105 protein-coding genes, 2 pseudogenes and 1 riboswitch (1 of these 108 running past the window's edge) are annotated in these 114,938 nt (G+C 61.4%); of the genes and pseudogenes, 74 read left to right on the plus strand and 33 right to left on the minus strand.

Annotation, left to right across the window (positions count from 1 at the left end; translation table 11 throughout):
• From MOV76_RS04150 to MOV76_RS04160, 3 genes and pseudogenes are all read left to right on the plus strand, one after another.
• On the plus strand, positions 1–898 hold an 898-nt coding region (locus MOV76_RS04150), incomplete at its 5' end, for a dihydrolipoamide acetyltransferase family protein (RefSeq protein ID WP_247263906.1).
• Between the two features lie 5 nt (positions 899–903).
• On the plus strand, positions 904–2,301 hold the full coding sequence (gene lpdA, locus MOV76_RS04155) for a dihydrolipoyl dehydrogenase (RefSeq protein ID WP_247263907.1): 1,398 nt from the start codon (positions 904–906) through the stop codon (positions 2,299–2,301).
• Positions 2,302–2,547: 246 nt separating this feature from the next.
• A pseudogene (locus tag MOV76_RS04160) lies at positions 2,548–2,749 on the plus strand (DDE-type integrase/transposase/recombinase); the annotation flags it as partial.
• A gap of 31 nt (positions 2,750–2,780) precedes the next feature.
• Here MOV76_RS04160 and MOV76_RS04165 read toward each other — a convergent pair.
• From MOV76_RS04165 to MOV76_RS04185, 5 genes are read right to left on the minus strand one after another with little or no spacing between them, the layout of a single operon-like run.
• The gene (locus MOV76_RS04165) at positions 2,781–4,013 is read right to left on the minus strand and encodes an amidohydrolase family protein (protein ID WP_047620469.1); all 1,233 of its coding nucleotides are present in this window, start codon (positions 4,011–4,013) and stop codon (positions 2,781–2,783) included.
• A gap of 9 nt (positions 4,014–4,022) precedes the next feature.
• Positions 4,023–5,372 carry an 8-oxoguanine deaminase gene (locus tag MOV76_RS04170; protein ID WP_047620470.1) on the minus strand — a complete coding sequence of 450 codons (1,350 nt, stop codon included), beginning with the start codon at positions 5,370–5,372 and terminating at the stop codon, positions 4,023–4,025.
• Positions 5,373–5,410: 38 nt separating this feature from the next.
• Positions 5,411–6,607, minus strand: a complete 1,197-nt coding sequence (locus tag MOV76_RS04175) for an amidohydrolase (protein WP_028732363.1) — start codon at positions 6,605–6,607, stop codon at positions 5,411–5,413.
• An 18-nt stretch (positions 6,608–6,625) separates the two neighbouring features.
• A complete protein-coding gene (locus MOV76_RS04180) occupies positions 6,626–7,663 on the minus strand; it encodes a questin oxidase family protein (protein WP_247263908.1) in 1,038 nt (345 codons plus the stop codon).
• Positions 7,660–9,111: an FAD-dependent oxidoreductase gene (locus MOV76_RS04185; RefSeq protein ID WP_018449154.1), complete on the minus strand. Its 1,452-nt coding sequence runs from the start codon at positions 9,109–9,111 to the stop codon at positions 7,660–7,662. The genes MOV76_RS04180 and MOV76_RS04185 overlap by 4 nt, the downstream gene beginning before the upstream one ends.
• A gap of 209 nt (positions 9,112–9,320) precedes the next feature.
• Here MOV76_RS04185 and MOV76_RS04190 point away from each other — a divergent pair, with 209 nt between their 5' ends.
• The 3 genes from MOV76_RS04190 (at position 9,321) to MOV76_RS04200 (ending at position 12,517) form a co-directional block, all read left to right on the plus strand.
• Entirely contained in the window at positions 9,321–10,607 is a 1,287-nt protein-coding gene (locus tag MOV76_RS04190; protein WP_018517719.1) for a sugar ABC transporter substrate-binding protein, read from the plus strand.
• Between the two features lie 153 nt (positions 10,608–10,760).
• A complete protein-coding gene (locus MOV76_RS04195; RefSeq protein ID WP_018246773.1) occupies positions 10,761–11,702 on the plus strand; it encodes a carbohydrate ABC transporter permease in 942 nt (313 codons plus the stop codon).
• Complete coding sequence (locus MOV76_RS04200) at positions 11,699–12,517, plus strand: carbohydrate ABC transporter permease (protein WP_018449152.1); 819 nt, start codon at positions 11,699–11,701, stop codon at positions 12,515–12,517. The genes MOV76_RS04195 and MOV76_RS04200 overlap by 4 nt, the downstream gene beginning before the upstream one ends.
• A 13-nt stretch (positions 12,518–12,530) precedes the next feature.
• On the opposite strand, the gene MOV76_RS04205 is transcribed toward MOV76_RS04200, so the two are convergent.
• On the minus strand, positions 12,531–13,679 hold the full coding sequence (locus MOV76_RS04205) for an ABC transporter ATP-binding protein (RefSeq protein ID WP_018246775.1): 1,149 nt from the start codon (positions 13,677–13,679) through the stop codon (positions 12,531–12,533).
• Positions 13,680–13,725: 46 nt separating this feature from the next.
• On the minus strand, positions 13,726–14,511 hold the full coding sequence (locus MOV76_RS04210) for an SDR family NAD(P)-dependent oxidoreductase (protein WP_018517718.1): 786 nt from the start codon (positions 14,509–14,511) through the stop codon (positions 13,726–13,728).
• Between the two features lie 161 nt (positions 14,512–14,672).
• Here MOV76_RS04210 and MOV76_RS04215 point away from each other — a divergent pair, with 161 nt between their 5' ends.
• The 13 genes from MOV76_RS04215 to MOV76_RS04275 all read left to right on the plus strand — a co-directional run bounded on the left by MOV76_RS04215 (position 14,673) and on the right by MOV76_RS04275 (position 28,846).
• Complete coding sequence (locus tag MOV76_RS04215) at positions 14,673–15,524, plus strand: DeoR/GlpR family DNA-binding transcription regulator (protein WP_018449150.1); 852 nt, start codon at positions 14,673–14,675, stop codon at positions 15,522–15,524.
• A gap of 66 nt (positions 15,525–15,590) precedes the next feature.
• A complete protein-coding gene (locus MOV76_RS04220; RefSeq protein WP_018246777.1) occupies positions 15,591–16,391 on the plus strand; it encodes a BtpA/SgcQ family protein in 801 nt (266 codons plus the stop codon).
• 14 nt (positions 16,392–16,405) lie between these two features.
• A complete protein-coding gene (locus MOV76_RS04225) occupies positions 16,406–17,887 on the plus strand; it encodes an FGGY-family carbohydrate kinase (RefSeq protein WP_130719305.1) in 1,482 nt (493 codons plus the stop codon).
• 72 nt (positions 17,888–17,959) lie between these two features.
• Complete coding sequence (locus MOV76_RS04230; protein ID WP_115157920.1) at positions 17,960–19,543, plus strand: gamma-glutamyltransferase family protein; 1,584 nt, start codon at positions 17,960–17,962, stop codon at positions 19,541–19,543.
• A gap of 693 nt (positions 19,544–20,236) precedes the next feature.
• Positions 20,237–20,506, plus strand: a complete 270-nt coding sequence (locus MOV76_RS04235) for an acylphosphatase (protein ID WP_193445918.1) — start codon at positions 20,237–20,239, stop codon at positions 20,504–20,506.
• 155 nt (positions 20,507–20,661) lie between these two features.
• Positions 20,662–21,312 (plus strand): Rieske 2Fe-2S domain-containing protein, encoded by a 651-nt coding sequence (locus MOV76_RS04240; RefSeq protein WP_247263909.1) that lies wholly within the window; start codon positions 20,662–20,664, stop codon positions 21,310–21,312.
• A complete protein-coding gene (locus tag MOV76_RS04245) occupies positions 21,309–22,154 on the plus strand; it encodes an aromatic ring-hydroxylating dioxygenase subunit alpha (protein WP_247263910.1) in 846 nt (281 codons plus the stop codon). The genes MOV76_RS04240 and MOV76_RS04245 overlap by 4 nt, the downstream gene beginning before the upstream one ends.
• On the plus strand, positions 22,151–22,810 hold the full coding sequence (locus MOV76_RS04250; protein WP_247263911.1) for a glutathione S-transferase family protein: 660 nt from the start codon (positions 22,151–22,153) through the stop codon (positions 22,808–22,810). Before MOV76_RS04245 ends, MOV76_RS04250 begins: the two co-directional genes overlap by 4 nt.
• Position 22,811: 1 nt before the next feature.
• A complete protein-coding gene (locus MOV76_RS04255; RefSeq protein WP_247263912.1) occupies positions 22,812–24,191 on the plus strand; it encodes an amidohydrolase in 1,380 nt (459 codons plus the stop codon).
• Positions 24,192–24,216: 25 nt separating this feature from the next.
• The gene (locus MOV76_RS04260; protein WP_018449141.1) at positions 24,217–25,314 is read left to right on the plus strand and encodes a BMP family ABC transporter substrate-binding protein; all 1,098 of its coding nucleotides are present in this window, start codon (positions 24,217–24,219) and stop codon (positions 25,312–25,314) included.
• 3 nt (positions 25,315–25,317) lie between these two features.
• On the plus strand, positions 25,318–26,841 hold the full coding sequence (locus MOV76_RS04265; protein ID WP_047620482.1) for an ABC transporter ATP-binding protein: 1,524 nt from the start codon (positions 25,318–25,320) through the stop codon (positions 26,839–26,841).
• Positions 26,838–27,938 (plus strand): ABC transporter permease, encoded by a 1,101-nt coding sequence (locus MOV76_RS04270; RefSeq protein WP_028732374.1) that lies wholly within the window; start codon positions 26,838–26,840, stop codon positions 27,936–27,938. The genes MOV76_RS04265 and MOV76_RS04270 overlap by 4 nt, the downstream gene beginning before the upstream one ends.
• The gene (locus MOV76_RS04275; protein WP_018449138.1) at positions 27,935–28,846 is read left to right on the plus strand and encodes an ABC transporter permease; all 912 of its coding nucleotides are present in this window, start codon (positions 27,935–27,937) and stop codon (positions 28,844–28,846) included. The genes MOV76_RS04270 and MOV76_RS04275 overlap by 4 nt, the downstream gene beginning before the upstream one ends.
• A gap of 94 nt (positions 28,847–28,940) precedes the next feature.
• On the opposite strand, the gene MOV76_RS04280 is transcribed toward MOV76_RS04275, so the two are convergent.
• Entirely contained in the window at positions 28,941–29,474 is a 534-nt protein-coding gene (locus MOV76_RS04280; protein ID WP_018246789.1) for an NUDIX hydrolase, read from the minus strand.
• Positions 29,475–29,570: 96 nt separating this feature from the next.
• On the opposite strand from MOV76_RS04280, the gene MOV76_RS04285 reads away from it, so the two are divergent.
• The 5 genes from MOV76_RS04285 to MOV76_RS04305 all read left to right on the plus strand — a co-directional run bounded on the left by MOV76_RS04285 (position 29,571) and on the right by MOV76_RS04305 (position 34,762).
• Positions 29,571–30,215, plus strand: a complete 645-nt coding sequence (locus tag MOV76_RS04285) for a DUF47 domain-containing protein (RefSeq protein ID WP_018246790.1) — start codon at positions 29,571–29,573, stop codon at positions 30,213–30,215.
• Positions 30,215–31,219, plus strand: a complete 1,005-nt coding sequence (locus tag MOV76_RS04290; RefSeq protein ID WP_247263913.1) for an inorganic phosphate transporter — start codon at positions 30,215–30,217, stop codon at positions 31,217–31,219. The genes MOV76_RS04285 and MOV76_RS04290 overlap by 1 nt, the downstream gene beginning before the upstream one ends.
• Positions 31,220–31,686: 467 nt before the next feature.
• Positions 31,687–33,000, plus strand: a complete 1,314-nt coding sequence (locus MOV76_RS04295; RefSeq protein WP_247263914.1) for a CmpA/NrtA family ABC transporter substrate-binding protein — start codon at positions 31,687–31,689, stop codon at positions 32,998–33,000.
• Between the two features lie 59 nt (positions 33,001–33,059).
• Positions 33,060–33,953 carry a nitrate ABC transporter permease gene (ntrB, locus tag MOV76_RS04300; RefSeq protein ID WP_112908397.1) on the plus strand — a complete coding sequence of 298 codons (894 nt, stop codon included), beginning with the start codon at positions 33,060–33,062 and terminating at the stop codon, positions 33,951–33,953.
• A gap of 11 nt (positions 33,954–33,964) precedes the next feature.
• Positions 33,965–34,762, plus strand: coding sequence for an ABC transporter ATP-binding protein (locus MOV76_RS04305; protein ID WP_018246794.1), 798 nt, complete (start codon positions 33,965–33,967; stop codon positions 34,760–34,762).
• Between the two features lie 91 nt (positions 34,763–34,853).
• Here MOV76_RS04305 and MOV76_RS04310 read toward each other — a convergent pair whose 3' ends face one another.
• Entirely contained in the window at positions 34,854–35,528 is a 675-nt protein-coding gene (locus tag MOV76_RS04310; RefSeq protein WP_018246795.1) for a GntR family transcriptional regulator, read from the minus strand.
• A 338-nt stretch (positions 35,529–35,866) separates the two neighbouring features.
• Between MOV76_RS04310 and MOV76_RS04315 the strand changes: the two genes are divergently transcribed.
• Genes MOV76_RS04315 through MOV76_RS04355 form a run of 9 tightly spaced genes read left to right on the plus strand, consistent with a single transcriptional unit; the run spans position 35,867 to position 44,431 of the window.
• Positions 35,867–36,994: a BMP family ABC transporter substrate-binding protein gene (locus MOV76_RS04315; protein ID WP_018246796.1), complete on the plus strand. Its 1,128-nt coding sequence runs from the start codon at positions 35,867–35,869 to the stop codon at positions 36,992–36,994.
• Between the two features lie 20 nt (positions 36,995–37,014).
• Positions 37,015–38,142 carry an ABC transporter permease gene (locus MOV76_RS04320; RefSeq protein ID WP_247263915.1) on the plus strand — a complete coding sequence of 376 codons (1,128 nt, stop codon included), beginning with the start codon at positions 37,015–37,017 and terminating at the stop codon, positions 38,140–38,142.
• On the plus strand, positions 38,142–39,068 hold the full coding sequence (locus MOV76_RS04325) for an ABC transporter permease (RefSeq protein WP_247263916.1): 927 nt from the start codon (positions 38,142–38,144) through the stop codon (positions 39,066–39,068). The genes MOV76_RS04320 and MOV76_RS04325 overlap by 1 nt, the downstream gene beginning before the upstream one ends.
• A 12-nt stretch (positions 39,069–39,080) precedes the next feature.
• Entirely contained in the window at positions 39,081–40,097 is a 1,017-nt protein-coding gene (locus MOV76_RS04330) for a formamidase (protein WP_247263917.1), read from the plus strand.
• Positions 40,098–40,108: 11 nt separating this feature from the next.
• Complete coding sequence (locus MOV76_RS04335) at positions 40,109–40,810, plus strand: cysteine hydrolase family protein (protein WP_247263946.1); 702 nt, start codon at positions 40,109–40,111, stop codon at positions 40,808–40,810.
• Entirely contained in the window at positions 40,810–41,865 is a 1,056-nt protein-coding gene (atzD, locus tag MOV76_RS04340) for a cyanuric acid amidohydrolase (RefSeq protein WP_028732382.1), read from the plus strand. Before MOV76_RS04335 ends, atzD begins: the two co-directional genes overlap by 1 nt.
• 1 nt (position 41,866) lies before the next feature.
• Complete coding sequence (locus MOV76_RS04345; protein ID WP_247263918.1) at positions 41,867–43,417, plus strand: ABC transporter ATP-binding protein; 1,551 nt, start codon at positions 41,867–41,869, stop codon at positions 43,415–43,417.
• On the plus strand, positions 43,417–44,085 hold the full coding sequence (locus MOV76_RS04350) for a cysteine hydrolase family protein (RefSeq protein ID WP_018449130.1): 669 nt from the start codon (positions 43,417–43,419) through the stop codon (positions 44,083–44,085). The genes MOV76_RS04345 and MOV76_RS04350 overlap by 1 nt, the downstream gene beginning before the upstream one ends.
• Positions 44,078–44,431, plus strand: coding sequence for a cupin domain-containing protein (locus tag MOV76_RS04355; protein ID WP_128400744.1), 354 nt, complete (start codon positions 44,078–44,080; stop codon positions 44,429–44,431). The genes MOV76_RS04350 and MOV76_RS04355 overlap by 8 nt, the downstream gene beginning before the upstream one ends.
• Before the next feature lie 49 nt (positions 44,432–44,480).
• On the opposite strand, the gene MOV76_RS04360 is transcribed toward MOV76_RS04355, so the two are convergent.
• From MOV76_RS04360 to MOV76_RS04375, 4 genes are all read right to left on the minus strand, one after another.
• Positions 44,481–45,272: an amino acid ABC transporter ATP-binding protein gene (locus tag MOV76_RS04360; protein ID WP_113542862.1), complete on the minus strand. Its 792-nt coding sequence runs from the start codon at positions 45,270–45,272 to the stop codon at positions 44,481–44,483.
• Complete coding sequence (locus MOV76_RS04365; protein WP_065277311.1) at positions 45,269–45,937, minus strand: amino acid ABC transporter permease; 669 nt, start codon at positions 45,935–45,937, stop codon at positions 45,269–45,271. The genes MOV76_RS04360 and MOV76_RS04365 overlap by 4 nt, the downstream gene beginning before the upstream one ends.
• Entirely contained in the window at positions 45,934–46,575 is a 642-nt protein-coding gene (locus MOV76_RS04370; protein WP_247263919.1) for an amino acid ABC transporter permease, read from the minus strand. The genes MOV76_RS04365 and MOV76_RS04370 overlap by 4 nt, the downstream gene beginning before the upstream one ends.
• A gap of 98 nt (positions 46,576–46,673) precedes the next feature.
• Positions 46,674–47,501, minus strand: coding sequence for a transporter substrate-binding domain-containing protein (locus tag MOV76_RS04375; protein ID WP_026188802.1), 828 nt, complete (start codon positions 47,499–47,501; stop codon positions 46,674–46,676).
• A 227-nt stretch (positions 47,502–47,728) separates the two neighbouring features.
• Between MOV76_RS04375 and MOV76_RS04380 the strand changes: the two genes are divergently transcribed.
• The 4 genes from MOV76_RS04380 to MOV76_RS04395 all read left to right on the plus strand — a co-directional run bounded on the left by MOV76_RS04380 (position 47,729) and on the right by MOV76_RS04395 (position 51,506).
• Entirely contained in the window at positions 47,729–48,436 is a 708-nt protein-coding gene (locus MOV76_RS04380) for a UTRA domain-containing protein (protein ID WP_018246809.1), read from the plus strand.
• A 30-nt stretch (positions 48,437–48,466) separates the two neighbouring features.
• Positions 48,467–49,399 (plus strand): LysR family transcriptional regulator, encoded by a 933-nt coding sequence (locus MOV76_RS04385; RefSeq protein WP_247263920.1) that lies wholly within the window; start codon positions 48,467–48,469, stop codon positions 49,397–49,399.
• A 218-nt stretch (positions 49,400–49,617) separates the two neighbouring features.
• Positions 49,618–50,973 (plus strand): LLM class flavin-dependent oxidoreductase, encoded by a 1,356-nt coding sequence (locus MOV76_RS04390; protein WP_247263921.1) that lies wholly within the window; start codon positions 49,618–49,620, stop codon positions 50,971–50,973.
• Complete coding sequence (locus MOV76_RS04395) at positions 50,970–51,506, plus strand: flavin reductase family protein (RefSeq protein ID WP_018449125.1); 537 nt, start codon at positions 50,970–50,972, stop codon at positions 51,504–51,506. The genes MOV76_RS04390 and MOV76_RS04395 overlap by 4 nt, the downstream gene beginning before the upstream one ends.
• Here the strand turns inward: MOV76_RS04395 and MOV76_RS04400 are convergent.
• Complete coding sequence (locus MOV76_RS04400) at positions 51,483–52,646, minus strand: aminotransferase (protein WP_247263922.1); 1,164 nt, start codon at positions 52,644–52,646, stop codon at positions 51,483–51,485. The two genes, MOV76_RS04395 and MOV76_RS04400, sit on opposite strands and share 24 nt — an antisense overlap.
• Positions 52,647–52,742: 96 nt before the next feature.
• On the opposite strand from MOV76_RS04400, the gene speB reads away from it, so the two are divergent.
• Positions 52,743–53,798: an agmatinase gene (gene speB / locus MOV76_RS04405; RefSeq protein ID WP_018246814.1), complete on the plus strand. Its 1,056-nt coding sequence runs from the start codon at positions 52,743–52,745 to the stop codon at positions 53,796–53,798.
• A gap of 79 nt (positions 53,799–53,877) precedes the next feature.
• On the opposite strand, the gene MOV76_RS04410 is transcribed toward speB, so the two are convergent.
• Positions 53,878–54,462 carry a cysteine hydrolase family protein gene (locus MOV76_RS04410; protein WP_047620493.1) on the minus strand — a complete coding sequence of 195 codons (585 nt, stop codon included), beginning with the start codon at positions 54,460–54,462 and terminating at the stop codon, positions 53,878–53,880.
• Positions 54,463–54,536: 74 nt separating this feature from the next.
• Positions 54,537–56,903 carry an EAL domain-containing protein gene (locus MOV76_RS04415; protein ID WP_247263923.1) on the minus strand — a complete coding sequence of 789 codons (2,367 nt, stop codon included), beginning with the start codon at positions 56,901–56,903 and terminating at the stop codon, positions 54,537–54,539.
• Positions 56,904–57,008: 105 nt separating this feature from the next.
• On the opposite strand from MOV76_RS04415, the gene MOV76_RS04420 reads away from it, so the two are divergent.
• A complete protein-coding gene (locus MOV76_RS04420) occupies positions 57,009–57,815 on the plus strand; it encodes a transporter substrate-binding domain-containing protein (protein ID WP_026231094.1) in 807 nt (268 codons plus the stop codon).
• A 186-nt stretch (positions 57,816–58,001) separates the two neighbouring features.
• On the opposite strand, the gene fdhA is transcribed toward MOV76_RS04420, so the two are convergent.
• Together fdhA and MOV76_RS04430 are read right to left on the minus strand one after the other, a co-directional pair.
• Entirely contained in the window at positions 58,002–59,192 is a 1,191-nt protein-coding gene (fdhA, locus tag MOV76_RS04425) for a formaldehyde dehydrogenase, glutathione-independent (protein WP_247263924.1), read from the minus strand.
• Positions 59,193–59,408: 216 nt separating this feature from the next.
• Positions 59,409–59,610, minus strand: a riboswitch (cobalamin riboswitch).
• A 161-nt stretch (positions 59,611–59,771) separates the two neighbouring features.
• The gene (locus MOV76_RS04430) at positions 59,772–60,677 is read right to left on the minus strand and encodes a DMT family transporter (protein ID WP_047620496.1); all 906 of its coding nucleotides are present in this window, start codon (positions 60,675–60,677) and stop codon (positions 59,772–59,774) included.
• A gap of 113 nt (positions 60,678–60,790) precedes the next feature.
• Between MOV76_RS04430 and MOV76_RS04435 the strand changes: the two genes are divergently transcribed.
• Entirely contained in the window at positions 60,791–61,666 is an 876-nt protein-coding gene (locus MOV76_RS04435; RefSeq protein WP_018449117.1) for a LysR substrate-binding domain-containing protein, read from the plus strand.
• Here the strand turns inward: MOV76_RS04435 and MOV76_RS04440 are convergent.
• A complete protein-coding gene (locus MOV76_RS04440) occupies positions 61,641–62,639 on the minus strand; it encodes a GlxA family transcriptional regulator (protein ID WP_247263925.1) in 999 nt (332 codons plus the stop codon). The genes MOV76_RS04435 and MOV76_RS04440 overlap by 26 nt on opposite strands.
• Before the next feature lie 101 nt (positions 62,640–62,740).
• On the opposite strand from MOV76_RS04440, the gene MOV76_RS04445 reads away from it, so the two are divergent.
• From MOV76_RS04445 to MOV76_RS04490, 10 genes are all read left to right on the plus strand, one after another.
• Positions 62,741–63,643, plus strand: a complete 903-nt coding sequence (locus MOV76_RS04445) for a 3-keto-5-aminohexanoate cleavage protein (RefSeq protein ID WP_018449115.1) — start codon at positions 62,741–62,743, stop codon at positions 63,641–63,643.
• Between the two features lie 7 nt (positions 63,644–63,650).
• Positions 63,651–65,141 (plus strand): carnitine 3-dehydrogenase, encoded by a 1,491-nt coding sequence (locus MOV76_RS04450; RefSeq protein WP_115157859.1) that lies wholly within the window; start codon positions 63,651–63,653, stop codon positions 65,139–65,141.
• A 10-nt stretch (positions 65,142–65,151) separates the two neighbouring features.
• Positions 65,152–66,312 carry an acyl-CoA dehydrogenase family protein gene (locus MOV76_RS04455; protein ID WP_018246824.1) on the plus strand — a complete coding sequence of 387 codons (1,161 nt, stop codon included), beginning with the start codon at positions 65,152–65,154 and terminating at the stop codon, positions 66,310–66,312.
• A 4-nt stretch (positions 66,313–66,316) separates the two neighbouring features.
• On the plus strand, positions 66,317–68,371 hold the full coding sequence (locus MOV76_RS04460) for an acetate--CoA ligase family protein (protein WP_247263926.1): 2,055 nt from the start codon (positions 66,317–66,319) through the stop codon (positions 68,369–68,371).
• A gap of 6 nt (positions 68,372–68,377) precedes the next feature.
• Entirely contained in the window at positions 68,378–69,160 is a 783-nt protein-coding gene (locus MOV76_RS04465) for a carnitinyl-CoA dehydratase (RefSeq protein WP_115157861.1), read from the plus strand.
• Positions 69,161–69,278: 118 nt separating this feature from the next.
• Complete coding sequence (locus MOV76_RS04470) at positions 69,279–70,868, plus strand: ABC transporter substrate-binding protein (RefSeq protein ID WP_047620501.1); 1,590 nt, start codon at positions 69,279–69,281, stop codon at positions 70,866–70,868.
• A 97-nt stretch (positions 70,869–70,965) separates the two neighbouring features.
• Positions 70,966–71,970 carry an ABC transporter permease gene (locus MOV76_RS04475; protein ID WP_018449111.1) on the plus strand — a complete coding sequence of 335 codons (1,005 nt, stop codon included), beginning with the start codon at positions 70,966–70,968 and terminating at the stop codon, positions 71,968–71,970.
• Positions 71,967–72,794 (plus strand): ABC transporter permease, encoded by an 828-nt coding sequence (locus MOV76_RS04480; protein ID WP_047620502.1) that lies wholly within the window; start codon positions 71,967–71,969, stop codon positions 72,792–72,794. Before MOV76_RS04475 ends, MOV76_RS04480 begins: the two co-directional genes overlap by 4 nt.
• Positions 72,787–74,418 (plus strand): ABC transporter ATP-binding protein, encoded by a 1,632-nt coding sequence (locus MOV76_RS04485; protein ID WP_247263927.1) that lies wholly within the window; start codon positions 72,787–72,789, stop codon positions 74,416–74,418. The genes MOV76_RS04480 and MOV76_RS04485 overlap by 8 nt, the downstream gene beginning before the upstream one ends.
• Positions 74,419–74,469: 51 nt before the next feature.
• Positions 74,470–76,473, plus strand: coding sequence for a CocE/NonD family hydrolase (locus MOV76_RS04490; RefSeq protein ID WP_247263928.1), 2,004 nt, complete (start codon positions 74,470–74,472; stop codon positions 76,471–76,473).
• Between the two features lie 3 nt (positions 76,474–76,476).
• On the opposite strand, the gene MOV76_RS04495 is transcribed toward MOV76_RS04490, so the two are convergent.
• Positions 76,477–77,388, minus strand: a complete 912-nt coding sequence (locus MOV76_RS04495) for an alpha/beta hydrolase (RefSeq protein ID WP_247263929.1) — start codon at positions 77,386–77,388, stop codon at positions 76,477–76,479.
• 225 nt (positions 77,389–77,613) lie between these two features.
• On the opposite strand from MOV76_RS04495, the gene MOV76_RS04500 reads away from it, so the two are divergent.
• Complete coding sequence (locus MOV76_RS04500) at positions 77,614–78,138, plus strand: RNA polymerase sigma factor (protein ID WP_168319902.1); 525 nt, start codon at positions 77,614–77,616, stop codon at positions 78,136–78,138.
• Positions 78,135–80,240, plus strand: a complete 2,106-nt coding sequence (locus tag MOV76_RS04505) for a VWA domain-containing protein (protein WP_247263930.1) — start codon at positions 78,135–78,137, stop codon at positions 80,238–80,240. Before MOV76_RS04500 ends, MOV76_RS04505 begins: the two co-directional genes overlap by 4 nt.
• A gap of 61 nt (positions 80,241–80,301) precedes the next feature.
• On the opposite strand, the gene MOV76_RS04510 is transcribed toward MOV76_RS04505, so the two are convergent.
• Positions 80,302–81,228 carry an SMP-30/gluconolactonase/LRE family protein gene (locus MOV76_RS04510; RefSeq protein WP_247263931.1) on the minus strand — a complete coding sequence of 309 codons (927 nt, stop codon included), beginning with the start codon at positions 81,226–81,228 and terminating at the stop codon, positions 80,302–80,304.
• A gap of 214 nt (positions 81,229–81,442) precedes the next feature.
• Here MOV76_RS04510 and MOV76_RS04515 point away from each other — a divergent pair, with 214 nt between their 5' ends.
• Positions 81,443–82,519 carry a LacI family DNA-binding transcriptional regulator gene (locus MOV76_RS04515; protein ID WP_018246836.1) on the plus strand — a complete coding sequence of 359 codons (1,077 nt, stop codon included), beginning with the start codon at positions 81,443–81,445 and terminating at the stop codon, positions 82,517–82,519.
• Positions 82,520–82,620: 101 nt separating this feature from the next.
• Here the strand turns inward: MOV76_RS04515 and MOV76_RS04520 are convergent, their stop codons facing one another.
• Together MOV76_RS04520 and MOV76_RS04525 are read right to left on the minus strand one after the other, a co-directional pair.
• Positions 82,621–83,652: an L-idonate 5-dehydrogenase gene (locus MOV76_RS04520; protein WP_028732402.1), complete on the minus strand. Its 1,032-nt coding sequence runs from the start codon at positions 83,650–83,652 to the stop codon at positions 82,621–82,623.
• 10 nt (positions 83,653–83,662) lie between these two features.
• Positions 83,663–84,604, minus strand: coding sequence for a 2-hydroxyacid dehydrogenase (locus MOV76_RS04525; RefSeq protein WP_247263932.1), 942 nt, complete (start codon positions 84,602–84,604; stop codon positions 83,663–83,665).
• A 135-nt stretch (positions 84,605–84,739) separates the two neighbouring features.
• Between MOV76_RS04525 and MOV76_RS04530 the strand changes: the two genes are divergently transcribed.
• From MOV76_RS04530 to MOV76_RS04590, 13 genes are all read left to right on the plus strand, one after another.
• On the plus strand, positions 84,740–85,504 hold the full coding sequence (locus MOV76_RS04530; protein ID WP_247263933.1) for an SDR family oxidoreductase: 765 nt from the start codon (positions 84,740–84,742) through the stop codon (positions 85,502–85,504).
• Between the two features lie 13 nt (positions 85,505–85,517).
• Positions 85,518–86,063, plus strand: coding sequence for a gluconokinase (locus tag MOV76_RS04535; RefSeq protein ID WP_247263934.1), 546 nt, complete (start codon positions 85,518–85,520; stop codon positions 86,061–86,063).
• A gap of 1 nt (position 86,064) precedes the next feature.
• On the plus strand, positions 86,065–86,958 hold the full coding sequence (locus MOV76_RS04540) for an NAD(P)-dependent oxidoreductase (protein ID WP_247263935.1): 894 nt from the start codon (positions 86,065–86,067) through the stop codon (positions 86,956–86,958).
• A 108-nt stretch (positions 86,959–87,066) separates the two neighbouring features.
• A complete protein-coding gene (locus MOV76_RS04545; RefSeq protein ID WP_115157870.1) occupies positions 87,067–88,563 on the plus strand; it encodes a sugar ABC transporter ATP-binding protein in 1,497 nt (498 codons plus the stop codon).
• An 18-nt stretch (positions 88,564–88,581) separates the two neighbouring features.
• Positions 88,582–89,622 (plus strand): ABC transporter permease, encoded by a 1,041-nt coding sequence (locus MOV76_RS04550; RefSeq protein ID WP_018449098.1) that lies wholly within the window; start codon positions 88,582–88,584, stop codon positions 89,620–89,622.
• A 51-nt stretch (positions 89,623–89,673) separates the two neighbouring features.
• Complete coding sequence (locus tag MOV76_RS04555) at positions 89,674–90,771, plus strand: substrate-binding domain-containing protein (protein ID WP_128400712.1); 1,098 nt, start codon at positions 89,674–89,676, stop codon at positions 90,769–90,771.
• A 95-nt stretch (positions 90,772–90,866) separates the two neighbouring features.
• Complete coding sequence (locus MOV76_RS04560) at positions 90,867–91,205, plus strand: hypothetical protein (RefSeq protein ID WP_047620510.1); 339 nt, start codon at positions 90,867–90,869, stop codon at positions 91,203–91,205.
• A gap of 286 nt (positions 91,206–91,491) precedes the next feature.
• Positions 91,492–92,517 (plus strand): ABC transporter substrate-binding protein, encoded by a 1,026-nt coding sequence (locus MOV76_RS04565; protein ID WP_247263936.1) that lies wholly within the window; start codon positions 91,492–91,494, stop codon positions 92,515–92,517.
• 33 nt (positions 92,518–92,550) lie between these two features.
• Positions 92,551–93,447 carry an ABC transporter permease gene (locus MOV76_RS04570; protein WP_247263937.1) on the plus strand — a complete coding sequence of 299 codons (897 nt, stop codon included), beginning with the start codon at positions 92,551–92,553 and terminating at the stop codon, positions 93,445–93,447.
• Entirely contained in the window at positions 93,423–94,172 is a 750-nt protein-coding gene (locus MOV76_RS04575) for an ABC transporter ATP-binding protein (protein WP_247263938.1), read from the plus strand. Before MOV76_RS04570 ends, MOV76_RS04575 begins: the two co-directional genes overlap by 25 nt.
• Before the next feature lie 37 nt (positions 94,173–94,209).
• Positions 94,210–95,586 carry an LLM class flavin-dependent oxidoreductase gene (locus tag MOV76_RS04580; RefSeq protein WP_247263939.1) on the plus strand — a complete coding sequence of 459 codons (1,377 nt, stop codon included), beginning with the start codon at positions 94,210–94,212 and terminating at the stop codon, positions 95,584–95,586.
• 58 nt (positions 95,587–95,644) lie between these two features.
• On the plus strand, positions 95,645–96,715 hold the full coding sequence (locus tag MOV76_RS04585; RefSeq protein WP_247263940.1) for an LLM class flavin-dependent oxidoreductase: 1,071 nt from the start codon (positions 95,645–95,647) through the stop codon (positions 96,713–96,715).
• A gap of 528 nt (positions 96,716–97,243) precedes the next feature.
• Complete coding sequence (locus MOV76_RS04590) at positions 97,244–99,205, plus strand: methyl-accepting chemotaxis protein (RefSeq protein WP_028732411.1); 1,962 nt, start codon at positions 97,244–97,246, stop codon at positions 99,203–99,205.
• Between the two features lie 90 nt (positions 99,206–99,295).
• Here MOV76_RS04590 and mctP read toward each other — a convergent pair whose 3' ends face one another.
• From mctP to MOV76_RS04615, 5 genes are all read right to left on the minus strand, one after another.
• Positions 99,296–100,771, minus strand: a complete 1,476-nt coding sequence (gene mctP, locus MOV76_RS04595) for a sodium:solute symporter family monocarboxylate transporter (protein WP_131606770.1) — start codon at positions 100,769–100,771, stop codon at positions 99,296–99,298.
• The gene (locus MOV76_RS04600; RefSeq protein WP_018517713.1) at positions 100,761–100,958 is read right to left on the minus strand and encodes a DUF3311 domain-containing protein; all 198 of its coding nucleotides are present in this window, start codon (positions 100,956–100,958) and stop codon (positions 100,761–100,763) included. Before MOV76_RS04600 ends, mctP begins: the two co-directional genes overlap by 11 nt.
• 271 nt (positions 100,959–101,229) lie before the next feature.
• Entirely contained in the window at positions 101,230–101,874 is a 645-nt protein-coding gene (gene mctR, locus MOV76_RS04605; RefSeq protein WP_247263941.1) for a two-component system response regulator MctR, read from the minus strand.
• Positions 101,871–103,256, minus strand: a complete 1,386-nt coding sequence (mctS, locus tag MOV76_RS04610) for a sensor histidine kinase MctS (protein ID WP_247263942.1) — start codon at positions 103,254–103,256, stop codon at positions 101,871–101,873. The genes mctR and mctS overlap by 4 nt, the downstream gene beginning before the upstream one ends.
• Before the next feature lie 102 nt (positions 103,257–103,358).
• On the minus strand, positions 103,359–103,823 hold the full coding sequence (locus MOV76_RS04615; RefSeq protein ID WP_018246856.1) for an Lrp/AsnC family transcriptional regulator: 465 nt from the start codon (positions 103,821–103,823) through the stop codon (positions 103,359–103,361).
• A 162-nt stretch (positions 103,824–103,985) separates the two neighbouring features.
• Here MOV76_RS04615 and MOV76_RS04620 point away from each other — a divergent pair, with 162 nt between their 5' ends.
• From MOV76_RS04620 to MOV76_RS40265, 6 genes and pseudogenes are all read left to right on the plus strand, one after another.
• Positions 103,986–104,765, plus strand: a complete 780-nt coding sequence (locus MOV76_RS04620; protein WP_018246857.1) for an ABC transporter ATP-binding protein — start codon at positions 103,986–103,988, stop codon at positions 104,763–104,765.
• A 47-nt stretch (positions 104,766–104,812) separates the two neighbouring features.
• Positions 104,813–105,586 (plus strand): transporter substrate-binding domain-containing protein, encoded by a 774-nt coding sequence (locus MOV76_RS04625; RefSeq protein ID WP_247263943.1) that lies wholly within the window; start codon positions 104,813–104,815, stop codon positions 105,584–105,586.
• 11 nt (positions 105,587–105,597) lie between these two features.
• Positions 105,598–106,323 carry an ABC transporter permease gene (locus MOV76_RS04630; RefSeq protein WP_247263944.1) on the plus strand — a complete coding sequence of 242 codons (726 nt, stop codon included), beginning with the start codon at positions 105,598–105,600 and terminating at the stop codon, positions 106,321–106,323.
• Between the two features lie 12 nt (positions 106,324–106,335).
• Positions 106,336–107,025 (plus strand): ABC transporter permease, encoded by a 690-nt coding sequence (locus tag MOV76_RS04635; protein WP_247263945.1) that lies wholly within the window; start codon positions 106,336–106,338, stop codon positions 107,023–107,025.
• Positions 107,026–107,145: 120 nt separating this feature from the next.
• On the plus strand, positions 107,146–108,054 hold the full coding sequence (locus MOV76_RS04640) for a homocysteine S-methyltransferase family protein (RefSeq protein WP_018449085.1): 909 nt from the start codon (positions 107,146–107,148) through the stop codon (positions 108,052–108,054).
• Positions 108,055–108,101: 47 nt separating this feature from the next.
• A pseudogene (locus MOV76_RS40265) lies at positions 108,102–108,275 on the plus strand (chloride channel protein); the annotation flags it as partial.
• A 20-nt stretch (positions 108,276–108,295) separates the two neighbouring features.
• On the opposite strand, the gene MOV76_RS04645 reads toward MOV76_RS40265, so the two are convergent.
• The 5 genes from MOV76_RS04645 to MOV76_RS04665 form a co-directional block, all read right to left on the minus strand.
• On the minus strand, positions 108,296–109,066 hold the full coding sequence (locus tag MOV76_RS04645; RefSeq protein ID WP_028732415.1) for an ABC transporter ATP-binding protein: 771 nt from the start codon (positions 109,064–109,066) through the stop codon (positions 108,296–108,298).
• A 9-nt stretch (positions 109,067–109,075) separates the two neighbouring features.
• The gene (locus tag MOV76_RS04650) at positions 109,076–110,059 is read right to left on the minus strand and encodes an ABC transporter substrate-binding protein (RefSeq protein ID WP_028732416.1); all 984 of its coding nucleotides are present in this window, start codon (positions 110,057–110,059) and stop codon (positions 109,076–109,078) included.
• A 41-nt stretch (positions 110,060–110,100) separates the two neighbouring features.
• A complete protein-coding gene (locus MOV76_RS04655) occupies positions 110,101–110,952 on the minus strand; it encodes an ABC transporter permease (RefSeq protein WP_130653966.1) in 852 nt (283 codons plus the stop codon).
• A 10-nt stretch (positions 110,953–110,962) separates the two neighbouring features.
• Positions 110,963–112,315: an LLM class flavin-dependent oxidoreductase gene (locus MOV76_RS04660; RefSeq protein ID WP_130653965.1), complete on the minus strand. Its 1,353-nt coding sequence runs from the start codon at positions 112,313–112,315 to the stop codon at positions 110,963–110,965.
• Between the two features lie 407 nt (positions 112,316–112,722).
• Positions 112,723–113,508, minus strand: coding sequence for an IclR family transcriptional regulator (locus MOV76_RS04665; protein WP_018246869.1), 786 nt, complete (start codon positions 113,506–113,508; stop codon positions 112,723–112,725).
• 217 nt (positions 113,509–113,725) lie between these two features.
• Between MOV76_RS04665 and MOV76_RS04670 the strand changes: the two genes are divergently transcribed.
• Positions 113,726–114,799, plus strand: a complete 1,074-nt coding sequence (locus MOV76_RS04670; RefSeq protein ID WP_026188806.1) for an ABC transporter substrate-binding protein — start codon at positions 113,726–113,728, stop codon at positions 114,797–114,799.
• Between the two features lie 22 nt (positions 114,800–114,821).
• Positions 114,822–114,938, plus strand: the beginning of a protein-coding gene (locus MOV76_RS04675; protein WP_166465934.1) for a sugar ABC transporter ATP-binding protein. 1,398 nt of this gene lie beyond the right edge of the window; 117 of the gene's 1,515 nt are visible here — the first part of the coding sequence; it begins with the start codon at positions 114,822–114,824; its stop codon lies off the right edge, out of view.

Here is a 114,938-nt window from a genome sequence, read left to right on the forward strand (position 1 = left end):
GCCAGTGCCGACGGCGGCGCCGGCGGAAAAGCCGCTTGCCGCTCCCTCGGTGCGGCTCTTCGCCAGGGAAAGCGGCGTCGATCTCAGGCAGGTGCAGGGGAGCGGACCGGCCGGGCGTATCCTGCGCGAGGATATCGAGCAATTCCTGACTCCTGGAACCGCTCCTGCTGCGGTCAAGAACGGTTTTGCCAAGAAGACGGCGACCGAGGAGATCAAGCTGACCGGCCTGCGCCGCCGCATCGCCGAAAAGATGGTGCTTTCCGCCTCGCGCATCCCCCACATCACCTATGTGGAGGAAGTGGATATGTCCGCGCTCGAGGAGTTGCGCACCACCATGAACGGCGATCGCAAGCCTGATCATCCGAAGCTGACGGTTCTGCCCTTCCTGATGCGGGCGCTGGTCAAGGCCATTTCCGAACAGCCTGACGTCAACGCTACTTTCGACGACGATGCCAGCATCATCACGCGCTATGGTGCCGTGCACATCGGCATCGCCACGCAGACGCCCGCCGGTCTGACCGTGCCGGTGGTCCGGCATGCGGAAGCCCGCGGCATCTGGGATTGCGCCACGGAGATGAACCGGCTGGCGGAAGCGGCGCGCTCCGGCACCGCGACACGCGATGAGCTTTCCGGCTCCACCATCACCATCAGCTCGCTCGGCGCGCTCGGCGGCATCGTCTCGACACCGATCATCAATCATCCCGAAGTGGCGATCGTCGGCGTCAACAAGATCGCCACACGACCGGTCTGGGACGGCACGCAGTTCGTGCCGCGCAAGATGATGAACCTCTCCTCCAGCTTTGATCATCGCATCATCGACGGCTGGGATGCGGCAAACTTCGTGCAGCGCATCCGCACGCTGCTCGAAACGCCGGCGCTCATTTTTATCGAAAGCTGAGATCCATGAAAGAGATCGTCTGCAAGCTCCTCGTCATCGGCGCCGGTCCGGGCGGTTATGTCTGCGCCATTCGCGCCGGGCAGCTCGGCATCGATACTGTTATCGTCGAGGCCGGCAAACCGGGCGGCACCTGCCTGACGGTCGGCTGCATTCCCTCCAAGGCGTTGATCCATGCGGCGGAGGAATTCGATGCGACGCAAAGGATGCTTGCCGGCAAGAATCCGATGGGCATCCGCGTCGAGGGCGCGTCGATCGATCTCGGCAGGACGATTGCCTGGAAGGACGGGATCGTCGGCCGGCTCACAGGTGGTGTTTCGGGGCTGCTGCAGAAGGCACGAGTCAAGATCGTCCACGGCCGCGCCCACTTCCGCGACGGCAAGACGGTGGAGGTGGAGACGGAAATAGGCCAACAGATCATCCGCGCCGAGACGGTGGTGATCGCCACCGGTTCGGATCCGGTGGAGCTTGCGAACCTGCCTTTCCGCGGCCGCGTCATTTCCTCGACAGAGGCGCTGTCGCTGACGGAGCTGCCGAAAAAGCTCGTCGTGGTCGGCGGCGGTTACATCGGACTGGAGCTCGGGACCGCCTTTTCCAAAATGGGGTCCGAGGTGACGGTCGTCGAGGCGACGCCACAGGTGCTGCCGCAATATGATGCCGAGCTGGTGCGGCCCGTCATGCGCAAGCTGACCGAAGGCGGTATCCGGGTGTTGACAGGTGCCAAGGCGATCGGCCTTGCCGACAATGGCGAGGCGTTGATCGTCGAAACGGCCGATGGCCGCCAACAGTCCCTGCCGGCGGACCGCATCCTCGTCACCGTCGGCCGCCGCCCAAGAACCGCAGGATCCGGTCTCGAAGAGCTCGATCTCGACCGTGCCGGCCCTTATTTGAGGATCGACGACCGCTGCCGCACGTCGATGCGCGGCATCTATGCGATCGGCGATGTGACCGGCGAGCCGATGCTTGCCCATCGGGCCATGGCGCAAGGGGAGATGGTGGCGGAAATCATAGCCGGGAAGAAGCGGGCCTGGGACAAACGATGCATCCCCGCCATCTGCTTCACCGATCCGGAGATCGTCAGCGCCGGCCTGTCGCCGGCGGAAGCGAAGGCGCAAGGTTATGAGATTCGCACCGGCCAGTTTCCGTTCAGCGCCAACGGACGGGCGATGACGATGCTATCCGAAGAGGGCTTCGTGCGCGTCGTGGCCCGCGCCGACACCAATCTCGTGCTCGGCCTGCAGGCGGTGGGAGCCGGGGTCTCCGAGCTCTCGGCAGCTTTTGCGCTGGCCATCGAGATGGGTGCACGCCTGGAAGACATCGCCGGCACCATCCACGCGCATCCGACCCGCAGCGAAGCGGTCATGGAGGCGGCGCTGAAAGCTTTGGGAAGCGCCCTGCACATCTGAGTTACGCCCGGGCCGGGCACTGAAGATCCGGGAAGGCGCCGTGCTCCGGCGGAGGATCTTGTGGGATTCATCCATGTCGACCAGGCGGCAAGTCACTTCTCTTCTAAAGGTTGATTATGCATAATTTACCTGTTTTACATGTAAATCTGGCATAATCAACATTATGGAACTTCGACTTTTGCGGCAACCCTTTTGCGGCAACGTTTGGCAGTTCGATTGAAGTCGTGTGCGCATCAACGGTCAGAAATGTGGAGAGCGGTTGATCAGGACGGATATGTGCTCGATGAGATCGTCCAGACGCGAAGTTACACCAAGGCGGCCAAGTGCCTGTTGACGCGACTTCTGAACAAGCAAGCCACGCCGCCAAAGCGTTGTGATCACCGACAAATTGCGCTCCGACGGGGCGGCTAAACGCCAGCTCATGCCGGACGTGGAACACCGCTCGCATAACCACGCCACGCGGCCGACCGGCGACGAGATTAGCCTTCGTGCACGAAAAGCCGAGGGCGCGGTCGCAGGAAGCTCTGGCGGCCTTTTTTCCAACCGATGAGCGCGGGCGCGATGGTCGCAACGGCATCGGCAGCCGACGGGGCGTCGAAGAGGACGACATCTGCCCCGCTACCGATCGCAATGCCGTAGCCCTTTATTCCCAGGAGGGTGGCTGCCTGCGCCGTGATCATGGCGAAGACGCCGTCGAGGCCATCGGTGGTGCCGATCTGGGCAATGTTCGCGTAGAGATTGGCCATGCGCATCAGGTTGACGTCGCCGAAGGGCGTGAACGGATTGAGGACATTATTGGTGGAGATGGTCGTCACGACACCGAGTGCTGCCAGGCGATGAGCGGGTGTCACGCCGCGAGGGATGAGAAAGGTCGAATTGCGGCCGGTCAAGAAGAGATCGGTGGCCGGCAGGACGGTCAGCGCGATGCCGCTCTCGGCGAGACGGCGGCCGATCGGCTCCAGCTCTTCCAGCGGCAGGGCCGAGAGCTTGGTGACGTGGCCGACCGAGACGCGCCCCTGGTATCGGCGCGCGACGGTCTCGACGATAATGGTCGGAAGATCAGAGCCTGCGGGGTCGAGATCGAAATCGAGGTGGAAATCAACGGCGACGTCATGGCGCATGGCGATGTCAAAGATGCGACGGATGTGTTCGGTCGGCTCGGGATCGGTGTAGGGGCAGCCTCCCACCAGATCGGCGCCCGCCTTCAACGCTTGTTCCAGCATCTCTTCCGTATCGGGATCGTTCGTCAGGCCCTCCTGGGCAAAGGCGCAGATTTCGATGTCGACGAGGCTGGCATAATCCGCCTTCAGACGCCTGATCGCCTCGAAGGAGCGGAACCCGGCGCGTGGGTCGATCTCGACGAAGGTGCGCAGGCGGATGGTGCCGTTGAGGATCGCCTTTTCGACGACCGCGGCAGCTCGGGCATAGACGTCTTCCTCGGTGAAGGCCGCCTTGGCCCGGGAGGTTTCGCTGATGGCTTCCGCGAGTGTCCCGGTGCAGAGATTGCAGCGACTGATGATCCCGGCCTTGTCGAGGTGGATATGGGTTTCGATGAGACCTGCACAGGCAAATTTTTCCCCGGCATCATAATGCGGGGCATCGCAGACGAAACCAGGCGCGATCGCCGCGATGCGGCCCGCCTCGAAGGCGATGTCGGTCGGTTCAGTCAAGCCTGCCAGTCGGGCGTTGCGGATGACAAAGTCGATCGCCATGGAGCCTCCTCAGACTGACAGAAGAAAATTGCGGGCGACGCGATTGTGATCGGCCATCAGCGCCTCGATGTCGACACCCGCAGGCATTCCGTCGGCGACGCGCCATTCGCCTGCGATCATGACACGGTCGGCCGTGGTGGCGCCGCAGAGCACCAGGGCGGCCAGCGGATCGCCGGCACCAGAGAAACGCAATTCGTCGAGCCTGTAAAAGGCCAGATCCGCCTGACGGCCCAGCGTGATGCTGCCGATATCGTCGCGGCCAAGCAGCTTTGCCGAGCCAGCGGTTCCCCAGCGAAGCGCATCGATATGGGTGACGGCTTCAGCGCCGTAGCTGAGGCGGTTCAGCATCAGTGCATGGCGCACGCTTTCCATCAGGTTGGAATTATCGTTGGAGGCCGAACCGTCGACGCCGAGACCGACCGGCGCGCCTGCTGCTTCCAGCTCGCATGTGCGGCACATACCAGAAGCAAGCACCATGTTCGAGGTCGGGCAATGACAGATGCCGACGCCGTGCCGGCCAAGCTCGGCGATCTCGGCATAATCGAAATGGATGCCGTGGGCAAGCCAGGTGCGGGCATTCAGCCAGTTGCAACGGTCGAGATATTCCACCGGTGTGCAAGCAAATTTGCTGCGGCAATATTCTGCTTCCGTCTTGGTCTCGACCAGATGGGTGTGGAGCCGGCAATCATAGCGTTCAGCCAGTGCTGCTGTTTCGCGCATCAGCTCCAGCGTGACGTCGAAGGGCGCGCAGGGTGCCAGCGCCACCTGCACCATCGCCCCTTCGAAGCGGTCGTGATAACGCCGAAGCACACGCTCGCTGTCGGCGAGGATCACGTCGTCGTCCTGCACGACATTGGCGGGCGAAATGACACCCTGCTGGTCTTTGATGTTGAGACTGCCTCGCGTCAGCGTGATGCGCATGCCGAGGCGAGCTGCCTCCTCGGCCTCGACATCCATCGCGTCTTCGAGGCCGGCGGCGTAGAGATAGTGGTGGTCGGAGGTGGTGGTGCAGCCGGAAAGCAGGAGCTCGGTCAATGCGAGACGGACGGCAAGACGGAAGGCTTCGGGCGTCATGTGTTTTGCCCAGATCGGATAGAGCGTGCGGATCCATGGCCACAGCGACTTGTTGATCGCAGCCGGATGGGCGCGCGTCAGGGTCTGGAACATATGATGATGGGCGTTGACGAGACCCGGAATGACGACGTGCCGGCCGGCGTCGAAGCGCGCATCGACGGAGTCTGCGGGCTGCCGTCCAGCCGTGACCAGTTCAACGATACGGCCATTCTCGACGACGATGCCGCCCCCAGCGCCCTCGGCCATGATGGCGAGCGGTGATTGAATCCAGAGACGACCCTTCATCGGTGGTTCCCCCATGCGCACTGCATTGACGGAAAAAATCAGACGATCAGCCGGCCACCACGGGCGATGATGGCGCCCCCGCGGAAGACGGTACGATCGAGAGGACGGGCAGCGACGGCCTCTGCCAGCGACGCGGCAGGCAAGATGTTAAAATCGGCGGGCGAGCCGGCCTGGAGTGAGCCGACGGGGCGGCCGAGGATCTCGGCCGGCGCCTGGGTTGCCAGGCGGAAGGCCGCTGCCAGATCCTCATCCGAACGAAGATCCTGGCGATCGCAGAGAATGCCGACACGCTCCAGCATATCGCCGTTGCCGAAGGGCGACCAAGCGTCGCGGATATTGTCGCTGGCACAGAAGCACCGGACGCCGGCGGCGGCAAGCCGCTTGACTGGCGGCATGGGCACGGGTCCTGGGGCGCTGGTCATGATCGCTACGCCCGACCTGGCGAGTACTGCGGCGGTGCGGCCGAAATCGGCATCCCCCAACTCGCCGAGGCAGAAGGCGTGGCTGACGACCACTTTTCCTTCGAGACCGAGCGCTACCGTGCGGTCGGCGATCTGGCGCAGCTCGAAAGCGCCGAGCGCGCCGCCGTCATGTAGATGGATATCAAGCCCGACGCCGTATTTGCTGGCGACGGCGAAGATCGCATCGAGATGGCCGTTCACGTCGTTATCGATGCCGGCGGGATCGAGGCCGCCGACGAGATCGGCGCCGGCGGCGATCGCCGCATCGAGCAGCCCTGCGGTGCCGGGATCGCGGAGCACGCCGGATTGCGGGAACGCAACGGTCTGGATATCGACGAGATGACCATGGCTCTGCTTCAGCGAGAGCACGGCCTCCAGACCCTTCAGGCCAACTTCGGTATCGATATCGACGTGGCTGCGCACGGAGAGCGTTCCATAGGCTGCGAGCCTCTCCAGCAGGGCGCCGCCACGGGCTTCGACCGATAAAGACACCGTGCGCCGCAGGGATTTTTCCGCCTCGATGCGCTTGGCGACGGTATCGCCGGGGATATGCGGGATGAAAGGCAGTCCGATCAGGGTCTTGTCGAGATGAATATGACCGTCAACGAAAGGATGGCAAAGCAGGCCGCCGGCAGCATCAAACCGCGGCACCGCGGGGTCGATGCCGGCCGCCGCATTCGGACCGATCGCGGCGATCCGGTCATTGGCCAGAATGAGCGAGACGATCGCGCCGGCTTCGGTCCTGGCATTTTCGATTACGAGGCTCGGCGTCATCAATCCTTCCATCATCCGCTATGCGATCAGCCCAACCCTGCACGCCGCAACGACGCGATAGAGGGGATCCTTCCAAACCTCTTCCTCCTGCAAGGTGGAAAAAACCAGGCTGACATCGTGTTCGTCGTCCGAAGCGATCGCGGCGCGTTTGATCTCTGCCCAGACGGGCGCCTCTCGACTGCGCATTTCTTCCAGCGCCTCGGCGGTGGGAAGTTCTGGAAAGCCGATCTTCGGCACCAGCGAGGCAATCACCTGCCAGAAGGCGCGGTAAAAGGGCTCGGCATTTTCCAGGTGCAGAGAGACGAGGCGCAGCCAATGCAAGCCAGTGACGGAATGGAGTGCGGAGAAATCCATGGTTCCGGCGAAGAGCGCAAGCGAAGTCGCGGCCATGCGGCGCGGCGTAGCTGCGCCGAAAGCCAGGCGATCGATAACAGGACGGAAGCCCGGAAGGGCAGCGACAGCGCGGATATTATGCCAGAGCAGATCCGTTTCCGGCGCATAATCGCGGATGCCTTCGATATTGCTGACATCGGCAAGCACCCTTCCAGGATCGTCCGTATCGGGAGCGGTGCCGGTCGCGGGGGGAAGCGGCAGATAACAGGCCGCCCAATAGCCAAGCGCGGTGCCGACCTCCTCGTTGTCCTTTTTGAGGACACCATAAGCAAGACGCATCAGCGGATGCATGGCGCTGCCGGCAAGGCCGTTCACCATGGCAGGCAGGTAGCTTCGGATAACGGCATCAATGCCGAGCCGGTGGGTTTCGCCGATGAAGAAGGCGCGGTAATCCGTCTCGCGGGTGCGGTCGCCAAGCGCCTCGGCCCAGGCTGCCCTGATAATCGGAGCAACCGGCGGCGGCATCGGCTGAAGCTTGTGGCTGTCGCGATACTGCTCGTACCACTGATCCAGCCGTTCCGGCGAGGCACCGAGGCGATCAAGCGCGATCAGCACCATTGGAACATGGTTGGCGAGGAGGTAAGGAAATTCGACACTGTCCGCGCGCGCGCGCGAAAGGATGGTCTCCAGTCCGGAAAATTGAACGGCGGCGGCCTGTCTCATGCCAAAACCTCTCTTGATGTCGTCACGTCATCGTCTATGCCAGGATCGAAATGCGGTTCGTCATAGGCGGCCAATGCTTCAAGATACCGGTTGGAGTCCTCGATGAACAGCGCTTTCACCAGGGCACCGACGATGCGCGGCACGCCGTATTTGAGACCAGTGACGCCATTGCTGATGGGGCCGAGGCTCGCCAGCGCGCCGGCATTGAACATATGGATGCGCGAGACCCAGCCGGCTTCAGCGTGTCTCGGCATAAGTTCGAAACCAGGACCGAGATAGGGATGGTCGGCAAGCATGGCATTCTCTTCTCCCTGCGGCGGCTGGAAACGGTCCTTCCAAAGTGCTGCGGCCTCGGTAAGGCTGGCAAGCTCGGGCCTGAGCGCGAAATTAATCTCGTAACCGGTGCCCAGCAGAAGGTGATCGGCGTGGAAGATGTCATTTGCGGTCGTCAGCCTGATCTTGCCGCCGTCCATCGAGAGTTCGCCGACGCCACAGCCGAGTTGCATGGTAAAGCCAGGGTGGCGGCAGGCTCGGTCATACTGCTCCTGCGTCGGCGGCACCTTGAAATTGAAGTAGAGGTGGGCGAAGCGCCAGCGCTCCAGATCAGGCAGGTCGGCGAAATGGCCGAGGAAGCCGGGGAAGTTTGTCCAGGCGAGAACCTCCGTGCGCGGCAGATCGGCGCTCCGCGCAAACATGGTCACCTTTCTGGCTCCTGTCTCCAGGGCCGCCACCGCCCAGTCGAAGCTCGACGTGCCGCCGCCAAGGATTGCGACATCCCTACCCTCGAGGAAATCGATCGAGATCGGCTCATTGCTATGCGTCCAGGTGGATTTCGGCAGCGTCTTGACCATCGCGGGTATGCGCGGACCGCCGCAGCCGTCGATGCCGGTCGCCATCACCAGATGGCGGCAGGTGATCGTACGGCTGGTGCCGTCACCCTTTGTCAGCGTGAGAGCAAGTTCGCCCCCCGCCGGATTTATCGAGGAAAGCATCGTGCCGTTTTCGACGTCGATACCGACAGTCCTTCGAAACCAGACGAGATAGTTCATCCAGTCCTGGCGGCTGATCTTGTCGAGCGCCTCCCAGGCCTCGGTGCCGTTCAGCGCTTCATACCAGGAACGCAGCGTCAGGCTGGGGATGCCGAGATCCGGGCCTGAGAGATATTTCGGCGACCGCAGCGTCTGCATGCGGGCGCAGGTCACCCACGGACCTTCGCGACCTTCCTCGCTCTGATCGATAAGATGGACCGAGCGGATGCCGCGCCGCTTCAAAGCAAAAGCAATCGACAGCCCGGAGAAGCCGGCACCGCAGATGACGATGGAATGGAAATCGTCTCTGTCCTCGCCGCCGAGCGCCGGCCAGTCTGCGCCGAGCGCTTCGATGCGCGCCATTTCATCATGTGCGCGGCATTCCAGCTCTTTCAGTCGCTCGTCCGGCGTGGTCGTCATCGATGGGCAGCTCGTGCGCAGTGGATAGGACAGTAAAGCAATCGTCACTCCCTGCTATTTTTTAAGCAACGCGCATAAAATATGGACATTAATGCGCGAATATGTTTTATTTTGTGATTTTTAATGTTTACAATTTTTTGTCAAGTGCGCTTGAGTGCGATTTTGTTTGATGTATAGTGCCCCGGCCAATCAAAATAAGGGGAGCAAAAATGAAATCGCTCAGCAGTCTCACACAGAAATTGGCGATCGTAGGCCTCGTCTCGGTCGTTTTTGCCGGCTCAGCCATCGGTGCCGACAAGAAGTATGGCGGCATCACCCTCACGCTTGCTTCGCAGAACGACCAGTTTGCCGCGGTCCTGGCAGCCCTTGCTCCGAAATTCACCGAGGAGACGGGCGCTACCGTCAAGGTCGACATTCTCGACTATGGCTCGCTGCTCACCAAGACGACGACCGATTTCGTCGGCGGCACCGGCGGCTACGATCTCGTTACCATGGATATCGTCTGGTCCGGCCAGTATGCCGAGAACAACTATACGGTCGACCTCACCGACTGGATGAAGCGCGATGCTGCCGAACTGCAGCTCGACGACATCTACCCGACGCTTCTCAATGCGCTCGGCCATTGGGGCGACAAGCAAGTCGCTTTCCCCTTCGCCGGTTATGCCAACGTGCTCGCCTATCGCAAGGATCTGTTTGACGCCGCCGGCCTGAAGGCGCCGACGACGATGGAAGAGTTGGTCGAGGCCGCCTACAAGCTGACCGATCCGGCCAAGAAGACCTACGGCTTCGTCGCCAACGGCCAGAAGGGCCCGGCGGTCGCGCAGGACTGGATGCAGTACAATACCGAAATGGGCGGATCGATCCTCGGCTCGGATGGCAAGCCGGCGCTGAATTCCGAAGCCAATATCAAGAGCCTGACCGTCTACAAGGACCTCTTTATGAAGGCTGCACCTCCCGGCGCCGTTGATTACGACTGGGGCGGACGCGAGGAAAGCTTCCGCCAGGGCATTGCCGCGACCATGCAGACATGGTCGGTCGGCGCACCCGGCTACTATGATCCGTCGATTTCCAAGATCGTCGACAAGGTGGCGATCACGACGGCGCCGCGCGGCGCCGGCCTGCCGAAGCTCTACGGCATAGGCGGTTGGGGCATGGCGATCAACGCCGGCATCAAGGACACGCAGAAGGAAGCCGCCTGGGCTTTCATCAAGTGGCTGGTCAGCCCGCCGGTGCACAAGGAATTCAACATGATGGGCGCCGGCAGCTTCCTGCGCAAGAGCGAGATGACCGATCCTGATCTTCTGAATAAGTTCCCCTTCCTGCCCGTCATCGCCGAAACCTTCGAGCATGGCGACGGCGAATATCGCCCGCGCATCCCGCAATATCCGGAGATTCAGGACCTGCTCGGCACCGCCGTCAACGACGTGCTCGTCGGCAATGCCGATCCTAAGAAGGCGCTCGATGCCGCTCAGGAAGCCGCCGCAAAGCTCTTCTGAGAACAAAACGGTTTCCTCCCAGGGGCCGCAACCTACGTCGCGGCCCCGCCATTTCCAGACCATTGATCCGATGCGCCTCAGGCTTCATGATCGGGTGAGCCCCGGGCTTGATCCCGGTAGCGCGCATCGAACCAGGAACCTGATGGACATGACGTGACCCTATCCCTCACTTCCGCGCTGAAGCCCACCCCGGCCTTCAGCGTTTCCTATCTGGAGCGCAGGCGGCTGTTCTTCATCCTGATGACACTGCCGGCCGTCATCTACGTGCTCGTCATCGGCGTCTGGCCGCTGGCGCAGGGTATCTGGTTCAGCCTCTACGAATATAATTTGCTCAAGCCGGCGCGGACGCATTTCGTCGGCCTCGGCAATTATATCGATCTTCTCTCCGACACGGTGACGCGCGGGGCCTTCGTCAACACTGTCATCTTCACGGTCGGCGCTGTGACTGTCGAATTGCTGCTCGGCTTTGCCATAGCGCTGGCGCTCTGGCGCGATGATCGCTTCAACCGGATCTGTCTGGCGCTGATCCTCATTCCAGTAACGATCACGCCGCTTGTGGTCGGACTGATCTTCCGGGCGCTGTTGCTCGCCGACTACGGGCTCGTCGGCTACTATCTTGCCGAGTTCGGGATTTCCAATCCGCGTGGGCTTTTCGCCAATGCGAACTCGGCGCTAGCAACCCTTATCTTCGTCGACATCTGGGAATGGACGCCGCTCGTGGCGCTGATCCTGCTCGCCGGCCTGAAGGCATTGCCGGGCGATATTCTCGAGGCATCGGAAGTGGATGGAGCAACAGCGTTGCAGCGTCTGAGGATCATCGTCATTCCGCTCATGCTGCCTTCGATCCTGCTGGCGCTGACGCTGCGCACCATCGATGCCTTCCGCATCTTCGACAGCGTCTACGTGACGACAGGCGGCGGGCCGGGCAATGCAACCAACACGCTGATGCTGCATGCGGTAAAGCAGGGGCTTGAATTCTTCAATATCGGCCGCGCCTCGGCGATATCAAATCTGACGCTGATCTGCATCGCCGTGATCGCTGCAGGCTTCATCCTGTTGATCCGCAAGGCGGACAGAAAGGCGAACGGGCGATGAGCGCACGTACTCTCAGCCGCATCGGCGAGCGCAGCTTCATCCTTGTCATGCTCGCCTTTTTCCTGCTGCCCTTCCTGTGGCTGGCATCGACCGCTTACAAACCATCGCGCGACATCTTCTCGATCCCGCCGAAACTGACCTTCACACCAACCTTCGAACAGTTCGCGACGGTTTTCCGCCTGTTCGATGTCTGGAGCCTCGTTTCGTCGAGCCTGCTGATTGCCGGCGGTTCCGTCATCCTGTCGCTGCTTCTCGGCGTGCCGGCAGGCTATGCGCTGGCACGCTCGACCAGCCGCTATGCCATTGCAGTTGCCTATTTCTTCATGGCGATCCGCATGGTACCGGCCGTGGCGGCGCTGATCCCCTTCTATCTGATGATGCGCGATATCGGGCTGCTCGGCAGCTGGATTGCCGTCGTTCTCATCAACGCAATGCTGAATTCGGCCTTCGTCACCTGGATGATGTTTTCCTATTTCCGCAGCCTGCCGAAGGAGCTGGAAGAGGCGGCATTGACAGATGGATGTACGCTCTTCGGCTCCTTCTGGCGCGTGGCGCTGCCGGCGGTGCGCTCAGGCGTCGTCGCCTCCACACTGTTCTGCCTGATGTTTTCCTGGAACGACTTCCTCTATCCGATGTTTCTCACCCGGCTCGATTCCAAGCCGATCTCGGTGGCGCTGCTTTCAGCCTATGGAACGAAGGACATCACCTGGGGCACGCTCGGCGCGCTGGCGCATTTTTCGACGATCCCGATCGTGCTGATCGTGCTCTTCCTCAATCGTTATTTCGTGCAGGGCCTGACAAAAGGCATTCACTAATGAGACGCTGCGCTCAAGCGCGGATCGCCGCTTCGGTCGCGGCATCGAAGACGTGGATCCGGGCGGGATCGGCGGCAAGCGACAGGCGCTCGCCGATCTTCACCCGGTTGGTGCCGTCAACGATGACGCGCAGCTGCGGGGCAGAGAGTGTCACGTCGTCCTCTTCGGCCGAAAGCGACTTCAACCGGTCGGCGGCTTCGACATCGACGTGGACGAGCAGGTTGGCGCCGAGATCCTCAATGAAGGCGACGGACCCGGCCAAACCACCGGCATCGACCGGCCGGAAGGCTTCCGGGCGGATACCGAGCACGACGGCACGCCCGGCGGCGGAGGCGATGCGCGGCCGCTCGGCTAGCACCTCGCCCGAGAAAAGGATGGATGCCTGGCCGAAGCGGGCCTCGGGGCCGTTTTCCGTCACGAAGAGATCGGCCGCCAGCAGGTTCATCGCCGGCGAGCCCATGAAGCTTGCGACGAAGAGATTGGCCGGCTGATCGTAGAGGCTGCGCGGCGTACCGAGCTGCTGAAGGACGCCGCTCCTCATGACGGCGACACGATCACCCATGGTCATCGCTTCGACCTGGTCGTGGGTGACATAGACCGTCGTTATGCCCGACATCTTCTGCATGCGGGCGATTTCGGCGCGCATTTGGCCGCGCAGGCGGGCATCGAGATTGGAAAGCGGCTCATCCATCAGGAAGGCCTGGGGGCTGCGGGCCAACGCCCGGCCCATGGCGACGCGCTGGCGTTGGCCGCCGGAGAGTTGGGCGGGCTTGCGGGCGAGATAGTCCTCGAGCTCCAGGAGCTTCGCCGTCTCCTGCACCTTGCGGGCGATGTCGGCCTTGTCGAGGCCGCGAACGCGAAGGCCGAAGCCGATATTCTCGGCCACCGTCAGATGCGGGTAAAGCGCGTAGGATTGGAAGACCATGGCAATATCGCGGTCGCGCGGGGCAAGATCGTTGACGACGGCGCCGTTGATCGTCAGGCGGCCATCGGTGATCTCCTCGAGGCCCGCGATCATGCGCAGCGCCGTCGACTTGCCGCAGCCGGAGGGGCCAACCAGGACCAGGAATTCGCCGTCGCGGATGGTCATGTTCAGGTTGCGGATCGCCGCATAACCATCGCCATAGCTCTTGCTGATCTGGTCGAAGACGATTTCAGCCATGCTCTTTCCTTGCTGAACGGGAGGCCTGTTGCAGCCCCTGGACGGGTCAGGTCGTATAGACGCCGCCGGTGACGTTGACGCCCTGCCCGGTCATGAAGCGGGCTGAATTCGAGCAGAGGAAAACGACAACATCGGCCACATCTTCAGGCGTTTCCAGCCGGCCGAGCGGCGTCTGGGCGATATAATCTGCCACGACGCGTTCGGGCGTTACGCCGCGCAGGGTCGCCTCCCAGGCGATCTCGCGCTCCTGCATGCCAGTCTTGACGAAACCGGGGCAGACGGCATTGACGCGGATGCCCGAAGCCGCAAGCTCGCGGGCGAGCGCCTGCGTCCAGCCGAGCACGGCAAACTTGCTGGCGGAATAATGGGCCAGCAGCGGCGCTCCGATTTTTGCGGCGAGCGAGGCGGTGTTGACGATGACGCCGGTGCCGATGCCCGTAAAACGGCGCGCGGCAACCTGGTTGGTCAGGAAGATGCCGCGAATGTTGACGTCGAAATTATAGTCCCATTCCTCGTCGGTCAGTTCCAGCGCATGCTGCATCGTGGAGACACCGGCATTGGCGCAGAGGATCTCGTAACCGCCGGTCCTCTCGACAACCTCGGAAAAGGTCGCCTCGACCGAGGCTCGCTTGCGAACGTCGATCGCATAGGCAGTGGCGCCGTTGCCGATCTCGGCCGCCGTCTGTTCGGCGGCAGCCAGGTTGATGTCGCAGATCGCCACCTGGATCGACTGGCGGGAGAGCGCGGTCGCGATCGCGCGCCCTATCCCTGTCGCTCCGCCGGTTACAATCGCACGCTTGCCGGATAGTTCTGGAAAGCTCGGTGACTGCATGCCCGCCCTCATCGAATGGAAACATCCCCGATCATATATCAACAAAATCATACACAACAAGAGAAATTTATGTTTGAATTTGTTCGACTCATTCGATACATAGAGGGCAACAATCAGTTCGTAGCCACGGGTTGCGACGGCGGGAGGATCAGAACGGTATCATGGACGCGGAACAGCAGATGGTCGCCGCAGCGGAAAAACCGAAGGTTCTGGCCCAGGTGCGGCATGCGCGCATCCTGGAGACACTGGCGCGCAAAGGCGCGGTCTCCGTCAGCGACGTCGCCTCCCAGCTTGCCGTTTCCGAAATGACCGTCCGCCGCGACCTGATCGAACTCGAGAAGGACGGCAGGCTGGTGCGCACCCATGGCGGCGCAGTGCGCAGCGGCAAGGCCTTCGAGCCGATCGCCAACGAGGCTGTCGACCGCGAAGAACCGACTTTCGAATCCCGACTGACGCGCAATGCCGCCTCGAAGCGAACCATCGCGATGGCAGCCGCAGGCGTTGCTGCCGGCGCGCGAACCCTGGCGCTCGACGTCGGCACCACGACCTATCTGCTCTCCGGCCTGCTGCTCAACCAGCCGCATACGAAGATCTTCACCAACAGCGTGCGCAACGCGATGCAGCTCGGCGCCGGCTCTGGCGAGGTCTACCTGCCGGGCGGGCGCATGCGTGGCGAGGAAATGGCGATCAGTAGCCAGTCCGCCGTCTTGCAATTCGAGGAACTCTGGTTCGACATCGCCTTCGTCGGCGTGTCCGGGATCACGGCGCAGGGAATTTACGACTATTCCTTCGAAGACACCGACATGAAACGGGTCTATCTGCGCCGCGCGACACAGAAGGTGGTGCTTTGCGATTCCAGCAAATTCAAGCGCATGTCGCTGGTGCATATCGCGCCGCTGCAGCAATTCGACATGCTGATCACCGATGCCATGCCGCCGTCCGACCTTGCCGATGCGCTCGCCACTGCCGGCGTCGAGGTGCGCATCGCGCCCGAGGAGCAGCCACTGCTTTGATTGCCCTTTCGCATCCGATCTTCCAGCGGATGCCGTCCACTCGATTGCGCTTCAGGGAGTTTTCGCATGGTCTTCGACTTTTTCGGCGTCAAGAAGAAAGTAGTCATCGCCATGGCGCATATCGGCGCCCTGCCCGGCTCGCCCGCCTATGACGTCGCCGGCGGGCTGAATAAGCTCGTCGACGACGTGCTTTCCGATGTCGAGAAACTGCAAGCGGGCGGTGTCGACGCCATCATGTTTGGCAACGAGAACGACCGGCCCTACGTCTTCCAGGCGCCGCCGGAAGGACTGGCGGCGATGACCTCGATCGTCGAGCGGGTAAAGCCGCATCTGACCGTACCGTTCGGCGTCAACTATCTCTGGGATCCCTCGGCAAGCGTTGCGATCGGCGCGGTGACTGGCGCGAGCTTCGTTCGCGAGATCTTCACCGGCGTCTTTGCCTCCGACATGGGGATCTGGCAGCCCGATTGCGCCAAGGCGGCGCGGCTGCGGCGCAGTCTCGGCCGCGACGACATGAAGATGCTCTTCAACATCAACGCCGAATTTGCCCATTCGCTGGACCAGCGGCCGATTGAACTCAGAGCGAAGAGCGCAGTATTCTCGTCGCTCGCCGATGCCATCTTGGTTTCCGGGCCGCTGACTGGACAGGCAGTCGATCAATCAGACCTGAGACGTGTCTGCGAGACCGTCAGGGATGTCCCAGTCTTTGCCAATACCGGCGTGAACAAGGACAATGTGCGCGACATATTGAGCGTTGCCAGCGGTGTCATCATCGGCACACATTTCAAGGTGGACGGCAATACGTGGAACCCGGTCGACAGCGACCGTGTAAAGCGCTTCATGGAGACTGTCGAGACGCTGCGTTGAACAACGGAACCGCCATGTCCATCACGCTCGGCCTCGATATCGGCACCACCTCCACCATCGGCATCTTGATCGAGTTGCCGAACCGCGTGCTCGGGCTCACCTCACGGCCTTCGACGCTTCATTCACCGCAGCATGGCTGGGCCGAGGAAGACCCGGCGGAATGGTGGGCGAATGTCTGTGAGGTTACCAGGGAACTGCTTGCAACGAGTGGCATTGAGGCCGGACAAATCTCGGCCGTTGGCGTGACGGGCATGCTGCCGGCCGTCGTGCTGCTTGACGACGCTGGCCAAGTGCTGAGGCCCAGCATCCAGCAGAGCGACGGGCGTTGCGGCGAAGAAGTCGAGGAACTTAAGGGAGAGTGGGATGAGACGGATTTTCTCCGCCGGGCGGGAAACGGCATCAACCAGCAGCTGGTGACGGCAAAACTGCGCTGGATCGCCCGGCACGAGCCGATGGTCTTCGAGCGCATTGCCACCGTTATGGGGTCCTATGATTTCATCAACTGGAAGCTGACCGGCGTGCAGGCAATCGAACAGAACTGGGCGCTGGAAGCGGGCTTCGTCGATATTAATACCGGCAATCTCGACGACGAACTCATCGGGCTTGCCAGAATTCTGCGGGAGGCCATTCCTGGGAAGGCGGTATCGCATGAGGTGCTTGGCCATGTGACCGACGAAGCCGCCAAGGCGACGGGGCTTGCAGTTGGAACGCCTGTCATCGGCGGGGCAGCCGACATGATCGCGTCGGCTTTCGGCGCGGGGATCAATAAGGCCGGCGACGTGCTGCTGAAATTCGGGGGTGCAGTGGATATTCTGACGGCGACCGATGTCGTGCGGCCCGATCCCCGTATGTTTCTCGATTATCATCTGGTTCCAGGGCTCTATATGCCGAACGGCTGCATGTCGACCGGCGGCTCGGGGCTCAACTGGTTTATCGGCACCTTCGCCAAATACGAGGAGATCGCGGCAAAGGCGGAGGGAATATCCGTGCACCGCTATCTCGACCGGTTGGCCGCGCAATGCGCGCCCGGCGCGGACGGGCTGACAATCCTGCCTTACTTCCTCGGCGAGAAGACACCGATTCACGACGCCGGCGCGCGCGGACTGATCGAGGGACTGACGCTGTCGCATCATATCGGCCATCTCTGGCGGGCGATGCTGGAAGCCTATGCCTATGCGCTGCGTCATCATATCGACGTCCTGAACGACATCGGTCACCCGACGACACGGTTCATCGTCTCCGACGGCGGATCGCAGAGCCGGATCTGGATGCAGATCGTTTCCGATGTGCTGCAGCAGCCGCTACAAGGTCTCACCGGCCATCCCGGCTCCTGCCTCGGCGTCGCCTGGGCAGCGGCGATCGGCGCCGGACTGACCGAGGACTGGTCCGGTGTAACCGCCTTTGTCAGCCAGGGTGAAAGTATCGTGCCCAATACCGACAATGCGGCGGTTTATAACGAGGGCTATCGGACCTATCGTGCGCTTTACAGACCATAGACTCAGCGGAATTCGAGCGCGATGACAGGGATAGACCGGGATCCGACGATGCAGGCAACTGGACGTGGCGGCATGGTGACGAGTCCACATGCGCTGGCGAGCGAGGCGGGCGCGGCAATCCTGCGGGCCGGCGGCAACGCGCTGGAAGCTGCGATCGCCATCGGCAGCACGATCGCTGTCGTCTATCCGCATTTCTGCGGGCTTGGCGGCGATTCCGTCTGGATTGTTGCCGATCGCAGCGGGCGGAAGACATGTTTTCTCGGCATCGGCCAGGCGGCGCGGAAATTGCCGGATTTCGACGGAAACATTCCGCTGCGCGGACCGCTTTCGGCGTTGACCTCGGCCTGCGCGGTTGATGCGTGGCGGCACGCGCATGACTATTCCGCGCGGCACTGGGGCGGTAAGATCGACTTTCCTGTCTTGCTTGCTGATGCGATCCGCCACGCGGGAAAGGGGTTTTCCATCACGCGCTCGCAGAGCTTCTGGCTTGCCTTCCGGCGGGCGGAAGCGGCCGGCTGGCCGGGTTTTGCCGCGCTTTTCATGGCGGATGGCGCGGCGCCGGAAACAGGCAGCCTTTTCCAGCAGGCGAATTTGGCGCGGTCGCTTTCGCTGATTGCCCGCGATGGGCCACGTTCATTCTACGAGGGCGAACTGGCCGCAAAGATCGCGGCAGGGCTGCAGGCTGTGGGCTCTCCACTGACCAGTGCCGATCTTGCGGCGACCCGAACGCGCGAGGTCGCGCCCATCAGTCTTTCCTATCGGGGATTTGAGCTGCTTGCGCCGCCGCCGCCGACACAGGGGCTCACGACACTGGCGATTATGGGGATTCTCGCCCATTTTGACATTGCCGCCCATAAGGCCGGCAGCGCAGACCATCTGCATCTCTGCGTCGAAGCTGTCAAACGCGCCTTTCTCGATCGCCACAGCATTGCCGATCCCGATGTCGCACCGCAGCCGGTAGAGGAATGGCTAAGCACGCAGCACCTTGCGCAGGCGGCGGCCTCTATCGATCCCGTGCGGGCGCTTGAATGGCCGGCGCCCTTTCGCAGCAGCGACACCGTGTTCTTCGCCGTAACGGATGCCGTGGGCGGCAGCGTCAGCGTCTTGCAGAGTACTTATTTCGACTGGGGCAGCGGCGTGGTTGTCGGCGATACGGGTATTCTCTGGCAGAACCGCGGGGCGGCCTTTTCGCCCGATCCCAAGCATGTCAACGGCATCGCCCCCGGCAAGCGTCCTTTCTACACGTTGAACCCCGGCCTCGGCCTGCGCAACAGCAGGCCGGCCCTGCTTTATGGCACGCAAGGCGCCGACGGCCAGCCGCAGACACTGGCGATGCTGCTGACCCGGCTGATCGACTTTGACGAGGAACCGGCAGCAGCGCTGGCCGGTCCGCGCTTTCTTCTCGGCAAGACATTTTCCGATAGCCGCGACAGCCTGAAGCTGGAAAGCGACGTGGGTGAAACAGTGCTTGCGGAACTGGCCGCTCGAGGCCACGTCCTATCTCCGATCGAAGCGCGGAGCCCGCTCGCGGGACAGGCTGGCGTGATTGCCATCGATGAGAGCGGAATGGCGACCGGCGCGCATGATCCACGTGGCGAGGGCTTGGCGATCGGAATCTCTTCCGTCGCCGACCGAAGCCGGCTCCAGTGTGAGTGAGCGCTGCAAGACGTGTGTCGCGATGGCGATGCCGGCGACGATCAACGGGGATTGATTTCAGGCCAGACGCTCCAGGCGGCTGCGAACCAGCCAACTTCGCGGGCGGAAAGTCACGGCTTTTGTCACAATGCTGACTGGCAGGCGGTGAAGTGACGGGCAACAGCCTCGGCGTGAGCATCGAAGCGCCGGCACAGCGCGATGTTGTGGGGCGTCGAGGCCGGCAGTCCGCGCGGGAGCCACAACTCGACGCGCGCGGCTAGGCTGCGCCATGGGTGCAACCCCTGCAGTATTACCTCCACCGTGTTGCGTCGCCGGCGGTGCAGCCGCGGGGTGGCGAGGAATCGGCAAAGGTGTTTACGAGCCTGGCGCAGCCCCAGCTGCTGTTCGGCCAGGCATGGAATTGTTGAGCGCGATGCCAATCTCATCATCGGGGCTGTCGGTGGTGGAAACAGCGATACCAGCGGAAGCCGGTCAGAACGACGGCCGCAATCGTTTCCGTAAGCAGCCAGCGAACCAGCTTTTTCACGATATTCGTTTAAATACAAACTTCGCGGTTTCACAAGTCGAAGCTGTCAGGCCTACCGCCGAGGACTTTTGCAAAAGAAACCCCGACGCCATATCCTCGCCATGACGATGCCCCTCGCCAAGGTCATTCAGGCGCTAAGGTGTAGCAGAGCAAGGACGGGGATCCTTATGACGGGACAAGATACAACTCACTTCCAGGAGCGGATGACGATTGTCGGTGATCTCAAGGCTGCTTCCTTTGTCCCCTGGATCCGGCGCCATGCCGCCAAGCTTGGCCTCTCGCACACCATATCTCATACGAGTTCCATGCGGATCGAACTTGAGGTTGCTGGGCCGGAGGAGCTGATCGACATGATGGAGATGGGATGCTCTCTCGGGCCCATCGACGTATGGGTCGAGAGGATAGATCGCACGGCGATCAGCGGCGAAAGGACCTAGTATCGGGCTGTGGCGTATTTCCCTCGTGCATATTATTTACTCAATGTTGCCAATGCGAAATAATTATGCAAACCTGATAAGGTTGAGCGGAATTGCCTCGATGCCGAGGTGGAGCGTGCTCGACAAGCATATGATTTTGTTTGGGAACTCTAGTCATGCCATCCGCTACGACCGGCTTTTGGACGCCAGTCGCCCTTTCCCGGGATTTGCCGGCCGGAACCGTAGTGCCGGCACGGACGGCAGCCGGATCGATTGCCCTGTGGCGCAGCGCTTCGGGGCACATATCGGCATCGGCGGATCGCTGTCCGCATCGTGGCATGCGCTTGTCTCACGGCTTCGTGCGCGGCGAGACGCTCTCCTGCATCTATCACGGCTGGAGCTACGGCCAGGCCGGAAACTGTCTCCGCATTCCCGCCCATCCGGGGCTGACGCCACCGGAAACCATTCGCGTCGCCACCCATGACGTCGAGGAAACAGACAGCGTGATCTGGGTGGCTGTGGGTACGCCCGCTTCGAAGCCACCGAGGTTTGATGGCCTCACCCCCTTGCGTTCGCTGACGGCGTTCGCCGGCATCGCGGCGATCGAGGCGGCGGCCGGTGCGAAGGCGAGCCCCGAAGGTTTTGTCGAGTTCGATGCATCCACCGGGGCCGTCTGTCTGTTATTATCCGCTTGGGAAGACGGACAGACGCTGATCCATGTGCTGCTGAAGGCTGACGCCGGCCCCGCAGCGGGCATCCGCGCTTCACGCGCCGCCGAGAGCCTGCGCCGCCGAGCTGAGGGTCTTCAGAGGGAGATCGCGCAATGACCATGCAGGCGATGATTAACGAATGGTATCCAGTCGGGCTTTTCAGCCAGCTCGACAGCGCCGGTCGCACGACGGCGCTGATGGGCGAGTCGATCGAAGTGGCGCGCGATGCCGATGGCAATGCGAAGGTGACGGGCGGCGATGGCCGCGTTCTGCCGGTGCGTGTGCGTTACGGTCATGTCTGGTCCTCCCTCGGCGAGCCCAAGAAGGAACTTTTCCCCATTCCCGAGGCCGATCAGCCCGGTCGCCGCTTCGTCGATGTCGGCGTGGTGCGCGTGCGCTGCTCGCCCCTGCGTGCGGTCGAGAACTTTCTCGACATCGCCCATTTCCCCTTCGTCCACACCGACATTCTCGGCGCAGAGCCGCACACCGAGGTCCAGAACTACAAGGTCGAGATCCGCGAGGAAGAAGACGAGGTCTGGGCAACGCAGGTGAAATTTTACCAGCCGCAGGCCGCCAAATCGGCAAGCGGCGGGATCACGACGGAATATATGTACCGCGTGCCGGCGCCCACCTGCTCCGTGCTTTACAAGACCTGCCCGCCGCGTCCGAGCGAATGGGATGTCATCACGCTCTTCGTGCAGCCGCTGGCTGAGGACCTCTGCGACGTCTGGCCATGGATGGCGCTTTTCGACGACGAGACCGCGATGACCGATCTCATCCATTTCCAGCAGACGATCTTTCTGCAGGACCGGTCGATCCTCGAAAACCAGATCCCGCGGCTGTTGCCGCTCGACCCGGGCATGGAAATCCCGACACGTGCCGATCTGACATCGATCGCCTATAGGCGCTGGCTGAAGCGCCACAATTATACCTACGGCGCACAGCTGGTGGCGCAATGAAGCTCTACGACTACATACTCTCGCCCAGTTGCTACAAGGTGCGCCTGATGGCGGCGCTGACCGGCGTGAAGCTTGACCTGCGCCCGGTGGATTTCCATCCCGGCGCCGAGCATCGCGGCCCCGAGCTGCTTGCGCTCAACCCGGCAGGCTCCATTCCGATCCTGGAGGATGGCGACCTGATCCTGACGGAATCGTCGGCGATCCTCGTCTATCTCGCCGCCAAGGCAGCACCCGAATGGCTCGGCAGCGGTAAGGCCGAGGAAGCGGCGCGGGTGCAGCAATGGCTGTCCTTTTCCGGCCGGCTGACGGCAAGCCTCGGTGGCGCGCGGCTCCATGAAATGCTGCTGCGGCCGGGCGATATCGGCGCGCTGCAGGCCCAGGGCATCGCCGCCCTTCGCGAGCTTGAAGCCGGGCTTGTCGAGCAGGGCCTTCGCGGCATGCGCTTCCTCGCCGCCGACCGGCCGACAATTGCCGACATCGCCTGCTTTCCCTATGTGGCGCTGGCGCCCGATGGCGGCGTCACGCTGGACGCTTATCCTGCCATCCGGCTCTGGTCCCGCGCGCTGCGCGCCCTCGACAGGTTTATCGAGATGCCAGGTATTCACCGGCTGCACGAGCTGAAGCCCGAACCTCATCTCGAACCGGGCGAGGCGTGACATGGCTGGATATCTCCTGAAGAACTGCGCAGCCGTGATTGTCGACGAGGGCAAGGGACCGGTCGTCCAACGCAATGTCGATCTCCTGACCAGCGGTCCGGCGATCGTGGCGATCGGCGAAAATCTGGGAAGGGATGCGCTGCCCGCCGGCACGACTGTTCAGGATGCCGCCGGCTGGTTTGTCTATCCAGGTCTCGTCAACACCCATCATCACTTCTTCCAGTGCTTCGTGCGCAACCGCGCCGATCTCGACTGGACGAAGCTCTCGGTGATCGAGTGGCTGGACCGCATCTACCCGATCTTTTCACAGCTCGACGAGGAGTGCTTTTACCACTCCTCGGTCACGGCGATGGCCGAGATGATCAAGCATGGCTGCACTACGGCCTTCGATCACCAGTACAATTTCCCCCGGCATGCCGGTAAGCGGCTGATCGACCGCCAGTTTGAAGCAGCCGAGCTGCTCGGCATGCGCTTCCATGCCGGTCGCGGCGGCAATACCCTGCCGAAGTCGGAAGGCTCGACCATTCCCGACGAAATGCTGGAAACGACCGACGAATTCATCGCTGACTGCGCCCGGCTGATCGAGACCTACCACGATACCAGCCCCTTCAGCATGCGTCAGGTCGTGGTCGCGCCCTGCCAGCCGGTGAACTGCTATCGCGAGACCTTTGTGGAATCGGTGGCATTGGCGCGCGATCGCGGCGTCATGATGCATACCCATGTCGGGGAAGGCGAGAGCCCGGTCATTCAGGCTCGCCACGGCATGCGCACGGTCGACTATCTGGAAGAACTCGGCTTTGCCGGGCCCGACGCCTTCTATGCCCATTGCTGGGAACTGACCCACGACGAACTCAGGAAGATGGCGGCCAGCGGCACCGGTGTGGCGCACTGCCCGGAACCGGTCTATCTGGTCGGCGCGGAGGTTACCGACATTCCCGCCATGGCCGCCTTCGGCCTGCGCATAGGCCTCGGCTGCGACGGTGCGGCCTCCAACGACAATTCCAACCTGATGCACTGCCTGCACTCCGCCTATATGCTGCAGTGCCTCGTCTCCTCCGGCCGTGCCCATCCCGTGCCGCCGCCGGTCGATTTCCTCGGCTACGGCACGACAGGGGGTGCCAGCCTGCTCGGCCGGCGCGATATCGGCCGGCTGGCGCCCGGCATGGCCGCTGACCTGTTTGCGATCGACACCCGCCGCATGGATTATGTCGGCACGCGGCACGATCCGCTGAGCCTGATTGCCCGCGTCGGCATCGGCATGGCGACCGATATGACCATGACCAATGGCCGCATCGTCTGGCAGAAGGGCGAATTCCCCGGTCTCGACGAGGCCAAGCTGTCAGCCGATGCCGAGGCCGCACTATCCGCCGTGGAATTTTAAAAAACCAAAAGAGGGAACTGAGAACATGACCAAACTGACCCGCAGAAACCTGATGACGGCCGCTGCCGCCACCGGCCTTGCCGGCGTGCTCGGCAGCCGTCTTGCTTTGGCGGCCGACGAGCCGCTCGGCATCACGCTCGTCGTCCCGTCGCCGATCGGCGACGTCGGCTGGGGGCATGCACTTGCGGCCGGTCTCGAGCCGATCAAGGCCGCTTACGGTGACAAGGTGAAGGTCACCGTGCTCGAGAATATCGCCGAAGGCCCGGACGCCGACCGCATCATGAACAAGACCGTCGCCGACGGAAACAAATTCCTGGTTGCCGGCTCTTTCGGTTATCAGAACGGCGCCCTGCAGATCGCCCGCCGCGACCCGAGTGTTACGGTCCTGCATGCTTCCGGCTTCCAGGTCGCTCCGAACTTCTCGCCGTTCGCCGCCAAATATTTCCAGGGCACCTATCTGCTCGGCATGGCCGCAGCAGCGCTTTCCAAGACCGGCAAGCTCGGCTCCGTGTCCGCCTTCGCCATTCCCGAACTCATCACTTCGATCAACGCCTTCACCCTCGGCGCCCAGGCCGTCAAGCCCGATATCGAGGTCTCGGTGGTGTGGGTCAATTCCTGGTTCGACCCGGCCAAGGAGCAGGAAGCCGCCAAAGCCTTGATCGCGCAGAAGTGCGACGTGATCTTCTCCAACGCCCAGGACACGCCGTCCGTCATCTCGGCCTGCGAGGAAGCCGGCGTCTACGCCTTCAACCTCAACTCCTCGATGAAGAAATACGCACCGAAAACCTATCTCGGATGCATCTCGACGGACTGGTCGCCGTTCTTCAAGGCATCGGTCGACGCCCATCTCGCCGGCACGTTCAAGGGCGCCAATGCGTTCCTCGGCGTCGCCGACAAGGTCGTCGAAGTGGTCGATTGGAATCCGGATGTTCCGGCAGACGTGATGGCCAAGATCAAGGAGATCGAGGCAAAGATCGCCGACGGCAGCTTCTCGCCCTTCACCGGGCCGATCACCAAGGCCGACGGCAGCGAGGGTGTCGCATCCGGCGCAACCATGGCCGACCCCGAGATCATCGCCATGAACTGGCACGTCAAGGGCGTGTCCACGCCATTGCCGAAATAAGTCATGACGACCCCGCTCCTGTCGCTGCGCGGCATTTCGAAGAGCTACGGCCAGATCCACGCCAATCAGGCAATCGATCTGGACGTGGCTCCGCAATCGATCCATGCGATCCTCGGAGAAAACGGAGCGGGAAAATCGACGCTGATGAAGCTGATCTACGGCGTCGAGCAACCGGACGACGGCGACGTCGTCTGGGAAGGAGAACCCTTGCGCCTCTCCTCCCCCGCCGAGGCGAGGCGCCACGGCATCGGCATGGTCTTCCAGCATTTTTCGCTGTTCGAGACCCTGACCGTCCTTGAGAATATTCGGCTGGTCGTGCCGGGTCGCAAGGCTGAGCTCAAGCAACGCATTCGGACGCTTGGACGGGAATTCGGCCTTGAGGTCGACCCGCTCGCCCATGTGCATGCGCTGTCGGTCGGCGAGCGGCAACGGGTGGAGATCATCCGAAGCCTGATGACCGATCCGAAGCTGCTGATCCTCGACGAGCCCACCTCCGTCCTGCCGCCGCAATTGGTGGAGAAGCTCTTCGACACGCTGCGCCGGCTGCGCGACGGCGGCGTCTCCATCCTGTTGATCTCCCACAAGCTGGAAGAAATCCGGGCGATCTGTGACCGGGCGACGATCCTGCGCGGCGGACGGGTGACCGGGGATGTCGACCCGCGCGAATATGATGCCCATGACCTTGCCCGTATGATGATCGGTCGCGAGATGCCCGCCCCCATCTCGGCGCTGCCGCTGTCTGGCGGGGAAAAGCGACTGGAGATCATCGGGTTGGATTATCAGCCCGACGATCCCTTCGCGGTGCCGCTCTCCGGCATCAGCCTCGAAGTGCGTGCCGGCCAAATCCTCGGGATCGCCGGTATTTCGGGCAACGGCCAAAGCGAGCTTGCTGCATTGATTTCAGGTGAGACGGTACTGGGGCGCGACCAACGCGACCGGATCTACATGATGGGGATCGATGTCGGCAGGCTCGATGCGGCCGCGCGGCGGAGGCTCGGATTTGCCTTCGTTCCGGAAGACCGGCTCGGACGCGGCGCCGTACCTGAAATGTCGCTCGCCCTCAACAGCCTGCTGACCGCCCATCCGCTCAAGCTTTTGCGGCACGGTCTCGTCGACAGGGCGCGGGCGATGGCGTTCACCAAGGATTGCATCCGTCAGTATGATGTGCGCACGCCAGGCCCGGATGCGGAAGCCGGCACCCTGTCCGGCGGCAATCTGCAGAAGTTCATCGTTGGCCGGGAAATCATGCTGTCTCCCCAATTGCTTTTCGTGGCGCAGCCGACCTGGGGCGTCGATATCGGCGCTGCATCCGCCATCCGCAGCCGCCTGGTCGCATTGCGCAATCAGGGCATGGCGATCCTCGTCATTTCCGAGGAGCTGGAAGAACTGTTCGAGCTCTGCGATTCCATCCAGGTGCTGCATCACGGCCGGCTCAGCCCGCCGCTCGCAACGCGGGACACGAAGCCCGAGGAGATCGGCCGATACATGACCGGGGCTCAAGCCTCGCCCGAGAAAGTCCATCTATGAGTGCTTGGTCCCCTGCTTTCGTTCCCACCCTGGTCCGCCGGGAGCGCGCCTCGCTTGCTGCGACCTTGCTGGCGCCCGTCATAGCACTTGTCATAGCAATCGCGCTCAACCTCGGCCTTTACATCTTGATGGGCCGTGACCCTGTCGCGGTCGTTTATGCGATGCTTTTCGAGCCTTTCCTCTCCTGGGCGTCATTTTCGGAAGTGCTTTTAAAGGCAGGCCCGCTCCTTCTGATCGCACAGGGACTGGCGATCGGCTTTCGCGCCAAGGTCTTCAACATCGGCGCCGAAGGCCAGTTCATTCTCGGTGCGATCTTCGCCTCTGCCATTCCGGTCTGGTTTCCCCAGGCAACGGGCCAGTGGATCTGGCCGGCAATGCTGCTGCTCGGCGCCATCGGCGGCGCGCTATGGGCTTCTCTCACCGCTTTCTGGCGCGTGCGCCTCAACGCCAACGAGATCCTCGTTTCACTGATGCTGAGCCTCGTTGCGGCGCAACTGCTGAACTACCTGCTGCTCGGCCCCTGGAAGGATCCGAACGGCTTCAACTTCCCCCAGTCGGTGATGTTCCAGTATGATGCGATGGTGCCTACCCTAATCGCCGGTACCCGCCTCAATGTCTCATTCCTCATCACGCTCGCCTTGTCGGTTGCGGCCTGGGTTTTCATGCAGAGGAGCTTCATCGGCTACAAGCTGCAGGTCGGCGGTCTGGCGCCGCGGGCTGCCGGCTATGCTGGCTTTAAGGAAGGTTGGGCGATCTGGCTTTCGCTGCTGATCGGCGGTTTTGCGGCCGGTCTTGCCGGTGCCGCCGAAGTCGCAGGCCCGCTCGGGCAGTTGCAGCGTTCGGTCGCGAGCGGCTATGGTTATGCGGCCATCATCGTCGCCTATCTCGGCGGCCTGCATCCGATCGGCATCGTGGTCTCGGCGCTGGTCATGGCGGTCATCTATATCGGTGGCGACAATGCCATGGTCTCGGCCAACCTGCCGATCGCCGCCGTCCGTGTCTTCCAGGGTAGCCTGCTGCTCGCTTACCTGATCGCCGTCGCCTTCGTGCGCTATCGCCTTGAATGGCGACGCGCCGTCCATCGGAGCCCATCATGAACGCCATCGAGTTCATTCTTGCCGGCATGCTTGCGGCTGCGACACCGTTTCTTCTGGCAGCCCTCGGCGAACTGGTGGCCGAGCGCGCCGGCGTCCTCAACCTCGGGGTCGAGGGATTGATGGCCTTCGGTGCCGTGCTCGCCTTCATTATCGTCTACCAGGGCGGCGGACATCTCCTGGGCTTCGTCGTCGCGGGGCTCGGCAGCGCTGTCCTTTCCCTGCTCTTCGCCTTGGTCACACTGGGATTCCGGGCAAACCAAGTGGCAGCGGGCCTTGCCATCGGCATTCTCGGCCAGGGCCTCTCCGCGCTTTTCGGCAAGACCTATGAAAGCCTCACGGTCAGGGGACTTCCGAAGCTTGCCCTTCCCGGGCTTTCGGAATTGCCGATTGTCGGCGGCCTTTTCGTCCAGGACATCGTCGTGTGGATTTCACTCGCCGCGACCCTCGCTCTCTGGGCCATATTTGCCTACACCAAGCTTGGGCTCATCGTCCGCGCCGTTGGCGAGAACCCGAAGGCCGCTCACGCGATCGGCTATTCGGTAATATCAGTCCGCGTTCTCGCTATCGCCTTCGGCGGTGCGATGGCCGGCTTCGCCGGTGCCTATGCGTCGGTGGTCTATACCCCACTCTGGGCCGACGGGATGATCGCCGGGCGCGGCTGGATCGCCATCGCCCTCGTCGTTTTCGGGACTTGGCTCACCGGCCGGATCTTCCTCGGGGCCTGCCTGTTCGGGGCGGTCTCGCTGATGGGGCTTGCAGCCCAGGCAACCGGACTGGACGTTCCCTCGCAATTGCTCTCGAGCCTGCCATATCTCGTCACGATCATCGTGCTCGGCATCATCTCCGCTGACCGTCGTCTGCTGAAACTGAACGGCGTCGCTTCACTCGGCGAACCATTCGAGCGATAGGGGTGCGGAAGGCGGGTTTCGGGATCAAACACCTACTGCATAATTCCTTAAAAAGACGCGCGGCGCTGTAACGTGTCGCCGAAAAAGCCCGTGGTCAGCCGCGATCGCGTTTCTTGCCACCGCGCGCGTCAAATTGGACGAGCAGCGACTTGAGTTCGATCTCGCGAACGCGTCTTGCCGCTTCATCCGGGCTGACCCATTCGAGAATACGCTGACCCCGCTCCTTGAAATCGCCGCTGACCTCCGTGACTTCAATCTGAAACATGTCGACGATACAGGGCGCCACATCGCCATTGTCGAGTTCTTTCAGATAGGTATAGCGGCCGACCGGCTTCTTCTTCACCACCCCGCGTACGCCTGCCTCCTCCCAGGCCTCGATTGCTGCTGCTTCGAAAGGCTTTTTCCCCTTCATCGGCCATCCTTTCGGGATGACCCAGCGCGCGCTCTCGCGAGACGTGATCACCAGGATTTCGACCTCGGATCCGGCATTGCCGTGACGGAAGCAAATAGCACCATATTGTTGACGGAATGCACCGGCGAACAGCACTTCAGGAACAGCAGCGAGCTGTCGCAGCAGTGGTTGGGACTTGTCCGGTCGAGGCTTCCTGGCTTTTTTGCTAGGTGTCATATTGATTGAATTACCGAATTTGCATGTTGCTTCAATTGCCTGAGCGTGTTTATGACACTTTTATGACAATCGGCCGCACGAGGAAGGTTCGCAGGCATGATGAGCATTTTTCGCAAGCTGATGCCACGGGAAGACAGATTCTTTGAAATGTTTTCCAAGCACTCGAAGACCGTCGTTGCTGCGGCGCACGCCCTCGATCAACTTCTGAAGGGCAATGACGTTCAGGAAAACTGCGATCGAATCGTCGCATTGGAAAACGAGGCGGACGACGTCACGCGTGACGTTCTTCTTGCCGTTCGACGAAGCTTCATCACGCCCTTCGACCGGGGAGACATCAAAGACCTCATTCAGTCGATGGATGATGCGATCGACATGATGCACAAGACAGTCAAGACGATCCGCTTGTTCGAGCAATCCAGCTTCGATCCGCTCATGCAGGAGATGGGCAGTGAAATCGTCAAGGCGGCAAACCTTGTCGCGGAAGCGATACCCCTCCTCGACAGATTGGGAGCCAATGCGCAGCGCCTCGCGGCCATCGCGGAGGAGGTCACCCGCGTGGAGGGACGTTCCGATGAGCTCCACGACCAGGGTTTGAAGGATCTGTTTCTGCGACATGGCGCCAGCGGCAATGCGATGGCCTACATGATCGGAAGCGAAATTTACGGAGAGCTGGAGAAAGTCGTCGACCGCTTCGAGGATGTCGCCAACGAAATCAGCGGCATTCTCATCGAGAACGTCTGATGGAAGCCTCCCTCGCTCTGCCGCTGCTTGTCGGCTTGGTCGTCGTCGCCCTGTTCTTCGATTTTCTCAACGGTCTGCATGACGCGGCCAATTCGATTGCCACGATCGTCTCGACCCGCGTCCTGCGGCCGCAATATGCGGTCGCCTGGGCAGCATTCTTCAACTTCATCGCATTCCTGTTCTTCGGCCTGCACGTGGCCGAAACACTGGGGACCGGCATCATCGATCCTGCGATCGTTTCGCCTCAAGTGATTTTCGCCGCACTCATGGGCGCCATCGTTTGGAATATTCTTACCTGGATTTTCGGGATTCCGTCGAGCTCGTCGCATGCGCTTGTCGGTGGGCTGGTGGGGGCCGGTCTGGCAAAGGTGGGCTTCAGCTCGATCGTCTGGAACGGCCTCCTAAAGACCGTCGGTGCCATTTTCCTTTCGCCAGCCATCGGCTTCCTGCTTGCCCTCGTGCTGGTGCTCGCCGTCTCCTGGTTATTCATCCGGCAAACGCCGTTTGCGGTGGATCGCACATTTCGCGTCATGCAGTTTGTGTCTGCTTCGCTTTATTCGCTTGGCCACGGCGGGAATGATGCGCAGAAGACGATGGGCATCATCGCGGTGCTCTTGTTCAGCCAGGGATATCTCGGCCCGACATTCTACGTGCCTTTCTGGGTGGTCATTTCCTGCCAGTCGGCAATGGCTCTCGGGACGCTCTTTGGCGGATGGCGGATCGTTCATACCATGGGGTCGAAGATCACCCGGCTCAATCCCATGCAAGGTTTCTGCGCAGAGACGGGCGGAGCGTTGACACTCTTCGGAGCGACGTGGCTCGGTATTCCCGTTTCGACGACGCATACCATCACCGGAGCAATCGTTGGAGTGGGCGCAGCTCGTCGTGTCTCGGCCGTGCGCTGGGGATTGGCCGGCAACATCGTGATAGCCTGGATCGTTACGATGCCAGCGGCTGCAGCAATATCCGCAGCGTTCTACGGCCTCGTATCCTTGCTGCAATGAAATGAGGTGATGGCGAGGCAATCGCCACGCCTGCGCTTCCCTCTTGAGCTTTGCTGCTGGCAAATACCGACGAATAAAGCGAGCAGAACCCATTCTGCCGCCTGCGTCGTGTAGCTTCGATATTGCGTGCACTGCACAAATAGAGCGCTCCCATGACCGCCACTACGCTAGCAATCGCACAAAACGGAAGCAGAAAATAGAAAGCCTAAGAAATAAGCATTCGTCAATTCTTACCATTTCTCCTTTTGCTTCATGCTGTTACCAATTCCTCTCGAAATTGGCACGCTGCTTGCAGGTTCTGAGACGCATCGGTCAACGGCGACCGGTGCAGATAGGCGCGGCATAAGCGCCTACAACAGACACCGACGTCGCAAGGTCTTTGCAATCCGGGATTCTCTCATCCCCTGGACGCAAATTCCGGCGGCGTTTTTTTGTGTCCAAATTCAGCCAGCAGAGGGAACCTGCGCATGACAAAGAATTTGCAGACTGGGATTTCGACAACCGGCATTACCCGCCGCAGCATGCTCAAGACGACCGCAGCGGCTGCCCTCATCGGCGCCGTCAAGGCTGCCTTTCCGTCCGGCGCCTTCGCAGCCGGAGCAGGCCCTGAGGTGACAGGTGTCAAGCTCGGCTTTATCGCTCTCACCGATTCCGCACCGCTGATCATCGCCAAGGAAAAGGGCTTTTTCGACAAGCATGGCCTTCGGGAAACGGATGTGGCCAAACAGGCATCCTGGGGTGCGACCCGCGACAATCTCGTGCTGGGCGGCGCAGCAAACGGCATCGACGGTGCCCATATCCTCTCGCCGCTCCCCTATCTCATGCATACCGGCAAGGTGACGCAGAACAATAAGCCGGTGCCGATGGCGATCCTCGCCCGGCTCAACCTCGACAGCCAGGGCATTTCCGTCGCCAAGGAATATGCCGAAACCGGCGTGCAGCTCGATTCCTCCAAGCTGAAGGCGGCATTCGAGAAAAAGAAGGCGGAGGGCAAGGAGATCAAGGCCGCCATGACCTTCCCGGGCGGCACTCATGACCTCTGGATCCGCTACTGGCTCGCCGCCGGCGGCATCGATCCGAACAAGGACGTTTCGACCATCGTCGTGCCGCCGCCGCAGATGGTTGCCAACATGAAGGTCGGCAACATGGACGTCTTCTGTGTGGGCGAACCGTGGAATGAGCAGCTCGTCAACCAGGGCATCGGGTTTACCGCAGCCACCACCGGCGAGCTCTGGAAGGGCCATCCCGAAAAAGCGCTCGGACTGCGCGCCGACTGGATCGAAAAGAATCCCAATGCTGCCAAGGCCCTGCTGATGGCTGTCATGGAGGCTCAGCAGTGGTGCGAAAGCATGGACAACAAGGCGGAGATGGCTGACATTCTCGGCAAGCGCCAATGGTTCAACGTTCCGACGAAGGACGTACTCGGCCGCCTCAAGGGCGACATCAATTATGGCAATGGCCGCGAGGTCAAGGCCACCGACCTCTATATGAAGTTCTGGAAGGACGGCGCCTCCTACCCGTTCAAGAGCCACGATACCTGGTTCATGACGGAGAACATCCGCTGGGGAAATCTGCCGGCGAGCACCGACATCAAGGCGTTGGTCAACCAGGTGAACCGCGAAGATATCTGGCGCGAGGCCGCCAAGGATCTCGGCGTCGCGGCGGCCGATATTCCCGCATCGTCTTCTCGTGGCAAGGAGACTTTCTTCGACGGCAAGGTCTTCGACCCCGAAAATCCTTCCGCCTATCTCGACAGCCTTTCGATCAAGGCTGCCTCCTGACCCCCGCCTCCGGCGCGCGACGGGCGCGCCGGCCTTTCATTCACGTGAGGAGCGCGTTGATGTCCGCCCTGGCAAATAAAGAAAATCCCTCCATGGCCGCCTCTGCCAAGCCGGCAGCAAAGGTTGTGCCATTTTCCGGCAAACACGGATCGCGGATCGATTTTCGGCGAGCGGTACTGACCGCACTTCGCAATGTCGTCCCGCCGGTCGTCGTGCTGGCACTTATCCTGCTCGTCTGGCAGGTGCTCTGTTCATCGGCCGATGCGTCTTTGCCTTCGCCGCATCGGGTCTGGCAGGATAGCTTTGACCTGATCGCCTTTCCGTTTTTCAACTACGGCTCCCAGGATATCGGGCTCGGCTGGCGCGTGCTCGTTTCGCTGCAGCGCGTCGTTTATGGCTTTGGCCTTGCCGCGGTCGCTGGCGTCATCGTCGGTGCGATCATCGGCCAGTCGGTCTGGGCGATGCGTGGCCTCGATCCGATCTTCCAGGTACTGCGGACGGTTCCGCCGCTCGCCTGGTTGCCGCTGTCGCTCGCGGCATTCCAGGATTCCAACCCTTCGGCGATCTTCGTTATCTTCATCACTTCGATCTGGCCGGTGATCATCAACACCGCCGTCGGCGTCCGCAATATCCCGCAGGATTACCGCAATGTCGCCGAGGTGCTGCGCCTCAATCAGTTCGAATTTTTCTGGAAGATCATGCTGCCATCGGCAGCGCCCTACATCTTCACCGGCCTCAGGATCGGCGTCGGCCTCTCCTGGCTCGCCATCGTCGCGGCCGAAATGCTGACGGGCGGCGTCGGCATCGGCTTCTTCATCTGGGACGCGTGGAACTCGTCGCGCCTTTCGGACATCATCGTCGCGCTCGTCTATATCGGCATCGTCGGCTTCGCTCTCGACAAACTGGTGGCTGCGCTCGGCAAACTCATCACCCGCGGCGCCATGGCCAACTGAGGGAGGTATTTATGAACGCCTATCTTAAGCTCGATCATATCGACAAACATTTCGATCGGGGCGGCGTCCGCGCCGAGGTCCTGAAGGATATCAACCTGACGATATCCGCAGGCGAATTCGTCTCGATCATCGGCCATTCGGGTTGCGGCAAGTCCACTCTCCTCAACCTTATCGCCGGCCTGACGCCGGTTTCGGCGGGCGCCGTGCTGCTTGAAAACCGAGAGGTCAACGGACCGGGACCGGAGCGCGCCGTCGTCTTCCAGAACCACTCGCTGCTGCCCTGGCTGACGGTCTATGAGAACGTCAATCTCGCCGTCTCCAAACTCTTCAGCAGAACGAAGACCAAGGCCGAGCGGCATGACTGGGTCATGGCCAACCTCGACCTTGTGCAAATGGCGCATGCGAGGGATAAGCGGCCTTCGGAAATTTCCGGGGGCATGAAACAGCGCGTCGGCATTGCCCGCGCGCTTGCGATGGAGCCGAAGATCCTGCTGCTCGACGAGCCCTTCGGCGCACTCGATGCGCTGACCCGCGCCCATCTTCAGGACGCGGTGATGGAAATCCACGCACGGCTTGGCAATACGATGGTGATGATTACCCATGACGTCGATGAAGCGGTGCTGCTGTCCGATCGCATCGTCATGATGACCAACGGCCCGGCGGCCCGTATCGGCGAAGTGCTCGATGTGACCATGCCCCGCCCCCGCCATCGCATCGAGCTCGCCTCCGATCGGACATATCTCAAATGCCGTGAAGCCGTGCTGAAATTCCTCTATGAACGCCACCGCTTCATCGAAGCGGCGGAGTAGAAACCGGGAAATAACCTCGGCGCTTGCCGGCCTTGATTTTTTCGTCTTCGTGGCGGGTCCGGCAGCGCCTGATTTTAGGCGTTGCCCCCCTTTACTCCCCGGGCGTTGCAAAGACCGCGCTGGCATCGCTGACAATTTCCACATGGGAATATGCCGCCTGCCCCGCGGCGGCTGCGTCCGCGCGCATGATCGCGGTGACGATCCGGCCGTGCTCCTCATAGGATTTTGCCAGACGCCCAGGCAGACGGAACTGCGCCCGCCGAAAAGGCGCAAGCCGCGCCCGCGTCTGCGTCACCATCTCGAAGACATGATCATTATGCGCGCCACGATAAAGCCGGGTGTGAAATTCGGTATTGTGAGCCGAATATTCTTCCTCCGCGCCGGCATGCACGAGCCTCACCGATCCCCGATGCTCCAGCTCCAGCGCGCGCCGCTCGTCGACCGTCATACGCTCGGCCGAGAGCCTGGCGCAGATCGCTTCGAGTTCGGCCATCGCTTCGAACATCGAATGCAGATAAGCCTCGGTGACATTGGTAACGACGGCACTGCGGTTTGGCTCACGCGCAATCAATCCCATGGCGCCCAGCTCACGCAGAGCCTCGCGTACCGGCGTGCGCGAAACGTCGAAACGAACCGCGAGCGACACCTCGTCCAACTTCGCGCCCGGCAGGATTTCACCCGTGACGATCATGTCGGCAATCGCTCGCACCATCTGTTCGACGGTGGTCCCGGTACGGATCACTTCTCTGCGCCTAGTCTGCTTCACAATACGAATCTGCTCACGTCAACATTCTGCATACAGATGCGGTTCGAGACTCGATAAGTCAAATCTAGTGGAGAAGATATTGTTAAATTTTCGCTTTCTGATGCACGAGCACCTCAGGCAATCCGACTTTATGCCAACCGCGCAGTAACAACGAACAAGAAATATCTATTGATTACTTTTTGCGCAAAGATTCGATCAATCTGCATGCACTTTGCAATGCGCAGATCTTGTCGTTTCAGATAATCTATAAAAAACAATAGATTAATTTCTGGCACATGCATTGCATGCACTTTTCTGTACCCGTTCACAACCGGCCCAGCGCCGCAAGGAGCATTCCGATGACCAAACTCCTTTCCATGAACCGCCGCAATTTCCTCCAGGCTTCCGCTGCCGGTGCGCTCGCCGGCGCCATGCCCGGCCTGATCGGCTCCTCCGCCGCAGCCCAAACCGCGCTGACCGTCGGCTTCATCTATGTCGGCCCCAAGGACGACTACGGGTATAACCAGGCGCATGCGGAGGGTGCGGCCGTTATCAAGGCGCTACCGGGCGTGACGCTGGTCGAAGAAGAGAATGTGCCGGAAACCGTCGACGTCCAGAAGACGATGGAATCCATGATCAACCTGGACGGCGCGACCCTGCTCTTTCCGACCTCCTTCGGCTACTTCGACCCACACATGCTGGCCGTGGCCGCTAAACATCCCGACATCCAGTTCCGGCATTGCGGCGGTCTCTGGCAGGAAGGCAAGAACCCGGCCAATACGGGCTCCTATTTCGGCTATATCTTCCAGGGCCAGTATCTGAACGGCATCGCCGCCGGCCATGCGACGAAGAGCAAGAAGATCGGCTTCGTCGCCGCCAAGCCGATTCCACAGGTTCTGCAGAATATTAACGCCTTCCTGCTCGGCGCACGCACGGTCGATCCTGGTATCACCTGCCAGGTGATCTTCACCGGCGAATGGTCGCTTGCCGTCAAGGAGGCCGAAGCCACCAATGCGCTGGTTGACCAGGGCGCTGACGTCATCACCTGCCACGTCGACAGCCCCAAAGTGGTTGTCGAGACTGCTGCCGGCCGCGGCGCCTTCGTCTGCGGCTATCACGCCAACCAGAGCCCGCTTGCTCCCGAAAAGTACCTCACCGGCGCCGAGTGGGCCTGGGGTAACGTCTACAGCGACTTCGTCAAGAAGGCGCAGGCCGGCGAAAAGCTCGGCAACTTCGTGCGCGGTGGCCTGAAGGACGGCTTCGTGAAGATGAGCGCGCTCGGCCCCGGCGTGTCCGCGGAGGGCCGCAAGGCCTTCGAAGCCACGCAGGCGGAGATGATGAAGGGCGGCTTCTCGGTCTTCAAGGGACCCTTGAAGGACAATAAGGGCGACACCGTCGTGGCTGCCGACAAGAGCTATGCCGAAGACGCGATCGAGCTCGAAAGCATGAATTACCTGGTCGAGGGCGTTGTCGGGTCCACGGCGTAAGCCGCGAAGGGAGAAGCGCCATGACCATCGAGGCCAATGATCCCGCAATAGCCATCGTGGAAAAACCGGCTTCGCTACGCCCCGTCCTCGAATGGGTCGCGCGGCGAGCCGAGCCTGTTGTCATCGGCCTTGCGGCCATCCTGATCGGTCTTGCGCTCTTCTCCCTCTTCATCCTGGCGGTCGGCAAGTCGCCGGCCACCCTCTTTCAACTGATGTATACCGGCGGCTTCGGCAGCTGGTTTTCGGTGCAGAACAGTTTAAGTCGTGCCGCACCCCTTCTCCTGACGGCACTCTGCGTCGCCCTGCCCGCCCGTCTCGGCCTCGTCATCATCGGCGGGGAAGGAGCGGTCGTGCTGGGCGGCGTTGCCGCCGCAGCCATGGCTCTGCCGCTCGCCGGCACCGCGCCTGTTTTCCTCACCCTCATTCTGATGGCAATCGCTGCCATGGTGGTCGGCGGCATCTGGATCGGCCTTGCCGGTTTCCTGCGCCATTACCGCGGCGTCAACGAAACCATCTCCTCGCTGCTGCTCTCCTATATCGCCATTGCCCTGATGAACCAGTTCGTCGAAGGGCTGCTGCGCGATCCTGCAAGCCTCAACAAGCCGTCGACCAGGCCGCTGCCGGCGGAATACATGCTCGGCAATATTCCCGGCATGGACGTGCATTGGGGTCTCGTGATCGGCATCCTCGCCTGCATGCTCTCCTGGATCGTGATCGAGGCGACGAGCTACGGGTTTGCCGCCCGCATCGCCGGCGGCAACGTGCGCGCCGCGCAGATCCAGGGACTGCCGGTCGGCAAGCTGATTGCCGGATTTACCGCGCTTGCCGGCAGCTTTGCCGGCCTGGCGGGCATGATCGAAGTGGCGGCGGTGCAGGGAAGTGCCAATGCCTCGCTTGCCGCCGGCTACGGCTATACCGGTATCCTCGTCGCCTTCCTCGCCAGGCACAATCCGCTGGCGATCATTCCGGTCGCGATCCTGCTCGGCGGCATCGACGCCTCGGGCGGCCTCATCCAGCGGCGCATGGGCCTGCCGGATGCGACGGTTCTGGTGCTGCAGGGGGCGCTCTTCATCGTCATTCTCTTCTGCGAAACCTTCTACGGCCGCTTCAAGATCTTCAATCCCGACCTCTGGAAAAGGAGCCTCTGATGGAGGAGACAGGCATCGGCATCTGGGGCGTGCCGCTGGCGATCTTCGCCGGCGCCATTCGCGTTTCCACCCCGTTCATCTTCGTCAGCCTCGGCGAGACGATCACCGAACGCTCCGGCCGCATCAATCTCGGCCTCGAAGGCACGCTGGTCTTCGGCGCCATGACGGCCTATGCGGTGGCCGTCATGACCGGCTCGCCGACCCTTGGCGTGCTGGCCGCAATGATGGCGGGCGCGATCTTCGGCCTCATCCACGGCTGGATCTGCAAGTTCCCCAAGGTCAACGACATCGCCATCGGCATCGCCATGATGCAGTTCGGTCTCGGCATGGCGTTCTTCCTCGGCAAATCCTTCATCCAGCCGGTCGCGCCGAAACTGCCCTCGATTGCGCTCGGCGGCTGGTCGAGCATTCCGCAGGTGCAGGCGGCGCTCAATATCAACGTACTGTTCTTCATCGGCGCGGCACTTGCCCTCTTCCTGTTCTGGGCCTTCAAGAACACCCGCATCGGCCTGATCCTGCGCGTCGTCGGCGACAGCACCGACGCGGCCCGGGCCATGGGCATCGACCCGGACCGAGTTCGCCTGCTGGCGACGGCAGTGGGCGGTTCGCTGGCGGCAATCGGCGGCGCCTACCTCTCGCTCTACTATCCGGGCTCATGGAACGAAGGCATCTCGTCAGGCCAGGGCCTGATGGCCGTGGCCCTCGTCATCTTCGCCCGCTGGAACCCGATCGGCTGCTTTCTCGCTGCCCTGCTTTTCGGCGGTGCCGGCGCGCTCGGCCCGGCGCTGCAATCGGTCGGCGTCACACAAGGCTACTACCTTTTTTACGCCGCGCCTTACGTGCTCACCCTCGTCATCCTGATCGCCACCTCCTCGCCCACCCGCTCGCTCGCCGGTGCGCCGGGTGCGCTGTCGCTCACGAAATAACGGAGCATCCCGATGAACGGACTTGGCGGTCTCAACAAATCCGAACACGGCATCGGTATCGGCCTGGTGCAGCTCCAACTGCCGGTGACCGTCACCAAAGTGGATCTGGCAAAACAGACGCAGGTGATCGTCGATCTGGTGGCCAAAGCGCGGCGCAACCAACCGGGCATGGACCTCGTGGTCTTTCCCGAATACGCGCTGCATGGCCTTTCCATGGACATCAATCCGGAGATCATGTGCACGCTCGACGGGCCGGAGGTCGCGGCCTTCAAGCAGGCCTGCAGGGACAACCGGATCTGGGGCTGCTTCTCGATCATGGAGCTGAACCCTGGCGGCATGCCCTACAACTCCGGCATCGTCATCGACGATCAGGGCGAGTTGAAGCTCTATTACCGCAAGATGCATCCCTGGATCCCCGTCGAGCCCTGGGAGCCCGGCGATCTTGGCATCCCTGTCATCGAGGGCCCGCGGGGCGCCAAGCTCGCGCTGATTGTCTGCCATGACGGCATGTTCCCGGAGATGGCGCGCGAATGCGCCTATAAGGGCGCCGAAATCATGATCCGCACCGCCGGCTACACGGCGCCGATCCGCGATGCCTGGCGCTTCACCAACCAGGCGAACGCCTTCTGCAATCTGATGATCACCGCGAATGTCTGCATGTGCGGCTCGGACGGCACGTTCGATTCCATGGGTGAAGGCATGATCTGCAATTTCGACGGCACGATCATCGCCCACGGCACCTCCGGCCGGCCCAACGAGATCATCACCGCCGAGGTGCGTCCCGACCTGGTGCGCGAGGCCCGGCTCGGCTGGGGCGTGGAGAACAATATCTACCAGTTCGGCCATCGCGGCTATGTCGCCGTCGCCGGCGGCGCCCAGGATGCGCCCTACACCTACATGCACGACCTGATCGCCGGCAAATACCGCCTGCCGTGGGAAGACGAGATAAAGGTCAAGGACGGCACGTCCTGCGGATTTGACAAGCCGATGCGCCGCTACGGCGAACCCCTCAAACCTGCCGCGGAATAGGAGAGAGAATGATGGACGCGATGGTCGAAACCAAAGGGCATTTTATCGACGCCGATCCGTATCCGTGGCCCTATAACGGCGCTCTGAGGCCTGATAATACCGCCCTCATCATCATCGACATGCAGACGGATTTCTGCGGCAAGGGCGGCTATGTCGACCACATGGGCTACGACCTGTCGCTGGTGCAGGCGCCGATCGAACCCATCAAACGTGTGCTTGCCGCCATGCGAGCCAAGGGTTACCACATCATCCATACCCGCGAGGGCCATCGCCCCGACCTCGCCGATCTGCCGGCCAACAAGCGCTGGCGCTCGCAGCGGATCGGGGCCGGCATCGGCGATCCCGGCCCCTGCGGCCGCATCCTGACGCGTGGCGAACCCGGCTGGGACATCATCCCCGAACTCTATCCGGTCGAAGGCGAGACGATCATCGACAAGCCCGGCAAGGGTTCGTTCTGCGCCACCGACCTCGAACTCATCCTCAACCAGAAGCGCATCGAGAACATTATCCTCACCGGAATCACCACCGATGTCTGCGTCTCGACGACGATGCGCGAGGCAAATGACCGCGGCTACGAATGCCTGCTGCTGGAAGACTGCTGTGGTGCGACCGACCACGGAAACCACCTCGCCGCGATCAAGATGGTGAAGATGCAGGGCGGCGTCTTCGGCTCGGTCTCCAATTCCGCGGCTCTAGTCGAGGCGCTGCCCTGATGCCGTCATTGCGTGCCCATGTCTTTCGCGTGCCAGCCGACGGCCCCGATGACGTTGCCGGCGTCGAGGCGCTCTTTGCCAGCGGCCTTCAGGCGAACAACGTCGTCGCCGTTCTCGGCAAGACGGAAGGCAACGGCTGCGTCAATGATTTTACCCGCGGTTATGCCACCCGCAGCTTCGAGACATTGTTCAGCAAATATGGCGTCGACGGCGTCTCGATCATCATGTCCGGCGGCACCGAGGGTGCGCTCTCGCCGCATTGGACGGTTTTTGCGCGTGAAACCGTAGAAACCCCGGGCGAACGGGCGCTGGCCATTGGTGTGTCGCGTACCCCCGCGCTGCCCCCCGAACATCTCGGGCGCCGGGAACAGATCCTGCTCGTTGCCGCAGGCGTGAAGTCCGCGATGAGGGATGCCGGCATCGATGATCCCGCCGATGTCCATTTCGTGCAGATCAAGTGTCCGCTGCTCACCTCGCGCCGGATTGCCGAGGCCGAGGCAGCAGGCAGGACGGTCGCAACCCACGACACGCTGAAATCCATGGGCCTCTCGCGCGGCGCTTCGGCTCTCGGCGTCGCCGTGGCACTCGGCGAGATAGATGCGACATCGATCGGCGATGCCGACATCTGCACACGTTTCGATCTCTTTTCCCGCTGCGCCTCAACCTCGTCCGGGGTCGAACTCACCGATCACGAAATCATCGTCCTCGGCATGAGCGCAAAATGGTCCGGTCCGATGTCGATCGACCACGCGGTCATGCGGGATGCGATCGACGCGCATTCCGTCAGGAAAGCCCGCGAACGCCTGCCGGAAAACAGCCGGCTGGCGGCGGTTCTCGCCAAGGCCGAGCCGGACCCGTCCGGCAGGATCGGCGGCAGGCGCCACACGATGCTCGATGACTCGGATATTGCAGGCACCCGCCATGCCCGTGCCTTCGTCGGCGGCGTTCTCGCCGGCATCTTCGGCATTACCGATCTCTATGTGTCCGGCGGCGCCGAACACCAGGGTCCGCCCGGCGGCGGTCCCGTCGCCATCATCGTCGAAAAGGAGCAATGAAGTGAGCACAGTCCGCGACACGCCCCTTCCGCAAGCCGGCAAGGCCGTCGGCATCGATACGCTCGGCATGACCATGCGCTTTGGCTCGTTCACCGCGCTCGACGACGTCTCGATCGCCGTTCCGGCAGGCTCTTTTCACGCGCTTCTCGGTGAAAACGGCGCCGGCAAGTCGACACTTGTCAAATGCATCATGGGCTTCTATCACGCGACGTCAGGCTCGCTGTCGGTCGACGGCCGCGAGGTGGCGGTGGCCTCACCCAAGGATGCCGCGGCCTATGGGCTCGGCATGGTCTACCAGCATTTCACACTGGTTCCCTCCCTGACCGGTGCGGAAAACCTGGTCATCAGCCGCACCGAAGTGCCCGCGGTGATCAACTGGGCCAGGGAACGCAAGGATCTGGCGGATTTCATGGAGCGCATGCCGTTCAAGATCCCGCTCGACAGGCCGGTGAGCGAGCTTGCCGCCGGCGAAAAGCAGAAGCTCGAAATCGTCAAGCAGCTCTATCTCGGCCGCTCCTTCCTCGTCCTCGACGAGCCGACTTCGGTGCTGACGCCCGCCGAAGCCGATGAGATGCTTGGCATCGTGCGCGGGATGACCGAGCGCGGCGAGCTCACCGTGCTGATGATTTCCCACAAGTTCCACGAGGTGACGAAGTTCGCTGATGCCGTTTCGATCCTGCGGCGCGGCAAGCTGGTCGGCACCGGTAAGGTCGGCGAGCTCTCCACCGCCGAGATGGCGGCGATGATGATCGGCGACGTCAAGCTCGCCGAGCTCGACAGCCGTCTGCCGGTGGCGGAAGCGGCCAAATCCGTGCTCACTGTAAGCCAGGTGAAAGCTCCGGATCGCTCCGGCCTGAAGACGATCGAGATCGACGCGCTTACAGTCCGCTCCGGCGAGATCGTCGGCATTGCCGGCATATCGGGCAACGGCCAGAAGGAGCTGACGGAAATACTCGCCGGCCAGCGCCCGACCGATAGCGGCCAAGTCATGGTCAATGGCGAGGCTTACGGCGCCACCCGCGACGAGACCCGCAAGAACAGGGTGCGTTTCATCCCCGAAGAACCGTTGCAGAATGCCTGTGCGCCGAAGATGACCGTGAGCGAGAACCTTGCGTTTCGCACCTTCGACTTGAAATCGGACGGCAAGGACGCAATCTGGCTGAACAAGGGCAGCATGAAGAAGCGTGCCTCGGCGCTGATCTCCGACTTCAAGGTCAAGACGGCCTCTTCCTCCTCGCCGATCGCAGCGCTTTCGGGCGGCAACGTGCAGCGTGCCGTGCTCGCCCGCGAACTGACCGGCGATGTCGATCTGTTGATCGTCTCGAACCCCTGTTTCGGTCTCGATTTCTCGGCCGTCGCCGAAATCCGCGCCCGCATCATGAAGGCACGCAATTTGGGCGCTGCCGTGCTGCTGCTTTCCGAGGACCTCGACGAACTGCTCGAGATGTCCGACCGCATCATGGTCATTTCGGAAGGCAAGCTGGTTTACGAGACACCGGCGCGCTCGGCCGATATTGGCGTGATCGGCGCCCACATGGCGGGGCATCATTGATGGCGAAGATCAAAGCTGAACCTTTCGCCTTTCCGGTGAAGCACGATGAGCTCGCCCTTATCGTCATTGACATGCAGCGTGATTTCGCCGAGCCCGGCGGCTTCGGCGCAAGCCTCGGCAATGATGTCAGCCGTATCACCAGGATCGTGCCTGATGTCAAACGCCTCATCCTGGGCTTCCGCAATGCCGGCCTGCCTGTGATCCATACGATGGAGTGCCACCGGCCGGACCTTTCTGACCTGCCGCCGGCCAAACGCGACCGTGGCAATCCATCCCTCAGGATCGGCGACGAAGGTCCGATGGGCCGCATCCTGATCTCAGGCGAACCCGGCACGGCAATCCTGCCGGAACTCGCTCCTGTGAAGGGTGAAGTCGTCATCGAAAAACCCGGCAAGGGCGCCTTCTACGCCACCGAACTTGGCACCGTGTTGCAAGAGAAGGGCATTCGTCAGCTGGTCTTTGCTGGTGTCACCACCGAAGTCTGCGTGCAGACGACGATGCGCGAAGCAAACGACCGCGGCTATGAATGCCTTCTCGCCGAGGAGGCGACGGAGAGCTACTTCCCCGAATTCAAAGCCGCAGCCATCGCCATGATCCGCGCCCAAGGCGCGATCGTCGGCTGGACCGCGCATGTCGACGACATTCTGGAAAGTATCGCCCATGCCTGAAACGACCCGCGAACGCCTGACGTCAGGCGGCTGGAAGGAGCTGGAATTCGGCCCCTTCCGCGATGCTGTCACCATTCACTGGATCCGCCCCTTCGAGGGTGATCAGCCGGGCGTGGCGCTGCTGAAATATGAGCCCGGCGCCTCCGTTCCCCGCCATCGCCACGAAGGGCTCGAGACCATCCTGGTGCTCGACGGCGTTCAATCCGACGAGACGGGCGATTACATCAGCGGCAGTTATATCGTCAATGCGCCGGGCAGCGAACACTCGGTCTGGAGTGATACCGGCTGTGTCGTCCTCATCCAGTGGGACCGGCCCGTGAAAATACTCGAAGACGAAATTGCCTGAACCCCGCCGGCCTTGGAGGTCTGCCCGACGATCCGGAAGGACATGAATTTCACAGCAGCATCGAGGCCCCGCGATCGATATAGGTGTCCAGGAATTGTTCGAGGCGGGGGTTTCTCGGCCGTTTGAAGACGTCCTGCGGCGGTCCGGTGAACAGCACCTTGCCGTGGTCGAGAAAGATGATCTGCTGGCCGACCGTCGCGGCAAATCCGATCTCGTGGGAGACGACGACCATCGTCATGCCCTCGGCGGCAAGATCGCGCATGACGTTCAGCACTTCGCCGGTCAGCTCGGGATCGAGTGACGAGGTCGGCTCGTCAAACAGCATGATCTTCGGGTTGAGGGCAAGCGCCCGGGCGATAGCGACACGCTGTTGTTGCCCTCCCGAGAGCTGCGATGGATAGTGCCCCGCCCTGCCCTCCAGGCCGACCTTGACGAGCTGGGCCATGGCCCGCTCCTCCGCATCCCTACGGCTCATCTTGTGAACCGTCTTCAGCGCCTCGCTGACATTGCCGAGCGCCGTCATATGCGGCCAGAGATTGAACTGCTGAAAAACCATCCCGATCTGCGATCGAATCTGCCGGTTCACAGCAGTCGGCACCCGCTCACGGACACCCTTGGCGTTTTCTGCAAAGCCAAGCACCTCGCCGTTGACGGCAATCGTCCCCTTCGTCGATTCCTCCAGAAACGCCATGCAGCGCAGCAGCGTACTCTTGCCGGATCCCGACGGGCCGATGACGCAAGAGACTTGTCCCTGCTCGATTTCGAGGTCGATGCCGTGCAGCACGGTGGAGCCGCCGAACGTCTTGACGAGATTTTTGACTGCGATCGCAGGAACGCTCATATGTTGAAAAACCTGAATCTGGTGAGTTTCGTTTCGGCGAGATGGCCGAGCCAGCCGGTGATTTCGACCAGTACCCAATAAAATAGCGCAAGGACGAAGAGCGCCTCGACGAAAGCATATTGCTGCGAGCCGATGGCGCTGAGTGTCGCCGTCAACTCCGGCACGGTGATAATGGACAGAACGGCCGTCTCCTTCATGAGGATGATCGTCATGTTGACCGAAGGTGGCAACACCAGCATGGTCATCTCCGGCAGCAATATGCGCCGGATGATCTGCCCTTGTGTCAGGCCAACGCACAGGCCGGCCTCGATATGTCCCTTCGGGACGGCGGCAAAGCCCGAGCGGAATATCTCACTGAAATAAGCCGCGCCGTAGATGGAAAGGCCGACGATGCCGGCCGGGATCGGATCGAGCGACAATCCGACGAAGGGGCCGCCATAGTAGACGAGGAAGATCTGAATCAGAAAGGGCGTGCCGCGCAGCACTGCGATGACAAGGCCGAACGCTCTGTCCAACAGCACGCCGCCAAAACGTCGCGCGACTGCGACAAGGAAACCCAGTACGGCAGCGGCAAGAGTGGTGACGATCCAGATGAGGATGGTGACCCACGCACCGTGGAGAATCTCCGGCAAGTTGCTGAAAATCACATTGGTATCGAAGGTCATAGCGGCACTCCTGGCAGGGAGCGTTCGATCAGGCCGCCCGCAAGGGCAACGATCCAATTGATGACGAGATAGATCAGGCCTGCGGAAGCAAAAATCTCGAGCGGCAGGAAGGTGCTGCCGGCAAGGTCCTGAGCCATGCGTGTCAGCTCGACGATTCCGACGACGGAGACGAGCGAAGACGCCTTCAGAATAAGGATCGCTTCATTGACGAGCGCCGGGAAAGTCAGGCGCAGGGCGATCGGCGCCCTGATGCGGCGGAAGATCTGAATGGGAGTCATGCCGACCATTTCGGCAGATTCGACCAGGCCCAGGGGAACGCTGGAAAAACCACCGCGCAGATTTTCAGCCTGATAGGCGGCAGTACACAAGGACAGGCCAACGACGGCCGCAACGATGCTCGGCACGTTGATGCCGATCACCGGCAGCAGATTGTAGATCAGCAACAGCTGGACCAGCAACGGTGCACCACGAAAGAAACTGATGAAAATCTGCGCCGGCAACACAAAAAGCCGTTGCCGTGAGAGCAGCATGGCTGAAATGACGATCGCGATCGCAAAGCCGATCAGGATGGAGACCACACTGATCGTCACCGTGTAGATCGAGGCTTGCAGAAGCAGTTCGAATAGCTTGATGGACATGGGCGGTGCTTGCCTGGGCGCTGCGGCCGTGAACTTTGATCCCACGGCGGATTGCGCCCCGACTGATGGCGGGGCGCGTTCGTTTCACCGGCGGCTAATCAGAATGCCGGATCCTTGACAGCATCAGGCGTATCGAAAGACGCACCAAACCACTTCTTTTGCAGCTCTGCCATACGTCCGTCTGCCTTGATCTTGAGCATCGCGGCATCGATCGCATCCATCAGGGGCGCATGATCGGCATCCTTGAGACCGATGAAGCCGAAATAGGACTTCTTGCCGAATGGCGGCAGGACGACTTCGAACGTACCTTTTCGCTGGCTAGCGACGAAGGCGATATTCGGCAGCGAGTTGGCAACGCCGGCAATGCGGCCGGCGGCGAGATCGGCGTAGGATTCGGTAAAGGCTGGATATTCGCGCACGTCGACTTTGGTCGGCAGCGTGCCGGAGAATTCCTTCAGCTGGTCGAGCTGGGCAGTTGCTTTGCCGACACCGATCGTCTTGCCGGCAATATCTTCCGGCTTGCTGATCGTCGTGTCGCCAGCCTTCTTCAGAATGGCGATCGTCGCTTCGGCGATCGGCGGCGTGAAGCGATAGCGCTCCATGCGCTTCTTGGTGATCGTTGCAGGACCTGCGACGACATCGAACTTGCCGGCCTCGAGCGCGGGGAAGACGCCGTCCCAAGGAAGCGCTATCCACTCGATCTTGACGCCGAGTTCCTTGCCGATCTCGGCAAAGAGGTCGACGTTCAAGCCGGTATGTTCACCGGCATCGATATAGTCGAACGGTGCGAAAGCCGTTTCGGTGCCAACCTTGAGGGTGCCGGCTGCCTTGACGGCGGCCAGCGTGTCGGCTGCATGGGCGGAAACGGCTGCTCCGAACAGGAACGCAGCGCCGACCAGACCCTTCAGCAGTGAATTTGCCTTCATGATCATCTCTCCAGTTTTATTCCCCCGGCGGAGGAGTTTTGGTTCCCGACTTCGATTTCCTCTGCGCGGATTTCTATGCTCCGCTTTTGACTATACAAATAGATATAGGCTGGCCTAGAGTGTCAATGTAAAAGACGAGGAACGCAAAATTTGTGCCGGGTGGCGTCGATCTCGCTGGCATGACCGTTCCGGAACTTATGATCGTTGACGCCGGATGAGGTGCGGGCTTGGTGTCGATTTATCAACGTATTTTCACCGATGTCGAGACGAAGATCATCAGCGGTGATTGGCGGCCCGGTGACCGTATTCCCGTCGAACACGAACTCGCGGCGAAATATCGGTGCTCGCGGATGACCGTCAGCAAGGCGCTGTCGGCGCTCGCCGAGCGCGGCATGATCGTCAGACGGCGCAAGACAGGTTCGTTTGTCGCATCGCCCCAGATCGACCGCACGGTGATGGATATCCAGGATATCAGCACCGAAGCGGAACTGGCCGGGCACGAACACCGCTTCGAAATCCTCGCCCGCAAGATCGAGCGCCTTGGAGAGGCGGAGGCACAGCAGCTGTCCGAGCCCGCCGATGCAGAAGTCCTCAGGCTTCAGTGCCTGCATATCGTCGACGGCAGACCGAATGCCATCGAGCGGCGGATCATCATGCTCGATGCTGTCCCACGGGCGAGAGAGGAGAGTTTTGCTTCAATTCCGCCCGGCAAATGGCTGCTTGACGAGGTTCCCTGGTCCAAGGCCAAACATGTCATTCGCGCCGTCTCGGCCGACACCACGACAGCGCGGATCCTGCAGACGGAACGTGGCGAGGCCTGCCTTAGCCTCATTCGCCAGACCTGGCAGAACGGACGCACGGTGACCTATGTCGAGTTTACCCATCCGGGCGACCGGTTCCAGTTTGCGGGGACGTTTCATCCGGCAGCAAATTGAGTTCGACGCAAATCACGAGAGGTTCTGCAAGTGACCGATGAGCGCCTCAAGGCGATACCGCTGAAAAGTTTGCAGGCGTTCGAGGCGGTGGGGCGCTGCGGCGGCGTGACGGCCGCGGCACTGGAGCTGAGGGTTTCGCCGGGGGCCATCAGCCAGCAGATTCGCAAGATCGAAAGCTTTCTTGGAATTTCGCTTCTGGAGCGCAGCGGGCGAACCGTCGAGCTGACCGCCTGGGGCCGGCTCTACCATCAGGAGATATCGAAGGGGTTCGAGCAATTTGCGCTCGCTCAGCAACTGTTGGAAAAGGCGCGCAACGAGACGGCACTGGTGCTCAGTGCGCTTTCCTCCGTCGTCAACAAATGGATCGGCAGGCGCATCTTCGACTGGCAGGCGCTTCATCCCGAAGTTCCAGTGAGGATTATCGGACGCGACAAAGAGCCCCGGATCGGTTTCGACGATGTCGATTTCCGCGTCAGCTACGGATCGGACGTCCTCCAGCACGAACATTATACCGAACTGTTCCGCGATTGGGTCGTTCCGGCCTGCTCGCCGGCGCTGATGCAGGATCGCGCACATACGGCGCGCGATCTTTTCGAACAACCCCTCCTCCATGTCGAGTGGGAACGACACTTCACCCGCTACCCCAGCTGGGCGGAGTTTGCCGCCAAGGCCGGCGTCGCGTTCGATGTGTCGACGCCCGGCCTTTCCTTCACTTTGTCGAGCAGTGCAATTGACGCAGCCGTCAACAAGCGCGGCGTCGTGCTTGCACAAATGTCGATGATATCAGATGAGCTTGAGGCGCAAACGCTCGTCATTCCGGTGGACATGCGCATTGCACTGCGTGAAAGCTATTTTCTCGCCTGGGATCGTGCTGCCTTGCAGAAGCCCCATGGGCGCGAATTCCGCGATTGGCTCATTGCTATTTCCCGTCAGCAGGCTTCGGCATCGGCTCCTGCTGCATAATTTCTCAAATCGGAATCGATTCGAGAAATTATGCATCGATTCAAAAATGTTACAGCGTCCTTTGCGCGTCAGAAAAGACGCGCGGCGCTGTAAGTCAACACTTTAGAAAAACTAAAACGGAACTCAGCTACGCGATATTGATGAAAATTTGCGCCTGGCGATAATTTGCGCTGTCGCCGTCAAGGGGACGGCGTGGCGGACAATGGCAGGAGAACTCAATGGCGCGGACCGACAAGATGAAACTCGGGACTTTCGTCTATACGTTCGGCTTTCATCCGGCCTCCTGGCTGCATCCGGCAAGCGACGTCAATGGCGCCAACGACTTCGCTCATCTGCTCGATGTCGCCAAGCGATCCGAGGCGGCCAAATTCGATTTTATGTTCATGGCGGATTCTCCTGCCGCCGCCGTCGGCGATCCAAATGCGCTTGCCCGAATTCCGACCAAGATGAACCGCTTCGAACCCCTCTCGCTGCTCTCGGCTCTGGCGGTCACCACCAACGATCTCGGTCTCGTGGCGACGGTCTCAACGAGTTATTACGAGCCATACAATGTCGCGCGTCTGTTCGCCTCCATCGACCATCTGAGCAAGGGGCGTGTCTGCTGGAATGTCGTCACTTCCGATCACGACGAAACCGGCTACAATTTCAACCGCGAGGGGCTCGACCCGCATGCGCTGCGCTACGAGCGCGGCAACGAATTCGTCGATGTCGTGTTCGGCCTCTGGGACAGCTTCGAGGATGGCGCACTGCTTCTCGACCGTGAAAACGGTGTCTACTATGACAAAGACAAGCACCATACGCTCAACCACAAAGGCAAGCACTTCCAGGTTCGCGGGCCCCTCAACATCGCGCGAACGCCCCAGGGTCGCCCCGTCATCGCGCAGGCGGGCGGTTCGGAACCCGGAATGGACATGGCGGCACGCACGGCGGAGATCGTCTTCAGCCTCGCATCGAATATCGACCGAAACCGTGCCTTCTACGACAACGTCAAGCGCCGGATGCCGGCCCATGGACGCGATCCGGACGACCTGAAAATCATGCCGGGTATCGTGATCAACGTCGGTGAAACTGAAGCCGAGGCAAAGGCGAAGGTCGACTATCTGATCGATAAGATGCATCCGGATGTCGGCCTGCTGATGCTCTCCGAATTTCTGGAGGCGGACCTGCGCGACGTGGCGCTCGACAAGCCTTTCCCCATGGATCGGCTGCCGGCGGCGCCAAAGGGATCACGCGCTCTGTTCGACGAACTGGTCGATTTCGTGAAAAGCGGCCACACCGTCGGCGAACTCATCCGGCACTATGCCGAGAAGCATACCGGAAATGGCATCACAGGGACGCCGTCCCAGATTGCCGACTTCATGGAGGAATGGTTTGAGACGCGCGCCGCCGACGGCTTCATCCTGATGTTCCCCACCTTGCCGTCCAGTCTCGACGACTTCGTGCGGATGGTCCTGCCCGAGCTTCGGCGCCGCGGGCTATTCCGTGAGGATTACGAGGGCAAGACCCTGCGTGAAAACCTCGGTCTTTCAAGGCCTGTAAACCGCTTTGCCAAAACGAAAGAGCCAGCCCGATGAGTGCCGAGCCTTTGATCAGCGAGGCGGACTTCAAGTTTTCGATGCGTCATCTGGCGGGTGCGGTCAGTGTGATTACGGTCGGCGACGGTAAAGACCGCACCGGCTTCACCGCAACGTCGGTCTCCTCGCTTTCGGCGGAGTTGCCTTCCGTCATCGTCAGTGTCAACCGAGCGTCTTCCTCATGGCCGGCGCTGCAGCAATACGGCTGCTTTTGTGTCAACGTGCTCGCTGCCGACCAGCAGCAGGTGGCGCAATCCTTTGCCGGTCTTGACGGGCGAAAGGGCGCCGAACGCTACGGCAACGCCGGATGGTATCGCCTCAAGACCGGTGCGGCGGTCCTTGAAAATGCCCTGACGGTCCTGGACTGCAAGCTCGAAACCGCATTCCACTACAATTCCCATGCGATTTTGGTCGGACATGTCTGCGCGATTGAAATTCGGCAGGGCATAGGACCGCTGCTTTACTGGCGCGGTGGTTATCACCAACTTCCGGCGGAGGTTGATCGCGGCCTAGCGAAGGCGCTCGGACAATAGCCCAATCGACGCGACATCCGCATTGGCAAAGGCAAGTCTGAGGTAGCGCTCCTGCCCTTCCCCGAAATAGGCCCCGGGCAAACAAACAATGCCGGATTCCTTGGCGAGTTTTTCGGCAACCTCTGAAGACGATCGATCAGCGTAGGGATGGCGGACAAAGGCAAAATAGGCGCCGATCGCGGCGATCTCCCAATCCGGCAACCCGGAAAAGACCAGCCTCAACGCATCCGCGCGGCGAGTGATCTCCAACTGGTTACCGGCTCGCCACTCGGCGAGCGCCGGGATCGCCGAAGCAACGGCGATCTGAGCCGAACGCGGCGCGCAGATCTGCATATTGTCCATCACCTTGGCGATCTCGGCGATGAGTTTGGGGCCTGCCGTGATTGCACCCAGTCTGTGACCGGGAATGCAGAAGGATTTCGAGAAGCTGTAGAGAAGAACGAGCGTGTCCTCCCAACCCGGCTCGGACAGAAGAGAGTGCGGCGGCCCGTAATCCTCGCCAAGAAAATCCCGATAGGTTTCATCGAGGATCAGCCAGGCGCCGTATTTCCGGCAGAGCACAAAAAGCTTGTGAAGCAGGCTGGGTGGATACACGGCTCCGGTGGGATTGTTGGGCGTCACGACGGCAAGTATCTTCGCGCCGGCCGCAAGTGCAGCCTCGGCCGAACTCAGATCGGGAAGAAAGCCGGCGGCGGCGTCGCAATCGACCCATCGACGCCCGATCCCCAGCATCGACAGCGTCGTATCGTGATTGAAATAGAAGGGATTGGTCAGTGCTACGGTATCGCCGGCGCCCGCAAGCGCGATCGCTGCGCACATGAACGCCTGATTGCAGCCGGCGGTAATGTGGATATTACCGGCGGAAAGGTCGGCGCCATAAAGCTCGGCAACGTGAGCCGCGTAGGTCTTGCGCAACAGAGGTTCGCCCTCGATCGGCCCGTATCCCGTCATCGCCTGTTGTCCGGCCGCCTCGGCAAGAAGCCGAAGCATCTCCGGATGCGCGGGATAGCCGGGCACGGCTTGCGACAAATCGATGAGCGGCCCTTTTTCTCCTTTGTATTCGCGGCTCCAGGCGACGACGGAAGGAATGGGCGGGGCAGAGAGGCGGGCAACGAGCGAGTTGGGTTTTGCAGCGATCATGTCGATTTCTCTTTGATACCGATTGCTACAACGATACCAATTGTTTTCTCAACCTCTTTGTCTGACGAGACGGACCTGAAGCGGAGATGCATGCGCATGGTGTGGGACAAAACGCGGCTCGAACAGCTGCGCGCAGAATTTGCAGACGCCAATGGCGGCGAGATATTCGATGAGAAGTTTCGCAAAGTGGCGGAGAAGATCATCTCCAAGAGCGGCACGAGACTGGCGCCATACGCCGGAGTGCCGACCTTCCTCAGCGCACCCTACATGCAGGTCGCAGCCGAGGATCCGGATTTCGGCAATCTCCAGGTTGCAATCACCGGGATCCCCATGGACCTTGGCGTCACCAATCGTCCAGGCTCGCGTTTCGGACCGAGAGCACTTCGCGCCATCGAAAGGATCGGCCCCTACAATCACGTCCTTGCCACGGCGCCGGTCTTCGATCTTCGGGTCGCCGATATCGGCGACATATCGTTCCAAAGCCGTTACCGGCTGGAACTCAGCCATGACGACATCGAAAAGCGCATCGGCCAGATCGTCGATGCCGGCGTTGCCCCGCTTTCCGTTGGAGGCGATCATTCCATCAGCCACCCGATTTTGAAGGCCATCGGTCGGCAGCAACCGGTCGGCCTCATTCATATTGATGCCCACTGCGATACAAGCGGCGCTTTTGATCAGACGAAGTTTCATCACGGCGGGCCGTTCCGCAATGCCGTGCTGGACGGCGTGCTCGATCCGACACGGACAATCCAGATTGGCATCCGTGGTTCGGCGGAATATTTGTGGGAATTCTCCTATGCGTCGGGAATGACCGTGATCCACGCAGAGGACATCAGCGGAATGGGGATTGCGGCCGTGGTTGCCAAGGCAAAATCCATCGTCGGCGACGGCCCGACCTATCTTTCCTTCGATGTCGACAGCCTCGATCCGAGCTTTGCGCCCGGCACGGGCACGCCCGAGGTCGGGGGATTGACCACGCGTGAAGTTCTTGAACTGATACGCGGGCTGAAAGGGATAAACCTGGTGGGTGGTGACGTCGTCGAAGTTGCCCCGCAATATGACGCAACGACCAACACAGCGCACGCTGCAGCACAGGTGCTCTTTGAAATCCTGAGCCTCATGGTGTTTAGTCCGTCGATCGGCAAACGCTAAGGCCGACCTCTCGGTCATCTCCATGTCATTCGTGGCGATGAGCAGTATTGCTGTGGAGGCTGTATCGTCACACCAGGCTCTAGCCAAACTCGCTCAAAAATTCTTCGGTCTTCATGAGCTCGAGCTGCACGGAAAACCGATCATGCAGAAGTTCCAGTGACGCGTCATGCGTATCGTCGGCGCCGCTGCAGACGGCGTCCTTCAGCACGATGACACGATAGGCGAGATCGATTGCGCCGAGCGTCGTGGCCAGCACGCATACATCCGTTTCACCACCCGTTATAATAAGGGTATCGACCCGCTCCGATTGAAGGATCGGATGCAGGCGGCCGTCAATCCAGGGGGAATAGGTGCGCTTGTCGAAGTGCCTTGCCGGTGGAACCAACGACGCCAGCGATGGGGCGAGATCGATGAATCCGCGCGGAAGATGCTCACCCGTCATCATCCACCATTTCTGGTAATAATCCCGCCATTTCCCCGGCATGTCGTCGGCATGCTCGGGTGGCAGGAAGCGGGTAAAGATCGTTCGCGACGAGTGCCGCCCGGCCAGCTCTTCGATCTGGGGAGAGATCCGTGCCATCCAGGGAACGTGCCACGGCGTGTCTTCGGCAAACATCCGCTGCATATCGACGCAAAGGTGCCGCCACTCCCCGACCTCGCCCATCACATCCTCCACTCGGTCTTCGGGCGTCAACCGCCGCGCGCGGCGAAAGTTCCTGGCGGAAGATCAAAAGCCTCTCAGGCGACAGCACTCTCAGCTGTCCGGAAACTATCAAGGTCGCGAAGAGGAACCGGTTTGGAGAAGAAGTAGCCTTGGAGGTCGGTGCAGCCGAGGGCAGCCAGAAAGTCGCGTTGATATTCGGTTTCGACCCCTTCAGCCGTCGTCGAGATACCGAGGTTGCGGCTAAGCGCGACGATGGCGCCAATGATGGCCGCCCCGTTGGCTTTCGTGCCGAGCTGTGAGACGAACGAACGATCAATCTTGATGCGGTCGATATCGAAGCGTAGCAGATGGCTGAGACATGAAAAGCCGGTTCCGAAATCATCGAGCGAAATCTGAACACCTTGGCTGCGCAGCGACTTCAGCACCGTATAGACGTCCGAGTTATCCTCGATGAGCGAGGACTCGGTGAGCTCGAGCTCGAGCCGGGACGGCGGCAGGCCGCTCTCCTGGAGCACGGCGAATACTTCCTCGGCAAAATTTGGTCTTCTCAACTGGGCGGGAGACACGTTGACCGCAACAAATGTGTTTTCAGGCCATTTGCAGGCGGCTCTACAGGCTTCGCGCAATACCCAGAAACCGAGAGCGTCGATGAGGCCGCCCTCCTCGGCGACAGGGATGAAGCTGGCAGGCGTCAATAGTCCGCGCTGACTGTGACGCCAACGCACGAGAGCCTCCGCGCCCGACGCCGAGTATCCGCCGCCCTCGGCGCGATGTACCGTTTGGTAGTAAACTTCGAGCGATCCGAAGTCCGGCTTGTTCGCAATCGGGTCGGATTGTGGACCGTCAGCGGATGAGGCCGTGCCTTTGGCCAAAACTTCCCGCAATTCGTTCTTGAGTATGTCGCGCGCATTCCTGCCGCCGTCCATGGACGGTGAATAGACGCGCCATTGGCCTCTGCCGCCCATCTTTGCTTCGTACAGCGCGACGTCGGCGTAGCGCATGATGTCATCGGCATTCCGTCCGGCGTCCGGCACGACGGTCACGCCGATCGAGCCGCCGACCCGTGCGACCGCCTCGCCCCTCAGAAGCGGGAAGGGCTTGCCAAGTTCGGCAACGATCGCGTCGCATATTACAGGCAAAACCTGATCATGATCTTTGATGTCCCGAAGAAGCAGGGCGAATTCGTCCCCTCCGAGCCGGGCAAGCGTGTCGCCCGGACGAAGCAGGGAGTGGATCCGCTCCGCAGCCATCCTGATGAGTTCATCGCCGGCGGCATGGCCGAACGTGTCGTTCACGGCCTTGAAGCGGTCGAGATCGAGAAGCGCGACTGCCGAGCGCTCGGCCGAATTCTTCGTCTCGGCCAGGCACTCGTCGAACCTCATCGCGAACAAAGCGCGGTTGGGAAGGCTCGTGAGCACGTCATGCAAGGCAAGCTGTCTTGCATGCAGCTCGCTTTTTCTCAACTCGCCGAGGCTGCTTCGCAGGCGCACCAGCAAAACCGAGAACAGGATCGCGATCACCAGGGCGGCAATCGAAAGCGCCGGCATCAATCGGCCGATCACTCTCGAGCCTGGAAGATCGGGCCGCCATACGATGAAGCCGATCGGTTCGCCATTTGCCGTGGCGTCGATCTGGAAGGCAACCTCGTTTTCGTCTGCATCGGCTGTGCGCGCGAAGCGCGCGCCGTTGAGGCCCTGTTGCCGGCTCAATTCGTCCAGCGCCGCACCATCGATAAACCGCACGACGATCAGGAATTGCCGCATCGTCTGCCGTTGCCCCTCTTCGGGATCGTTGATGGCGACGACGCCGACGATCGTCGGCCGACCTTCCAGCCGCATTAGATTGGCCAACGCAGTGTTGGAGCGTCCTGGGCTCGCATGGCGGCTTTCCATCGAGGACGGCGTTCTTTCGTTGGAAACCGCGCCTGGTCTCACCCCGAGGCGGGCATCCTGAAGCAGAGGCAAAAAGAGAGGCTTCATCCAGCGATAACGCTTTTCCGTTTGGGCGTCCGCCAGCATCAGCAGTTGAGCCTTCTCGTCGACGACAAAGGCCTGATCGTAGCCGAAGGCGGACATTGCGGTCTGGCTGATCGCACTCCCGGCGGCCGCTGTCAGAACGGCATCGAGGCTAGAGGAACCTCCGCTTGACCGGGCAGCCGGATAAACACGTGTGAGGTAGCCGTTGCCGAACTGGCCGATGACATGGGCGACTTGATCGACCTGTTCCCGCAGGCGGGCATTCACAAGCTGGCGCTGTCGATCAAGGGCGGCAGCATCGCTTTCGGTCCCTGCCCAGAGCGCCGAGAGTACAACAAGTCCGATCGCTCCAAGCCCGCTGACGGCAATCAGAAACAGAATTCTTCCCGAAGCAATCCAGGATTGCTGAAACGTCTTGGAGCTGGAAGGAAGAACGATCTGCAAGCCTAGACCCCTGAACACCACGACACGGGCGCATTGGCAGACGCTAACAAAGAAGCGTTCACGTAGAATTAAAGGCTGCGGCGCACTATGGGGCGAGATCGACTATGCCCCGAGGAGCTCCCGACGATGTTGCGCATATCCATTCAGACTATATTGCGCGGAGCGCTGATGGCGGGCGGGATGGGTATTTTTTTGGCCGCGACCTCGCCGCTTGAGGTGGCTGCGCAAGATCGCATGCCAATGAGAATTGCCGTCGAAGGTGCATTTCCGCCCTTCAACTATCTCGATGCAAATAACAAACTTCAGGGCTTCGACATCGATATTGCCAATGCGCTGTGCGAGGTTGGCAAGTTCGAATGCCAATTTATCATCGAGAAGTGGGACGACATTATCCCCGATCTCGTTGCCGACAAATACGACGCGATCATCTCATCCATGTCGATGAGCCTTGAGCGGCGTCAAAAGGTTGCCTTCACTGAAAAATACTACAACAGCCCGTCTGTGTTCATCGCCCGGAAGGATTCGTCGATCAGCGATGTCAGCCCCGCCGCCCTCAACGATAAAATTCTTGGGGTGACATCGTCGACAGCGCAGGAATCCTATGCCAACCATCTTTATCCGGAAATGAAAAAGAAGGTGTTTCGGTCTTCGCCCGAATTGTACAAGGGTCTGGCGGACGGGAGCGTCGACATTATCCTCGAGGATAAACTCGCCATCTACGACTGGATTGCCAACACCAAGGCAGGAAGCTGCTGCGAGTTCAAAGGACCGGATCTGGTCGACATCACATACTTCGGTGAGGGTGCCGGCATCGCGCTGCGCCTCGATGACAAGGAGCGTCTTGCGCGCCTGAACGAAGCGTTGAAGAGCATCAAGGCGGACGGGACCTACGACATGATCAACGCAAAATATTTCCCGTTCAGCATCCAGTAGTTCGTCAATCAAATCGTTGTGCGATGCAGAATGGCCGGCTTTCCGCCGGCCATTCCTATCAGGTAAAGTCCTCAGTCGTAGTCGCTAGAGCATTTCCGTTTTTCTTCGAATCACGGAAATGCTCTATCCCTTTGTTTTCTCGCAATTCCGGACGCAAAACCGCTACGCGCTTTTGCTGGAATTGCTCTAGGCGGCTTTCGCGACCTCTCCGTGCGGATCGAGGACATATTTCGTCGCCGCTCCCTGGTCGAAGCTCTCATATCCATTGGCGGCATCGTCGAGCGGAATGACCTTGGCGTTGACGATATCGGCAATTGGCAGCCGGTCGTGGAGGATCGCCTGCATGAGCTGACGATTATATTTGATCACCGGAGTCTGGCCGGTGTGGAAGGACTGCGCCTTGGCCCATCCGAGGCCGAAGCGGAGCGACAGATTGCCGTGTTTGGCGGCGTTGTCGACGGCGCCCGGATCCTCGGTAACGTAGAGGCCGGGAATGCCGATCGAACCCGCGGCACGGGTAATCTCCATCATCTGATTGAGCACGATCGCCGGCTGTTCGCCGCCCGAGTGGCCGCGTGCCTCGAAGCCGACCGCATCGATGGCGCTGTCCACCTCATTGGTGCCGACGACCTGCGCGATCATGTCGCCGAGACGGTCGCTCTTCGACAGGTCGATCGGTTCGAAACCGACCTTCGCCGCATGCGCCAGACGATCCTTGTTGAAATCACCGATCATCACGACAGCAGCGCCGAGAATGCGAGCCGAAGCCGCAGCCGCAAGGCCGACAGGGCCGGCACCGGCGACATAGACGGTCGAGCCGACCCCAACACCTGCACGCACTGCGCCATGGAAGCCGGTGGGCAGAATGTCGGAGAGCATGGTGAGATCACGGATCTTCGCCATTGCCCTATCCCGATCGGGGATTTTCAGCAGGTTGAAATCTGCGTAGGGAATGGTGACATAGCGCGCCTGTCCGCCGATCCAGCCACCCATGTCGACATAGCCATAGGCACCGCCGGCGCGGGCCGGGTTTACCGTCAGGCAGACGCCGGTATCCTGGGATTTGCAGCAGCGGCAGCGGCCGCAGGCGACATTGAACGGCACCGAGACGATATCGCCGATATCGAGCATTTCGACGTCGACGCCTTTCTCGATGATCTCGCCGGTGATTTCATGACCGAGGACCAGGCCCGGCATCGCCGTCGTGCGGCCGCGGACCATATGCTGGTCGGAGCCGCAGATGTTGGTCGATATCACCTTCAGAATGACGCCGTGTTCGATGCGGCGGCCATCGGGCGCTTCCAGCTTCGGGTCGTCGATGTCGCGAACTTCGACCTTGCCCGGCCGGAGATAGACGACGCCTCTATTTTTGCTCATGAATTCCTCCCACTTGTTTGAATGCCTCGATCTGCAACCGATGCAGTCGATGGCAACCTTCCCTCCGGCCTGCCTCCTCTGCAGCCCGGTCCACAACACAAGATACCGCCGCATCGGGCGATATTCGATTTGCAAAAGGGACAGATTGGATGGAGAAGAGGAGTGAACGCCATGGTTTTCGCCTGTCGTTCCGCTCGTGATCATCTGCCGCAATCCGTCGATTTGCTATGCCAAGAGCTGGTTTCCGGCTCCAGAATCTCCTTTCGATCCATCTCGATATCTTTCCGGATGTCTATCCGGCGATTTCCTTGAGGATTTCAGTTCTTCTACCGCTGCGGGGCAGCGCCGGCGTCAGGCCAGCGTCCCAATGGTCCATTTCGCCAGTTTGCGAGATAGCGCCTTGAACACCACAAGCAAACCATGCCTGACGTAAAACAGCGATCAAGAAAACGACATGGGCGCAACTCAAAGACGACAGTCGGCAAAGTCGCAACAGCGCTGCGTAGCGGAAATAATTGATCCCGCGAATACGGCGGTTTTCCGGATCGTCCGGGAAGATTTGATCGCCGCCTAAAGGCTTTAGGCGCGATGCGGTCGCCGGCTGCGGCTGACGTCGATTGCAGTGTGCCAGAATACGGCGCCGAGGATGATCGCGCCGCCGAAAAAGGTGGCAACGGGCGGCTCTTCGGAAAACAGCAGCCAGACCCAGAGGGGCGTGAGCACGATTTCCATCGTGCCGATCAGCGCCGCTTCCGCCGGCGGCATTCGTTTCGCCCCGGCAAGGAAGAGCACCAGCGCCAGGGAGAAATTGGTCGCGCCGAAGGCGGCAAGGACGATCCAGTTGTGCAAGTCGAGCGAGCCGACCGAACCGAACGGCGCGAAGAGTGCGAGTGTCAGGAAAGCGCTGACCACGGTCGGCGGCAGGCTTGGCACGTCGGGACTGATGCGCGGAATGATGATGACGAGCGCGAAGGACGCGGTCATGCCGAGCGCCAGCAGGTCACCCCAACCGGTGCCGCCGCCGATCGACGAGGCGACGATGACCGCAACGCCGAAGAGCGAGATGCCGCCGGCAATCAGCGTCCGCCTGGAGACCCTCTCTCTGAGGATGACCCAGCCGAGCAACGCTGCGATAAAGGGCGCGGTCGCATAGATCATCGTCACATTGGCGACGGTGGTCATGTAAAGCGCCCCGATGAAGCATATCTGACTGAAGGTCTGGCATGCGATCATGGCAAGACCGGACGGATGGAAGACGGATCGCCATTGCTGCCGCGAGATGCCCCCTTCGAGGAAAAGGCAGGGGATCAGCAGAAACAGGCCGCCGAACAACGACCGCCAGGCGATCGCCGTCCATACGTCGGTCGTCAGGAGCCGCGAATAGACGCCGCTCGCGCTCCAGGCAAGCGTCGCGGCAATGATGAGAAGCACACCCTTCTCGTGCTCGCTGCCTGCGAGGCGTCTGGCCGGATTTTCAATGGTCACGCAGATATTCTCAAAGAAGGAAGTCGAACGCCGTTCTTTTCTGCGCCAAGAATTGACATCAGACAAACGAATAGTAGAGATAGCTACCATCGATTTTTTCTATGGCTATTCCTATGCACGAGCCGATTGAGAGCGACCTGCTCAGAACCTTCCTGGTCGTTGCCGAGACCTCCAATTTCTCCGCGGCTGCCCAGCGCATCGGGCGGACGCAGTCGGCGGTGAGCACTCAGATCAAGCGGCTTGAGCAGACGATCGGCGAAACCCTGTTCGAGCGGGGCGCCCGCGGCGTGCTGCTGACGCGCCAGGGCATACAGCTCGTCCCCTATGCCCGCAGGATAATCGACCTCCTGAACGAGGCCGCCGCGACGATCCGCAGCAAACCGCTGGACGGACCGGTGCGCATCGGAATTCCGGAGGAATACAGCCAGACGGTGCTGCCGGCAGCCCTTGCGGCTTTCGCCGTACGCCACCCGGCCGTCGAGGTCACCGTGTCCTGCGACTACACAGTTCGCAACTTGGCCGCCCTCGAGCGGGATGAGCTCGATCTGGCCGTCGTTTTCGACTGGAGCGATGAGACGAAAGGCGAGGTCATCTGCATCGATCCCACAGTCTGGGTCACATCGATGGTCCACAGGCTGCACGACATCGATCCCCTGCCGATAGCGACCTATCGCAACTCCACCTGGTCGCGCGATTTTGCGCTCCGGTCACTGGAACAGATCGGCCGCAACTATCGAATCGCTTTCATTGCCGATACCGGCTCGGGGCTGAAGAATGCCGTGACCGCAGGCCTTGCCGTCACCACGCTTTCCCGCAGCAGCATTCCGCCCGGCTGCCGGGAACTCACCGCCGAAGACGGTTTCCCGCCGGTCGATTCCTCCAAGGTCGTGCTCCGCCGGAGCACTTACCGTTCCAGCGAGGCCGTTCGGGAACTTGCCGAAATGATACGGGACGCATTCCAGCCTATGCCCGCACCTCCGATGACGTGATGCGGCGCCGCAAGCGGCGCCGGGTCTCCGACGGGCTTTCGGAAAAACTCGCCCGGTAGCTTCTCGCAAAGGCTGAGGCCGAGTTGAAGCCGGTTGCCGCCGCGATGTCGGCGAAGGAGGCCGTCGTCTCGATCACCTTGCGGCGGGCCGCATTCAAGCGCAGGGCGAGATAATGCACATGCGGCGGCGCGCCGATACTCTGCTGGAAAAGATCCTGCAGATGTCGGGCGCTGATGCCCACCCTGCGGGCGAGCCGCGTGAGAATCAGAGGCTGCTCGATATGCTCCTCCATCAGCCGCACCGCTTGCGCGACACGGGAATCGTGCATGCGCAACCCAGCCGAGGCTGCGGAAAGTGACTCATCGGCATGGAAGGACGGCTGCTCATAGCGGAACAGCCGGCTGACCTCGAGCGCCAGCGAATAACCCTGCCGCTGCCTGATCACTTCCAGCATCAGGTCGACGGTTGGAAGCGAACCGGAGGTCGTCAGCCGCTTGCCGTCGATGACGAAACGATCCTTGACGGCCCGCACCTCAGGATAGGCCAGCGCAAAATCCTCGTAGTCCTCCCAGTGGACGGTCGCCGGCAGTCCGTCGAGCAGGCTTGCTTCCGCCAGCAGCCATGTGCCGGACTCGATGCCGGCAATCACCGTGCGATAGCGGGCAGCCTGGGAGAGCTGCATCTTGAGGGCCGGCGTCGCGCTGTGGCGCCAGTTGTAACTGGCAAGCACGAATAGCGGCGTATCCTCGGTCGTCGCCTTGAAAGCGCCTTGTGCGGGCACGGCGATATTGCTGGTGGTCGGGACCGGTGCTCCGTCCGGCGTGAGCAGCCGCCAGCGATAGAGCTCGCTGCCGGAAATGCGGTTGGCACCGCGCAGCGGCTCGATCACCGAGGCGATCAGGATCAGGTTCGCGTCCGGCAGGACGAGAAGGTCGATATCGAGCCGTTCCGTCGATCGCTGCAGCAAGGCCACCTCCCTCGGAGTTCCGATAATGTATCAATTGCTTCCGAAAATGCAACGCATCGCCATCCATCCTGTCGCGTAATGCGGACAAGACGAGGGAGAACAAAAGCATGCCTCTTGCGATGAACCGCGATGTCTTCATCACCTGCGCCGTCACCGGCGCCGGCGATACGGTTTCCAAATCCAGCCACGTGCCGATCACTCCCAAGCAGATCGCCGATTCCGCCATCGATGCGGCAAAGGCCGGTGCTGCGGTCGTTCACTGCCATGTCCGCGACCCGGAAACGGGTGCTGCCAGCCGCCGCAACGATCTCTACAGGGAAGTCACCGACCGCATCCGCTCGGCCGATGTCGACGTCGTCCTCAATCTCACCGCCGGCATGGGCGGGGACCTGATCTTCGGGGATGTCGAAAGCCCCCTTCCCCTCAATCCTAAGGGCACGGATATGGCCGGCGCCACCGAGCGCGTCAGCCATGTCGCCGAGTGCCTGCCGGAGATCTGCACGCTCGACTGCGGCACGATGAATTTCAATCTCGGCGACTATGTCATGACCAACACGCCGGCCATGCTGCGGGCCATGGCAAAGAAGATGACGGATCTCGGCGTGCGGCCCGAGATCGAGGCCTTCGACACCGGCCATCTCTGGTTTGCCAAGCAGCTTGCCGAGGAAGGCCTGATCGAAGACCCGGTGCTGATCCAGCTCTGTATGGGCATTCCCTGGGGTGCGCCCGACGATCTCAATACCTTCATGGCGATGGTCAACAACGTGCCTCAGAGCTGGACCTTCTCGGCCTTTTCGATCGGCCGCAACGCCATGGCCTATCCGGCAGCCGCCGTTCTCGCCGGCGGTAATGTGCGCGTCGGCTTGGAGGACAACCTCTTCGTCGGCAAGGGCCAGCTCGCCACCAATGCGCAACTCGTCGAAAAGGCCGTGCAGGTGGTCGAGGGCATGGGTGCCCGGATCATCGGTCCGGAAGACGTTCGCAAGAAACTCAAACTGACGAAGCGCTGAGGACGGCATGACAGGGATCACCAAAGCGGCTTGTATCGGCGGCGGCGTCATCGGCGGCGGATGGATCGCGCGATTTCTGCTGGCCGGCATCGACGTGAACGTGTTCGATCCGCATCCGGAAGCGAGCCGCATCGTCGGCGAAGTGCTTGCCAACGCCGAAAAAGCCTATGCCATGCTGACCGGAGCACCCCTGCCGCCCCGCGGCAGGCTGACCTTCTGCAAGACGCTCGAGGAAGCCGTCGCCGGCGCCGACTGGATTCAGGAAAGCGTGCCGGAAAGGCTCGACCTCAAGCGCGGGGTGCTGACTGAGATCGATACTGTGGCGCGCCCGGACGCCCTGATCGGCTCTTCCACCTCAGGCCTGCTGCCGACCGATCTGCAGCGCGACATGAAGCATCCCGAACGCCTCTTCGTCGCCCACCCCTATAATCCCGTCTATCTGCTGCCGCTCGTCGAAATCGTCGGTGGCGAAAAGACCTCGGCGGCGACCATCCAGACGGCGATGGAAAGACTGGCGCCGATCGGCATGAAGGGCGTCCACATCGCCAAGGAGATCGAGGCCTTTGTCGGCGACCGGCTGCTCGAAGCGCTCTGGCGCGAGGCCTTGTGGCTGATCCACGACGATATCTGCACGGTCGAGACGCTTGATGACGTCATCCGCTACTCCTTCGGCCTGCGCTGGGCGCAGATGGGCCTGTTTCAGACCTACCGCATTGCCGGCGGCGAGGCCGGTATGCGTCACTTCCTTGCCCAGTTCGGTCCATGCCTCGCCTGGCCGTGGACCAAGCTCACCGATGTCGTCGATCTCGACGATGCACTGATCGAAAAGATCGGCCGGCAATCCGATGAACAGGCGGCTGGACTGTCGATCCGCGAGCTCGAACGCATCCGCGACGAAAACCTCGTCGGCATCCTGCAGGCCCTGAAGGGCGGTCACGACGGCGAGGGCTGGGGCGCCGGCAAGCTGCTGAAAGACTTCGAGCAATCGCTCTGGGCAGAAGCCGGCAGGGCAAATACGTCTTTCGACCCGTTAAAGCCGCTGCGGCTTGTCGAGACGAAAGTCGGCCCCGCCTGGGTCGACTATAACGGCCATATGACCGAACACCGTTATCTGCAGGTTTTCGGGGATACCTCGGATGCATTGCTGCGCCTCATCGGCGTTGATCTCGCCTATGTCGAGGCGGGGCGGAGCTATTACACGGTGGAAACCCACATCCGCCATCTCGGCGAGGCGAAGCTCGGCCAGGCGATCCATTCGACCTGCCAGATCCTCTCCGTCGACGAGAAGCGGCTGCATGTCTTCCACACCCTCCACGACACAGTGACGGGCGAAGCTCTGGCAACCGCCGAGCACATGTTGCTGCATGTCGACAGCAAGGCCGGCAAGGCGACACCGGCGCCGGCCGTCATTCTCGACAAAGTCAAGTCGATTGCCGAAGCGCATGCGAATTTGGCCGCGCCTGAAGGTGTTGGCCGTCACGTCGGCCAGAAACGGTAGGAGGATCGGCATGAATTTCGGACTGAGCGAAGAACAGGTAATGATCGTCGAGACGGTCCGCGCCTTCGTCGAGACCGAAATCTATCCGCACGAGAACCAGGTCGAGCGCAGCGGTGTCGTCCCGCCGGAGCTCGGAGACGAGATCCGGCGCAAATGCATCGATCTTGGCTTCTATGCCTGCAATTTCCCGGAAGAAGTCGGCGGCGCCGGCCTCGACCATCTCACCTTCACGCTGGTCGAGCGGGAGCTCGGGCGCGGTTCCCTGGGGCTGACGGTTTTCTTCGGCCGGCCCTCCGGCATCCTGATGGCCTGCGAGGGCGAGCAGCGAGAGCGCTACCTCCTGCCCGCAGTGCGCGGTGAGAAGATCGACGCGCTCGCCATCACCGAGCCGGACGCCGGATCTGACATGCGCGGCATGAAATGCGCTGCCCGCCGCGACGGTGGCGATTTCGTCCTCAACGGCACGAAACATTTCATCTCCCATGCCGATGTCGCCGATTTCGTCATCGTCTTTGCCGCGACGGGCGAGGAAGAGACGCCGAAAGGCATCAAGAAGAAGATCACCGCCTTCCTGGTGGATCGCGGCACGCGGGGCTTCGAAATCCTCAAAGGCTACGATTCCGTTTCGCATCGCGGCTACCACAACTCAACGCTCAGCTTCGAAGATTGCCGGATTCCGGCGAGCCAGGTACTTGGCGAGGTGCATCGCGGCTTCGATATCGCCAATCAATGGCTCTACGGCACACGGTTGACGGTTGCCGCCACCTGCGTCGGCCGGGCACGGCGCGTCTTCGACATGACGCTGCCCTACGCCGCCGAGCGCAAACAGTTCGGCAAGCCGATCGGCGCTAATCAGGGCGTGTCGTTCAAGCTCGCCGATATGATAACCGAGATCGACGCGGCCGACTGGCTGACGCTCGCCGCCGCCTGGCGGCTCGATGCCGGGCTCTCCGCAGACCGGCAGATCGCCTCGGCCAAGCTTTACTCCTCCGAAATGTTGGCCCGCGTCACCGATGAGGCGATCCAGATCTTCGGCGGCATGGGCCTGATGGACGACCTGCCGCTCGCCCGCTTCTGGCGCGATGCGCGCGTCGAGCGCATCTGGGACGGCACCTCTGAAATCCAGCGGCATATCATCAGCCGCGACCTGCTTAGACCCTTGGGAGCGTGAGCCGATGACGCCTCGCCCGCTCGACCGCCTGCTCAGACCGCAAACGATCGCCGTCTTTGGCGGCCGCGAGGCGCGCAGGGTGATCGAGCAGTGCGATCGCATGGGTTTTGCGGGCGAGATCTGGCCTGTCCATCCGAAGCTCGAAGAGGTGCTCGGGCGGCCCTGTTATCGCTCCGTATCCGATCTGCCTTCGGCGCCTGACGCCGCCTTCGTCGGCGTCAACAGGACGCTGACCGTCGAGATTGTCCGCAGCCTTTCTGAGGCCGGTGCCGGCGGGGCGGTCTGTTATGCATCGGGTTTCAGCGAGGCGACAGGTGAACTCGGCGACGGTGCCGCGCTGCAGCAGGCCTTGCTGGAGGCGGCTGGCGACATGCCGATCCTCGGGCCGAATTGCTACGGGCTGATCAACGGTCTCGACGGTGCGCTGCTCTGGCCCGATCAGCATGGCATGCAGCGTATCGAACGTGGCGTCGCCATCCTCACGCAATCCTCCAACATCGCCATCAACCTGACCATGCAGACCCGCGGCGTGCCGATCGCCTATGTGGTCACTGCCGGCAATCAGGCGCAGACATCGCTTGCCGATGTCGCCTGCGCACTGATCGACGACCCGCGCGTCACGGCGGTCGGCCTTCATGTCGAAGGTTTCGGCGATCTCTCTGCACTCGAACGTCTGGCCACCATGGCCCGGCGGTCGAGGAAGCCGGTCGTCGTGCTGAAGGTCGGCAGGTCCGAGCAGGCAAAACGCGCGGCGGTGTCGCATACAGCCTCGCTTGCCGGCAGCGATGCGGTCGCCGACGCCGTGCTCGCGCGCCTCGGCCTTGGCCGTGTCCAGACCTTGCCGGCGCTGCTCGAAACCCTGAAGTTGCTGCATGTCGCCGGACCGCTCGCCAGCCATTCGATCTCGTCGATGAGCTGTTCGGGGGGCGAAGCCTCGCTGATGGCGGATGCCGCCGTCGGTCGCAATGTGGAATTCCCAGCGTTGCAGCCGCAACAATTGCAACGGCTGCGGCGGGTGCTGAGCGAGATGGTGACGCTTTCCAATCCGCTCGATTACCACACCTTCGTGTGGGGGGATCTCGCACGCCAGACCGAAGCCTTCAGCGCCATGTTCGACGGCGGCTATGCCCTCAATCTCGTCGTCCTCGACTTCCCCCGCGGTGACCGCTGCGATGCATCCGAATGGGCGATGACGGCAGACGCGGTCATGACGGCTGCCGCCGCAACCGGTGCGCTGGCCGGCCTTCTGGCAACCCTTCCGGAAAACATGCCGGAGCCGATCGCCGATCGGCTGATGGCAAATGGCATCATTGCCTTCTGCGGTATCGACGAAGCCATCACGGCTGCGGAAGTCGCCGCCGGCATCGGCCAGGCGTGGGATCGCCCGCCGCCCCTGCCGCTGCTCGATGTGTCCTCTATCGATGGCGAGATCGAGACGCTGACGGAGGCCGATGCGAAGGTCGAGCTTGCCGCCTTCGGCCTTCCGGTTCCGCAAGGGCTGGTGGCCTCCTCTCCCGGTCAAGCGGCCGAGCAGGCTGAGCGGCTCGGTTTTCCTGTCGTGCTCAAAGCGCTCGGCATTGCACACAAGACCGAGGCTGGGGCGGTCGCACTCAACCTACAGTATATGCAAGCGGTCTCAAATGCGGCGGCGGCCATGCCGCCGAATGCCGGTTATCTCGTCGAGAAAATGATCGATTCACCGGTCGCCGAGCTCATTGTCGGCGCCATCCGCGACCCTGTCTTCGGATTGTCGCTCACCTTGGGAGCGGGCGGAATCTTCGTTGAATTGTTTGAAGATTCCGTCATTCTGCCCCTTCCGGCGACGAAAACCGACATTCACGCGGCAATTTCGCGTCTCAAACTTGCAAAATTGATCTATGGCTATCGCGGGCGGCCAAAAGGCGATCTCGAAGCCGTGGTCGGTGCTGTCTCAGCAACGGCAGATTATGTCGTAAAGAACGCGGCATCCCTGGAGGAACTCGACATTAATCCATTGATGGTTCTTCCCGAAGGGCATGGTGTTGTCGTAGTCGATGCCCTCGTACGGCGGAGGAGGTAGTAAAGGTTGAGCGACCACATTCGCACACGACATGACGGTGGAGTACTCGAAGTCGTCATCGACCGGCCGAAGGCGAATGCCATCGACCTTGCGACCAGCCGTGCCCTGGGGGTGATCTTCCGGGATTTCCGCGACAATCCGGCCTTGCGTGTCGCCATCGTCTCGGGCGCCGGCGAGAAATTTTTCTGTGCCGGCTGGGATCTCAAGGCAGCGGCATCAGGTGATGCGGTCGACGGGGACTACGGTGTGGGCGGCTTCGGCGGGCTGCAGGAACTGCGCGATCTCAACAAGCCGGTCATTTGTGCGGTCAACGGCATCTGTTGCGGCGGTGGATTGGAGATTGCGCTTTCTGCCGACCTGATCATCGCCGCCGAGCACGCGACCTTCGCCCTGCCGGAAATCCGTTCGGGCACGGTTGCCGATGCAGCTTCGATCAAGCTGCCGAAACGCATTCCTTACCACATCGCCATGGACATGCTTTTGACCGGTCGCTGGCTCGACGTTCACGAGGCGCATCGCTGGGGTTTCGTCAACGAGGTCCTGCCGGCCGACAGGCTGATGGAGAGAGCATGGGAGCTTGCTAGGCTGCTCGAGAGCGGGCCGCCGCTCGTCCATGCGGCCATCAAGGAAATCGTGCGCGAAGCGGAGGGTTCGACGTTCCAGACTGCCATGAACAAGATCACCAAGCGGCAGTTTGCGACCGTCGACAGGCTCTATTCGAGCGAAGACCAATTGGAAGGCGCACGGGCCTTCGCCGAGAAGCGAAGCCCCATTTGGAAAGGAAAATAACCGCGCGGCAGCAACCGCACTGTTTTCCCGCATGATGCGGGCACCGGAGATGGAGAGGAAACCGTCTGCGGACCTGCCCGGAAGTTCTGTCAACGCACCATAAAGAAGGAACTGGGGAATGAACGACTACACGAAATATCTCGCAAGCCGTGTCACCGCCGGTGGGCTCAGCCGCCGCGAATTCATGGGACGCGCCATGGCGGCGGGCATCACACTTGCCGTCGCCGACAAGCTCTTCACCGAAAGCGCCGAAGCCGCCGAACCGAAACGCGGTGGCCACTTGAAGCTCGGCCTCGAAGGAGGTGCGGCCACCGATTCGAAGGATCCGGCAAAGTTCCTATCGCAGGTCATGTTCTGCATCGGCCGCTGCTGGGGTGACATGCTGGTCGAGTCCGATCCACTGACGGGTGCTGCCGTGCCCTCGCTTGCCGAATCCTGGGAGCCGTCGAAGGACGCTGTCACCTGGACCTTCAAGATCCGCAAGGGCGTCAAGTTCCACGATGGCAAGGAGCTGACGATCGACGACGTTGTAGCGACGCTGAAGCGCCACACGGACGCGAAGTCGGAATCCGGCGCGCTCGGTGTTCTCGGCTCGATCAAGGAGATCAAGGCCGACGGCGGCAATCTCGTGCTGACCCTCAGCGAAGGCAATGCCGACATGCCGCTGCTGCTGTCCGACTACCATCTGGTCATTCAGCCGAACGGCGGCGTCGATGATCCGCTGGCCTCGATCGGCACCGGCCCTTACAAGATGACGAGCTTCGAGCCCGGCGTCCGCGCCACCTTCGAAAGGAATAAGGACGACTGGCGCTCCGACCGAGGTTATGTCGATTCGATCGAGATCATCGGCATGAACGACGCCACCGCCCGCATCGCGGCATTGTCGTCCGGTCAGGTGCACTACATCAACCGCGTCGACCCGAAGACCGTCAACCTGCTGAAGCGCGCGCCGAATGTCGAGATCCTCTCGACTGCCGGCCGCGGGCACTACGTCTTCATCATGCATTGCGACAAGGCGCCGTTCGACAACAACGACCTGCGCCTGGCCCTCAAATACGCCATGGACCGCGAGACCATGGTGCAGAAGATCCTCGGCGGTTACGGCAAGGTCGGCAACGACTTCCCGATCAACAGCACCTATGCGCTGTTCCCCGAAGGCATCGAGCAGCGCGCCTACGATCCTGACAAGGCGGCGTTCCACTACAAGAAGTCGGGCCATAGCGGCTCGGTCCTTCTGCGCACCTCCGAAGTCGCCTTCCCCGGCGCCGTCGACGCGGCCGTTCTCTATCAGGAAAGCTGCAAAAAGGCCGGCATCGAAATCGAGGTCAAGCGCGAGCCGGGCGACGGCTACTGGACCAACGTCTGGAACGTCCAGCCCTTCTCGACCTCTTATTGGGGTGGCCGTCCGACGCAGGATCAGATGTATTCCACCGCCTATCTCTCGACGGCGGACTGGAACGACACCAAGTTCAAGCGTCCTGACTTCGACAAGCTGCTGCTGCAGGCCCGCTCCGAACTTGATGAAGCCAAGCGCAAGGACATGTATCGCACCATGGCGATGACGGTGCGCGACGAGGGCGGGGTGATCCTGCCGATGTTCAACGACTTCGTGAACGCCTCCACCAAGCAGGTGAAGGGCTATGTCCACGACATCGGCAACGACATGTCGAACGGCTACGTCGCGACCCGCGTCTGGCTGGACGCCTGATGGCAAGGGGGCGTTTGCCCCTCCGATCTCCAACGAAGCCTGGACCGTGGGATGAAATCCCGCGGTCCTCCCGACGTTCTAGCGCGAGGTCCTCGCCATGACCAATCCTGCCCCAAGCATCTTGCCCGGCCTCGGGTTCCGGCAGCGCTTTCCGCTGCTTGCCCTTATCCTCGAGCGCTTCGTGCTGAGCCTGGTCCTGCTTTTTGCCGTTTCCATCCTGATCTTCGGCGGTCTGGAAGCCCTGCCCGGCGATTTTGCCACCACCTATCTCGGTCAGTCGGCGACACCGCAGGCCGTTGCCAATATTCGAGAGGATCTCGGGCTGAATCGTCCAATCACGACGCGCTACGTCGAATGGCTCGGCAACGCCGTTCAGGGCGACTTCGGCACCTCCTGGGCCAGCAAGAATTCGGTGAGCGAACAGATCGGCAAGCGCCTCGGCAATTCGCTTTTCCTGGCGGGTTTCGCAGCGGTGATATCCGTGCCGCTCGCGGTCGGCCTCGGCATGCTGTCAGTGCATTTCCGCAACCGCCTGCCGGATAAGATCATCAACGTGATCTCGCTTGCGGCGATCTCACTGCCGGAATTCTTCATCGGCTACCTGCTGATCCTCGTCTTCGCAGTGAACCTTGGCATGGCGACCTTTCCAGCGACCGTCTATGACAGCATGGGTTTCGTCGAACGATTGAAGGCGATCGCGCTGCCGACGGCGACCCTCGTGCTCGTCGTGCTCGCGCACATGATGCGCATGACGCGAGCGGCGATCCTCTCAGTCATGTCCTCCGCCTACATGGAGACCGCAGAGCTGAAGGGCCTTAGCGCCTTCCGCGCGATCGTCAAGCATGCCGCCCCCAATGCGCTCGCGCCGATCATCAATGTCATCGCGCTGAACCTTGCCTATCTCGTGGTTGGCGTCGTCGTTGTCGAAGTGGTCTTCGTCTATCCCGGCATGGGGCAATATATGGTCGATGCGGTCACCGTGCGCGACATGCCCGTGGTACAGGCCTGCGGCCTGATCTTCGCAGCTGTCTACATCTTCCTCAATATGACGGCCGATATCCTCGCGATTATCGCCAATCCCCGGCTGAGGCATCCGCGATGAGATTGAGAGACATCCCCATCACCGCCTGGATCGGCATGGCCGGTATCGCCATCGCCTTCATCTTCGCGCTCTTCGCCCCCTGGCTCGCCCCTTATGGCGAGACGCAGGTCGTCGGCGACGTCTGGCAGCTGCCGGATAATCAATACATCTTCGGCCTCGACAATCTCGGCCGCGACATCCTCTCGCGCCTGATCTACGGCGCGCGCACGACGCTGCTGGTCTCGTCCGCTGCCACCGTCATCTCCTTCTCGCTCGGCATTATCCTGAGCTTCACCGCTGCCGTCTCGCGCGGCATCATCGACACGGTGTTTTCGCGTTTCAACGATCTGATGATGTCGATCCCGACGCTGATCTTCGCGCTGGTGGTTCTTGCGGTCCTGCCGCAGAATATCGTCGTCCTGATCCTCGTCATGGCGATCCTCGATTCCACCCGCGTCTACCGTCTCGGCCGCGCCGTGGCACTCGATGTCGCGGTGATGGAATTCGTCGAGGCGGCCAAGCTGCGCGGTGAAGGCAAGCTCTGGATCATCTTCCGCGAAATCCTGCCGAACACCCTGTCGCCGCTGCTGGCCGAGTTCGGGCTGCGCTTCGCCTTCTCGATCCTGTTCCTCTCGACGCTTTCCTTCCTCGGCCTCGGCATTCAGCCGCCCGCGGCCGATTGGGGCGGCATGGTCAAGGACAACAAGGACGGCATCATCTTCGGCATCTCGGCGGCGCTGGTGCCGGGCACGGCGATCGCCGTGCTTGCCGTCTGCGTCAACCTCGTCGTCGATTGGCTCCTGAAACGCACATCCAGCCTCAAGGGAGGGCGCGGCGATGCCTGAGCTTCTTTCCGTTCGCAATCTGAAGATCGAAGCAACCAGCTATCCGCCGGGCGAACCGCCCAGGCGGGTGACGATCGTCGACGGGGTTTCCTTCGACCTGCAGAAGGGCAAGGTCCTCGGCCTGATCGGCGAATCGGGTGCCGGCAAGTCGACGATCGGCCTGTCCGCGCTTGCCTATGGCCGTGGCGGCGCCGAAATCACCGGCGGCGAGGTCTTGCTCGACGGCGCCGATATCCTGACGCTCGGCAAGAACGGCATCCGGAAAATTCGCGGCGCCCGGGTCTGCTACGTCGCGCAATCGGCCGCCGCCGCCTTCAATCCGGCGCACAGACTCGGCGATCAGGTGATCGAAGCTTCGGTCAAACATGGTTTGATGACCAAGGACGCGGCGCGCAAACGTGCGCTTTATCTGTTCGGGGTTCTCGGCCTGCCCAATCCCGAAACCTTCGGCGAGCGCTTTCCCCACCAAGTCTCCGGCGGCCAGTTGCAGCGGGCGATGACGGCGATGGCGCTCTGCTCCAACCCCGAACTCATCGTCTTCGACGAGCCGACCACGGCGCTCGACGTCACCACGCAGATCGACGTGCTGGCGGCGATCAAGCATGCCATCGAGGAAACGCACACGGCCGCCCTCTATATCACCCACGATCTCGCCGTCGTCGCCCAGATCTCCGACGACATCATGGTTCTGCGCTATGGCAAGCAAGTCGAATACGGCAGCGTCCAGCAAATCATCGAGGCGCCGCGACAGGATTATACCCGCGCCCTCGTCAATGTCAGGCAGGCCTATCGTGAGGAGGCGGCCGATCAGTCCACGGCACTTCTCAAGGTGGAAAATGTCAGTGCCGAATATTCCAACGGTTTCAAGGTGCTCCACGATGTCTCGCTGCATGTGCCGAAGGGCCAGACACTCGCCGTCGTCGGCGAATCCGGCTCGGGCAAATCGACCCTGGCGCGCGTCATCACCGGCCTATTGCCGCCGAGCAGCGGGCGCATCGTCTTTGATGGAAAGCCGCTGATGCCAGACCTTAAGAGCCGGCCAAATGACGACCTGAGGCGTATCCAGCTGATTTACCAGATGGCCGATACGGCGATGAACCCGCGGCAGACGGTTCGCGACATCATCGGCCGCCCGCTGACCTTTTATTATGGCCTTCGAGGTGCCGAGAAAACCGCCCGGGTCAAGGAACTGCTCGACCAGATCGAAATGGGCAAGGGTTTCGTCGACCGCTACCCGGCCGAACTATCAGGTGGCCAGAAGCAGCGCGTCGCGATCGCCAGAGCGCTTGCCGCCAAGCCCGAACTCATCCTCTGCGACGAGCCGACTTCGGCGCTCGATCCGCTGGTGGCGGAGGGTATCCTCAAGCTGCTCCTGCGCCTGCAGGAAGAAGAACAGCTGTCCTACGTCTTCATCACCCACGACATCGCGATCGTCAGGGCGATTGCCGACAGCGTGGCGGTGATGCATCGTGGCAAGCTGGTGCGGTTCGGTCCGAAATCGACGGCGCTCTCCCCGCCCTTCGACGACTACACCGATCTGCTGTTGAAATCCGTACCGGAAATGGAAATCGGCTGGCTGGAACGGGTGCTTGCCACGCGTCGCATGGAGAGCGCCGGTAACTGACTCGACGAGGGCAAAGCCCTCGTCTCACGGAAAGTGCATCAAGGAATGAGCATGACCTCGCGCGGCTTCGCCACCATCGAGAATGAATGGATTACCCTGAAGGATGGGACGCGGCTTGCCGCGCGCATCTGGATGCCGGATGGTGCTGAGGAAGATCCGGTTCCTGCCGTCTTCGAATTCCTGCCATATCGCAAACGGGACGGAACCTGCCTCAGGGATGAGTCGACCTATCCGGTGTTCGCGGCCGCAGGCATTGCCGGTGTGCGCGTCGATATCCGCGGATCCGGAGAATCCGGCGGCGTCATCGACGGCGAATATACCGAAAGCGAGCTTGCCAATGCCTGCGAGCTGATCGCCTGGATTGCCGCGCAGCCATGGTCGAACGGCTCGGTCGGCATGATGGGCATCTCCTGGGGCGGCTTCAACAGCCTGCAGGTCGCAGCATTGCGACCGCCGGCGCTGAAGGCCGTCATATCGATCGCGTCGACCGTCGACCGTTACAATGACGACATCCACTACAAGAACGGCTGCCATCTCTCCGCCCAGCTCTCATGGGCGGCAACGATGCTCGGTTACCAGTCGCGCTCGCCCGACCCCGCACTCGTCGGCGAGCGCTGGAAGGAGATGTGGCTGGAACGCCTGGCCGGCGAACCCTTCTTCATGGAGGAGTGGCTAAGCCATCAGCGGCGCGATGATTTCTGGCGTCACGGCTCGATCTCAGAGGATTTTTCGAGCGTGGAGATTCCCGCGCTTGTCATCGCGGGCTGGGCGGACGGCTACCGCAATACGCCTCTGATGGCGGTCGAAGGCCTGAGCCACAAAGCGAAAGCGCTGATCGGTCCCTGGGTTCACAAATATCCGCACTTTGCCTGGCCGAAGCCGCGCGCGGATTTCCATGGCGAAGCGATCGCCTGGTGGAACAAATGGCTGCGAGGCGAGGACAATGGGATCGACGGGCTGCCGCAGGCCCGCGCCTATATTCTCGATGCCATCCGCCCCGCCCCGCGACGTGACAGCGACCCGGGTTTCTGGGTTGCTAGGGATGTCTGGTCGCCGCCGCAGATGCAGTGTTTCTATGTCGAGCAGTTCGGCAAGCTGACGGAAGGCATGCCGATTCCGCACGCGCCCGAGCATCCCGTCTATCTCCGCTCTCCGCTCGACACCGGGACGGCATCCGGTGAGTATTTTACGCTGAAGCCCGATGCCGAAATGGCGATCGATCAACGCTCGGACGATGCCGGGTCGCTGATCTTCGATACGATGCCGCTTGCTGGCGATTACGACTATCTCGGCCGGCCTGTGCTCACGCTTGCGCTGCGCTCTCGGACGGCGGGCGGAAATCTCTGCGCCCGGCTCGTCGATGTCCATCCGGATGGCACGGCAACGCGTGTCGCCTTCGGCGTCCTCAATCTCACCCACCGCGACGGCAATGCAGATCCAAAGCCGCTGATGCCAGGCGAGAAGGTGTCGATCCGGCTCGTGCTCGATGCCTGCGGTTATCGCTTCCGCAAGGGGCATCGCATCCGCCTTTCGCTTTCCACCGCATATTGGCCGATGATCCTGCCGCCGCCTGATGACGAAGGCATCGAGGTCGATATCGCGGCACTCGGCCTGGGGCTGCCGATGCTCGGCGAGCACCAGCGGATCGACATCAAGGAACCGGCCAATCCCGATCCGCTGCCGAAATACATCGAGCACGCGGCCGCCGCGACGAAGCGGCAGGTCGTCCGCGATCTCTCGGCCGCCCGAACGGAGTATCACATCCACGAGGATACCGGGCTCACCGAACACCCTGAGACCGGCCTCTCGACCCGGCAATTGCGGGAGGAAGTCTGGTCGATTGCGCCCGATAATCCGTTGTCGATGACTGGGACGTCGACCTGGACCTGCGACATGCGCCGTCCCGGCTGGTTCGTCCGCACAGTCGCGACCGCGCGCATTGCCTGCACCCAGACCGACTGGATCATCAGCGCTGTCGTCACCGCTTTCGAGGACGATGTGCAGATCTTCGAAAAGGTCTTTGCGGAAAAGCGGATCGCGCGTGACCTGATGTGATCGTCAGGTCTGCGCAAAACGCCTTATGGCCTCGCAAACGGCACGGAAGCCGTCCCGCGCGCCATCGCTCATGTGGCGGGCGCGCAGCCACGCGTGCACCATCTGCGGCTCCTCCCGGAACCAGACTTCGACGCCCTCCGCGGTGAGCCGGGCGGCATAGTGCCGGCCGTCGTCCCGGAGCGGATCGAAATGCGCGACCGTGATGAAGGCCGGCGGCAGCCCGGCAAGCGAAGCTGCCTGCAGTGGTTCGGCAATCTCGTTGCCTGCTGGCGCCCGCAAGATCTCGCGATAATAGGCGACATCCGCCGTCGTCAATCCGGGGGCCGCGGCCATTTCGACATAGGAGCCTGCAGTAAGGTCACCGCCGAGCGCCGGATAGATCAGGACTTGGCCGACGACGCCTGACAGGCCCTCGTCGCGCGCCCGCAACGCAAGGCCCGCCGCAAGATTGGCCCCGGCGCTGTCGCCGATCAGCACGACCTTGCTGTTGGCGGAAAGCAGATGTTTCAACACGGTAAAGCCGTCATCCGTCTGTGCCGGCCAGCGATATTCAGGGGCTAGCCGGTAATCGACCGAAACAAGTTCCGCGCCGGCAAAATCAGCAATCTCGGCGCAGATGGCATGATGGCTCTCGAGCGAACCGACAACGAAGCCACCGCCATGAAGATAGAGCAGAATGGTGCGCGTGCTGATTTTCCGCGGACGGTAGCGCCGGATCGGTATGCGCTGGAGCATGCCGTCCGCAAAGATCATCTCCGGGGGCAGCGGGCGATCGAAGCGTGCGCAGAGAGCGTCGTACCAATGTCGCTGCTGTTCGATCGATGCTTGAACGGCGTCTGGCGGATAGAAGGCATCGCAAATCGCGAGAAACTGCAGGATGCCCTTTTCGGTGGGGGCAGGTGGTTGAGCGGACATGGAGGTCCTTTCGCGATTTGGGACGTGACAGGTCATGTCCCTGGCCGACTCTGTCCTCATCATGCGCCTTCGTGGCGGGGACGACCTGTCTGGTCGCGACCCGTGAATGTCGCGCCAACTCAAAATTCCCGATAATTTTTTGGCCATCGACCCAAGGAAAGCCATCCGAGAAACGTCTCAATCTGGAAATAGCATCTTGCTTGGCAGCATGGGGTAGGTGCGGAATTGGACGTGGAGCTCATAGAACGAGCGCAGGGCGGCGACCGGGAGGCCTTCGGGCAACTGGTCTCGCGCCATTATGATTTCGTCCATGCGACGGCGTGGCGTTGGTCGGGCAGTTCCACGGACGCCGACGACATCGCCCAGGAGGTCTGCGTCAAGCTCGGCGCGGCCATCCGCAGCTTTCGCGGCGCCAGCCGCTTCAGGACATGGCTCTACACTCTGACGCTCAACGCCGCCCGCGACCATAGACGCAAGCTTGCACGAGAGGCGCAGACATTCCGCGCTTACGCCGCCGAACCACCGCAGGATGCGCCGGGCGGAAATGACGACGAGATATCGAGCGAATTGTGGGCGGCCGTGCGCGCCTTGCCGGAGAGGCAATGCGACGCCGTGCTGCTCGTTTACGGCGAAGGTCTCAGCCATTCGGCTGCTGCCGATATCATGGGCTGCTCGGAGGCGACCGTGTCCTGGCAGGTCCATGAGGCGCGCAAGAGGCTGAAGGCCGTGCTTGGCAAGGAAGAGGTATGAACGTGGACAAGGAACTCGAAAAGCTCTCCCACTCCACACCGCCGGCAGCGACGCCGGAGGCGCGCGCGCGCGCGCTTACTGCTGCGATGCAGGCCTTCGACACCGCCGGAAATAATGCGCCGGCGCCCCAAGGAAATGCGAAAGGCTGGCGTCAAAGCTCCATCATCAACTGGATATGGAGCCCTGCCATGAACAAGAAATTCCTCGCCGGTTCAGCCCTTGCGACGCTGCTCGTCATTCCGGCCGCCGGTTATCTCGCGATCGAGCTGACCCGCAACGGATTGCCGATCGTCGACCAGACTGAGATCGCCGACAACCTTTCGCGAGGGGAGGCGTCGAAACAACCGGTCGCGGTCGCGCCGCAAGCACCGGCCGAAAACGGTACCCTGGTTGGGCAATCTGTCGTTGACGCGCAAGCGCTGCAGGACAAGGAGACACCGGCCGTCGCGAAACCCGGCGCGGCGCGGATATCCGAATTCGACGCCAACAACATCGCCACCCTCACGAACAAATCGGAGGGTTCCGCCACGGCATTTGGGGCCGCCAACCGCTCTGCGCCGGCCGCTCCCGGCATCGCCCCCCAGCAGCAATTGGCCGAACCGATGGCCGCCATCGCCCCCTCGCCTGCTCCGCCTGCGGAGGGGCGTGTCCAGATTCAGCTCGATCCCAATCGCGAGCGGTTTGCCAATGCCGCGGCAAATCCGATCAAGAGCGTCGCGACGGATCCGGTTTCGACCTTTTCCGCCGATGTCGACAGCGCGTCCTATGCCTTCGTCCGCCGGTCGTTGACCGGCGGGGCGCTACCCGATCCGCAATCGGTTCGCGTCGAGGAGATGATCAATTATTTCCCCTATGACTGGCCGGGCCCTGATAATGCCGCCCAGCCTTTCAAGGCGACAGTGACTGTCATGCCGACGCCGTGGAACCACGACACGGAATTGATGCATGTGGCGATCAAGGGCTATGACATCGCGCCGGCGACCACGCCGCATGCCAATCTGGTCTTCCTGATCGACGTGTCGGGCTCGATGGACGAGCCGGACAAACTGCCGCTTCTCAAGAGCGCCTTCCGGCTCCTCGTCAACAAGTTGAAGGCCGACGATACCGTCTCGATCGTCTCCTATGCCGGCAATGCCGGCACGGTGCTGTCCCCGACACGCGTGGCGGAGAAATCGAAGATCCTGTCTGCAATCGACAGGCTGGAGCCAGGAGGCTCGACCGGCGGCGCAGAAGGCATCGAGGCAGCCTACGATCTTGCCAAACAGGCCTTCGTCAAGGACGGCGTCAACCGCGTAATGCTGGCGACGGACGGCGACTTCAATGTCGGCCCGTCGAGCGACGACGACTTGAAGCGCATCATCGAGGAGAGGCGCAAGGACGGTATTTTCCTCACCGTGCTCGGTTTCGGGCGGGGCAATCTCAACGATTCCCTGATGCAGTCGCTGGCGCAGAACGGCAACGGCAGTGCGGCCTATATCGACACCCTGGCGGAGGCGCAGAAAACGCTGGTCGAAGAAGCAGGCTCGACGCTGTTTCCGATCGCCAGCGACGTCAAATTCCAGGTCGAGTTCAACCCGGAGCGGATCGTCGAATACCGCTTGATCGGCTACGCGACGCGAGCGCTGAAGCGCGAGGATTTCAACAACGATCGTGTCGATGCCGGCGATATCGGCTCCGGCCACAGCGTCACGGCGATTTACGAAATTACGCCGAAGGGAAGCCCCGCGGTCATGAATGACGACCTGCGTTATGGCGCGGCCAACAATGCGCCGGCCGAGAACGCCGATACCGCGCGTCAAGGCGAGCTTGCCTTCGTCAAGATGCGTTACAAACGGCCGGGCGAGGATAAGAGTGCTCTCGTCACCACGCCCGTCAATGACAGCAACACGGTCGCCGCCGTCGATGCCGCGCCGCAGGATGTCCGTTTCTCGGTGGCCGTCGCCGCCTTCGGCCAGAAACTGAGCCGGATTGCCGCCGTCGATTCCTATTCTTACCAGGCGATCGCCGATCTCGCCGCGGCATCGCGGGGAGCGGACACTTTCGGCTACAGGTCGGATTTCCTCAGCCTCGTTCGTTTGGCGGACGGCCTCAGCCAACGGTGAGGCAAGACGTAAAAACCGCGGCAAACGAGAGGCCGTCCCGGAAGGCGGCCTCTTTTCGGCGTTATCCGAGTCTCGATCCGTTGGCAGTCAGATAAACAGCGTAAAGAGAGGTGCTCGCGGTGATGAAGAGACGGTTCGATTTCTCTCCGCCGAAAGTGACGTTGGAGACGCCTTCAGGAATATGGATCTTGCCGAGCAGCGTTCCATCCGGATCATAGGCGTGGACACCATCGCCGGCGCTCGTCCATATCCTGCCTTTGCGATCCACGCGAAAACCATCAAACAGACCTGAGGTGCATTCTGCGAAAACGCCGAGATCGGTCAGCCTGCCCTCATTCGAGACTGCGAGCCTTCTGATATGGCGCGGACCGCCGGGCAGATGCGTTGCGCCGGTGTCTGCAACATAGAGCACCGTCTCATCCGGGGAAAAAGCCAGCCCGTTCGGCTTGACGAAATCGGACGTCACCTGATCGGTCGTGCCCGTTGCCGGGTCATGCCGGTAGACGTGGCATCCGCCGATTTCCTCGTCGCCGTAGTCGCCCTCATAGTCGTGAAGGATGCCGTAGCTCGGGTCGGTGAACCAGACGGTCCCATCGGACCTGACGGCGACGTCATTTGGAGAATTGAGCCGCTTGCCTGCAATTCGATCGGCCAGAACGGTGATCCTGCCGTCGAATTCGGTTCGCGTGACACGGCGCGTCAGATGCTCGCAGGTGATGAGCCGTCCCTGATTGTCGACAGTGTTGCCATTCGAGTTGTTGCTGGGAGAGCGGAATACCGATGTGTGCCCGCTGGTATCGTCGTAGCGCATCATCCGGTTGTTGGGGATGTCCGAGAAAACCAGATAGCGCCCGGCGGCAAACCAGGCCGGCCCCTCCAGCCAGCGGCCACCCGTCCAAAGCCGCTCGACGCGAGCGTGACCGACGAAGCAGCTTTCAAAGCGCGGGTCGAGAACCTCAAAACCCGTACCGTCAATTTGCCCGAACATGATGCTCCTCCGTTTCCTCTAATTGTTATCGATATCATCTTGGCGCGTTTTGAGGGCTTCGTATAGACATCGATCTGCCGACCGCTGCGAAAAAACTTGGTTTTCAGACTTTGGAACGGTGCATTCCTGCAATAATATTGATTGTGCGATGATAGCGATAACTTTATCGTGTCTTGAATTGCCCAACTCGGAAGCTTTGTGAAAGCGGAGACCAGTGAAAAACGAGGATGAGCCGAAAGACAAGCGTCTCAAGCCGGGAGACGCTCAAAAGCTGACGATGGCGGAGGTCGCCAAATATGTCGGCGTCTCCGCCATGACCGTCTCGCGTGCCTTTCGCCAGGATGCGAGCGTTTCCGAGGAGACCCGAAAGCGTATCATGGAAGCCGTCGACGCGCTCGGCTATGTGCTCGATCTGTCGGCCGGCAGTCTTTCGTCGCGGCGGAGCGGTTTCATCGCCGCCCTGGTGCCCTCGATCAACAATTCGAATTTTTCCGACACGGCGCGGGGCATTACCGATGCGCTGCAGAATACCGGCCTTCAACTCCTTCTCGGCTATACCGACTATTCGGCGGAGAAAGAGGAAGAACTGATCGAGGCGATGCTGCGCCGCCGCCCTGAAGGCATCATCCTGACCGGTGGTTCGCACACGGCACGCGCGCGGCGCATGCTTGCAAAAGCCGGCATTCCCGTTGTCGAAACCTGGGAACTTCCGGAAAATCCGATCAATCAGGTCGTCGGCTTTTCCAACGGCGAGGCGATGGCCTTGCTGGTGCGAACACTGGCCGGCCAGGGATATCGGAAGTTCGGCTATATCGGCGGAACGACGGCGCGCGATACGCGCGGCAGCCAGCGGCGAAGCGGTTTCCAGAAAACTGTTGAAGAACTCGGCCTGGGGCCGGGACGGATGATTTCCTTCGGCGTCCCGCCTATCACCATGGAACAAGGCGGCCAGGCAATCGTCAGCCTGCTGGAGCGCTGGCCGGACACGGAAGTGGTTCTCTGCGTCTCCGACCTTTCCGCCTTCGGCGCCATCATGGAATGCACGCGCCGGGGAATGAAGGTTCCGCGGGACATCGCCATTGCCGGTTTCGGCGATTACGAGATCTCGTCCATCTGTCATCCGCGCATCACCACCATCAATGTCGATTGTTATGGCATCGGCCGTCAGGCGGCCGCCCGCCTGCTGGATGCCCTCCATACCGGCAACTCGACCGGCGATGAGATCACATTGACCGGCTACAAGGTTGTCTTGCGCGAAAGCACGGATCGTAACGGCGCGCCGTCCGCTTGAGTACTGCAGCGCCGCGCGTCTTTTCACATGCGCGGCGCCGTAACACTTTGAAGGCAATTTTATCCCTACATCGATTCCGATCTAAGGAGTTATGCAGCCGGTCAAAAGGCGATCTGGACTTTCATGGATTTGCTGCGGTCGCCCGCCAGTTCGAAGGCGGCGACGGCCTCTTCGATCCCGAAAACACCTGTGAGCAGTGGATTTAGATCGACGCGGCGCGCGTTGATCAGCTCGACGGCGAGCGCAAATTCCTCGTGAAAACGGAATGTGCCGCGCATCTCGATTTCCTTCGCAACGATCATGTTCTGCGGGATAGAGACATCGCCGCCAAGGCCGAGCTGGACGAGAACGGCGCGGGGCTTAAGCGTCTCCAGGCCCGCACGCACCGCCCGCTCATTGCCTGACGCCTCGAACATGACATCGAAGTATCCCTTGTCAGCGCTGTAAGCCGCAAGGTCGGAAGCATGCGTGGCAACATTGATCGTTCGATCCGCGCCGCTGGTGCGGGCAATTGCCAGAACGCTGTCGGTCACGTCGGTCGCAACGATCTCGCGGGCGCCGAGAACGCGCGCCGCGACGATCGCCAACATCCCGATCGGGCCGCAACCCGTAACAAGGACCCGTTTGCCGAGCAGCGATCCGGCGCGGTTTGCCGCATGCAACGTCACCGCAAAGGGTTCGGCAAAGGCGGCCTCGTGAATGGAGATGCCATCGGCGACCTTGTGGCATTGCCAGCGCTCCGCCACCAGCCGCTGGCGAAAGCCACCCTGAATATGCGGCATCGGCATGGCACTGCCGTAAAACCGCATGTTGAGGCAGTGGTTTTGCTGCCCCTTCAGGCAATATTGGCAATGGTTGCACGGCCGGCTCGGGGAAACCGCGACACGGTCTCCCACGGCAAGATCGGTGACGCCGGAGCCCAGCGCCTTGACCGTGCCGGCGATCTCATGGCCGAGGATCATCGGTTCGCGCAGGCGAACGGTGCCGAAACCGCCGTGATTGTAATAATGCAGGTCGGAACCGCAGATGCCGCCGGCTTCGATGGCAATCTCCACCTGCCCGGCGCCCGCAACCTCCGGCTCGCGCTCTTCGATCCTCAGATCCTTGGCGGCATGAATGACGATGGCTTTCATATCGGGACCCTCACACGACGGGAGTTGGAAGCGGGCTGCCTGCAAAATGCGCAGCGAGATTGTCTCTGACCAGTTGGCCCATGGCCTTGCGGGTCTCGACAGTGCCAGAGCCGTGATGGGGCTGCAACACGACGTTTTGGAGGGTCAGGAAACGGGCATCGATCCTGGGTTCGTTCAGGAAGACATCAAGGCCAGCAGCCTGGATGGTGCGGTCTTGAAGGGCCGCGATCAGCGCCTCTTCGTCGACGGTCGTCCCGCGCGAAACATTGATCAAGATGCCGTTCGGACCGAGCGCTTTAAGCACCTCAGCATTGATGATTTTCATGGTCGCCTCCCCACCGGGGACGATGACGATCAGAAAGTCGGCCCAATCCGCAAGCGCGATCAGGTCGGGTTCATAGGCGTAAGCTACATCCGTGTGGTCATGGCGGGCGAAATAGGAGATGTCGCAGCCGAAAGCGACAGCCCTCTTGGCGATCGCCTTGCCGATCCGCCCCATGCCGGCGATCCCCACTTTCTTGCCCGAGACGCGCGTCACCAGCGGCATGGCGACACTGCCCCACTGGCCGGAGCGGACCAAAACATCGGCCTGCGGGACCTGCCTCGCCGTGGCAAGCAGCAGTCCGATGGCGATATCGGCGACATCTTCGGTCAGCACATCAGGGGTATTCGTGACGCGAATGCCGTTGGCGCGGGCATAGGACAAGTCGATTGCGTCGGTGCCGACGCCGTAACAGGAGACGATTTCCAGTTTCGGCAATTGCGCCATCAGTTCTGCAGACGCTCCGAGTTCGCCTCGGGTCGCTATGGCGCGAATATCCTTGCCGACCCTGGAAATCAGCTCGTCCCGGTCTGCCGCTTCCCACAGGCGATGGACGCGGTAGTTCGCCTCCAGATCCACCATGTCCCATTCCGGATAAGCTCCGGCCATCAAGATTTCTACCTCAGGCATTCCGTTTCCATCCCGCATTTTGACAGTTGATTATGTTATCGATAACATATAATTCGGAAAAGGGATGTCAAGTGAGTTTCACCGTCAGCGGCAGTTGAAGCCGTCGCCTGCGGCGAGACCGGAGGAGTGATTTACATGAAGAACTTGTTTGATCTTACCGGACGCCTTGCCCTGATCACCGGCTCGAGCCAGGGGATCGGCTATGCCCTGGCCGAAGGCCTGGCGCAGCATGGCGCCGAGGTGATCATCAATGGCCGCACGCCCGAAAGCGTCAAACGCGCGGTCGAGAGCCTCAAGGATCAAGGCCTGTCGGCCCATGCGGCGATCTTCGACGTAACCAGCAAGAATGCTGCCAAAGAAGGCATAGACGCGATCGAAGCCGATATCGGGCCGCTCGACATCCTGATCAACAATGCCGGCATGCAGTTTCGCACGCCGCTGGAAGATTTTCCGGCGGACAAATGGGAACTGCTGCTGACCACCAATATTTCGAGCGTGTTCTACGTCGGCCAGGCAGCGGCCAAGCCCATGATCGCCCGCGGCCAGGGCAAGATCATCAACATCGCCTCCGTTCAAAGCGAACTGGCGCGCCCCGGCATTGCTCCCTACACTGCGACCAAGGGCGCGGTACGCAATCTGACCCGCGGCATGTGCGCCGACTGGGCCAAGTACGGCCTGCAGATCAACGCGATTGCGCCGGGCTATTTCAAGACGCCGCTCAATCAGGCGCTCGTCGACAATCCGGAGTTCTCGTCCTGGCTCGAAAAGCGGACGCCAGCCGGACGCTGGGGCAATGTCGAGGAACTGGTGGGTGCCGCTGTTTTCCTGTCAGGCCGCGGTTCGTCTTTCATCAACGGGCACACGCTGTATGTCGACGGCGGCATTACGACCTGCCTCTGATAGAGACGAGATGATGGATTTCGAGAAGAAGGCACGGCCTCTGGCTGTCGTCGTCATGGGCGTCAGCGGCTGCGGCAAATCCTCGGTCGGAGAACGCGTCGCTGCTCAGAACGGCATGGAGTTTGTGGAGGGCGACCAACTCCACCCCGCTGGAAATGTCGAGAAGATGGCGCAGGGCATACCGCTGACTGACGACGACCGCCTGCCCTGGCTCGACCGGATCGGCGAGGAAATAAAGACCGCGCAAAGAGCATCGCAAGGGCTGGTGATTTCCTGTTCGGCGCTGAAGAGAAGCTATCGGGACAGGTTGAGGCAGGCGGCGGACGGGCATCTGGCCTTTGTTTTCCTCGAAGGGTCCCGCAACCTGCTGCTGTCGCGGATGCAGGCTCGTCAGGGCCATTTCATGCCCGCGACTTTGCTCGACAGCCAGTTGCAGACACTGGAGCCGCCGACCGGTGAAGCTGGTGTGGTGACAGTGGCGATCGACAATGCCTTGGATGATATTGTGGCACTGGCTTGCCAGCGGCTGAGCGGCATGGCCGTCAAGGGAGGAGATTAACATGCAGGATAACTACAGAGCAGATGTCGCCGTCATCGGTGCCGGTATCATGGGAACCGCGATCGTCACCCGATTGATCGAAACCGGGCATAAGGTCTCCGTCTTCGACCTGGATACCGAAAAAGTCGCTGTTTTGGAGGCCAAGGGCGCACGCGCGGCCGGCTCTGTGGAGGAAGCGGTCTCACGGTCGGCGTTTTGTGTGCTGAGCCTCAATCACGCCAGCATCGTCCGCGCTGTCGTCTTCGGCGAAAAGGGTGTTGCGGCGGCTGCAAATGCCGACAAGGTGCTGATCGACATGTCCTCCATTGACCCCGCCGACACGGCCGACATGGCGATGCGGCTCCGTCGGGAAACCGGCATGGCATGGGTGGATTGCCCGCTCTCCGGCGGCGTGCCAGGTGCGCTGAGCGGACGCCTGACGATTATGGCCGGCGGCAGCCCTGAGGATTTCGAACGGGCGCGCGTGGTTATGCGGCATCTTGCCGCCAATTACACGCTGATGGGTGTATCCGGCGCGGGGCAGACCACCAAGCTGATCAATCAGCTGTTTTGCGCCGTGCTGTTTCAGGCCGTCGCCGAGGCGGTGAAGCTCGCCGAAGCTGGCGGCGTCGATCCGGCCGCCATTCCGGCAGCCCTTGCGGGCGGCAGGGCGGACAGCCGTATAATGCAGGAATTCATGGCGAAATTCGCCGCCCGGGATTTCTCGCCGACAGGCAGAATCGACAACATGTTGAAGGACTTGGATTCACTTCAGGCCTTCGCGCTGAAGACCAAGACGCCATTGCCGATGACCGGCTCCGTGGTCGAAATTCACCGCATGCTCTGCGCTGCCGGTCTCGGGCCGAAGGACTCCGCCGAGATGATGCGTCTTCTCGACGGATTTCAGGCCGGCTGACGTCAATCTCGCTGAGAAATTCGAGATCGTCATCTTTCCGCTTGACCATCCACAAATGTTATCGATAACATACGACCAATGACAACCGCAGCTTTGGGAGGAGCCACAGTGGAAGCCAAGAGACTGCTGGAGTTCCAGTCGATCACCAAGAGCTTCGGCGGCACGCAAGCGCTGCGGGACGTCTCGATCGATCTGCGCGAGGGCGAAATCCTCGCGCTGCTGGGGGAAAACGGCGCCGGCAAATCGACACTCATCAAGACGCTTGCGGGTATCTACAAGCCCGATGCCGGCGACATCCTGTTTCGCGGCCAGAGCTACCATCATCGTCCCCCGAAACCGAACGAGCGGCAGCCGGTTGCCTTCATCCACCAGGATCTCGGCTTGATCGAGTGGATGACCGTCGGCGAGAACATGGGCCTGTCGCAGGGTTTCTCGATGCGTCGCGGCCTGATCGATTGGAACAGGACGCAGGCGCGTGCCAAGGAAGCGTTGAAACTGGTCGGCTGCGACTTTGATCCCACCACGCGGGTCTCGGCGCTGTCGCGCACAGAAAAATCGCTTGTCGCCATTGCCCGTGCGCTTGCCGTCGAAGCCGACGTGCTGGTGCTCGACGAGCCGACGGCGAGCCTTCCCGCCGATGAAGTCGATCGGCTGTTCAACGCGATCCGCCCCTTAAAGGATCGCGGCGTCGGGATGATCTACGTCTCCCACAGGCTCGACGAGATTTTCCGGATTGCCGATCGGGTCGCCGTTCTGCGCGACGGATGCATGGTGGGACAGAAGCCGGTCAGCGAGACGACCCCCGACGAGCTGGTGACGATGATCATCGGCCGCAGCGGTGACAGCCTGTTTTCCAAGACCCAGATCACGCCCGGCAAGGCGATCGTCAAGGTTCGCGATCTCGTTTGCGCCGGCACGGGCGCGATATCGTTCGATATCCGCGAGGGCGAGCTTTTGGGATTGGCTGGATTGCGTGGCGCCGGTCAGGAACGGATCGGCCGCGCCCTGTTCGGTTGCGAGCCCTTCAACGGCTCGGTTCTGCTGCATGACGAGGCCCCCGACCTTTCCAGTCCGCGGCGGGCTATGGCGTCGGGCATCGGCTTGATTGCCCGTGACCGGACGGAGGAATCCGTGGCGCTCTCGCTTTCCATTCGGGAAAATACCTATCTCAATCCGGGAGCCGTCGGACGTGGGCTTTTGTCCTTCCTGTCGCCGCGCGGCGAAGCCGATCTTGCCCATAAGATCGGCCATTCCGTCGGCCTGCGGCCGAACGATCCGGATCTGCCGGTGGAGGCCCTGTCGGGCGGCAACCAGCAAAAGGTGGTCGTCGGCCGCTGGCTGGCGACCGGCCGCAAGCTGTTGGTCGCAGAAGATCCGACCGCCGGCGTCGATATCGGAGCGCGCGCGGAGATCTACCGTCTGATCACCCAGGCGCTCGAGGCCGGTCTCGCGGTTGTCGTGGTGTCGACGGACTTCGAGGAAATCGCCCATATCTGCCACCGCGCGCTGGTTTTCTCGCGCGGCAAAATCGTCAGCGAACTGACTGGAAGCGCTCTGACGACGGAGGCGGTCATCACGGCCGCATCCGCGTCGGAAGCCGCTTGAGCCATCGGGAGAACAGCCATGCAATCCATTGAATCCACGGCGCTGGAGCCGACCAAGAGCGAAATGGCCGGTCTGTCCACCGGACAGAAGATCGGGCGCCTGATCCCGGTTTACGGTTTGGTGATCCTGACCGTCGGTCTGATCGTGATCTTCTCGATCCTTCTACCTGATACGTTCCCGACCGTGTTGAACGTCCGCTCGATTGTATCAGACAAGGCAATCATTGCGCTTCTGTCGCTCGCCGCGATGATCCCGATGGCATCCGGTCGCATAGACCTGACCGTCGGCTATGGCATCGTGCTCTGGCACATCCTCGCCATCAGCCTGCAGACGGCCTACGGCCTGCCCTGGCCGGTCGCGGTCGTCATCGTCCTCGCGCTCGGCGTTCTGACCGGCTTCATCAACGGGCTGCTGGTCGAGGTTGCGAAGATCGACAGCTTCATCGCAACACTCGGCACCGGAACGGTTCTCTACGCGCTTGCGCTCTGGCACACCGGCGGGCGGCAGGTGGTCGGCGTCCTGCCGGAGGGATTCTATGCGCTGAACGGCACCATGCTGTTCGGCCTGCCGATCACCGGCTTCTACGTGCTGCTGATTGCGATCTGCATGTGGATCGTGCTCGAATACCTGCCGATCGGCCGTTACCTCTACGCCATCGGCGCCAATCCGAAGGCGGCCGCACTCAATGGTATTCCCGTCCGCAAATTCGTGATCGGCGCATTCGTCACCTCGGGGCTGCTGGCGGCTCTGACCGGGGTCCTTCTCGCCTCGAAGCTGCGCATCGGCCAGGCGAGCGTCGGCCTCGAATATCTCCTGCCGGCGCTTGTCGGCGCGTTCCTCGGATCGACGACGATCAAGCCCGGACGGGTGAACGTCTGGGGCACCTTGATCGGTGTCATCATCCTGGCGGTCGGAATATCAGGAATTCAGCAATTCGGCGGGTCGTTCTTCGTCGAACCGCTGTTCAACGGCGTCACCCTGCTGATTGCCATCGGCATAGCAGGTTACGCCCAGCGCAAGCGCGGAGCTGTGAGGAGGATCACACCCGCATCCAAATGAGGATGCCGGCTCAACCCGGCATTTCATAACAAACAAAATGGAGGAGTGAACATGAAGCGCAGAACGTTATTGCAGGCAACGGTCGCAACCGTCGCCGTTATGCTCAGCATGCCGGCACTGGCCGATTCAATGGCTGACGCCAAGGCCGTGGTGGAGAAGTATGCTTCCAAGGTGAGCGCCTGGGATGGCCCGACGAGCGGCCCCAAGGGCGCTGCCGGAAAGAACATCGTCATTCTTGCCGCCGATATGAAGAATGGCGGCATCCTCGGCGTGGTCAATGGCGTGCAGGAAGCGGCAGGCGCGCTGGGCTGGACGGTGAAGGCGCTTGACGGCGCCGGTTCGATCGGCGGGCGGACCGCGGCTTTCGGCCAGGCCATGGCGCTGAAGCCGGATGGTATCATCATCAACGGCTTTGATGCGGTCGAGCAGAAGCCGGCGATGGAAGCAGCCAAGGCTGCCGGCATTCCAATGGTTTCCTGGCACGCTGCCTCGGCCGTCGGTCCGGTTCCCGAAGTCGGTGTCTTCGCAAACGTCACCACCGATGCGATGGAAGTGTCGAAGTCCGCGGCGGATTGGGCTTTTGCCGATGCCGGCGGCAAGCCTGGTGTCATCATCTTCACCGACTCCACCTATGCGATCGCGATCGCCAAGGCCGATCGCATGAAGAAGGAGATCGAGGATCTCGGCGGCACCGTGCTCGAATATGTCGACACGCCGATTGCCGAAACCTCTCAACGCATGCCGCAGCTCACCACCTCGCTTCTGCAGAAGTATGGCGCGAAGTGGACGCATTCCCTGGCGATCAACGACCTCTATTACGACTTCATGGGACCTTCGCTCGCCTCGGCCGGCATTGCAGGCGACGGAAAGCCGGTGAACGTCGCAGCCGGCGACGGTTCGGAGAGCGCCTATCAGCGTATCCGCGCCAAGCAGTTCCAGGCCGTCACGGTCGCCGAGCCGCTCAACCTCCAGGGCTGGCAGCTCGTTGACGAATTGAATCGCGCCTTTGCGGGCGCTCCATGGTCGGGCTACGTATCGCCGCTGCATGTGGTGACCAGCCAAAACGTCGAGTTTGACGGTGGACCGAAGAACAGCTTCGATCCCGACAACGGCTATCGCGATCAATACAAGAAAATCTGGGGCAAATAACCCTCCCAATCAGGGCGTATCGACCGATACGCCCTGATGTTCCGACAACACACCACCATCGATCCAGCTCCGGCGAGTTTTGGAAAAGAGAACCTATGATCATTCGATATGCTTTGTTTGAAGGCGAAATCCATTCCGGTCGGGAAGAAGAATTCCGCCAATTCGTGCGGCAGCGGCTCGTCCCTCTCTGGACGAAATTTCCGGGGGCCGAGGAAATACGGGTGCTGGATGGGATGGAGCGCGACGAGGGCGCCCCGGTCTACGCCATGGCCTTGGCCATTCGCTATCCCGATATGGATGCGGTGAAGGCGGCACTTCTCTCCGATGTGCGGTCGCAGAGCCGCGAAGTCACCGGCGAACTCCTGCAACTCTTCACCGGCAAGGTGCATCACCACGTATTCTCGGCCAATGAATACGCACCACATATTGCCTGACATCAGACGAGTCTGACATTCAGACGGTTCGGGCGCCTGAAGGTGGTTGAACAAAGACCTGTAAAGCGCCCGCGGATGACGGTCCCAGGCGCTTTTTTCACGCCTGCTAACGCCGATCATCCTGCGAAGGCGCCGGATGCGATCGTTCCGGTTGCTCGACTTTTGGGGACAATTTTCCACCAGCGGCGCTTTTATTAAACTAAATAGTCTATCAATTTAGTAGATTATCCGCCATCTTACCGTGCATCGTTCCTGCAAACAACAATCCGAAACGGGAAGATCGACGATGACATTGGCAAAGACATTCAAAATTGCGTTGTTCAGTCTGCTTGGTCTCAGTGCCATTCACGGTCCGGCGTCAGCCCAGGCAGACGCCCCCCTGCTTTCCAAAGTGCCGCCAGGCACGGTGCTGACGATCGGCGATCCGGTCACTCAGAAAGCTCTCGAAGTGTCCGGCCTCGATAAAGAGCTCAGTTTTGAAGTCAAATGGGCCAATATCAGCGGCGGGCCGCAGACGTCGGAAGCTTTCCGCGCCCATGCGCTCGATGTCGGATCGGTGGCCGAGATCCCCTCGATCTTCGCCAACTGGAACAACCTCCCCGTCCGCAACATCGCCTATCGCGAACGCCGTGACCCGATCGCCAATCCCATCTATCGCTTCGGCATCGCACCAGGCGTAGCCGTCAAGACGCTGGCGGATTTCCGCGGCAAACGCATCGCCTTCAGCCCGGGGCAGGCTCAGGGCACGCTCGTTCTGCGTGCCCTCCATGCCGCAGGCTTGAAGAGCGGCGACGTCACTCTGGTGGAACTGCCAAGCACCAGCGACGTCTATCCGAAGGCATTGGCGAGCAAGCAAGTCGACATCGCACCGCTCGGCGGCGTCTATATCAGGCGCTATATCACCCAATACGGATCGGACGGAGCGACCCTCGTGGAGCATGGCCTGCGGGATGATCCGAGCCATCTTTATGCGCCGCAATGGGTTCTGGACGACCCCGCCAAGGCGGCCGCTCTCGCCGAATATGTCGGTCTGTGGGCACGCGCCACCGAATGGGTGAACCGGAACCCGGACCTCTGGATCAAGGAATACTACGTCGGTCAGCAGGGCCTTAGCCAGGAGGACGGGGAGTTTCTCGTCAAGCTGACCGGCGAACAGATCGTTCCCGCCGATTGGAGCGAAGTGAAGAAGCGCCACCAGGAAACCATCAACCTGCTGGCGGACGAGCTCGGCTACAAGTCTTTCAATGTCGAACAGATTTTCGACAACCGCTTCGAAAAGCTCGGCGCCGCGGCTTTGGCCAAGAGCCAGTAACGTTCGACACCCTTCGGAGAGGAGATCTGAAACATGGCAACCACTTGGGATGCAGATGAGGCGAAACTATCCCTGACAACAAGCGGGAGAGTTCATGGAGGCTCGCGCGCGACAAAGCCGGCCGGTCCGGCTAGCTCTGCTGGCCCCCGCGCCCGGCGCAGGCTGGGTCCCGGACCCGCGATCCCTTTCGGGTTGCAGATCGGGCCGGTATTGCTTGTCCTGACCTGGGTCGTCGGTTCGGCATTGGGATGGATCGACCCACGCATCCTGTCGGCGCCGTGGACTGTCATCGAGGCTTTCGTAAGGCTGATAGAGCAGGGTCGCCTGCAGGACAATTTCGTGACGTCGGCGACCCGCGCCTTGCTCGGCCTTAGCATCGGATTGCTGATCGGCACGATCCTGGCGGTTATCGCCGGCCTTTCCCGGACCGGTGAAGCCCTGATCGACGGGCCGGTCCAGATCAAGCGCGCGATACCGACGCTGGCCCTGATCCCCTTGCTGATCCTGTGGTTCGGCATCGGTGAGAGCATGAAGGTTACGACCATCGCGCTTGCCGTGATCGTGCCGATTTACATCCACACCCATAATGCGCTCCGCAGCATCGACAGCCGCTATGTCGAACTCGCCGAGACGCTGCGCATGAGCCAGAAGGACTTCATCCTTCAGGTGGTGCTGCCCGGCGCCCTGCCGGGTTTCCTTCTGGGCCTGCGGTTTGCCGTCACCCTCTGCTGGGTTTCTCTTGTTGTGGTCGAGCAGATCAACGCCACCAGCGGGCTCGGTTACATGATCGATCTTGCCCGCAATTACGGGCAGACCGACGTCATTCTCGTCGGTCTGGTGGTCTATGTGCTGCTCGGTCTCGTCTCGGACGGTCTCGTCCGCCTGCTTGAACGGAGGGTCCTCTCATGGCGCCGCACCCTGGCAAACTGAAGTCCGCAACCAAAGCCGTCCACGTGCGAAACCTCGATCGGCGATTTGCGACGAAGACGATCCTCGACGGCGTCGATCTCGACATCGAGGAGGGCGAGTTCGTTGCTCTGCTCGGCCGCAGTGGCTCCGGCAAAAGCACGTTCCTCAGGGCTCTTGCCGGTCTCGATCATGGCGTCGAGGGAACCGGCACCCTCGAGACGCCGGAGAGCCTCTCGGTGGTTTTCCAGGACGCCCGCCTGCTGCCGTGGCGTACCGTCATCCAGAACGTCACGCTCGGCTTGACCGGCGCCTTCGGCCAGGAAGCCGGACGGAAGGCTTTGGCGGAGGTAGGACTTGCGGGTCGGGAAACGGCGTGGCCGAACCAGCTTTCGGGTGGCGAGCAGCAGAGGGTCGCTCTTGCCCGTTCGCTGGTGCGCGAACCGGCCCTGCTTCTCGCCGATGAGCCGTTTGGCGCGCTTGATGCGCTGACTCGGCTGAAAATGCACGATCTGCTCAGGGAGTTGTGTGCAAGACACCGTCCTGCTGTGCTGCTCGTCACCCATGACGTCGACGAGGCGATTTCGCTGGCCGACCGGATACTGGTTCTCGACGAAGGGCGCCTTATCGAGGACCTCAAGATCGATCTGCCGACGCCACGCGATCACGGCGATCCGCGCTTTGCGCAATTCCGAATCCACCTTCTGAGCCGGCTCGGGGTCGAGCTTCCGGGCCGTAAGGCCGCCTGACATCAGCAACAGTTCAGTTTGATCTGGAGATAAGCCAATGAGCACATCGGAAAGGCAAATGCGGCTTGGCGCATTCATCATGGCGACCGGCCATCATATTGCCGCCTGGCGTCATCCGGAGGCGCAGGCCGATGCCGGCCTCAATATCGATCACTACCGCGAGCTTGCGCAGACCGCCGAACGCGGCAAATTCGATCTCGTCTTCGTCGCCGACAGTCCGGCTGGATGGGACCGCGCCAAGGACCCGGAAGCGCTTCGCCGCACCGCCCAGGGCGCGCATTTCGAGCCTCTGACCCTTTGGGCCGCGCTCTCCCAGGTGACCAAACATATCGGCTTCGTCGCCACGGCATCGACGACCTACGAGGACCCTTACCTTCTCGCCCGCAGATTTGCGTCGCTGGACTATATCTCCAAGGGTCGTGCGGCATGGAATGTCGTCACGACGGGAGCGGATGTTTCGAAGAATTTTTCAATCGCAGGCCATCCCGCCCATGCCGATCGTTATGAGCGGGCCGAGGAATTCGTCGACCTGGTGAAGGGCCTGTGGGATTCTTATGAGGACGATGCCTTCATCCGCGACAAGGAAAGCGGGGTCTATCTCGATCCCGATAAGGTGCATCTTGTCGATCACAAGGGCAAGTTCTTCTCGGTGGCCGGTCCGCTCAACGTCGGCCGTCCGGTTCAGGGCTATCCTGTTATCGTGCAGGCCGGGGCATCCGAACCGGGGCGCGAACTTGCCGCCCGCACGGCCGAGATGATCTTTACCGCCAACCAGACTTTCGAGGATGCGCAGGAATTCTATTCCGACGTCAAAGGGCGGCTGGCCCGCTATGGACGCCGGCCGGACGAACTGCTGATCAGTCCCGGCATATTCCCTGTTCTCGGCGGGACGGAAGCGGAAGCCCAGGCGAACTACGACCATATCCAATCGCTCGTTCATCCCTCCATCGCCTGGAATATCCTTGCCCGCCACTACAAGGGCGTCGACCTTTCCGGCTACTCGCTGGACGATCCCGCCCCTCCCCTGCCTGAAAATACCGAACTCAACAAAAGCCGCCTCAAGCTGGTTTCCGATCTGGTCTCGCGCAACAATCTGACGCTGCGCCAGTTCTATCTGGCGGTTGCCACCGCTCGTGGCCATCGGACGGTTGTGGGAACGCCCGAGCAGATCGCCGATGCGATGCAGAGCTGGTTTGAGAATGGTGCGGCCGATGCCTTCAACATCATGCCGCCGATCCTGCCCACCGCTCTGACCGATTTCGTCGATCAGGTCCTGCCGATCCTGCGCAAGCGCGGTCTGTTCCGGCACGAATATGAAGGCACGACGCTGCGGGAAAACTTGGGCCTTCAGCGCCCGTCGAATGGCTTTGTGGTTCAGGCGGGGCAGCAGCAAAAGGCGCAGGCGGCCGTATGATTTCCCAGGGGGCTTCCCCCTGGTTTCCTTGTTCCAATCACACAGAACTGCAGCATGCATGAGCAATAATTCCGAATTTCTCTGGTATATTCCCAACGACGTCAAAGCCGGTCATCGCGGCGATTCCGCTGTCGAGAACCACAACAGCCTGGATACGCTGACCAGCCACGCAAGGGCGCTGGAGGAACATGGCTGGAAGGGCGCGCTCATCGGCACCGGTTGGGGCCGTCCCGACACGTTCACCGTCGCGGCCTCACTTGCCGCCCGGACCACCACCTTCGAGCCGCTAATTGCGATCCGCCCGGGCTATTGGCGGCCGGCGAACTTCGCGTCCGCGGCGGCGACGCTGGACCACCTGACGGGCGGCCGGGTGCGGATCAACATCGTGTCGGGCAAGGACAATCTGGCTGCCTACGGCGACAGCGAGGGCGATCAGGCGCATCGCTACGGCCGCACCAAGGAGTTCATGCGGCTGGTCCGCAGACTGTGGACCGAGGATAATGTCACTTCGGCGGGTGAGCACTTCCGGGTTGCCGACTCTACCGTGGTGCCGCGCATCCAGGTCCGCGGCGACCGTCGGCACCCGAAATTCTATTTTGGCGGGGCCTCGGAAGCGGCAGAGCGGGTGGCCGCCACCGAGGCCGATGTCCAGCTCTTCTGGGGCGAGCCGCTCGATGGTGTCCGCGAACGGATCGCGCGGCTCAAGGCGCTGAGCAGGGAGCTGGACCGCGACCTCCCGCCGCTGGAATTCGGACTGCGGATAACGACGCTGGTCCGGGACACCACCGAACAGGCCTGGGCCGATGCCGAGGCGAAGGTCGCCGAGATGGTCAGAAGCAAGGGCAGCGGCTGGCACGATCACCAGCGCGCGCTCGCCGTCGGCCAGCAGCGGCTGCTCGATCTGCATGAGCGCGGCGACGTCCTCGACGACAACCTCTATACCGCCCCGGGCAAGTTCGGCGGCGGCGGCGCCGGCACCACCTGGCTGGTCGGCTCGGCGGAAGACGTCGCCCGCTCGCTGCGCAAATACCAGGATCTCGGCATCACCCATTTCGTGCTGTCCGACACGCCGTATCTCTCCGAAATCAAGCGGCAGGGCGATCAGCTACTTCCGCTGCTACGCAGCTAAAGCCGGAAGCGCCGACGCTCCGGCACCGCAGCTGCAATTCATGCCGTTGCCGAGACCTTTCAGCAAATCACGGCCCGATGCCAGGACGGCGTCGCGTAGTCGCAGGTAAGCCGCAGAGCCTTGTTGCGCAGGGGAGTCCGCGGATTTCGCAACCACCGGGAGAGCGCTCCTCAAATAGTCCGTCCGAAAAGCGCAAATGCTATCCAGATATGGCGATATAGCATGCTCCGTCGGCTCCGTTTACACTCTCTAAAATATATTCCTCTAATTTTTTTTAGACATCGGGGCGACGTTCTTTAGGCTCGTCACCTCCGCCATGATGGCGGGTCAGGCACCCGAACTTCGCATGAAATCGGCTTTTATTGCTTTGACGGATGTTCCGTATCTCAAGCGCGATTCCGGGCACAGGGGTGCCTGTCGGAATGCACTCGGAGACATACCGAGGCTCGGCATTCGAACGAGATATGACAAGCAATCCTGGCTGCGAGACATCCTTCCAACAAACCTCACCGCGCGGGGAGAGTGCATATGAAGAATATCATGAGTTTCGGGGTTGTGGCGCGCTTGGCGCTTGGCTTCAGCGTTCTCCTTTTGCTGATGGTCGGCTTGACCATCTATTCGACGGAAAAAGTTGCGCAGATCAACGATAAGCTTGGAACCATCAACGACGTCAACAGCGTGAAGCAGCGGTTTGCTATCAACTATCGCGGCAGCGTGCATGATCGGGCAATCGCCATTCGCGACGTCACCCTGGTGACGTCTGCCGATGAACGGAAGGCCGCCGAGGCATTGATCGAAAAGCTGGCGGCCTCCTACGCCGAAAATGAAAAGCGCATGGCGGATATGGTTGCATCTCCGGCCGGTGCGACGGAACAGGAAAAGACCATTCTCGGTGAGATCGCGGACATCCAGGCGAAGACCAATCCATTGGTCGCCCAGATCATTGCACTGCAGGAGAAGGGCGACGGCGAGGCTGCCCGCAAGATCCTGCTCGAACAGGCTCGACCGGCCTTCGTTGCCTGGCTTGGCGCCATCAACAAATTCATCGACTATCAGGAAGCGCTGAACAAATCGATTGGCGGCGAGGTTCGCAGCACGGCAAGCGGCTTCAAGCCATTGGCGCTGACCGCGCTCGGCATTGCGGCTGTTCTTTCACTGGTTGCCGCCGCCGTCACCGCACGCACGATCGTCGGCCCGCTGGCAAAACTTCAGCTTTCGCTGAAAGCAATGGCGGAGGGCAATCTTGATGGCGATCGTCGCCTCGAAGCGCGGGGCGACGAGATCGGCAAGCTTGCACGGGCGGTGGCAGGGCTGCGCGATGCAATTTCAGCAAAGGCGGAACGGGAAGCTGACGCCGAGGCGAAGAGAGCCGTGTCGGAGCGGCATCGCCTCGAACAGGATGCCGATGAACGCCGCACCCTTGCCGAGCAGACGGACAAGGCTGTCGGCCAGCTTGGCGATGCATTGCAGGCGCTGGCGGACGGCGACCTCACACAGCAGATCGGCACTCCGTTCATTCCGTCTCTCGAAAAGCTCAGAGCCGACTTCAATTCTGCAGTCGAAAAGCTCCGTGCCGCCATGCAGAAGGTTGCCCAGAACGCCAGCGCCATCGCGGCCGGTGCACAGGAAATCCGCTCCGCCTCCGACGATCTCGCCAAGCGGACCGAACAGCAGGCAGCCTCCGTCGAGGAAACCGCGGCTGCGCTGGAAGAGATCACGACCACCGTTGCCGACTCGAGCAACAAGGCTCAGGAAGCCGGCCAACTCGTTCGCAAGACGAAGGACAGTGCGGAGCGCTCGGGCAGCGTCGTTCGGGATGCGGTCGATGCCATGGGCAAGATCGAATCCTCCGCCACCGAAATCGGCAGCATCATCGGCGTCATCGATGAAATCGCGTTCCAGACCAATCTGCTTGCGCTCAATGCCGGCGTCGAAGCCGCCCGCGCCGGTGAGGCAGGCAAGGGTTTTGCCGTCGTCGCTCAGGAAGTGCGCGAGCTGGCGCAACGTTCCGCCAAGGCAGCAAAAGAAATCAAGGAACTCATCAACGCTTCGAACGGCCACGTGAAAAGCGGCGTTGCCCTGGTTGGCGAGACCGGAAAGGCGCTGAAAGAGATTGCGGAGCAGGTACAGCAGGTCGACGGCAATGTGGGGGCCATCGTCGGCGCTTCGCAAGAGCAGGCGACGGGGCTGAAAGAGATCAATACCGCTGTCAACAAGATGGATCAGGGCACGCAGCAGAACGCCGCCATGGTGGAAGAAGCCACAGCGGCCGCCCACAACCTGGCCAAGGAAGCCGACGCGCTGTTCCAGCTGCTGGGCCAGTTCAACATTGGCGGAGCGGTGGCACCGAAGCGCGTAGCGCAGCCCGCTGCCGCGGCGCCACATGCTCAACCGGCGCCCTCGCCTGCGCGCCAGATGGTTGCCAAAGTGAGTAAGTCGTTCCAGACGAATGGGAATGCGGCATTGGCCGGCGATTGGGAAGAGTTTTAAGTCGCCCTGATTTCCCTCCAGTCTATGCTGGAACGCCAAAGCGGCATGATTTTACGAAGGGCAGTGTTTGCTGCCCTTCGCATTTGAATCTTATGCCCGAGCCGGAGCCTTGGCCGGAAGCAGGGCATTGACCACGAGGGCAACGCCTATGTTTGCCGCAAGCGCCAGCAGTCCCGTGTAGACGGTGAAGGGTTCGCCGCCGAGGCTGATCAGATGCAAAGGTTTCCAACCGGCATCCCAGACGAGGAAAGTACCGCCGCCGAAGCCGACGAACCAGCCGGCAAGCAGACCGGGTGCGCGGAACCAATTGGTATAGAGGCCAAAGACCAGCGCCGGAAGCGTCTGCAGGATCCAGATGCCGCCGAGCAGCTGCAGGTCGAGTGCGAACTGCGTCGGCAGGAAGATGATGACGAGAAGCGCACCGATCTTCACCACGAGCGAGGTGATCTTTGCAACCTTGGCCTCACCCGCATCGCTGACGCCGGGGTCGACATAGGCTTTCCAGAAATTGCGGGTGAAGAGATTGGCGGCACCGATGCTCATCACCGCTGCCGGCACCAGCGCGCCGATAGCGATCGCCGCAAAGGCGAAGCCGGAGAACCAGCCTGAAAACAGCGTCTTGAACAGCGTGGGAACAACGTCATTGGCGCTGTCGAGCTTCAGGTTGGCGGCATGCCCCATATAGCCGAGCAGCGCCAGAAGGCCGAGCAGTAGCGTATAGGCGGGCAGCATGATCGCATTCTTGCGGATCGTCTTGCCGCTGTTGGAGGCAAAGATGCCCGTCAGCGTATGCGGATACATGAAGGCCGCGAGCGCCGAACCCAAAGCGAGCGTGGCATAGGCGACATACTGATTGCCGCCGAGCAGCAGGTTGCCGGAACCCTTGGCCTGGAAGGCCGCATCGGCCGAGGCGAAGACGTTGGCGTAGCCTCCGAGTTTCGACGGGATCAGTGCGACGGCCGCGATCACGACGATATAGATCATGATGTCCTTGACGAAGGCGATCAGCGCCGGTGCGCGCAAACCCGCGGAGTAGGTGTAGAGCGCCAGCACGATGAAGGCGATCGCCAGCGGCAACTCGCCATGCAGCCCGAGCGCCTTCAGGACCGCCGTCATGCCGACGAGCTGGAGGGCAATATACGGCATGGTGGCGATGACGCCCGTTGCCGCCACGGCGAGTTCGAGACTGCGCGATCCGTATTGACCGTGAACGACGTCGGCAGCCGTTACATAGCCGAAATCCTTGGCGCGTTTCCACAGCACAGGCATGACCATGAAGACGAAGGGGTAAACGACGATGGTGTATGGCAGCGCAAAGAAGCCGTAGGCTCCGACAGTATAGACCAGCGCCGGGACGGCGATCACGGTGTAGGCGGTATAAAAATCGCCGCCGACCAGGAACCAGGTGATCCAGGTGCCGAAGTTGCGTCCGCCGAGGCCCCATTCATCGATATGGGCCAGCGTTTCGGGCTTGCGCCAGCGGCTGGCGACGAAGCCCATGACCGTGACGAGCGCGAAAAAGAAGATGAAGACGGCAAGCGCCGTGCCGTTGATGTCAGTCGTCATGGCGGGTGCTCCGATAGGCGATCCAGGTCAGCGTCGCAGTGATCGGCACCCAGAGAAGCTGATACCAGTAAAAGAACGGAAAGCCGAAAAGCGACGGCTCGCGGACATTGTAGAAGGGCGGCCAGAGCAGACCTATGTACGGAATGATGAGCAGCCACAGCGCTGCCTTGCTACGTGGTTTTTCCATGTCGGAATACCTTTCAGGCGCCGCGACGGCGGTCGCCATGTTCCAGTTGTCGGCGTGGAAGGCAGGTCTGTCAGCCGGCGGCCGCGGCAGCCCGGGTTCGGGTCGCTCGAGGTTTTTCGACCGATCGAAAGCTGATGTAATACATGTGAATTCCTCCCAACGGCTCGCACTTGGCCAGCCGTGGATGGAGTCCTATGGCGTTGATTTTGTCCTCACAAGATGGGCGCGCCGCCGAAATGCCGGAGCCTACCCAGAAGTGGGTAGGCTAGATTTACCCGACTTTCGAGACGATGCCATGATCGAGCGCGTAGCGGATAAGGCCTGCCGTGGTCGTGATGCCGAGCTTCCTCTTGAGGTTCTTGCGATGGGTTTCCGTCGTGGCGGAGGTTATCCCGAGCACGTCGGCGATCTCCTTGTTGCTCCTGCCGGCAACGATCAGCCCGAGAATGTCGCGTTCGCGCGGCGTCAGGGGATCGCTCCCCTCCTCGGCGCGTTCGCCCATCAGCGCGTCGAACACGCCCGACGAGAAATATGTCCCACCACTTGCCACGGTCTCGATGGCCGAGACGATCTCGTCGGTCGAAACGTCCTTCAGGACGTAACCGGCAGCGCCATGCATGACCGAGGAGGAAATATACTCGCGGCTGTCATGCATGGAGAGCATCACGACCCGCGCCTGGGGAAGTTCGTTCCTGAACAATTCGATCGCATCGATGCCGCTCAGCTTCGGCATGTTGATGTCCATCAGCACGACCTGCGGCAGGACCTGCCGGCCGATCTCGAGCCCTGCTTGCGCGAGCCCGGCCGTACCGGCAACTTCGATATGGTCGAATGTTTCGAGCACGGCCTTCAATCCGTCCAGCACCAGCGGATGATTGTCGATCAAGAGCACCCTGATTTTCGGGCGTTCCGTCATGCGGCTTCCGCCTGCTGGTCGGCGGGACGATTGGCCGATTTCGGCATCATCGCCGTCAGCGTCGTCCCGGTCTCGCTGCTGTTGATCAACAGCAGGCCGCGGAAGTGAGCCATCCGCTCCTGCATGTTGCGCAGGCCGAGACCTGATCTGCCGGAGACCCCGTCCTTGATGCCGTCGAAGCCGGTACCGTTGTCGGTGACGGTCATGCGGGCCCGGCCGCCGTCGCTCCAGAGCTTGACCGCAAGCCGGGAGGCGCCCGAGTGCCGCTCGACATTGTTGAACGCTTCCTGTGCGACGCGATAAAGCGCGGTATTGGCTTCGGCCTTGAGCGTGTCAGTGAAGCCCGAAGCGTCGATTTTCGTCTCGACCCCCGTCCGCTCGGCAAAATGATAACACAGCGCCTCGAGAGCAGCCGTCAGGCCGAGGTCGTCCAGCACGCGCGGGCGCAGATCGTGCGAGAGCCGCCTGATTTCCTTGATGGCGCTGTTCAGCGCTTCGACACCGCGGTCGATGGTGACAGCCGCATCGTCGACATTGGTTCTGACTTTACGGACGGCAAGATCCATCGCATAGCGCACGCCGACGAGATTTTGGGAGATGCCGTCGTGCAACTCGCGCGCCAGCCGTGCGCGCTCTTCTTCCTGCGTATCGATGACCCGCTGTGTCAGCGCCTTGAGCCGGCTGTCGGCCATGCGGCGCTCGTGGAACGTCAGCAGCATGCAGGTCGTGAAAACGACGAGCACCGAAGGCACGGCGATCAGCGCGACGATGACGAAGGTCCGTCTTATGTTGGCGCGCATCCCGGCGTTGGCGGCGGCACTTTGGGCAAAGACGTCATCCAGGTAAACGCCGGTGCCGACGACCCAGTGCCATTTGTCGAGACTGACGACGAAGGAGAGCTTGTCGGCGATCTGTCCGGTCGATGGCTTCTGCCATTTGTACTGATGCAGACCGCCGCCCGCTCTTGCCGTGGCGATCAGTTCGGCAATGACCTTGTCGCCATCCGGGTCGGTGAGGTCGAGCCAATTGTGCCCATGGCGGAAACTCTGGCGCGGATGGACGATGTTGTTGCCGTCGTAATCGTAGACAAAGAAATATCCGTCCTTGCCGTAATCGAGCGAGGTCAGAATCGCCGCCACCTGCTGCTTGGCGGCTTCGTCATCAGAACCGGCATTGTCATAGATCGTCTGGATGGCGGACAGGGCAAGATTGGTCAGGTTGAGGATCTCGGCTTCCTTGGTCTTCAGCATGTTCTGCTCGAACGCGTCGATGCTGTTCTTGGCGAGGTTTGCCGATTGCCATGTGATGAAGGTGGTGATCGCAAGGATCGAAATGACGAGCGGAACGATCGCCAATGCGATGATCTGGTGTCGTAACGTCAACGATCATTCCTCCCGAGAATTTGCGCCGGGAATTATGCCCTTTGTCAAATGCGAGTCCAGCGGCTTGTCGGAACCAATGCCGGCGGAGCCATCGCGTCTGCGCTATTCCAGCGGGACGAAGAGGCCGAGTTTGACGTCGCGCAGAACGACATTCGTGTGCATGCGGCGGATCTGCGGATTGTCAGCCATGATCAAGGCAGCGATGTCGTCGTAATGCTCGACGTCGCGGGCGGTGACGATCGCAATCAGATCGACCGCGCCTGTGACATAATAGACCTGCTGGATGTGATCCTGCTTCTCCGCCCAGAGGCGGAACTTGGCCAGCGCGTCGTAATTGTCCCGCTCGATCTCCATCCCGACGATGAACACCATCGCTGTGCCCGTCGCCTTGCGGTCGACGACGGCCACCTCCGCCTTGATGATCCCTTCTTCGCGCAGCCGCTTCAGCCGCCTCTGCACGGCCGAGACTGACAGTCCGATCCGTTCGGCGATCGTTTCGGCTTTCAGCTGGCAGTCGCGCTGAACGATATCGAGAATGTCGCGGTCAAAACGATCGAGTTGTTCCATTGTCCAGTCCTAGTCTCGCCGCAACAATTCGCGCATTCTGCCGTAATTGCCGCACGAGGAAGATTATTTTGCATAAAATATGCAGAATAGATGAAAACTGCGCGAAAAAACCGCGTTATTTTATCATTATCCTTCGCAAATTCAATTCAGCCGGAACCATGCATGCCAGATCAACCCTTTCCTGCTCTTCGCGTCGAAGATCTCCATAAAAGCTTCGGCTCGCAAGAGGTTCTCAAGGGTATCTCGACGCAGGCCGCAAAGTCCGATGTGATTTCGATCATCGGCTCGTCGGGCTCCGGCAAAAGCACCTTTCTCAGATGCATCAATTTCCTGGAAACGCCTGATCGTGGCCGCATTGCCGTAAACGGCGAGGAAATCGCGCTCAAAATGGGGCGAGGCGGCCGGCTGCAGCCGCGCAGCTGGCGGCAGATCGAGCGGATACGGACCGGATTGGGGATGGTCTTTCAGAGTTTCAATCTCTGGGCCCATCGTACGGTGCTGGAAAACGTCATTGAGGCGCCGGTACACGTCATGGGCATTTCGCGGCGCGAGGCTATCGAAAAGGCTGAGGCCCTGCTCCACAAGGTCGGGCTCTTCGATAAACGCGACGCCTATCCCGCTTTCCTCTCCGGCGGTCAGCAGCAGCGTGCTGCGATTGCCAGAGCGCTCTGCGTGGATCCTGATGTCATGCTGTTCGACGAGCCGACATCGGCGCTTGATCCGGAACTGGTCGGCGAGGTGCTGAAGGTCATCCGCGATCTGGCGGAAGAAGGCCGGACCATGCTGATCGTCACGCATGAAATGCGCTTTGCCCGGGATGTCTCCAGCCGTGTTCTCTTCCTGCATCAGGGACGGATCGAGGAGGAAGGCTCCCCGGAGCAGATATTCGGGGCGCCGGTCAGCGCCCGCTGCCGGGAATTCACCGGCCTCAGCGCCCACTGATGCGCATCGATCTATCATCGACAACACAAACCAGGAGAATCCTGCGAATGAAACTGCTCCCCACACTGTTCGCCGGTGTAGCGCTAGCGCTTTCCGCCGTCACCGCACAGGCCGAAGTCCGCTTCGGCGTCATGAACGAATCCTATCCACCCTTCTTCGCCAAGGACGCCTCCGGCCAATGGCAGGGATGGGAGATCGACCTTATGAATGCCGTATGCGAAGAGATGAAGGAGAAATGCTCGATCGTCGAGATTTCCTGGGATGGTCTCATTCCGGCGCTCCAGAGCAAGAAGTTCGACGTGATTTGGTCGTCGATGTCGAACACCGCGGAACGCTCGAAGGTGATCGACTTCACCGACAAATATTACAACACCCCGAGCACCTTGATCGGTCCTAAGGATCAGAAACCGGGCGCCACTGCCGAGGACGTGAAGGGCAAGACCATCGGTATCCAGGTGTCGACGATCCAGTCGGAATATTACAAGAAATATTTTGCCGAGGCTGCCGAGGAAAAGACCTATCAGACGCTCGATGAGGCTTTTCAGGACCTCGCCTCCGGTCGTATCGACTATGTTTTTGGCGATTCACTGGCACTTGACGCGTTCCTCAAAAGCGATGGCGGCAAGGATTGCTGCGCCAAGATGGGCGACGTCGCCGACGACAAGGAGATTCTCGGAGCTGGCGTTTCGGGCGGCCTGCGCAAGGAAGACACGGAACTGAAAGCCAAGCTGAACACAGCCATTGCCGCTGTCCGTGCAAGTGGCCAATACGACACCATCAACAAGAAGTACTTCGATTTCGACATCTACGGCGCGAAGTAAGCAGCCCAACGATGGCGACCACGCAACAAGGTATTCTGGACCTGCTGTCTCCCTATCCTCCGGGATGGGGCGGCGTTCTTCTGGCAGGTGCAGTTTCCACGGTCGCCATCTCGGCTTGCGCCTTCGCGATCGGCCTGCTGCTCGGCACGGGCGGCGCGCTTGGAAAGCTTTCGGGCAATCGCATGCTTCGTCTCCTGCTCGATCTCTACACCACGCTGATCCGTGCCGTTCCCGAGCTGATCCTGATCGTCGGGCTCTATTATGCGGGCACCGATGGTCTCAACCGGCTGCTCGCCGCGTTGGACCTGCCACCGGTCAATGTGAACGGCTTCGTCGCGGCCGTCGCCGTGCTGGGCTTCGTCCAGGGTGCCTACATGACGGAGGTGCTGCGCGGCGCGATCCTCGCCATTCCCGTCGGCCAGATCGAGGCCGCCAAGGCCTTCGGCATGGGGCCGGTGTTGAGGTTCCGACGGATCCTGCTGCCAGCGCTCCTGCCGAACGCGCTGCCGGGCCTTGCCAATCTCTGGATGTCGGTCACCAAGGACAGCGCGCTGGTCGCGGTCGTCGGCTACCAGGAACTGGCGCTCGCCACCCGTCTTGCCGGGGCAAGCACCAAGCATTACTTCGTCTTTTTCCTTGCTTCGGCCCTTCTCTATCTCGCCATCACTCTTGTTTCCAACGTCGTCTTCAAACTGATCGAGGGACGGGTACGGCGGGGGCAGCCGCGTCTTGCCTGAAGAAAGCGCCCCATGAATTTCACCTGGATCTCTTCCTACTGGCCGCTTCTTCTGACCGGCGCCTGGCAGACTGTTTGCCTGCTGGTAATCTCGGTGGTGTTCGGCTTCGTCATCGCCATAGGCCTCGCCTTCGCGCAGGTCAGCGGCGGCAGACTGACGCGGCTGCTCGCCCGCGGCTACTGCACCTTCTTTCGCGGCACGCCGCTGCTGATACAGCTGTGGCTTCTCTACTATGGGGTTGGCTCGCTGCTGCCGATGGTCCCCGGCATCCGCCAGAGCCTGTTCTGGCCGATCCTGCGCGAGGGCTTCTTCTTCGCGGCCGTCAGTTTTACCCTGAACTACGCAGCCTATGAGGCAGAGGTGTTGCGCGGCGCGCTGCTTGCCGTTCCCAAGGGCGAACTCGAAGCGGGCCGGGCCGTTGGCCTGTCGCCCTGGATGCTGACCCGCCGCATCTGGCTGCCGCGCGCCATTCGCATCGCCCTGCCGACGATTGCGGGAGAGATCGTCATGCAGCTCAAGGCGACGCCGCTCGCCTTTACGGTGACGGTGATGGATCTCTACGCCGTGGCAAACAAGGTTCGGCAGGACACGCTGCTCGTCTATGAACCGCTGCTGGTCGTCACCCTCTTCTATCTCGCGCTGACCGCAGTGATCGCCCGCGTCTTTCGAGGTCTCGAAGCGCAGGTGCCGGTTCGCCGCTAGGCCGACGGAACAGGACTGGCCCATGAACTCCCTGGCGCACGAACCACGCGCACCTCGCCCACTTTGTTATGAAAAGCCCGCCGCCGATGACGGCGCGACAGACTGAATGGAGACTGCTTCATGAGCACGACGCGAATTCTCGATGGCGGCATGAGCCGCGAGCTGCTGCGGCTGGGTGCCGAACTGAAACAACCGGAATGGTCGGCATTGGCGCTGATCAATGCGCCGGATATCGTCCGTAGGGTACACCAGGAATTTATCGCCGCCGGTTCTGAGGTCGTTACGACGAACAGCTATGCGCTCGTGCCCTTTCACATCGGCGAGGATCGGTTCCGGAAGGAAGGGCCGGCGCTGATCCGTCTCGCCGGTCGCCTGGCGCGCGAGGCGGCGGATGCCGTTACCGATCGGAAGGTGCTGGTTGCCGGGTCGCTACCGCCGATCTTCGGTTCATATGAGCCGCAGAATTTTCAGCCTTCGCGGGTGCAGGATTATCTCCAGGTGCTTGTCGAGAACCTCGGCCCCTTCGTCGATATATGGCTCGGCGAGACGTTGAGCCTGATCGCCGAGGCAGAGGCCGTCCGCAAGGCGGTGGCGACATCAGGCAAGCCGTTCTGGATTTCCTTCACATTGGCGGATGACGAGGCAGCCATCAGTGGCGGCGAACCGAAGCTTCGCTCCGGAGAAAAGGTCGAGGATGCGGCATCCTGGGCGGTTTCATCGGGCGCTGAAGCTCTACTGTTCAATTGCAGCAAGCCCGAAGTCATGCAGGCGGCTGTGGAGACGGCAGCCCGGGTCTTCCGAAAGATGGATGCTCACATCGAAATCGGCGTCTATGCCAATGCCTTCGAAGGGGAAACAGGCGACGCAGCCGCCAATGAGGGCCTGCACGATACCCGCGCCGATCTGAATGACGACGCCTATTCGCGTTATGCCTGCTCCTGGGCCGAAGCCGGCGCGACCATCATCGGCGGCTGTTGCGGCATTGGCGCCGCCCATATCCATCGCTTGAGGAAGACGCTTTTGGGTTAAAGCGGCACGTCGGGAACTCGGCTATGTCGCAATTTGACGCCGTGTTCGTCAGCACGCTCGTTCCGCTCCTCGCCGCAACGGTGGTGGCCTATGCCGTCACCATCCTTCTGCTGCGTCGCTCGACCCTCACCGAGAAGATCGCGCGCCGCGGTCAGCACATCACACGCGGATATGGCGTCGACCCGTTCGAACTGTCCCGGGCAAATACTTTGCTCTTTGCGAAGGCTGGCGTCTGTAGACGTCAGTGCAGTCCGAACAGGTTCAGCAGCTCTTCGCGGTGTCGAACGAATTCCGGCGCGCTGCGGTCGCGAGGGCGGGGCAGATCGATTTCGATCAGACGCGGCTCGCCGCCCTTCTCCCGCGGCAGGATCAGGATCCGGTCGGCCAGGTAGATCGCCTCCTCGAGATCGTGAGTGACGAGGATGGTCGTCACATCCTCATCGCGCCAGATCCGTGCGAGTTCCTGCTGCATGCCGATCTTGGTCATTGCGTCGAGCGCGCCGAGCGGTTCGTCGAGCAGCAGGATCTCGGGCTGGACGGCCAGAGCCCGGGCGATGCCGACGCGCTGGGCCATGCCGCCGGAGAGCTGCCGGGGATAGGCCGCCTCGAACTGCTGCAGGCCGACGAGCTTGACATAATGGCGCGCCCGTCCCCTCGCCTGCTCACGCGACAGGCCCCTTGTTTTCAGCCCGAAGGCGACATTGTCGAGCACGGTCAGCCAGGGCAGAAGGCGCGGTTCCTGAAAGATGACGGCGCGCTCTGCGCCGACGCCTCGCACCGCCTTGCCATCGACGAGAACCTCACCCGTGTCGGAATCCTCAAGACCGGCCAGAACCCTGAGCAGGGTTGTCTTGCCCGAGCCGCTGGCGCCGACGATGGCGAGGCTTTCGCCGGAGCGGACGTGGAGGTTGACATCCCTGAGAACCTGTAGAGGTGCCCCGTTCAACCTGTAGGATTTGGAGAGGTGACGGATCGTCACTTCTCCGCGGCGCGTGTCCTCAGCGATGCTCATCACCATTCCTCAGTTGCTTGCCGGCTTGGCATCGGCGGTAAAGAGGATGTCTTTGGCCGCCAGTTGGCCCTGCTTCAGCTTGCCTTCGCGAACCAGCACGTCGATCCAGAACTGGATGTCGCGCTCGACCGGCAGGCCGCCGGCGCGCACGCCATAGCCGCGGAAGTATTGCGCGATATCAGCGTTCTCGCCGCGCTCGCTGAGGGCCTTGGCCAGGATCTTCTTGGTTTCCTCAGGATGTTCGCGGGCATAGTCGAGGGCGCGGGCCGACTGCTCGACGAAAATCTTCGAGACCTCCGGATGCTGGCGAATGAAATCGCGGCGCAGTACCACGAAGCCCCCGGCAATGTCTCCAAGCACGTCGGTATCGTCAAAAATCGGGCGCAGGCCGCCATTCTTCAGCGCTGCCCCCTCGAAGGTCGTCTGCCAATAGCCGAAGGCGGCAATATCCACCTGCTTGGAGCGCAGCACCTGTTCAAGCTGCGGCCCGGGAACGACGATCTGATTGGCTGCGTCCGTCGGCAGGTCGACGGAATGCAAGGCCTCGCGGATGGTATAGTCGAGATGCGCGCCGAGCGTATTGACCGCGATGCTCTTGCCGGCGATGTCCTTGATACCCTTGATGGGGCTGTCTTCCAGCACGTAAAAGGTCGACTGCACCTCATCATTAATGCCGTTCGAGGGATAGGCGGCGACGAAATCATTGCCGCCGATGATCGAATTCAGGACGGCGGAGGTTGCAGCGCTGCCGATTTCGACATCACCCGATGCCAGTGCAATCAGCGAGGCCGGGCCGCCCTGGGCGTAGCCGACATTTTCCAGCGTGATGCCCGTGCCTTCGAAATAACCGAGTTCGGCGGCGAGTTCATGGGCGGCAAGACCGCCCTGGCTGGCAAGGTAGCGCAGCTTCACCGTATCGGTGGCTGCGGCCGGCGTGGCAAGACCGAGAGCGATCACAGCCGGCAGAAGGATGTGGCGGGGATGGAATGTCATGTGGTGGTCCTTTTCGGAAGAGGAAAATCGGTGAAAGCAGGTCAGCGGCTCGGCTGAGACCAGCGGCAGAGGCGGCGCTGCAGCAAAACGAGCAAGGCATTGGCTGCAAGCCCAAGGAAGGCGAGCAGAAGGATCGCCGCAAACATCAGCGGGATCTGGAAATTGTACTGGGCGTTCATCACCTGGAAGCCGATGCCCTTGTTGGCGCCGATCATCTCGGCGGCAATCAGCAGGAGAAGCGCAGTCGTCGCCGAAAGACGCAGGCCGACGAAGATCGCAGGCACCGACGCCGGCAGGATGACGCGGTGGAAGATCGCCAGCGATCCGGCGCCATAGGTCCGCGCCATCTCGATAAGCTTCTTGTCCACCTCCTTGACGCCGCTGATCGTGGCGAGCAGGACCGGGAACAGCGTCGCCCAGAAGATCACGAAGATCTTGGATGTCTCGCCGAGGCCGAGCAGCAGGATGAAGACCGGATAGAGCGCCAGCGCCGAGGTCTGGCGGAAGAGCTGCAGGATCGGATCGAGCGCCTGTTCGACAGCACGAACCTGGCCCATGAACAGGCCGAGCGGAATGCCGATCACCACGGCAAAGGCAAAGGCGGTTCCGGATCGCTGCAGACTGATGGCGATATCATCCAGCAGCGCGCCGTTGGCAAGATTGGTCCAAAGAGCAGACAGGATCACGTTCAAGGGCGGGAAGACCGCGGGATTGACCCAGCCCCTGGTGCTCGACACCTGCCAGAGCACGAGGAAGCCGATGAGAAGGCCATAACGCGGCAAAAGCGATGCGAGCACGCCGCGCGCATGCGAGGCGAGAGTGGAAATATTGCTTTCGCTGCTCTTCAGGCGGCCGAAGCTTCTCGGAAGAGTCTGGTTGATCTCATAAGACATGGACCGCTCCTCACTCTGCTGCCTGGAGAGCGGCACGTCCTGCAGCCCATCGATTGGTCGGGAAAGGCAGGCCGAGGTTTTCGCGAAGCGTCTTGCCCTCATAAGCCGTCCGGAACAGCCCGCGGCGCTGCAGTTCCGGGATGACCAGATCGACGAAATCGTCGAGCGCTGTCGGCAGCCAGGGCGGCAGAATGTTGAAGCCGTCGGCAGCTTCGTTCTCGAACCATTTCTGCAGCGTATCGGCGATCTGTTCGGGCGTTCCGACGATGGTGTAGTGACCGCGAGCGGAGGCGATCCACTGATAGAGCTGACGAATGGTAAAGTTGTTTTCATCGGCGATCTGGCGGATGAGGGCCTGGCGGCTCTTCATGCCTTCCGTCGGCGGCGCGGGCGGCAGAGGCCCGTCGAGGTCATAACCGTGCAGGTCGAGCGTGCCGCCGGTCAGCCCATTGAGGAGGCCGATCCCGTCTTCTTCGACGATGAGCGAGGTCAGGCGGTCGTATTTCTCGCGCGCCTCCGCTTCGGTCCTGCCGACGAAAGCGGATACGCCGGGCATGACCAGGATGTGATCCGGATTTCGGCCGAGACCACGGGCGCGTGCCTTGATGTCCCGGTAGAACTCCTGGGCGGTTTCGATATGCTGATGGGCGGTGAAGATGACCTCGGCCGTTGCTGCGGCGAGCCCGCGTCCGTCTTCGGATTGACCGGCCTGGACGATGACGGGATGACCCTGCGGCGATCGCGACACGTTGAGCGGACCGCGCACGCTGAAGTGCTCGCCGCGATGGTCGGTGTCGTGCAGCTTCGACGGGTCGAAGAACACGCCGGAGTCCTTGTCCCGGATGAATGCGTCGTCTTCGAAGCTTTCCCAGAGTTTGCGGACAACGTCGACATGCTCGGCAGCGCGGCGATATCGGTCGGCATGCGGAAGCTGGGTGTCGCGGTTGAAGTTCTGCGCCGTCAGGTCGCCCGTCGTGGTCACGACGTTCCAGCCGGCGCGGCCCTCCGAGATCAGATCCAGCGAGGCGAACTTGCGGGCGGTTGTGTAAGGCTCTTCGTAGGTGGTCGAGGACGTGGCGATAAAGCCGAGATGAGTGGTGAAAGGCGCAAGGGCGGAGAACAGCGTCACAGGTTCGAAGCCGGCGACGCGGGCGTTGCCGCCTTCGCGCGCACCGCCAAAACCGACAGCCAGCCCGTCGGCGAGAAAGTAAGCATCGAAGAGCCCGCGCTCGGCCGTCAAAGCGAGACGTTTGTGAAACTCGAAACTGGTCGCGCCGTCGGCCGGCTGGTCGGGATGCCGCCATGAAGCAACATGCTGTCCGCCGCCGGGAAGAAATGCCCCAAGTCTGATTTTCCGTGTCATTTCGTGTCCTCTCCGTTTGCCGTCAACAGCTCGGCCTTCCCCAAGGCCAAGTATAAAATTGGCTGTTGGACTACTAAAATACGTTCTCTATTAATTTTATAGAGAAACTTAATTTCATAGTTTCGGAGGAAGAGTGAATAGATTTCCCGGATTGGCGGTAAATCGGAAATCAACGATCGGGGCGGCTACTCCGGGGTATGCGAGCGCGGTCCGGCAAGCGGGATCTGCCGGCGTGGCGAAGAGCCCGGCTGAGACGACAACAATAGGGATAGTTCTTCTTAGCGTCCTGTGCCCGCTGCAGCGCCGCCGGAGCGAACATGATCCGATTTGACGAGCATGGAATTGTATGCCGGGTTACACACGAGCATCCGTGCCACCAGACATCGATGCCTTGATGTACTCAGGCATCAGCCTCGTTTCGGCCGGGTCGGGGCATGGTCGAGGCCGGCGGCCGCCTTCTTCAGACAGTCGAGGTAGCGGTCGCGGTTGGCAATGCCGTCGTCGCGCGGCGTGACGAGGCAGAGCGTTGCGGCGGCATGACCTTCCTCGCCCCGCACCGGTACGGCAAAACAGTGGGTGAAACTGTCGACGATGCTGTTGAAGGTGAAGAGACCTTCACGCTCGGCTTGGCGCACCTCGGCGATGAAGGTTTGCGGCTCGAGCCATTCGCCGTTCGGCAGGCGAAAATCCTGCGGCGGAATAAAGGTCAGGATCTCCTGATCCGACAGATGCGCGACGAGCAGGCGGCCCGAGGCCGTCCACGGGATCGGCACCGACTGCCCGACATCCGTCGAAATGCGGAACGGGCGTGCGCCTTCGCGCATGCGAACGACCGTGTATCTGTTTCCATCCAGCATGCAGAACTGCGCCGTCTCCCGCGTCTCGTCGGCAAGCTGTTCCAGCGCTGCCTCGCATTCGCGGGTGAAATCGAAATGGTTCTCATAGGCGGCACCGAGGAAGTAGAGCTTGCGGCCGAGATAGACACGCCCCTCGCCGCCGGTGAATTCCAGAATGCCGTTCTGCAGTAGCAGGTTGACGAGCTCGTAGACCGACGAGCGCGGTGCGCCGATCTGTGCGGCGATTTCGTTCGGCTTCAAGGCCTGCCGCTTCTGGCGCAGGAAATCGAGGATCTCGAAGGCGCGGTCGAGCCCTCGGGCGCGCTTGCCGGCTGCTTCGTCCTGAACTGCATCCATTGCGTCGATCCTTTTTTGTCCGGCCAAGCTTTTCAAGCCGTCTGCCGCATCTGTCAATCGATCCCGTCATTCATCGCGAATGAAATTTTTGCACCCCTCTTGCGAGGTAAAAAAATCGGCATAAGATCGCCTCGTCCGGTATATAGATCACATGTACATTATATTGGACATAGATGGCAAGCCGTCAACGCTGCCGCACACAAAAAAGGGGATCGACATGAAGAATCTTGAAAACGGCATTTCCGCTTCGCTGCGCCGCCGCCTTCTTGCGGGTGCCGCCGCCGCTGCGGCACTCCTCGTCTTTTCGGCCGGCACGGCCTCAGCCGCCGCCAATTGCATCAAGGGTGACAGGAAGGCGCCCTATACGATCGGCTGGGCGAACATCTATTCGGTGCCGACCTGGATGAAGCAGACCGAAGGCACCATCACGGCTGAAGTGGAGGAACTGAAGAAGGCGGGCCTTGTGAAGGACCTGATGATCACGGACGCGCAGGGCAACGCCCAGACGCAGATCCAGCATATCCAGTCGATGATCGACGCCAATGTCGACGCCATCGTCGTGATCGCCGGTTCCTCCAACGCGCTCGACCGTGTCATATCAGACGCCTGCGACAAGGGCATCGCCGTCGTGAATTTCGACAGCCTTGTCAACACCGACAAGGTGACGGCGAAGATCAACACCGATTCCAACGAATGGGGCGCGACCGCCGCCAAGTGGATGGTCGGCCAGCTCGGCGGCAAGGGCAAGATCATCATCATGAACGGCCCGGCCGGCATTTCGGTGAGCGACGACCGCCGCAAGGGCGCCCAGCCGGTCCTCGATGCCAATCCCGGTCTCCAGGTGATCACCGAGACGAATACGGAATATAACGTCGCCCCGGCACAGGAAGCGATGACCAGCCTGCTTTTCGCCAATCCGGAAATCGACGGCGTGCTGTCGCTCGGCGGCGCCCTGTCGGCCGGCTCTGTCCTCGCCTTCGAGCGCCAGGGCCGCGACCAGGTGCCGACAACAGGCGAAAACGCAAGGCAGTTCCTGGAGCTCTGGAAGGAGAAGGGACTGAAGGGCTGGGCGACCATGCAGCCCAACTGGCTCGGCGCGCTTTCCGTTTACACCGCTGTGCAGGCGCTGGAAGGCAAGGACGTTCCGGCCTTCGTCAAGGTGCCGCTGCCTGTCATCGACGACAGCACGATCGGCAGCTACCTCGCACGGGCCGACAAGTTCCCGGCTGACGGCTATATCTACTCGGACTACGACAAGGCGCTCTTCGACAAGCTGCTTGCCACCAAGTAATCCCGGGTTGAGGAAAGCCGTCATGACGGAAGAAAGACCCCTGCTGGAAGCCCGGCAGGTGTTCAGGGGATTTTTCGGCAATCCCGTTTTGAAGGGCGTCGATATCGCCCTTCTGCCGGGCAGGGTTCACGCCCTGCTC

The sequence above is a fragment of the Rhizobium sp. PRIMUS64 genome (genome assembly GCF_023006465.1).
Classification (GTDB): domain Bacteria; phylum Pseudomonadota; class Alphaproteobacteria; order Rhizobiales; family Rhizobiaceae; genus Rhizobium; species Rhizobium leguminosarum.

Excerpts from the sequence above, each read along its gene's own strand:
- MOV76_RS04335 (WP_247263946.1), top strand. The coding sequence starts at position 40,109 with ATGGACGCGATGGTCGAAACCAAAGGGCATTTTATCGACGCCGATCCG.
- MOV76_RS04625 (WP_247263943.1), top strand. The coding sequence starts at position 104,813 with ATGAAACTGCTCCCCACACTGTTCGCCGGTGTAGCGCTAGCGCTTTCC.
- MOV76_RS04450 (WP_115157859.1), top strand. The coding sequence starts at position 63,651 with ATGACAGGGATCACCAAAGCGGCTTGTATCGGCGGCGGCGTCATCGGC.
- MOV76_RS04320 (WP_247263915.1), top strand. The coding sequence starts at position 37,015 with ATGACCATCGAGGCCAATGATCCCGCAATAGCCATCGTGGAAAAACCG.
- MOV76_RS04645 (WP_028732415.1), bottom strand. The coding sequence starts at position 109,066 with ATGAGCATCGCTGAGGACACGCGCCGCGGAGAAGTGACGATCCGTCAC.
- MOV76_RS04535 (WP_247263934.1), top strand. The coding sequence starts at position 85,518 with ATGGATTTCGAGAAGAAGGCACGGCCTCTGGCTGTCGTCGTCATGGGC.
- ntrB (WP_112908397.1), top strand. The coding sequence starts at position 33,060 with ATGTCCGCCCTGGCAAATAAAGAAAATCCCTCCATGGCCGCCTCTGCC.
- MOV76_RS04410 (WP_047620493.1), bottom strand. The coding sequence starts at position 54,462 with ATGGGCGAGGTCGGGGAGTGGCGGCACCTTTGCGTCGATATGCAGCGG.
- MOV76_RS04455 (WP_018246824.1), top strand. The coding sequence starts at position 65,152 with ATGAATTTCGGACTGAGCGAAGAACAGGTAATGATCGTCGAGACGGTC.
- MOV76_RS04190 (WP_018517719.1), top strand. The coding sequence starts at position 9,321 with ATGAAATCGCTCAGCAGTCTCACACAGAAATTGGCGATCGTAGGCCTC.
- MOV76_RS04575 (WP_247263938.1), top strand. The coding sequence starts at position 93,423 with ATGGCGCCGCACCCTGGCAAACTGAAGTCCGCAACCAAAGCCGTCCAC.
- MOV76_RS04490 (WP_247263928.1), top strand. The coding sequence starts at position 74,470 with ATGACCTCGCGCGGCTTCGCCACCATCGAGAATGAATGGATTACCCTG.
- MOV76_RS04280 (WP_018246789.1), bottom strand. The coding sequence starts at position 29,474 with ATGACACCTAGCAAAAAAGCCAGGAAGCCTCGACCGGACAAGTCCCAA.
- MOV76_RS04555 (WP_128400712.1), top strand. The coding sequence starts at position 89,674 with ATGAAGCGCAGAACGTTATTGCAGGCAACGGTCGCAACCGTCGCCGTT.
- MOV76_RS04395 (WP_018449125.1), top strand. The coding sequence starts at position 50,970 with ATGAGTGCCGAGCCTTTGATCAGCGAGGCGGACTTCAAGTTTTCGATG.
- MOV76_RS04485 (WP_247263927.1), top strand. The coding sequence starts at position 72,787 with ATGCCTGAGCTTCTTTCCGTTCGCAATCTGAAGATCGAAGCAACCAGC.
- MOV76_RS04225 (WP_130719305.1), top strand. The coding sequence starts at position 16,406 with ATGTCCATCACGCTCGGCCTCGATATCGGCACCACCTCCACCATCGGC.
- MOV76_RS04270 (WP_028732374.1), top strand. The coding sequence starts at position 26,838 with ATGAGTGCTTGGTCCCCTGCTTTCGTTCCCACCCTGGTCCGCCGGGAG.
- MOV76_RS04565 (WP_247263936.1), top strand. The coding sequence starts at position 91,492 with ATGACATTGGCAAAGACATTCAAAATTGCGTTGTTCAGTCTGCTTGGT.
- MOV76_RS04205 (WP_018246775.1), bottom strand. The coding sequence starts at position 13,679 with ATGGCTGAAATCGTCTTCGACCAGATCAGCAAGAGCTATGGCGATGGT.
- MOV76_RS04600 (WP_018517713.1), bottom strand. The coding sequence starts at position 100,958 with ATGGAAAAACCACGTAGCAAGGCAGCGCTGTGGCTGCTCATCATTCCG.
- MOV76_RS04510 (WP_247263931.1), bottom strand. The coding sequence starts at position 81,228 with ATGTTCGGGCAAATTGACGGTACGGGTTTTGAGGTTCTCGACCCGCGC.
- MOV76_RS04375 (WP_026188802.1), bottom strand. The coding sequence starts at position 47,501 with ATGAAGGCAAATTCACTGCTGAAGGGTCTGGTCGGCGCTGCGTTCCTG.
- MOV76_RS04630 (WP_247263944.1), top strand. The coding sequence starts at position 105,598 with ATGGCGACCACGCAACAAGGTATTCTGGACCTGCTGTCTCCCTATCCT.
- MOV76_RS04665 (WP_018246869.1), bottom strand. The coding sequence starts at position 113,508 with ATGGATGCAGTTCAGGACGAAGCAGCCGGCAAGCGCGCCCGAGGGCTC.
- speB (WP_018246814.1), top strand. The coding sequence starts at position 52,743 with ATGGTGTGGGACAAAACGCGGCTCGAACAGCTGCGCGCAGAATTTGCA.
- MOV76_RS04360 (WP_113542862.1), bottom strand. The coding sequence starts at position 45,272 with ATGAGCGTTCCTGCGATCGCAGTCAAAAATCTCGTCAAGACGTTCGGC.
- MOV76_RS04620 (WP_018246857.1), top strand. The coding sequence starts at position 103,986 with ATGCCAGATCAACCCTTTCCTGCTCTTCGCGTCGAAGATCTCCATAAA.
- MOV76_RS04250 (WP_247263911.1), top strand. The coding sequence starts at position 22,151 with ATGAAGCTCTACGACTACATACTCTCGCCCAGTTGCTACAAGGTGCGC.
- MOV76_RS04635 (WP_247263945.1), top strand. The coding sequence starts at position 106,336 with ATGAATTTCACCTGGATCTCTTCCTACTGGCCGCTTCTTCTGACCGGC.
- MOV76_RS04180 (WP_247263908.1), bottom strand. The coding sequence starts at position 7,663 with ATGAGACAGGCCGCCGCCGTTCAATTTTCCGGACTGGAGACCATCCTT.
- MOV76_RS04560 (WP_047620510.1), top strand. The coding sequence starts at position 90,867 with ATGATCATTCGATATGCTTTGTTTGAAGGCGAAATCCATTCCGGTCGG.
- MOV76_RS04525 (WP_247263932.1), bottom strand. The coding sequence starts at position 84,604 with ATGCCTGAGGTAGAAATCTTGATGGCCGGAGCTTATCCGGAATGGGAC.
- MOV76_RS04435 (WP_018449117.1), top strand. The coding sequence starts at position 60,791 with ATGCACGAGCCGATTGAGAGCGACCTGCTCAGAACCTTCCTGGTCGTT.
- MOV76_RS04650 (WP_028732416.1), bottom strand. The coding sequence starts at position 110,059 with ATGACATTCCATCCCCGCCACATCCTTCTGCCGGCTGTGATCGCTCTC.
- MOV76_RS04215 (WP_018449150.1), top strand. The coding sequence starts at position 14,673 with ATGGACGCGGAACAGCAGATGGTCGCCGCAGCGGAAAAACCGAAGGTT.
- MOV76_RS04460 (WP_247263926.1), top strand. The coding sequence starts at position 66,317 with ATGACGCCTCGCCCGCTCGACCGCCTGCTCAGACCGCAAACGATCGCC.
- MOV76_RS04210 (WP_018517718.1), bottom strand. The coding sequence starts at position 14,511 with ATGCAGTCACCGAGCTTTCCAGAACTATCCGGCAAGCGTGCGATTGTA.
- MOV76_RS04390 (WP_247263921.1), top strand. The coding sequence starts at position 49,618 with ATGGCGCGGACCGACAAGATGAAACTCGGGACTTTCGTCTATACGTTC.
- fdhA (WP_247263924.1), bottom strand. The coding sequence starts at position 59,192 with ATGAGCAAAAATAGAGGCGTCGTCTATCTCCGGCCGGGCAAGGTCGAA.
- MOV76_RS04305 (WP_018246794.1), top strand. The coding sequence starts at position 33,965 with ATGAACGCCTATCTTAAGCTCGATCATATCGACAAACATTTCGATCGG.
- mctP (WP_131606770.1), bottom strand. The coding sequence starts at position 100,771 with ATGACGACTGACATCAACGGCACGGCGCTTGCCGTCTTCATCTTCTTT.
- MOV76_RS04240 (WP_247263909.1), top strand. The coding sequence starts at position 20,662 with ATGCCATCCGCTACGACCGGCTTTTGGACGCCAGTCGCCCTTTCCCGG.
- MOV76_RS04540 (WP_247263935.1), top strand. The coding sequence starts at position 86,065 with ATGCAGGATAACTACAGAGCAGATGTCGCCGTCATCGGTGCCGGTATC.
- MOV76_RS04400 (WP_247263922.1), bottom strand. The coding sequence starts at position 52,646 with ATGATCGCTGCAAAACCCAACTCGCTCGTTGCCCGCCTCTCTGCCCCG.
- MOV76_RS04325 (WP_247263916.1), top strand. The coding sequence starts at position 38,142 with ATGGAGGAGACAGGCATCGGCATCTGGGGCGTGCCGCTGGCGATCTTC.
- MOV76_RS04220 (WP_018246777.1), top strand. The coding sequence starts at position 15,591 with ATGGTCTTCGACTTTTTCGGCGTCAAGAAGAAAGTAGTCATCGCCATG.
- MOV76_RS04255 (WP_247263912.1), top strand. The coding sequence starts at position 22,812 with ATGGCTGGATATCTCCTGAAGAACTGCGCAGCCGTGATTGTCGACGAG.
- MOV76_RS04580 (WP_247263939.1), top strand. The coding sequence starts at position 94,210 with ATGAGCACATCGGAAAGGCAAATGCGGCTTGGCGCATTCATCATGGCG.
- MOV76_RS04370 (WP_247263919.1), bottom strand. The coding sequence starts at position 46,575 with ATGTCCATCAAGCTATTCGAACTGCTTCTGCAAGCCTCGATCTACACG.
- MOV76_RS04315 (WP_018246796.1), top strand. The coding sequence starts at position 35,867 with ATGACCAAACTCCTTTCCATGAACCGCCGCAATTTCCTCCAGGCTTCC.
- MOV76_RS04365 (WP_065277311.1), bottom strand. The coding sequence starts at position 45,937 with ATGACCTTCGATACCAATGTGATTTTCAGCAACTTGCCGGAGATTCTC.
- mctR (WP_247263941.1), bottom strand. The coding sequence starts at position 101,874 with ATGACGGAACGCCCGAAAATCAGGGTGCTCTTGATCGACAATCATCCG.
- atzD (WP_028732382.1), top strand. The coding sequence starts at position 40,810 with ATGCCGTCATTGCGTGCCCATGTCTTTCGCGTGCCAGCCGACGGCCCC.
- MOV76_RS04570 (WP_247263937.1), top strand. The coding sequence starts at position 92,551 with ATGGCAACCACTTGGGATGCAGATGAGGCGAAACTATCCCTGACAACA.
- MOV76_RS04585 (WP_247263940.1), top strand. The coding sequence starts at position 95,645 with ATGAGCAATAATTCCGAATTTCTCTGGTATATTCCCAACGACGTCAAA.
- MOV76_RS04420 (WP_026231094.1), top strand. The coding sequence starts at position 57,009 with ATGTTGCGCATATCCATTCAGACTATATTGCGCGGAGCGCTGATGGCG.
- MOV76_RS04480 (WP_047620502.1), top strand. The coding sequence starts at position 71,967 with ATGAGATTGAGAGACATCCCCATCACCGCCTGGATCGGCATGGCCGGT.
- MOV76_RS04660 (WP_130653965.1), bottom strand. The coding sequence starts at position 112,315 with ATGACACGGAAAATCAGACTTGGGGCATTTCTTCCCGGCGGCGGACAG.
- MOV76_RS04185 (WP_018449154.1), bottom strand. The coding sequence starts at position 9,111 with ATGACGACCACGCCGGACGAGCGACTGAAAGAGCTGGAATGCCGCGCA.
- MOV76_RS04470 (WP_047620501.1), top strand. The coding sequence starts at position 69,279 with ATGAACGACTACACGAAATATCTCGCAAGCCGTGTCACCGCCGGTGGG.
- MOV76_RS04260 (WP_018449141.1), top strand. The coding sequence starts at position 24,217 with ATGACCAAACTGACCCGCAGAAACCTGATGACGGCCGCTGCCGCCACC.
- MOV76_RS04265 (WP_047620482.1), top strand. The coding sequence starts at position 25,318 with ATGACGACCCCGCTCCTGTCGCTGCGCGGCATTTCGAAGAGCTACGGC.
- MOV76_RS04170 (WP_047620470.1), bottom strand. The coding sequence starts at position 5,372 with ATGAAGGGTCGTCTCTGGATTCAATCACCGCTCGCCATCATGGCCGAG.
- MOV76_RS04530 (WP_247263933.1), top strand. The coding sequence starts at position 84,740 with ATGAAGAACTTGTTTGATCTTACCGGACGCCTTGCCCTGATCACCGGC.
- MOV76_RS04550 (WP_018449098.1), top strand. The coding sequence starts at position 88,582 with ATGCAATCCATTGAATCCACGGCGCTGGAGCCGACCAAGAGCGAAATG.
- MOV76_RS04495 (WP_247263929.1), bottom strand. The coding sequence starts at position 77,388 with ATGTCCGCTCAACCACCTGCCCCCACCGAAAAGGGCATCCTGCAGTTT.
- MOV76_RS04640 (WP_018449085.1), top strand. The coding sequence starts at position 107,146 with ATGAGCACGACGCGAATTCTCGATGGCGGCATGAGCCGCGAGCTGCTG.
- MOV76_RS04230 (WP_115157920.1), top strand. The coding sequence starts at position 17,960 with ATGGTGACGAGTCCACATGCGCTGGCGAGCGAGGCGGGCGCGGCAATC.
- MOV76_RS04245 (WP_247263910.1), top strand. The coding sequence starts at position 21,309 with ATGACCATGCAGGCGATGATTAACGAATGGTATCCAGTCGGGCTTTTC.
- MOV76_RS04590 (WP_028732411.1), top strand. The coding sequence starts at position 97,244 with ATGAAGAATATCATGAGTTTCGGGGTTGTGGCGCGCTTGGCGCTTGGC.
- MOV76_RS04670 (WP_026188806.1), top strand. The coding sequence starts at position 113,726 with ATGAAGAATCTTGAAAACGGCATTTCCGCTTCGCTGCGCCGCCGCCTT.
- lpdA (WP_247263907.1), top strand. The coding sequence starts at position 904 with ATGAAAGAGATCGTCTGCAAGCTCCTCGTCATCGGCGCCGGTCCGGGC.
- MOV76_RS04445 (WP_018449115.1), top strand. The coding sequence starts at position 62,741 with ATGCCTCTTGCGATGAACCGCGATGTCTTCATCACCTGCGCCGTCACC.
- MOV76_RS04290 (WP_247263913.1), top strand. The coding sequence starts at position 30,215 with ATGGAAGCCTCCCTCGCTCTGCCGCTGCTTGTCGGCTTGGTCGTCGTC.
- MOV76_RS04175 (WP_028732363.1), bottom strand. The coding sequence starts at position 6,607 with ATGACGCCGAGCCTCGTAATCGAAAATGCCAGGACCGAAGCCGGCGCG.
- MOV76_RS04655 (WP_130653966.1), bottom strand. The coding sequence starts at position 110,952 with ATGTCTTATGAGATCAACCAGACTCTTCCGAGAAGCTTCGGCCGCCTG.
- MOV76_RS04200 (WP_018449152.1), top strand. The coding sequence starts at position 11,699 with ATGAGCGCACGTACTCTCAGCCGCATCGGCGAGCGCAGCTTCATCCTT.
- MOV76_RS04350 (WP_018449130.1), top strand. The coding sequence starts at position 43,417 with ATGGCGAAGATCAAAGCTGAACCTTTCGCCTTTCCGGTGAAGCACGAT.
- MOV76_RS04505 (WP_247263930.1), top strand. The coding sequence starts at position 78,135 with ATGAACGTGGACAAGGAACTCGAAAAGCTCTCCCACTCCACACCGCCG.
- MOV76_RS04475 (WP_018449111.1), top strand. The coding sequence starts at position 70,966 with ATGACCAATCCTGCCCCAAGCATCTTGCCCGGCCTCGGGTTCCGGCAG.
- MOV76_RS04615 (WP_018246856.1), bottom strand. The coding sequence starts at position 103,823 with ATGGAACAACTCGATCGTTTTGACCGCGACATTCTCGATATCGTTCAG.
- MOV76_RS04285 (WP_018246790.1), top strand. The coding sequence starts at position 29,571 with ATGATGAGCATTTTTCGCAAGCTGATGCCACGGGAAGACAGATTCTTT.
- MOV76_RS04275 (WP_018449138.1), top strand. The coding sequence starts at position 27,935 with ATGAACGCCATCGAGTTCATTCTTGCCGGCATGCTTGCGGCTGCGACA.
- MOV76_RS04355 (WP_128400744.1), top strand. The coding sequence starts at position 44,078 with ATGCCTGAAACGACCCGCGAACGCCTGACGTCAGGCGGCTGGAAGGAG.
- MOV76_RS04165 (WP_047620469.1), bottom strand. The coding sequence starts at position 4,013 with ATGGCGATCGACTTTGTCATCCGCAACGCCCGACTGGCAGGCTTGACT.
- MOV76_RS04520 (WP_028732402.1), bottom strand. The coding sequence starts at position 83,652 with ATGAAAGCCATCGTCATTCATGCCGCCAAGGATCTGAGGATCGAAGAG.
- MOV76_RS04295 (WP_247263914.1), top strand. The coding sequence starts at position 31,687 with ATGACAAAGAATTTGCAGACTGGGATTTCGACAACCGGCATTACCCGC.
- MOV76_RS04235 (WP_193445918.1), top strand. The coding sequence starts at position 20,237 with ATGACGGGACAAGATACAACTCACTTCCAGGAGCGGATGACGATTGTC.
- MOV76_RS04330 (WP_247263917.1), top strand. The coding sequence starts at position 39,081 with ATGAACGGACTTGGCGGTCTCAACAAATCCGAACACGGCATCGGTATC.